Raw genomic sequence first — 109720 nt, 5'->3', positions numbered from 1 at the left:
CTGAGCTTTTAAGAGTGGGGCCATTGTGAACAGGCGCAACGCAAAGAAAAAATTCGCCTTGTTGATTCCAATGATCGAAAGCATTGATAGCCGCTGCGTTTGTATTCGCCCGAGACTTTCGCTAGTGTCGCTGAAACCTGCAATTACAAGCACAAACAGGCACAACCATGCACGACCACTCCATCGCTGAATTGCCTTCGCTGCGCCGGCAGAAAATCCTTTTGCTTCTCGAACGTGACGGCAAGGTCATGGCCTCCGAGCTGAGCCAGCATTTTGCAGTCTCCGAAGACACCATCCGCCGCGATCTCGCCGAACTGGACAACGCCGGTCTGGTGCAGCGCGTGCATGGCGGGGCGTTGCCGCGACCGAAAGATTCCGGCAAGGATTACTTCACCCGCCTGGATGAGACGGACGAGATCAAAGTGCGCCTGGCGCAATTGGCGGCCCAGCACATCGAGAACGGGCAGATTGTATTGTTCGACTCCGGCTCGACCACCTTGCAGGTAGCGCGGGCGTTACCCGCCGACATCTGCATTACCGCCGTGACCGCATCACCGCTGACGGCGATTGCCTTGTCCGAATACAAGGGCGTGAAAGTGATTCTGGCGGGCGGCGAATTGAATCCGCATTCGATGTCGGCGAGTGGTCAGGAAGCGCTGCGACTGCTGGCGGGGATCAAGGCTGATCTGGCGATTACCGGCGTTTGTGCGATTCATCCCGAGGTCGGGATAACCTCGCTGCATTTCGATGAAGTGCCGATCAAACAGGCGATGCTCAACAGCGCGACGCGGGTAATTGCGGTGACCACGGCGGACAAGCTCGGTGCGGTGGAGCCGTTTGTGGTGGCGCCGTGCACGCGCCTGCACAGGCTGATTACCGAGCGGCATCCGGGGTCGGGGAATGTCGAGGATTATCAGCGGTTGGGGATTGTGGTGGAGCAGTTGCCGGATTGAGTTTTTTGTTGGGTTTGAGGGCCTCATCGCGAGCAGGCTCACTCCTACAGGGGACCGCATTTCAAAATGTAGGAGTGAGCCTGCTCGCGAAAGGGCCGGTCCGGTCAGCGCAACCGCTCAAGCATCTGGTAATACCACATTCCCGCCGCGAGCAACGGGTTGCCAAGCAGGTCGCCCATCGGTACGCGAATGTGCTGGCACGCGGCGAAAGTATCGAACTGCTCCAACTGCCCGGTGATCGCCCGGCTCATGATTTCGCCCATGATGTGCGTGGTGGCGATGCCGTGTCCCGAATAGCCCTGGCAGTACCAGACGTTGTCCGAGAGCTTGCCCAGTTGCGGGATGCGGTTGATGACGATGCCCATGGCGCAGCTCCACTGGTAATCGATCGGCACGCCTTTTAGCGCCGGGAACGTGCGCTCGATGCACGGGCGCAGTTCGGCGGCAATGTCCCGTGAGTCCTTGCCGCTGTAATTCGCGCCACCACCAAACAGCAACCTGCCGTCGGCGGTGAGCCGGTAGTAATCAAGGACGAATCGGCAGTCATAGACGGCGAGGTCTTCGCGGTTGATCTGTTGCGCCAGATCGCCGAGCGGCGCGGTGGTGACGATGCCGCCCATGGCCGGAAAAATCTTGCCCTTGAGCTGACCCGGTTCGAGTTTGTGGTAGACGTCGCCGGCGAGCATCACCTGATTGGCGTCGATCTGGCCGTGGGCGGTGCGCACGCCAGGGTTGTCGCCGTGAATGATCTCCAGCACTTCACTGTTTTCGAAGATCAGCGCACCGAGGCTTTCGGCCGCCCGCGCTTCGCCGATGCACAGGTTGAGCGGGTGCAGGTGCATGTTGCGGGTGTTCTTGATTGCGCCGTGGTACAGCTCGCTTTGCAGCAAATCACGAACCTGGCTGCGGTCGAGCAGGCTCACTTCATCGCCCAGACCTCGGCGCACGGCTTCGTCGTAGTCCTTGCGCAGATCGGTCATGTGGCTCGGCTTGTACGCCGCGTGCAGATGGCCGTGTTTGAGGTCGCACTGGATCGCATATTTCTCGACGCGCTGGCGGATGATTTCATGCCCGCGCCAGCGCAGGTGCCAGATGAAATCGTCGACGTCATCGCCAAGACTGGTGCGCATCTGTTTGCGCATCGCACCGTCGCCGGAGAGGCTGCCGGTGACTTGCCCGCCATTGCGTCCGGTCGCGCCCCAGCCAATTTTGTGGCTTTCGACGATGGCGACTTTCAGGCCTTTTTCCGCCAGTTCGACAGCAGTGGCGACACCGGTGAAACCGCCGCCGATGATCACCACATCGACCTTGTGCCGGCCTTGCAGGGTGGGGTAGTCGGTGTCGTGGTTGAGGGTGGCGGTGTAGTAGGAATTGCAGCGAATGGTCATGTCAGCGTCCACAAAAAATTCAGGTTGGTACACGGTCCCCTGTAGGAGTGAGCCTGCTCGCGATAGCGGTGCGTCAGTCAAAAATCAATTGTCTGACACACCGCTATCGCGAGCAGGCTCACTCCTACAGGGGTTGTGGTGAATCGTCAGGCTTCGGTCAGGTACCACCGCCAATCCTGCTCACCCACTTCCGCCATGAACTGCCGATACTCGGCACGCTTCACCGCCAGATAAACCCCAAGGAATTCCTCCCCTAGCGCCTCCCGTGCCCACGCGGAATTTTCCAGCGCCTGTAACGACGTCAGCCAATCGGTCGGCAACAGCTCTTTGGCCTGGGCATAGCCATTGCCCTCGACCGGCGCGCCCGGATCCAGCTCTTCACGAATGCCGCGATGAATGCCGGCGAGGATCGCCGCCGCTGCCAGATACGGGTTGGCGTCGGCGCCACAGAGGCGGTGTTCGATGTGTCGCGTCGGCGCTGGCCCGCCGGGAACGCGCAGGCTGACCGTGCGGTTGTCGACGCCCCAGGTCGGCGCCAGTGGCGCGTAGCTGTTGGCCTGGAAACGTCGGTAGGAGTTGGCGTTGGGGCAAAACAGCAGCAGCGAATCGAGCAAGGACGCGAGCATGCCGCCAATCGCCGTGCGCAACAGCGGTGTGCCGGCCGGGTCTTGCGAGGCGAACAGATTACGGCCGTCGGCGTCCGCGAGGCTGACGTGCATGTGCATGCCGGTGCCGGCTAGATCGTCGAACGGCTTGGCCATGAATGTCGCCTGCATGCCGTGCTTGTGCGCCACGCCTTTGACCAGGCGTTTGTAACGCACCGCCTGATCCATCGCAGCCAGTGCATCGCCGTGTTCGAGGGTGATTTCCACCTGGCCCGGGGCGTATTCGGAGATTGCCGTGCGCGCCGGAATGCCGTGCAGTTTGCAGGCGCTGTAGAGGTCAGCGAGGAACGGTTCGATCTGTTCCAGCTCGCGCAAACCGTAGACTTGCGTGTGTCGCGGTCGCCCGCCATCAGCGTCCAGCGCCGGTTGCGGGCGGCCGTTGTGATCGCGTTTGGCGTCGAGCAGATAGAACTCCAGCTCGCAGGCCATGATCGGGTGATATCCCTCGGCCTTCAGCCCGTCGATCACCTTGGTCAGCAAGTGCCGAGGATCAGCGATGCTCGCCGGCAGGCCTTCGGTCGGGTGCATGCTGACCTGCACCGCTGCAGTCGGAATCTGCCGCCATGGCAGGCGCACCAGACTGCCTTGCAGCGGATAGGCGCGGCAGTCGATATCGCCGACGTCCCAGACCAGTCCGGAGTTCTCGACGTCCTCGCCCTGCACGGTCAAACCGAGAATCGTGCTCGGCAGCGGCCGGCCGCTTTCATACACGGCGAGCAGCTCTTCACGATGCAACAGCTTGCCGCGCGGCACGCCGTTGGCGTCGAGGATGAACAGCTCGATCATGTCGATATCGGGGTTCTGTTCGAGGAACAGGCGTGCGTCTTCGATGGCTGCGAATTTCATGGCAAATCACTCACGATGGCGCCGCACGGGCGCGCAGATTCGGCCGGACGCAGTGCGTCCCGGCAGGGATTTCATAGGGAGATCAGTCAGAGGACACAGAACCTGTGGCGAGGGAGCACGCTCCCTCGCCACAATGGCTTAGTGACTGACAGAAATCAGCAGGCGATATCCGGCGGGCGTGCGGAGTGACGCAGCTTGGAACGGCGCAGGGCCATGGGCAGATTGACGATGCGGTTCATACGCGGCCCCGCTTGCAGTGGGCGCGTACGGCAGAGACGTGCAACCTTTGGGGTTGTTGTGATGACGTGCTCATAACGCGTGTTTCCGTTGGCGGAAAGCGTCGGCAGCAGGGCGGGCCCGGCGACCGGTGTGCCCGGATAGTAAGGGGGAATTCGCGCGCGTGTAAACGCAAAATTTGCCGGTGTCGCTTGGTGCGTTTGGTCTGATTGAGCGAGTTGCCTTTTTCGCGAGCAGGCTCGCTCCCACATTGGAATGCATTTCAACTGAGGGAGCGAGCCTGCTCGCGAATGTCCGCACCTCGGTCCAGAGTGAACACGCCGGGCCCTATCGTTGCTTGCCGCCATGCCTTTCAGCGCAGTACGTAATCGTCCGGTTGCGGCGCGGGCGGCAATGGCGAGACGCCGAGTTCGTGCAGCACGTCGCGCTCCAGGGTACGCACCAGTGCGTCGGTCGGCAGGTCGTTTTCATCACGCCCGAACGGGTCTTCGAGTTCATCGGCAATCGCGTCGAAGCCGAAAAAGGTGTAACTGACAATCGCCGTGAACAGCGGCGTCAACCAACCCAGCGATTGCGCCATGGCGAAGGGCAGCAAAAGGCAGAACAGGTAGATGGTGCGGTGCAGCAGCAGGGTATAAGGAAAAGGCAGCGGCGTGTTCTTGATCCGGTCGCACACGGCCTGGGCCTGGCTCAGGCAGGTCAGGTGACTGGCCAGTAATTGATAACGCCATGGCGACAGCACACCGGCCGTTTCCAGCTCGGAAAACTGGCGCCCGACCTGGTGCAGGATCTGCCCGCAGTGGTCCGGTACAGCCTCGTCGATCGGCGGGCTGACCCAGTCGGCACTGGCCTGCGCCTCACTCTCTGTGCGTAGCCGGGCGTTCAATGCATGGGCAAACCCGCACAAATTGCGCAACAGTTGCCGACGCAGGCTGGCGTCGTCGATGCCCTGGGTTTCGCGCATCACCGCGCGCACCCGCAGCAGCACTTCGCCCCAGGCCTTGCGGCCTTCGTACCAGCGGTCGTAACAGGCGTTGTTGCGAAAGCTGAGGAAAATCGACAGCGATAGGCCGAGCAGGGTGAACGGTGTCGCGTTGATCTCGGCGAAGTAGCGCGGCACAAGGATTTCAACCAGCACAATCACCGCCGCCAGCAGCGTCAGCATCAAGGTGCGCACGGCAATGCGTTTGGCGATCGAACCTCTGAGGGTGAACAGCACGGCGAACTGATTGGGTCTCGGTCTGACGATCATCTCGCGGTCCCTGTTGCGCGGCGAATCAGCCGCCGGTCATGTTCATGAAACGCACCACTTGCACGTCGTCGTTGACTTCGAAGTTGTGTCGATAGGGCTTGAGTTTCATTGCCTCGATGATCGCGTTTTCCAAGCGTTCCGGGTGGCCCGGATGCGCGCGCAACACCGCTTTGAGGTCCATCGAATGCTCGTTGCCCAGACACAGCAGCAAGCGACCTTCGACGGTCAGGCGCACGCGGTTGCAGGTGCCGCAAAAGTTGTGGCTGTGCGGTGAAATGAAGCCCAGGCGAATGTTCGGCGCTTCGGCTACGCGCCAGTAGCGCGACGGCCCTTGCGTGGATTCGGTGGAGTCGATCAGGGTAAAGCGTTCGGCGATGCGTTCGCGCACTTGCGCGCTGGAATAGAACGACTCGGCGCGGCTGTGTTCGGCAATCGCGCCCAGCGGCATTTCTTCGATGAAGGAAATATCCAGATCACGCTCGATGGCGAAACTGACCAGATCGTTGATCTCGTGGTCGTTACGCCCTTGCATCACCACGCAATTGAGTTTGGTGCGAGTGAACCCGGCGGCACGGGCGGCATCGATGCCGTCGATGACTTGCGCCAGATCGCCGGTGCGCGTCAGTTCCTTGAAACGCTGCGGATCGAGGCTGTCGAGGCTGATGTTGAGACGCTTGACCCCGGCCTCGAACAGCGGCCTGGCCAGCCGACCCAGCTGCGAGCCATTGGTGGTCAGGCACAGTTCGCGCAGGCCGGGCAGGGCGGCAATCTGCTCACACAGCTGCACGACGCCGGGGCGGATCAGCGGCTCGCCGCCGGTCAGGCGGATTTTGCGCGTGCCGAGGGCGACGAAGCTTTGCGCTACCTGAAACAGTTCTTCGAGGGTGAGGATCTGCTGGCGCGGCAGGAACTGCATGTCCTCGGCCATGCAGTAGACGCAGCGAAAATCGCAGCGATCGGTGACCGACAGGCGCAGATAATCCACGCGGCGGTTGTGACCATCGATCAATTCACGCTGTGTCATGGGCTCGCCTCGTGGATGTGGAGCGCCGTCAGCGGGCGCAGATCGCGCAGGGTAGGCTGCGCTCGCCACGCCGTCCAATCACTCTGGCTGACCGAGTGATTGACGGCGTCGATGATGCCTTACGGTGCGCCAAACATTGCCGTCCAGTAAATGCCGGCGTTGCTTTTCGGATCGGTTGCGTACGCGGCGCCCAGTTCCTGATATTGCGGGTTCATCAGGTTGGCGCAATGACCGGGGCTGGCGAGCCAGCCGTCGACGACCTTGCCGACAGTGTCCTGCCCGGCGGCGATGTTTTCGCCAACCAGTTGCCCACTGTAACCGGACAGTTCGGCGCGGTCGCCGGGTGTGCGGCCGTCGCGGTCCTTGTGGTCGAGATAATTATTGTTGGCCATGTCGCGGCTGTGATCCTGGGCAATGGTGCCCAGCGTGGCGTTCCAGGCCAGCGGTGCTGCCGCCGCGAAGGACTGGCCGCCGCACTGACGGGCCTGACTGCGCGCGGTATTGAGTTGCGCCAACAGCTTTTGCCCTTCGCTTTGCGCATCGCCGAGTTTCGCCGTCAGCAACGGCCGCGCGAGGACGATGCGCCAGTCACGGTCAACGCGGTTAACGCCGATATCGACAAACTGCGGGTCGAGCACCACCTGACAGAAGCTTTCCTGAATCGCCTTCATTGCTGACGCCGCATCGCGCGGGCCGTTGAGAGTGATCGCCTGAACGTTGACCATCGGATAGCGGGCGCTGGCCATGGCCTGCTGCAAATCGACCGCGCCACTGGCGGGCAGTCGCAGGCGCGGGTCGGCCGACAACGGTGGCAACTCGTTCGACGCCTGGCTGCCGCAACGCTGCGGCTGGCTGCGATAGCTGTTGATCGACTCGATCAATTGCAGTTCATCGGCGGCCAGCGCCGAGGTGGCGAACACCACGCCCAGCGACAATGCGGCACAACGCAAAACGGACGGCATGAAGCGCATGGAAATCTCCCTTGAGCTGAATGCGCCCATGATGCGCGAAAGGCCCCCGGTGGGTGAATGTGTTTTTCTTTGCGGCGGATTTTTTCTGCACTGGTGTGCCCGCGTATTTGCTCGCTACACTCTGCGAAGACCCCGCAAACCGGGCGTCTCACCGACGTAACATCTTGCCCCCGACGGGCGCTGACGGAAGAACCGACATGGGATTGAAAGGCTTGGCGGGCGGTTTGTTGTGGATTGTTTTTGCCGGCGCTGCATGGGCCGGCGCTCAGGCCCCGATCGAGGCCAAGGCGGAACAGAAAGCCGAGGTGCTGGAGGAGAAAGCGGCGGATAAAGTCAGTGCTGCTCCGGCGCCGAAATCCGAGGCCATCACCCCCACCGAAGCGCAGGCAGTGGACCCGGCCGGGGCCGCGCCGCTGGACGATCCGCTGACCTGTCTGGCGCGTAGCATCTATTGGGAAGCCAAGGGCAAGGACACCCCGGAAATGGAGGCCGTCGCCAGCGTGGTGATGAATCGCCTTGGCCATGAAGGCTTTCCCGACACGGTGTGCGCGGTGGTCAAGCAAGGCTCGGAAAGCGGCAACTGTCAGTTTTCCTGGTGGTGCGATGGCAAGCCCGATCAGGTCAAGGAAGACGCCGAATACGCGCTGGCCAAGGAAATCGCTGGCAAGGCGTTGAATCGCCAGCTCAAGGACCGCACCCGCGGCGCCCTGTATTTTCACGACCGCGGCGTGCACCCGAGCTGGGCCAAGGCCTATCGCAACACCGCGCAGACCGGCAGGTTCCTGTTCTACAAACCCGCCGGCGGCGGCGCGCGTTAACTGGCGTGGGTGTTGAGAATGCTCGCCACCTGCTGCGGCTGGCAGTTCAGGTACGGTGACTTTTGCAGCCAGCGCTGATCCGGGTACCAGGAAAACATGAACTGGCCGTTCTTCAGGCGATCGATCACCTGTTTGGCGATCTGCGGCCGCACGGCGGGGCAACCCTGACTGCGGCCGATGCGGCCCTGACGCTTGCTCCACAGCGGGTTCACGTAGCTGGCGGCATGAATCACGATCGCGCGATCGCGGGCCAGATCATTGAAACCGGGTTCCAGGCCGTCCATGCGCAGTGAATAGCCGTGGGTGCCTTCGTAGCTTTCCTGGGTGCGGAACAGGCCGAGACTGGACTGATAACTGCCTTCGCGGTTGGAAAACTGTGTGGCGAAGTTTTCCCCGGAATTGGAACCGTGGGCGACCAGATCCCGCAGCACCAATTTCTGTTTGCTCAGGTCGAAGATCCACAGACGACGTTCGGTGGACGGTTGCGAATAGTCGATGATCGCCAGATGCCGCGAGGGCTTTGCGCCGTTGTTGACCGCGCACTGCATGGCGTTCAATGCACCTTTGAGCGCTTGGGGATTGAGTTCCGGCGCGGCGTGGGCGAGGCTGTTGTAGAGAACCGGCGATGGCTTGCCGGCGGCAAATACTGGGCTGGTCACGGCGACAAGGGTCGCGGTGCTCAACAGAAGTCGGCGCAAAAACGTCAACATTTTATAAAGTGTCCTCAACTTGCTACATAAACGGCACTTTGGCTCCTGACTCCCAGTCAATACCCGCAGGCTCCGAGGCTGGAGCCTGACTGTTCAGCGCACCTGATGTAAGGTTGACCGTCATCTGGACGGCCATGGATTGGAGTAAAGCAGTTGTTCAAAAAGTACGCATGCTACTTGAGCATTTGTTTGCTCGCTGCGCCGTTTGTCGCTTGCGCCGATGAGCCGCTGCCCCCGCTCGAAACCCTGCCGACGCCGACGACGGAACTGCCGGTGGAGCCGCGCAGCCCGTTGCAGGCCGTGTTGATCAGCCTGGCGCAGTCGTGCCCGGCCATTGCTCCGCGTCTCAACGGCCCGGCGCTGAGTCAATTGCAGGCGTTCTATGCACAGCAGGACTGGATGCCAGTGTGGGCAAGTGAATCGGCTCGATTGCCGGCATTGCGCGCGCAATTGCAGCTGTTGGCCGACGATGGGCTGAATCCCAATCGCTATGCTGTGCCGGCGTCACCGCCGCAGGACGGCGAGTTGTGTGCCGATATCGATATCAGCCGCCATTACCTGCAGGCCTTGCAGGATCTGCATTACGGTCGTCTGTTGCAGTCGCATTTCGAACCGCTGTGGCATGTCGACGGCCCGCCGACCGATCGTCAGGCGCAGTTGCTCAGCATTGCCGTGCCGGGGGTGAACGACATTGCTGCAGCGTTCGACCTCGCCCGTCCGCATCTGCCTCAGTATCAGAGCCTGCGTCAGCTGTATGCCGCACAACGTTTGCAGGCCCTGCCGCAATGGCGGCCGGTGGGCAACGGCCCGCTGCTGCGCCCGGCGATGGAAGACCAGCGCGTGCCGGAACTCGCCCGGCGTCTGTACAACGAAGGTTATCTGGCAGACGTGATCGTGACGCCGGACAACGCCTACGATGACGTGCTGGTGGAAGCGGTGAAGCATTTTCAGGCCAGTCACTCGTTGCAGGCTGACGGCGTGGTCGGGCCGGGTACGATTGCCGAGCTGAACATCAGCCCGCTGACTCGCCGCGATCAGTTGCGCGTCAATCTCGAACGTTTCCGCTGGATGGCCCAGGACATGGAGCCCAGCGGTCTGGTAGTCAACGTCGCGGCCGCTGAGCTGACGCTGTATCAGAGCGGTCAGCCGGTGTGGCAGACCCGCACCCAGGTCGGCCGCGCCGAGCGCCAGACACCGCTGCTGAAATCCCGCGTCACCCGGCTCACGCTGAACCCGACCTGGACCGTGCCGCCCACCATCTGGAAAGAAGACAAGCTGCCGGAAATCCGCAAGGACCAGACCTTCCTCAGCCGCCAGAACCTGCAAGTGCTCGATGCCAACGGTCAGCCCCTGGCGGCAGCGGACATCGACTGGGACAACCCCGGCAACATCCTCCTGCGCCAGGACGCCGGCCCGCGCAATCCGCTGGGGCAAATGGTCATTCGTTTCCCCAACCCGTTCTCGGTGTACCTGCACGACACGCCGAGCAAGGCGCTGTTTGAAAAAGGTCCACGGGCGTTCAGCTCCGGTTGCGTGCGTGTCGAGCATCCGCTGCAACTGCGCGATCTGCTGCTGTCACCGGCAGAAAAGACCCGCACCGACACACTGCTCGCCAGCGGTACCACCCACGAATTTCGCCTGTCTTCCCCCGTGCCGATCCTGATGACCTACTGGACGGCGCAAGTCGACAGCAGCGGCCACGTGCGATACGCGCCGGATATCTACAGTCGCGACAGCGCTTTATTGGTGGGCCTGGATCGGGCGCATTGAGTCTGGCACCAGCACGGCAATCAAAAACCTGAGTTCGATGAGTGATTTCAGGCCGACGAATCCCGTACAAACACCTCGTTCAGTCCCCTCTCCCTCGGGAGAGGGCTAGGGTGAGGGGCCGATTTCAAGCCGAACCCAATACTCAAAATCTCACCGTTCCAGCTTTTCAACTATCCAAGGCAAAAGCACCTCACACGACCCTTCAATCTTCAAATCCAGCAGCTCATCCGCCCGAGTCTTGCCCAGATTGATCGCCATCAACGGCTTGCCACGTTCCGCAATCACGCGACACAAACGAAATGCCGAATACGCCATCAAAGACGACCCTACCACCAGCAACCCCGCCGCATTCTCGGCAGCGGCCATCGCCCGCGCTGCGGTCGCCTGTGCCACGTTCTCGCCAAAAAACACCACATCCGGTTTCATCCGCTCACCCGCGCAATGCGGGCACTGCGGCACCTGGAAGCGCGCTTCAAATGCCGGGTCGAGCAAGGTATCGCCATCCGGCGCCTGCACCGCATCAACGCCGCTCAGATAGGAATTCTCCGCTTCCATCTGGCGCTGAATCTCATCGCGCGGACTGCGCTGCCCGCAATCCAGACACAGCACCCGATGCAGGCTGCCATGCAGTTCGATCACATCGTGACTACCGGCCTGATCGTGCAAGGTGTCGACGTTCTGCGTGATCAGATCGCTGATCCGGCCACGCTGCTGCAGCGTCGCCAGCGCCTGATGCGCTGCATTCGGCCGCGCCTGGCGCACGCGCGGCCAGCCGAGCATGGCTCGGGCCCAATAGCGACGGCGTGATTCCGGGGCAGAAAGGAATTCCTGATACATTATCGGCTGCCGTCCGCGACGCACGCCGTCGCTGTCGCGGTAGTCCGGAATGCCCGAAGGCGTGCTGATGCCAGCGCCGGTAAGTACCAGGAAAGATCCGTTGATCATCCACTCGGCCAGAGCGTCAAGTTCTCGCTCACTGCTCATGTCCGTACTCCTCGGCTTGTCAAGAATGGGCCAGACCTGTGACGACGTATAGCTTAGGGAAACACGACACAGTTTGGATCTTCTTTTCTCTCAACCATTTGCTGCCTCCAGTTTTCCGGAAAGCGCTTTATCTCGCTCAGCAACTGCTTGCTTAAGCCAGAGAGGACCATACAGCGTGGGTCATTGTCAGGGGGAAGACAATCGGTTTGCTTGTCGATCGACCACTTTAACCGGAACTCCTGTTCGTCTATCGCATTGAAAATACGCATGGCCGGGCATGGCAATGCTGCCAGCTCAAGTAACGAATGATGCAGGCCCTGCAAGTCACCGTCGCACTGGTTGAAGGCATAGATAAACGTTATGAAGTTTGAAGTCGCGATGTCTGAAAATTCTGTTCCCTTATAAGGGTCGAAGATGTCCCACCATGTAAGTACTGTTTTCAGGATCTTTGGTGTCGTGGCTGGTCGGAGTGTTGGAAAGATGTCATTTATCTGCCAGTTTCCGTTTTCAATTTCTTTTTGGGTAGCGATGAGCTGTTGCGCAGCTTTTTTGTAATTGACGCGCTGCTGACTGAAATTTTTGTGTTGGTGATTGGTTCTGAACCGGTCGAAAACGGTTTTTACTTCGCAGATTACCAGTGTATTGATGGTCTTGTTGTAAATGGCGACGTCTATGTCACCAGTATTTTTCTTGACTCTGCAAGTGGTAACTTCAATGTCAGGACTTTTTTTCAACTGGCTGGCGAGGTAAGTTGCGACGGTGGCGGATTGAGATCCGACGGTGTTATTCCAATGGTCTTGGGAACGCTTCATCAAAATAGCGAGTAATGTCAGATTTGGGTGGAGGACACTATAGGCAAACGGCCAGAACATATACCACTCACCGATTTTTACAAAAGGCACTGCGAGTCCCGAATCGGCAGCTTCTTTTAAATCCGGGATCAGCTTGTCCAGCAGATTTTCAATCTGGGCACTTGACGTTTTCGCCACTTTATATTGCTTGTTGAGCGACTGGGTAATCTTGACCAGATCTGACTTTTTAAACCAGAAATGACGCTGCCGCTTATGGATATAGGGTAGTAACGCCTGGAACAACAATAATTCGTCCTCGCGAATACCCAGCCGCGATAGGAAATCCAGCCAGGATCTTTCGGTCCCAATCGTTATGGGGCTGAGATCGGTCAGTTTTGTCTTGAGCGCGAAAGACACAAAGTTTGCATCATGCCCTGGATGGTCCAACATGTACCGAATCGAATCGGGGCGCGACAGGTAATCCGCTTTCTCTGAAAGCAAATCCATGGCCGTGCGTTGTCGAGAGCTGGCGATCTCTATTTTGTAACCGGAATCTGCATGGCGGCTGATTTTCCATAAACGTTCATTTACTGACGAGGCGTCATGCAGCATGCGTAATAAATCATGTTCATAGGTGAAAAGGTGCTCAGCTTTTTCTTTGAGTGCCAGAGTTTTCTCGTAAGAGGGCTCAAATTCGGAGAGTGAATCGGGATAGCTTTTCAGGATGGCGTTAATCAATGCCCTGAAGTTCACGCTGTGATCTGCTGACGCAAACTTTTTAACACTGTCGACAGTCTCATCTCCTTTTGCCAAGGCGGCGAGATGCAATTCGGGTATCCATTGATTCGCCGAAGGAATTGATTGGTAAACGATGTTGTGATTGTTGGTATACAAATCCTCAATGGATTTAATGTCAGCAATATACTGTTCACCGCATTCCGACATTTTTGGACTTCCCTGCAAAAGCTGTATTGAACGAAAGGGTATCGCATTATCAAACGAATTTTAAGGTGCCGTACGATGTTTCTGGAAATGCACACATCGGCTGATTCTTCTGCAGTATGTGCCGTTTGATGAAGTCATTTCCTTCCCTCCAATATCAGGTTGAACGGTGTCTGCGCGGCGCGGCGGAACTGCTTGAACCCGGCCTCGGTGAATACCTTGCGCAAGCGTAGCTCTCCGGCCTGGGCACCGAGCCCGAGGCCGACTTCCTGTGACAGCGAATTGGGTGTGCAAATAAACGTCGAGGCGGCGTAGAACAGGCGCCCGACCGCGTTGAGATTGTCGTCCAGTTTGTCGTTGGCGAACGGTTCGACCAGCAACACCGTGCCGTCGTCTTTCAGCGCCTCATGGGCATGGCGGGCGGCGCCGACCGGGTCGCCCATGTCGTGCAGGCAATCGAAAAAGCAGATCAGGTCGTAGTCGCCGCCGGGATAGTTTTTCGCCGTGCCCTCGAAGAATCTGGCGCGGTTGCCCACGCCACCTTCTTCGGCCCGTTGCGTGGCGACGGTGACGGAGGGCGCGTGGAAGTCGAAGCCGACAAACTGCGACCTGGGAAACGCCTGGGCCATGATCACCGTCGAGGCGCCGTGGCCGCAGCCGATGTCGGCGACTTTGGCGCCGCGTTCCAGTTTCGCCACCACGCCTTCCAGTGCCGGCAGCCATTCAGCGATCAGGTGACCTTTGTAGCCGGGGCGGAAGAAGCGTTCGGTGCCGCTGAACATGCACGGGTGGTGATCGCCCCAGGACAGCGCGCCATTGCCGCGCATGGCTTTGACCAGTTTGTCCTTGTCATGGAAAAACGACGCCACCACGCCGAGACCGCCGGCGACGTACACCGGCGAATCCTCCACGGCCAGCGCCAGCGCCTGTTCTTCCGGCAAGCGAAACTGACCGTCGAGGTGCTCCATGTAACCGGATGCGGCATGGGCGCTGAGCCATTCGCGCACCAGGCGCGGATTGCAGGTGGTTTTTGCTGCGAGGGCTTCGGGGCTGATCGGTTGGCTGTCGGCCATCGCCCGGTACAGACCGAGTTCTTCGCCGACGATGACATTGGCCAGCATCGCCGCGCCGCCCATGTCGCTGACCAGTTTGCCCATGAATTCGTTGAGCTTCGCCTCATTCATCACGTGTGCTCCTGAAACAGGATCACCGTCCGGCGGCGTTGAATGTCGAGGCAGGCGCCACCGGGCGGTGGTCACGGATAAGGGCAGGGCACAGCAGAAGTCCTGCGGCCCCCTCGACTGGGTACTGATTGAGTCTAGTCGGTGTTTTTCTCAGCGTGGCAGCGGCAACCTGAGCTCAGCGCACAGGCCGCCGCCCTCGCGATTGCTCAGCAGCAGCGAACCACCCAGCGCCATCGCCAATTGCTGGGCAATTGCCAGCCCGAGCCCGGTGCCACCGGTGTCGCGGTTGCGCGAGTTTTCCACGCGGTAAAACGGTTCCAGCACCTGCGCCAGTTCGGCCTCGGCGATGCCCGGGCCGCGATCGAGGACTTTCACCGACAGGCTGTTGCCCTGCGCTTCGACCTGCAGTTGCGCGGCGCCGGCGAATTTCAGGGCGTTGTCGGTCAGGTTCACCAGGACCCGGCGCAGCGCTTGCGGACGGGTTTCGATCACCGCTTTGCTCTTGCCGCCGAGCTGCACGTCCTTGCCCATGTCCTGATAGTCGAACACGAGGCTGTCGAGGAACGAGTCGAGATCGGTACGGCGGCTTTCTTCGGTGGCGCCGTGAACGCTGCGGGCGTAGGCCACGCCTTCGCGCACCAGATGTTCGATCTCGCCGAGGTCGCTGCTCAGTTTGTCTTTTTCCACCGAGTCGTCCATGAACTCCGCACGCAATTTCATCCGGGTGATCGGTGTTTGCAAGTCGTGGGAAATCGCGGCGAGCAGTTGCATGCGTTCTTTCAGGTAGGCGGCGATGCGCGTCTGCATGGCGTTGAACGCCCGCGCTGCGTGGACCACTTCGGTCGGCCCTTGCTCGTCGAGTTTGATCGGATGCGCGTTGGGGTCGAGCGTTTCCACCGCATTGGCGAGGCGGGTGAGGGGGCGAATGGCGATGCGCACGGCGAGCCAGGTGCAGAGGATCAGCAGCGCCAGTTGGCCCAGCAGCACCACTGGCAACCACGGCGACAGCGGCACCATCGCCGGACGGATATCGATGGTCACCGGGCTACCGTCGCTCAGGCGCAGATGGCCCTGGAAATGTCGTCTCGGACCGCCGGGAACCTCGGTAAACACCAATGGATAAGTGCCGCCGATGGCCGCGGTAATCGAGGCAATCGCAACGGATTCTTCAGCCGAGGTCACCGGCATGCCCGGTTCGCCCTCATTGAGCAGGTAGCCGTAATTGCGCCGTGCCAGGCGCGGCAACCAGGCCTCGCGTTCGGCGGCGGGCAGGCGATCGAGGATCGCCATCGAGGTCGAGACGTCGGTTTCAAGGTTGCCGAGCATGGTGCTTTTCGCGCTCTGGTAGCGCTCGTAATACTGCGCGCCGAACGACAGGCCCTGCGCCAGAATCAGCCCGATCAGAAAAATCAGCGAGAGGCGCGAGGCGAGGGTGCGCGGCCATTGCAGCTTGAGTTTCATGCCGACGCCCCAAGCAGTTCGACCGGCAGCGAAAACACATAACCTTCACTGCGCACAGTCTTGATGTAGGCCGGTTCGCGGGCATCGTCAAGCAGACGTTGACGCAAGCGACTGACCAATAGATCGATGGAACGGTCGAACAGATCGGCCTCGCGACCCTGGGTCAGGTTGAGCAACTGATCGCGGCTGAGCACCCGTTGCGGGTGGTCGAGGAATACGCGCAGCAGGCGGTATTCGGCGCCGCTGAGGGCAACCATGGTGCCGTCGCTGTCGAGCAGGTGCCGCGCCGAAGTGTCCAGTTGCCAGCGACCGAAGGCCAGCAAGCGTCCGGCTTCGGTGACCACCAGGTTCGGCGGCAACATGCGTGTGCGGCGCAACACGGCGTTGATCCGCGCCAGCAGTTCACGGGCGGCAAAGGGTTTGGTCAGGTAATCGTCGGCGCCCATTTCCAGGCCGATGATGCGGTCGGTTTCATCGTTGCGCGCGGTGAGCATCAGCACCGGCGTCGCCTTGTGTTTGCCCACGCGCAATTCGCGGCACAGCTGCAGACCATCGTCGCCGGGCATCATGATGTCGAGCACGATCAGGTCGACAGTATTGGCATCCAGGAAGCTGCGCATCTGCCGGCCATCGGCGACCACTGTGGTGCGCAGGCCGTTTTTCTTCAGGTAGTTGCCTACCAGTTCACGGATCTCGCGGTCGTCGTCGACGATGAGAATGTGATCGACATGTTCCATCGGTTCAAGCCTCTGTCAAAAGGGGAATGCCGTGCAGTCTATAGCGCCGGAAACCGCACGCCTGCCTGCCTTTGTATTGCAGTGTATCTGCCGCAACGGCGGATACACGCCGACGCAAAAACGCGATTTTTACCGGGGTTTGTATCGCTGTGTATCTACACATGGCGTGGATACACAACGAGTGATTCTCGTCCTTTCCTGACACAGACGCGATACCTCGAGCGCCTCAAATAGGCTCCATCGAGGCACACACAGATTGCCTCGGCTCAAAACCCACTGAAGCCTTGAGGACACCACCATGAACAACAAATCCGTATTCGCCGCCTGCCTGTTCGCCGCTCTGAACATCTGCACCCTGTCGGCCCACGCCGAAGCTGACGTCAGCCGGCAAACCTACACCTACGGCACCCATCTGGATATCAAGAAAGTGCTGTCGATGACCGAAGACACCTCGGTGACCTGCGGCATCACCGAGGCGCGCATGACCTACCTCGATTCCGCCGGCAAGACCCGCGAGCTGGATTACAGCAAATTCGCTGACGGCTGCAACAACCAGAACTGAGTCATCCCTACTTTTTCTGCAAGGAGTTTTGCCATGAACAACGTCTCGCGCTTTCTGACCGCAGCAGCCTTCGCCTTCACCGGTGCCGCCGCCCACGCCAACAGTGCCGTGGAGCAAAGCAGTTGCGCCAGCAGCACCTGCTTTCAGCTGACCACAGTGGCGAAGGAGGGCAGCGATGCACTGATCGCCGCTGATGGTTCGAGCCGCACGCCGCAGGGCCAGACGCTCGCCGCTGATGGTTCGAGCCGCACGCCGCAGGGCCAGACGCTTGCCGCTGACGGTTCCAGCCGCACGCCGCAGGGCCAGACGCTCGCCGCTGATGGTTCCAGCCGCACACCGCAGGGCCAACTGGTCGCGGAAAACGGTGCCAGTCGCACGCCACAAGCGCAGTTGCTGGACGGCCAGAACGCATGAGCCACGGCGTCAATAAAGCGAGCTAGCGAGGCGGACATATCCCCTCGCTGCCCGGTTGTGCGCCCAGCCCCCATTTCAAGGTGACCCGTCATGTACCTCATCGCATTTCTCGGCGGTCTGCTGACCGTCCTCAGTCCGTGCATCCTCCCGGTGGTGCCGTTTCTGTTCGCTGGCGCCAACCGTACACGCTCCTCGATCCTGCTCACCCTCGGCGGCATGGCGCTGACCTTTGCGTTGATCTCCAGCCTCGCCGTGGTCAGCAGCGAGTGGGTGATTGAGGCCAGCAACACCGGCCGCCACGTGGCCCTGTTGGTCATGGCGCTGTTTGCCCTGTCGCTGATCTCGGCCCGGGTCGGTGACTGGCTGACCAAACCCTTTGTCGCGTTGGGCAATCGCCTCGATCAGGACACCCGTAAACGCGCAGGACCCATGGCCTCGATCATGCTCGGTGTCGCCACCGGCCTGTTGTGGGCGCCTTGTGCCGGGCCGATCCTTGGAGTGATTCTCACCGGCGCGATGCTGCAAGGTGCCAATGCGCAGACCAGCCTGTTGCTGCTGGCTTACGGCGCCGGCAGTGCCTTGTCGCTGGGCACGTTGATCTTCGCCGGGCGCGGTCTGGTCAATCGACTGAAGCCGTCGATCCCGTTCAGTGGCTGGTTGCGCCGCGGTGCCGGGGTTGCGGTGCTGGCTACGGTCGCAGTGATCGCCACCGGCGCGGACAAAACCCTGCTCGCCAACACCTCTTCGGAAGGCGTTGCCAGCGTCGAGAAAAACGTCCTGGAAAACGTGCCGAAAGTGGTCGACTACTTCGTCAGCAAGGTCCGCGCGGATTCGATGATGGACGACGCCCAGGGCGCGATGCCGTCGCTGTCCGGCGCTGTGCAGTGGCTCAACTCCCCCGAACTCAGCGCCGAATCCCTGCGCGGCAAAGTGGTGCTGGTGGATTTCTGGACCTACGACTGCATCAACTGCCAGCACACCCTTCCGTATGTCAAAGACTGGGCGCAGAAATATGAGAAGGACGGCCTGGTGGTGATCGGCGTGCATACGCCGGAGTATGGCTACGAACGCATCATCGACAACGTCAAGGGTCAGGTGAAAAAACTCGGCATCACCTACCCGGTAGCGATCGACAACGACTACGCGATCTGGCGCCACTTCGACAACCAGTACTGGCCGGCGCATTACCTGATCGACGCCAAGGGCCAAGTGCGTTACAGCCACTTCGGTGAAGGTCGTTATGCGGAGCAGGAGCAGATGATCAAGCAGTTGCTGGAGGAGGCCAAGGCGCCGGCGGCTTGATCGCAATAACAATGGCTCATGGGTCGCGACCCATGAGCCATTGCCAGTATCTGCAGCCCTATGCCAGCCAACCTGTTTCATGGGCTTGACAGATTTCCACCGCTCATCGGCAAAGTCCCCGGTTTATGGGCTCGCCGGACGATTGACAGGGACGCCGGGCAGCCTCGGCGCGATAGTGAGCAAGCACGGTCCGCGTCGCAGCCTGTGCATTCTCTATGCCACGGAGCTCGCTGTCATGAGTACCCCGATTGATCTCACTGCCCTGAAGGAACGTCAGAAAGTCGCTTGGGCCAGTGGCGACTACGCCGTGATCGGCACCACGTTGCAAATCGTCGGCGAATGCCTCGCCGAAGCCCGCGATCTGCGTTGTGACGAAGAAGTGCTGGATGTCGCTGCCGGCAATGGCAACGCCACTCTGGCAGCGGCGCGGCGCGGTTGTGTGGTGACCTCGACCGATTACGTGGCGGCACTGCTGGAGCGCGGTCAGGACCGCGCCCGGGCCGAGCATCTGGAGGTGATTTTCCAGGTGGCCGATGCCGAAGCGCTGCCGTTTCCCGACGAAAGCTACGACGCCGTGCTGTCCACGTTTGGGGTGATGTTTGCGCCCGATCAGGTGACCGCTGCGAGTGAGCTGGGCCGGGTCTGTCGTCGGGGCGGGCGGATCGGTATGGCGAACTGGACGCCGGAGGGCTTCGTCGGTCAGATGTTCAAGATCCTCGGTCAGCATCTGCCACCGCCTGCGGTTGCACAGCCTCCATCGAATTGGGGCTCGGATGCATGGCTGCACAAGCATTTCGATGATCGCGATTTTGTCGTGCGGGTGACGCGCAACCACTTCAACTTCCGCTATCGCTCCGCGGCGCATTTCATTGACATCTTTCGCCACTGGTACGGGCCGGTGCACAAGGCATTTGCGGTGTTGACGCCAGAGGCTGGGCAGGCGCTGGAGGATGATCTGACGGAGTTGCTCAACCGCTCGAACCGGGCGGGAGAGGCGTCGCTGGTGGTGCCGAGTGAGTATCTGGAAGTGGTGATAACCAAACGTTAGTTCTGGACAAATGAACAACCCCTGTAGGAGTGAGCCTGCTCGCGATAGCGGTGGGTCAGCTGAAAATCATTCGACTGATACACCGCTATCGCGAGCAGGCTCGCTGCTACAGGGGGATTTGCTTATTTCGAGTGGCCGCGATCAAACCACTCCAGCGCCGTGCGCCAGATGCAGATCCCCAGGAAATATGCCGACATCAGCAGCCACAAGCCCATCACCAGTGGGTTGATTACCGGGTGATTGAGCACCAGCGACAGACTGCACAACAGCCAGATCGCCGTCACCGCAATGTTGATCGGCATGAAACGGCGCACGCGGAACGGGTGCAGGAACTTCATCCGCGTCACCGTCAGCAGCGCCAGACCGATCACGGTGAGGAAGGTGATCCACGGCCCCGGGCCAATGATGTACAAGCACAGCGCAACCACGTTCCAGGCCGCCGGGAAACCGACAAAGTAGTTGTCCTTGCTCTTCATGTTGACGTTGCAGAAGCAGAACAGCGAGGACACCAGAATCACCGACACCGTCAGCAACAAGGTGTAATCGGGGAGGGGAATGTAGCGGTAGATAAACAGTGCCGGGATGAACACATAAGTCAGGTAGTCGATCACCAGATCAAGGATCGAGCCGTCGAAACTCGGCAACACCGATTGCACATTGACCTTGCGCGCCAGTGCGCCATCGAGGCCGTCGACGATCAGCGCGACGCCCAGCCACATCAGGCAATGGATCGGCTGGTTTTCCAGCAGGGCGAGGGTGGCAAGGAAGGCGGTGACCACGCCGGTCGCGGTAAAACCATGGGCGCCCCATGCTTTCAGCCTGGCGATGTGTACGGTGGATATCACGGGGGCGTTCTCCAGAAAGTGAAGCAAGCCGGGTATCGCCCATCGTCAGGAAGGGCGTCGGCAAACCGGGTCGGGTTGCAGCTATCGACCGGTTTGGCCGGGATAAGGTTCACCACCCTTGAATCTTAGCTGGCTGGCGGAAAATTTCTTGCGTGGCGATTTATCGATTATCGGGCGTCAGCCAAACGGTGCTGGCGCTATGGCCGCGTCGGTCTATCGTTGCCTGACGCAATCGGGCCGTGGCCTTGAGGATGACGACATGAATACCAGCGATTTGCTCGAACAACTGCTGCGAGGCCAGGCCTCGGCGGGACAACAACGTGGTGCTGCGGCCGGCGATGGCCTGGGCGGATTGCTTGGCGGCCTGTTGGGCGGTGGAGGGCAGACCCGCGCAGGTGCTGGCGCGGCTTCCGGCGGACTCGGCGGCTTGGGTGGGTTACTGGGAGGCTTGCTCGGTGGTGGCGGCTTGGGAAGTGCCTTGGGTGGCGGCAACCGAAGTCGTTCCGGCGGCACCCATTACGCGGCCCTCGCTTCGCTGGGCATGATGGCCTACCAGGCGTATCAAGCCTGGCAACGCAGCCAGGCCAGCAAGGCGCCGCCAGACCTGCCACAAACCGCCGACCTGCTCGCCGGCCCGCAAATCGAAACCCACAGCCACGCGGTGCTCCGCGCCTTGATCGCCGCCGCCAAGGCTGACGGGCGTATCGACGACGCAGAGAAGCACCTGATCAGCAGCGAAATCGGCAAACACACTGCGGATCCGCAGTTGCAGCAATGGCTCGACGCCGAAGTCGCCAAACCGCTGGATCCCAGCGAAGTAGCGCAGTCTGCGGACGGCGACCCGGCCGTGGCCGCGGAAATGTATCTGGCCAGCGTGATGCTGGTGGACGACCAACAGGATGCCGAACGCAGCTATCTCGACGAGCTGGCCGCGGCCTTACAGATCGATCCAGACCTGCAGGTGCATCTGGAAAAACAGGCGAAAGGACAAGCCTGATCCGCTGTAAAACTCTACACCCGAGCCCCAGCCGCTCCATCCGTCCGGGGCTTTTTTACGTCGATTGAATTTTTCCGCCGCCGTGTCGCTCTTCTGCATAACAGAACCCGTCTGCCATCGGTGTGCTCATGAACAGGAACCTCGACGATTACAACCGCATGCGTGATTTTTCCGCGACTTCGGAACCGGCTGCGGTCAAGCGCCCGGGGCGCAAGTCTGCCAAGGACCATGCTTTGCAGTTCTGCATCCAGAAGCACGATGCTTCGCACCTGCATTACGACTTTCGCCTGGAACTCGATGGCGCGCTGAAAAGCTGGGCGGTGCCGAAGGGGCCGTCGCTGGATCCCAAGGTCAAGCGCCTGGCGATTCATGTCGAGGATCATCCGCTCGATTACGCGACGTTCGAGGGCAGCATTCCCGAGGGGCATTACGGCGCCGGCGATGTGATCGTCTGGGATCGCGGCGTGTGGATTCCGCTGGAGGATCCGCACAAGGCCTATGCCAAGGGTCGGCTCAAGTTCGAGTTGCAGGGCGAGAAGCTCGGCGGCGTGTGGAATCTGGTACGCACGCACATGCCGGGCAAGAAAGAACAATGGTTTCTGATCAAGCATCAAGACAATGCCGCGCGCCCGCAGGATGACTTCGACGTGCTGGTCGCCGAACCCGACAGCGTGCTCAGTGAGCGCACGATTGTCGGCAAACCCACGCTCGCCGCCGAACAGGCCAAACCGCTGAAGAAGGCCCCGGCCAAGCCACGCAAACAGGCGTCTGGGCAGCTCAATGGCGCGCGCAAGGCCAAGCTGCCGGCGTTGATCAAACCGGAACTGGCCACATTAGTCGATAGCGCGCCAGAAGGGCAGTGGAGCTACGAGATCAAGTTCGATGGCTATCGGATCATGGCGCGGATCGATCACGATGAGGTGCAGCTGTTTACCCGCAATGGCCACGACTGGACGCATAAACTGCCGCAGCAGGCCAAGGCGCTGGCGGCACTGGGCCTTGAATCGGCGTGGCTTGACGGCGAAATGGTCGTGGCCAACGAGCAGGGTGTGCCGGATTTTCAGGCGCTGCAAAATGCCTTCGATGCCGGACGCAGCGGCAACATCGTTTATTACCTGTTCGACGTGCCGTACCTCAACGGCGTCGACCTGCGTGATGTTCCGGTCGAAGAGCGGCGTGCGGCGCTGAGCACGATCCTTGGCGCACAGAAAGATTCTTCACCGCTGCGCTTCTCCGAAGCCTTCGAAGAAACTCCCGACGCACTGCTCAACAGCGCCTGCCAGATGCAGATGGAAGGCCTGATCGGCAAGCGCCTCGGTTCGCCCTACGTGTCGCGGCGCAGTGGCGACTGGATCAAGCTCAAATGCAAGCATCGGCAAGAGTTCGTCATCGTCGGCTATACCGATCCGAAAGGTGCGCGCAGTGCCTTCGGTGCTTTGCTGCTCGGTCTGCACGACGGTGACAGCGGCGAGTTGCGCTATGCCGGCAAGGTTGGCACCGGGTTCAACGAAACCACGTTGAAAAGCATCCTCGCCCAGCTCAAGCCGCTACAGACCAAAAGCGCTGCGGTGGTCAATCCGCCCAGTGGTTTCGAGGCCAAGGGCGTGCACTGGCTGAAACCGAAATTGCTGGCGGAGGTGGCGTTCGCCGAGATGACCAAGGACGGCTCGGTGCGGCACGCCGTGTTCCATGGTTTGCGCGATGACAAACCGGCCAAGGACATTACAGAGGAGCGAGCAAAGCCTGAGAAAGCTCCCAAGTCAAAAAAATCCGAAAAGACCAAAAACCCGAAAAAACCAAAACCGCCGCCAAACAACCAGCGAAGAAAACCGCCGCCAGCAAAGCCGAAACCGCACCGTCGCAGGCGGGGCTGGCCGGCGGCAAGGGGCGCATCACGCACCCGGATCGGGGGATCGATGCAGTCAGCGGCCCCACCAAGATGCAACTGGCGCAGTATTACGCCAGCGTTGCTGAACACATCCTCCCGCAACTCAAGGATCGCCCCGTGGCATTGGTGCGCGCACCGGATGGCATTGCCGGCGAACTGTTCTTTCAGAAGAACGCCGAACGCCTTGCCATCCCCGGGATTTCGACACTGGACAAGGACGTCACCGGCCAGCCAGTGATGATGATCAATAATCCCGAAGCGCTGGTCGGGGCGGTGCAGATGAGCACGGTGGAGCTGCACACCTGGAACGCCACGACGGTGGATCTGGACAAGCCCGATCGCTTCGTCCTCGACCTCGACCCGGATCCGGCGTTGCCATGGAAAAGCATGGTAGAAGCCACCGCGCTGACCCTCACCGTGCTCGATGAACTGGGACTCAAAGCCTTCCTGAAAACCAGTGGCGGCAAAGGCATTCACCTGGTGGTGCCCTTGACGCGCAAGCACGGCTGGGACGAAGTGAAGGACTTCAGTCACGCCATCGTCAGCCACATGGCCAAGTTGCTGCCGGATCGTATTTCGGCGGTGTCCGGACCGAAAAACCGTGTCGGGCGGATCTTTATCGATTACCTGCGCAACGGCCTCGGCGCCACCACCATCTGCGCCTATGCCGCACGGGCGCGGGAAGGCATGCCGGTTTCCGTGCCGCTGTACCGAGAGGAGGTCGCGGAGATCAAGGGCGGTAATCACTGGAACATTTACAACGTGCACGAGCGTCTGACCGAAGTCGGCGATGAGCCTTGGGCGGACATGAAGAAAACCCGTCAGACCATTACCGCCGAGATGCGCAAGCGCGTCGGCATGAAAAAGTGATCAGGTGTCGCGCAGCAAGTCGTGGGCGTTGAGCAGTTCGAAGGCGATTTGCGGGTGGTTTTCCAGACCCTTGCGAATCGCCGCCGGGATCGCCGCACGGGTCTTGCGGCACAGCCCCGGCAGATCGTCAATCTGAATGGCAATGCCGCGCATGGTGCGCACTTCATTGAAACCCGGTGCAACGTCGACGCGGATGCCCAACTGCTCATACATGCGCTGTTGCAGACGTTTGAGGTCGTCGAGGTCTTTGAGTTGTTCCAGACGCGCCAGGAGGATTTTTTCCTCTGCGCGAGTCAGGCGCAGGATGCGCAGATCCGCTCCGGGCGTTTCAAGCAAGGGATCGCGCCCGCAGATGCAGGCGCCGGGTGGGCAGGGTGAGCGCAAGGGCACGGTGGTCGTCATGGCCTCCATCATAGAGGCCGTCGGACGTTTTTGCCTATGCGCACTCAGCGGCCGTCCATCGGCCGCTGTATCCCTCGTGACTACTGCTGCACGCCTTCGTATTGCACCAGAATGGCGTTGGCCAGGTCTTCGTCGCTGGCGTTCAAGCCAGGGTTGGCCTGACGCACCTGTTGCAGTACCGACTCAAGATAAACCCCACGAATGGCTCCACCGCTGGCGACAAAGGCAGACACGTCGTCACGGGCCGGAATCACCATTTTGTCATCCTTGAAGGTCGAGTACAGCGACGCGGAGACACCTGCCGAAGTGGCGACGTCACCCGCATCAACACGGGCCAGCGCCGAACCGACCGGCAGGCAAAGCATTAGAGAAGAAATCAGGACTAACTTGCGCATGACGTGTTCCTCCACAAGCGCGAAGCAAAAAGAGAAGGGACTACATAGCTTCAGAGATAATCGGCGCGTCGGAGTTCCGTGAGCGGAAAAAAGCCTTGGGTCAGGGCATTATCCCGCTCAGTCGGATCAGATCACCCCGCAGGCCATGCGATCGCCGCCACCGCCCAGTGGCTTGGGCATGTCGGAATGGTTATCGCCGCCGGCGTGAATCATCAGGGCGTGGCCCTTGATCTCGGAGATTTTCTTCAGACGCGGCGCCAGCACCGGGTAGTTGGCGACACCGTCGGCGGTGACATACACCGCCGGCAGATCACCCAGATGCCCATCGGCGTACGGGCCAAGATGCTTGCCGGTTTTCGCCGGATCGAAGTGTCCGCCAGCGGCCAGTGCCGCGCCTTTGACCCCATCCTTGGTGCCCGCTTCGCAGCTGCCGTTTTCATGAACATGGAAACCGTGAATGCCGGCCGGCAACGCTTTCAGCTCGGGCGTGAACAGCAGACCGTAGGGCGTTTCGCTGACCGTGACCGAACCGATCGCCTGCGGCGCACCGTCGGCGCTGACCAGATTGATCGCGACTTTCTCCGTTGCCGCCTGTGCGGTGCCGATTGCCAGGGTGCCGAGCAGACCAAACCACAGTGCGCGTTTCATAAGCGTTTCCTTCAGCTGCATGAATGTTCGAAGCGCTGGATTGATAGCCTGCCGGGGTTAACCGGCGATGAAGGCGTTATCCAGCGGTGGTGCAAGGTGTGACTGGCCGCTCGATCCAAAAGTTTTGCCGGATTCAAGTCGCCGCTGACATCAGCCGATACGCTCTGTGTCGGCAGTTCCATGCCAATAGGCTTAACTGAAATCCGACAAGCGCAATCCAGCGTGCCCACGGGAGATTCCAAGGTGTCGATCAAACTGCGTTTGGTGTTGCTGATTGCGACCAGCCTGCTGACAGCGCTGATCGTGAGTCTGGTCAGTTACGTCGGCAACCTGCGGATGGCCACGGCGGTCGGCGATAACACGGTGAGCATGAGCGCACTGCGCAATCACATGGAAGCCGACATGATGCACGACGCCCTGCGCGCCGACGTGTATTCGGCGATGTTGGTCGGCCTGGGCAAAGGCACCGGCGCCGCGACGGAAGTGCGTGATTCGCTGGCCGAGCACGCCGGGCATTTTCGTGAAGTGCTGGATGACAACCTGAAACTGCCGATCAGCCCGCCGCTGCGCACGGCGCTGGAGCAGATCAAACCGAGCCTCGACACCTATATCAAATCCGCCGAGCAGATTGTCGCCGTGGCGCTGGACAACCCCGACGCCGCGCAACAGCAACTCGGTCGATTCAGCACCGCGTTCAGCCAGCTCGAAGAACAGATGGCGACGCTCAGCGAGTTGATTGAAAGCAACACCGGGCAAACCAGCGAAGGCACTGAAGCGGCCATTCGCAATGCCAATCTCGCCCTCGGCGTCGTCCTGATCGCCAGTCTGTTGTTGCTGCTGATTCAGGGCCGCTGGGTGATGCGCAGCATCCTTGGGCCGCTGAAATCCGCCAGTCGCATCGCCGAAAGCATCGCCCATGGCAATCTCAGCGAGCCGATTGTCGAGCCCAGCGGCAAAGACGAAGCCAGTGCCTTGATCCGCACGCTGGCGACGATGCAGCGCGATCTGCGCAACATGATCGACGTGGTCCGGCGCAACGCCCACGGTGTCAGTGGCATGAGCGAGCAACTCAGCCACGGCTGCCATCAGGTCGCCGACAGCAGCCAGCAACAAAGCGTTGCCGCCGGGACCATGGCCGCCGCTGCCAGCCAGATGACCGCCAGTATCGAAGAAATCACCCGCCACGCCGAACGTGCCCTGAGCATGGCCAATCAGGCTGAGACTCTGGCCAAGCAGGGCGGCGGGGTGATTCACCAAGTGGTCAGCGACATGGACGACATCGCCCGCTCGGCGCAGCAGTCGGCGCAAGTGATCCGCACGCTGGATCAGGAATCCGAGGCAATCTTCAACATCATTCAGGTGATCAAGAGCATCGCCGACCAGACCAATCTGCTGGCGCTCAACGCGGCGATCGAGGCAGCACGTGCGGGTGAGCAGGGCCGTGGTTTTGCCGTGGTCGCCGATGAAGTGCGCAGTCTGGCCGCGCGCACCAGCGCCTCGACCCAGGAGATCGCCGCGATGGTCGCGCGCATTCAGAACAGCACGCGCGAGGCGGTCAGCAGCATGGAGGCGGGCGTGGCGCAGGTCGACAAGGGCATGGCGGTGACGGCGGAAGTCGAGCGGGCTATTCGCGAAATCCTCGATGCGACGCTCAGCACCACGCAACTGGTCAATGACATCACTCGCACGATTGGCGAACAGAGTCAGGCCAGTAACGAAATCGCCCATCAGGTGGAGATGATTGCCGGGATGTCCGAAGGGAATAGCCGGGTGATCGGGCAGACGGCGACGACTACGGATGAGTTGTCGGATCTGGCGGGGCAGTTGGCACGATCGGTGGATCGGTTTCGGTTGTGATTTTCAGGTAAGGGTTTTTGGTTGTCTGGACTGGCGCTATCGCGAGCAGGCTCACTCCTACAGGGGATTGACGGTGTGAATGCGATCTGCGTTACGCCGCCGCCCCTTGTAGGAGTGAGCCTGCTCGCGATGAGGACAGTTCAGGCTACATCTATCTCAGAGACTTACTTCAATCAAAATTTGAACGCTTGTCGCCCCACCAACAACCATTTCCCGCCCTGTTTCTGCCAGATCTGGAAATTCTCGATCTCGGTGGGAATGACCTCGGTCCCCTTCAACGCCTGCGCGGAAAAGTGGTGGCGCACCAGCGCGGTATCGCCGGACAGGGTGATGGTCTGCTTTTGCATTTCGAGGGTCTTGAATGCGCTGCGACCGGTTTCGATGTCGGCGATGAATTCCTGCTTGTCCTGAATTTTGCCGCTGGAATGGCCGTAGGTCAGGTTCGGCGCGGTGAGGGCGTTCAGTTCGGCGATGTCTTTGTGCAGCATCGCCTGGGTCAGATGATCGACCGCTTGCGCCACTTGTTTTTCCGCTGGGGCAGGGGCGGCCATGGCGCAGGCGCTGAAGGCGCAGAACAAACCGATGAGGAGGCGGGACTTGGTCATGTTGTTTCCTTGTTGTTATTGGATGGAAATGACTGAAGTCGAATTCGTCAGTCATCGTACAACGTAGCAGGTTATTTTCTTCAGGAGCAACGGGGCGTGTGCACTGATTCGCTGAGTTGCGATGCGCATCGCGCAAAAAAACTGACGGTACGCACCGCAGTGGCGTCATGTTCCGCGCGCTGTGGCCGATAAGCTTCAGAGCGGAAAAAGACTTTCAAGTCGGGAACAGACGCGCGGGTTCGCCCTGGCGTGATATTCTCCGCGCCAATTTGATTTGACCTAATTCGGTTGGCTTGCCTTTCGGGCGGGCCGACGGGATCCCTGTCGCTCAAGCAGCTGAAGCCAATAACGATAAGAAGTCAGTTCAGAAGGGACATTAACTGAGGTCGATGCCACATATCGGCCTTGTGTGCCCACCCGTCAATATTGCAGTGTGCCGGATCGCGCGACGCCAGCCTGAGCGTCAATACAGCGCAACGCAGACTGATAACAACGACGGGCGGAAGGCGTTTTATCATAGGTGCAACAGATGTTTAAGAAAGTGAACACAGCCTTGCTGGGGCTGGCTTTGGCGATGGGGATGTCGTCTGCCAATGCTGCCGAAGCGAAGAAAGTTGACGTCCTGCTGATCGGCGGCGGCATCATGAGCACCACCCTGGGTGTGTGGATCAATGAGCTGGAACCGAGCTGGTCGATGGAAATGGTCGAGCGCCTCGACGGCGTTGCCCTGGAAAGCTCCAACGGCTGGAACAACGCCGGTACCGGTCACTCGGCCCTCGCCGAGCTGAACTACACCCCGGAAGACGACAAGGGCAACGTCACGATCCCGAAAGCCGTCGAGATCAACGAAGCGTTCCAGGTCTCCCGTCAGTTCTGGGCGTGGCAGGTTCAACAGGGCGTGCTGAAAAACCCTCGCTCGTTCATCAACACCACACCGCACATGAGCTTCGTGTGGGGCGATGACAACATCAAGTTCCTGAAAAAGCGCTACGAAGCCCTGCAGGCGAGCCCGCTGTTTGCCGGCATGCAGTACTCCGAAGATCCGGCGGTGATCAAGAAGTGGGTGCCGCTGATGATGGAAGGGCGTGACCCGAACCAGAAAATCGCGGCCACCTGGAGCCCGCTGGGTACGGACATGAACTTCGGCGAAATCACCCGCCAGTTCGCCGCTCACCTGCAGACCAAGCCCAACTTCGATCTGAAACTGTCGAGCGAAGTCGAAGACATCACCAAGAACGCCGATGGCACTTGGCGTGTCAGCTACAAAAACCTGAAAGACGGCAGCAAAACCGAAACCGACGCCAAGTTCGTGTTCATCGGCGCTGGCGGCGGTGCCTTGCACCTGCTGCAGAAGTCGGGCATTCCTGAAGCCAAGGAATACGCAGGCTTCCCGGTTGGCGGCTCGTTCCTGGTAACCGACAACCCAAGCATTGCCGAGCAGCATCTGGCCAAGGCCTACGGCAAGGCTTCGGTTGGCGCGCCACCGATGTCGGTTCCGCACCTGGACACCCGTGTTCTGGACGGCAAGCGCGTCATTCTGTTTGGCCCGTTCGCGACCTTCAGCACCAAGTTCCTCAAGGAAGGTTCGTACTTTGACCTGCTGACCAGCACCACCACCCACAACATCTGGCCAATGACCAAGGTCGGCATCAAGGAATACCCGCTGGTCGAGTACCTTGCCGGTCAACTGATGCTGTCGGATGAAGACCGTCTGAACGCGCTGAAGGAATACTTCCCGAACGCCAAGGCCGAAGACTGGCGCCTGTGGCAAGCCGGCCAGCGCGTGCAAATCATCAAGCGTGATGAAGCCGCTGGCGGCGTGCTGAAACTGGGCACCGAGATCGTGGCTTCGCAAGACGGCTCGATCGCCGGCCTGCTGGGCGCATCGCCAGGCGCGTCGACTGCTGCACCGATCATGCTGAGCGTGCTGCAGAAAGTCTTCAAAGACAAAGTCGCAACCCCTGAGTGGCAGACCAAGCTGCACCAGATCGTGCCGAGCTATGGCACCCAGCTGAACAGCGATCCGGCCAAAGTGGCTGCCGAGTGGGCTTACACCGCGAAAATCCTCGAACTGCCGACCCCTCCGGTGATCGGTCAGGTAGCTGCTCCAGCGGCACCTGCGGCTGATAAAGCCGTAGCACCGAAGGAAAACGCTGCACGTGACATGGCTCTGTAACCAGAACCCTGACACACAAAACCCACTGAACCGGCGACGGTCAGTGGGTTTTTTTGTGGCCTGGTTCCGGTAGGAGCTGACGAGTGCAACGAGGCTGCGATCTTTTGACTTTGACTTTGACTTTGACGTTTGAAGATCAAGATCAAGATCAAGATCAAAAGATCGCAGCCTCGTTGCACTCGTCAGCTCCTACATTCGGTAGGGTCAGGCTTTCGCGTTCGCCAGGTAGGCACCGAGGCGCCGGCCCATTTCTTCGCCCAGTGCCTGCAATCCGCTCAACGGCCGAACCATCACTTCGAACTCGACGATCTTGCCGCTGGCGTCGAAGCGAATCATGTCGATGCCTTTCAGTTCCTTGGTGCCGACCTTGGCACTGAATTCCAGGATCACATTCAAGCCATCCGCCGTCGCCAGTTCGCGGTGATAGGCGAAATCTTCAAAGACTTCGAACACGGTGTTGAGGATCATCGCCACCACCGGCGCGCCGGGGTAGGGCGTGTGGGCCATGGGCGAGCGGAACACAGCTTGCGGATCGAGCAGTTCAGGCAGGGCTTTGAGATTGCCGCTGCGGATCATCTCGTGCCAGCGCGCGAGGGATGCGGCGACGTTGGGCTGCAAGGCGAGGTCGGGCATGGTCACTCCGGTTTTTATTATGGTTGGCGGCAATGACTGTAGATCAACCCGGCGCAAAGTGGATCGTCAAGTTTCGGGCTGAATACCGGTCCATGCCCGAAGCGGATCAGATGCGCATCTGATCCGTATTTTTCTGTTTCATCTGCCTCTGTATTCAGTACAGCCACAGCCTCAGAATGCCCGGGCAGTGCGGACATTCACCCTCCGACCTCATCCCGAAGCGTCCGGTGCACCGCACACTCAGCATCAAGGAGCGCAACATGTACAAGATGGCAATTTTCCTCGGCGGCTTTCTGACCTTGACCATCCTGATCGGCGTACTGGCAACGATCTCTCCAGTCTGATCCGCACGCAGCTTTTTCGAACTCTGCCGTTCTCCTGCTTTCAGTTGCAGAACAGGGCCAGCACGCGCCCGTTACTGAATGTCCGAGGAGCGAAACATGCGTAATAAAACCTTGCAGGGACGTTGGGTTCCCGTCGGTTTGATGGTCGCCGCGCTGACCGGTTGTGCGATGAGCAACACCGAGTCACCGGTGCAGACACCGGGCCAGGCCAAAGCCTCCGACACTGAAATGCTCGAAGTCGGCGCGCAATGGTTGCAGGACAAACCGCCGATTCGCGCGTTGAACATGTACCTCGATGGCTTCCATTTCTACAACGGCCATCCCGGCGCACAGATGGAAGCGCATCACTACTGCTCGGCGCTCAACGAGGAAGTGTTCCAGTGTGTGATCTACGACGGCAACACCGCTGAAGCGAAGCTGATGGGCGTGGAATACATCATCAGCCAGCGCCTGTTCACGCAATTGCCGGCAAAAGAAAAGGCCTTGTGGCATAGCCACGCTCACGAAGTCACTTCCGGCCAGTTGGTCGCGCCGGGCATCCCGCAGGTGGCGGAGACGCGTTTGATGGAAAAACTTGCCAACACCTATGGCAAGACCTGGCACACCTGGCACACCGATCAGGACAAGCAACTGCCCTTGGGCGTGCCGCAGTTGATGATGGGCTTTACTGCCGACGGTCAGGCCGACGCGCAAATGGTCCGCCAGCGCGACCAGCGTCTGGGCATTGATAGCGCCGAGAAGAAAAAGGCCCGCGCCGAGATCAAACCGGCACCGGTCGCGCCAGGAGCTGATGCGTGGCAGAAGGGTAATGCCGTGCAACTCAACGACCCGACCGGCCATCAACACGTCATGCCGCGCCCGGCCACCTCTGGCGACGAAAATGCCCGGAGCGGCCGCCAGCCTTAGCATTGGACGGTAGCTGTAATGGTGATGTCGGTACCGACTTCATCGCTAGCAGGCTCACTCCTACATTTGAAATGCGTTACCCCTGTAGGAGCGAGCCTGCTCGCGAAGCCATCCGCCTGATCGCTACACCTGTCAGCGATTCAACACATCACCCATCCACCGCAAGTACTCCCCTCGCTCGGAAATCGAGTTATGCGCCGATTCCGGCACCACCTTGAGCGTCGCCACCCCCGCAGGAAAACTTTCTAACAACCGCTGTGTGCCATTGCGTCCAATCACCTCGTCATCACTCGCCGCCAACAGCAAGGTCGGCACGCGAACATGCGCGGCGTACTTGCCCGATTCGAATCGATCCTTGAGCAACCACTTCACCGGCACCCACGGATACTGCCGTTCGGCGATTTCTTCGAGGCTGTTGAACGGCGTGACCAGGATCAGCTTCTGCACCGGCCGCTGGCTGGCCAGGCGTATCGCCACGCCCGAGCCGAGGCTGCGCCCGATCACCGCAATCTGCGGATGGCTGGCGTAGACCTGATCGAACAACGCCAGCGCATCTTCGGCAATCGCCGCTTCCGATGGTGAGCCTGAACTGCCACCAAAACCCCGGTAATGCAGAAAATACAGCGCGTAATCGGGGAACGCCTCAGCGAACTCCGGCAGGTTGCGCGAGACGTCCTCGGCATTCCCGCCGAAATAGATCAGCGCCCGTGTTCCGCTGCGCTCTCGAGTAGTCGCCCAGATTTCGGCGTCCGGCATCGACAGTTTCAACCGCGAATCCGCTGCAACCACGGCCGCAGGCTGGGGAAACCAGATGAGCGAGCGCTGAAATACGAACAGCGCGGCACACAGCACCAGGTACACGGCAACAATGAAAACGACGAGTGACATCAGGGTTCGGGACATTCGGCTACTTTTAACGGGGTAAGAGGTGGGCTGTCGAAGTGTAGTTCAGCGACTGCGCCTGACAGCCTGCGCACACAACATGCAACAGATCCGCGCAGCAGGAGGGCCCGCATGCGCCAAACTGAGGGTTATTCCCGTCGCCGCTTGCTTACGCTGGCTGCCGAGGTTGCGGCGGTGTTCACGATTGATCGGGCGTTGGCCAGCGGCACGCCGCCGCCCGTCACTGCGCCGCACACGGCAGGAGATCAGACCATGCAGACCCGCGCCATCCCTTCAAGCTCCGAGGCACTGCCCATGGTCGGATTGGGCACTTATCGCGGTTTCGACGTCGGCCCGGCTGATCCGGTTTACCGGCAATTGCCCGCCGTGCTCGAAGCGCTGTTCAGAAAGGGCGGCACGCTGATCGACAGCTCGCCGATGTACGGCCGCGCCGAGCAGACCACCGGTGAATTGCTGTCGATCCATGAACCGCGCTCGCCGGCCTTTCTCGCCACCAAGGTGTGGACGCGCGGGCGCAAGGAGGGCATCGCGCAGATGGAGCAGTCGTTCAGCCTGCTGCAAACCGAGCGCATCGACCTGATGCAGATTCACAACCTGCTCGACTGGCAAACCCACTTGCCGACCCTGCGCGAATGGAAAGAGCAGGGGCGGATTCGCTACATCGGCATCACCCATTACACCTCGTCGGCCTATGACGAGGTCGAAGCGGTGTTGAAAGCCGAGAGGCTGGATTTCCTGCAGATCAACTACGCCCTCGACGACCGAGGCGTGGAAAAGCGCATCCTGCCGCTGTGCCGCGAGCGCGGGGTCGCGGTGATCTGTAACCGGCCATTTGGCGGCGGCGATTTGCTCGCCCGGCTCAAGGGCAAGCCCCTGCCCGCGTGGGTCTCGGACGTGCAGGTGAACAGCTGGCCGCAACTGGCGCTGAAATTCCTGCTGGCGCATCCGGCGGTGACCTGTGTGATTCCGGGTACCAGCAATCCGCGCTACATGGCTGACAACGCCGGAGCCGGTTTTGGGCCGATGCTCACCGATGCGCAGCGGCATCAGTTGATTGCGTTGCTGGGTTGAACCGGGTCAAACGCGATAGCGCAACGCTTCCAGCAACAAGGCAAACGCCGGCGCTGCCTGGCGTCGGCTCGGGTAGTACAGGTGATAGCCGGAAAACGCCGGGCACCAGTCTCCGAGCACCTGGATCAAGCGGCCGTCGGCCAGAAACGGCGCGACGACATTTTCCGGGATGTAGCTAAGACCGAAACCGTCCAGCGCGGCGTCGAGCAACGGGTAGACGCCATTCAGGGTGACCTGGCCGGAGACACGAACCTTCAGGCTTTCACCGTCCTTTTCGAACTCCCACGAATACAGTCCGCCATTGGTTGGCAGACGCAGGTTGTTGCAGGCGTGGTCGGTCAGGTCGCGCGGGGTCTGCGGCGCAGCGCGGCGGGCGAAGTAGGCGGGCGAGCCGACCACGACCATGCGCATGTCCGGGCCGATGCGCGTGGCGATCATGCCCTGCGCAACGTCTTCGCCCAGGCGCACGCCGGCATCGAAACCCTGGCCGGCGATGTCGACGAAGCCATAGTCGCAGCAGACTTCGACGGTGACGTCCGGGTACTTCGGCAGGAACTCCTGCAACACCGGGCGCAGGATCCAGTTCAGCGAGTGGTCGGTGGCGCTGATGCGGATCTTCCCTGCCGGGGTCTCGCGCAGGTTGCTCAGGGCGGCCAGTTCCACCTCGATCTCTTCGAAGCGCGGGCCGATGGTCTGCAGCAGATGTTCGCCGGCCTCGGTCGGCGAAACACTGCGCGTGGTGCGGGTCAGCAGGCGCAGGCCGAGACGTGCCTCGAGGCTGCGAATGGTGTGGCTGAGCGCCGATTGCGAAACGCCGAGTTTGGCGGCGGCCTTGGTGAAACTGCGTTCACGGGCAACGGCGAGAAAGGCGAGCAGGTCGGTGGCGTTTTCCCGGAGCATTGATGATTGTCCTGCATAAGTTTTTTCGGATTCTAGACGATTATCTAAAGAGTGCCGATCGCTACAGTGGTTGCATTATTCATCCGGAGGAACCGCCATGAACCCGATCACTGCTTCTGCGCTGACGCTCTCGCTGCTGGCCGGTGAAGTGCAGGCCACTGAAAACCCGCGTGTCACGGTCACGCCGAACGGCTCTCAACCCTCGGCCAAAGGGCCCGCTGACTGGTTTACCGGCACGGTGCGGGTGGATGCGCCGTTCAAGGGTACCGACGAGGCCCGCGTCAGCGGCGCGACCGTAACGTTCGAGCCGGGCGCGAGAACCGCGTGGCACACCCATCCGTTAGGACAGACATTGATCGTCACCGCAGGAGCAGGGTTCGTCCAGGAATGGGGCCAGCCGGTTCGTGAAATCCGCCCGGGCGATACCGTCTGGATTGCCCCGGGTGCCAAACATTGGCACGGGGCGGCGCCGACAACGGCGATGAGTCATATCGCAATTGCGGAAGTGCTGGATGGCAAGGTGGTGGACTGGATGGAGCAGGTCAGTGATGAGCAATATCCAAAGACCGAGTGAAACCTCGCCCCTCACCCCAGCCCTCTCCCGAGGGAGAGGGAGCCGATTGGGGGATGCTCGAGACGTTCGGCATTCTGCAAGCGTGGTGGTGAATCCACTCGACCCCTAGCACCCCATGCAGGTGCGCTAACAGCAAGCGAGTCACCCCCGGCGTCTCCCGGGGGAGAGGGAGCCGACCGAGGTGTCTTGCGATGTGCATCGACCTGAACGTGCCGTTGCGATTATGGATACACAGAAAGACTTTCACGTCGCTGCACATCCTGAATATCCCCGGATCGGTTCCCTCTCCCTTTGGGAGAGGGGCTTTTCGCATCAGATCATCTCCGGCAATGAATCCAGAATCTTGTCCAGCGTAATCGGATACTCCCGCACCCTCGCACCAGTGGCGTTGTAGATCGCATTCGCTACCGCCGCACTCACGCCGCAAATCCCCAATTCACCCACGCCCTTGGCCTTCATCGGCGAAGAAATCGGGTCAGTCTCTTCGAGAAAAATCACTTCCTGATGCGGAATGTCGGCGTGCACCGGCACTTCGTATCCCGCCAGGTCATGATTGACGAAATAGCCCAGACGCTTGTCCACGGCCAGTTCTTCCATCAATGCCGCGCCGACGCCCATGGTCATTGCGCCGATCACCTGGCTGCGGGCCGAAATAGGGTTGAGAATCCGTCCGGCCGCGCACACCGCGAGCATGCGCCGCACGCGGACTTCACCGGTGGCGGCGTCGACGGCAACTTCAGCGAAGTGCGCGCCGAAGGTCGATTGCTGATACTTCTCGGCCAGATCGCCGAATTCGATGCTGTCTTCGCCGACCAGCGCGCCGCCCTCAGCGGCATTGCGCAGCGGCAGGCTCTTGCTGCCGACGCGCACCTGACCATCGACGAACTCGGCCTGATCCGCCGCGAGTCCCAGCTTCTGCGCCACCGCTTCGCGCAACTTCACGCATGCCGCGTAGACCCCGGCGGTCGAGCAGTTGCCGCCGAACTGGCCGCCGGAACCGGCCGAGACCGGGAAGTCCGAATCGCCCAGACGTACCACCACATCATTCAGGCCGACGCCCATCATCTCCGCAGCTGTCTGCGCGATGATCGTGTAGCTGCCGGTGCCGATGTCGGTCATGTCGGTTTCGACGATCACCTTGCCGTCACGCTCCAGGCGCACGCGCGCGCCGGACTTGACCAGCAGGTTATTGCGAAACGCCGCCGCCACGCCCATGCCGATCAGCCAACGGCCTTCACGACGTGTGCCAGGCTGCGCTTTGCGCTGATCCCAGCCGAATTTCTCTGCGCCGATCTGCAGGCATTTGACCAGTTGTCGCTGGGAAAACGGCCGCTCGGTCTTCACCGGGTCGACCTGGGTGTCATTGGCAATGCGGAACAGCACCGGGTCCATTTTCAGCTGTTCGGCCATTTCGTCCATGGCGATTTCCAGCACCATCAGGCCCGGCGCTTCACCCGGTGCGCGCATGGCGTTGCCTTCGGGCAGGTCGAGCGGGGCGAGGCGCATGCTGACGCGGCGGTTTTCCGCGGCGTACAACAATTGACTCGGTTGCGCGGCCAGTTCGACCTTGCCGTCGGCGAGGTTGCCCGACCAGCCTTCATGGGCAATGGCGGTCAGCTTGCCGTCGGCCGTGGCACCCATGCGGATACGCTGAATCGTTGCCGGGCGATGGGTGGTGTTATTGGCCATCTGCGGGCGGGCGAGGGCGACTTTAACTGGCCGGCCGGCCATGCGCGCGCCTAGAGCGGCGAGGATCGCGTCGGCACGAATGAACAGCTTGCCGCCGAACCCACCGCCAATGTACGGCGAGACCAGGCGGACTTTTTCCTTCGGCAGGCCAAGGGTCTTCGCAATGTCGCCGACGCTCCAGGCGACCATCTGGTTCGACGTCCACAGCGTCAGTTGGTCGCCTTTCCACGCGGCCAATGTCGCATGGGGTTCCATCATCGCGTGGGACTGGTCCGGCGTGGTGTAGGTCTGATCGAACTGCACCGGGGCGGCGGCGAAGGCTTTGTCGAAGTCGCCGTGATTGACGTCCGGCAGCTCGTCTTTCGGCTCGACGCCGAGGTCTTTGACGCTGGCCAGGTCGAACTTGCCTTCGGTGGTTTCGTAGTCGACCTTGACCAGTTGCGCGGCGGCGCGGGCCTGTTCGAAGGTCTCGGCGACCACCAGCGCAACGGCTTGCTGGTAATGCTGCACGTCGGGGCCGGCAAGCAAATGGGCGGCGTTGTAATCACCTTTGTCGAGCTTGCCGGCGTTCTCGGCGGTGACGATCGCCAGTACGCCGGGTGCGGCTTTGGCCTCGTCGAGATGAATGGCTTTGATCCGCCCTTTGGCGATCGCCGAATCAACCATGAAACCGTAGGCCTGATTGGCCGCCGCTTCATGTTGCTCGTAGGCATAGGTCGCTTGGCCGCTGGTTTTCAGCGGGCCTTCTATGCGCTCGGTGGGCTTGCCAACGACCTTCAAGCGGTCGATGGGATTGGTGGTGGCGGGCGTGTCGAATTTCATGCGGTTTCCCTCGCTTGCGCCAACACCGAAGCCAGCGTGCGCTCGACCAGTGTCAGTTTGAATTGGTTGTCATCGGTGGGAGTCGCGCCTTCGAGCAGGCGCTCGCTGACCGCTTTGGCGCCCTTGGGCGGCAGCGCTTCAGCGGCTTCGACCCGCCACGGTTTCGGCGCAATGCCGCCAACGGCGACGCGGCCGGTGCCGTCCTTTTGCAAGATCAGACCCACCGAGACCAGGGCAAACGCGTAGGACGAACGATCGCGAACCTTGTGATAGATGTGTGTGCCACCGACCGGCGCCGGCAGGGTCACGGCGGTGATGAATTCGCCGGGCGTGAGGCTGGTTTCAATGTTCGGCGTGTTGCCTGGCAACTGATGAAAATCGGCCATTGGGATGCTGCGGGTGCTGCCGTCGGGCTTGACCGTTTCGATCTGCGCATCGAGGGCGCGCATGGCGATGGCCATGTCGCTCGGATGGGTGGCGATGCACGCGTCACTGACGCCGATGATCCCCAGTTGCCGGGTGACCCCGCCGATCGCCGCGCAGCCGCTGCCCGGATTGCGTTTGTTGCAGGCCTGATGGGTGTCGTAGAAGTACGGGCAGCGAGTGCGTTGCAGCAGGTTGCCGGCGGTGGTCGCCATGTTGCGTAACTGCCCGGAGGCTCCGGCCAGAAGCGCGCGGGAGAGCAGGGCGTAATCCTTGCGTACCCGGGCGTCGGCGGCCAGATCGGTATTGCGCACCAGGGCGCCGATACGCAGTCCGCCCTCAGGCGTAGCTTCGATCTGATCCAGGCCGAGGTGGTTGACGTCGATCAGATGCACCGGGGTCTCAATGTCGAGTTTCATCAGGTCGAGCAGGTTGGTGCCGCCGGCGATGAACTTGGCGCCTTCGACTTGTGCAGCCTGGGAGGCGGCTGCGGCAGGCGAGTCGGCGCGGCTGTAGTTGAAGGCTCTCATGCCGGCACCTCCGCGACTTCAGTGATGGCTTCGATGATGTTCGAGTACGCGCCGCAGCGGCAGATATTGCCGCTCATGCGCTCCTGCAGTTCGGCGGCGATCAGTTTCGGCGGCTCGGTCAGGCTCGGGCTGACGTGGCTGGGAATACCGTCGCGGATTTCCTTGAGCACCGCGACTGCGGAGCAGATCTGCCCCGGCGTGCAGTAGCCGCACTGATAGCCGTCGTGCTTGATGAACGCGGCCTGCATCGGGTGCAGCTTGTCCGGCATGCCGAGGCCTTCGATGGTGGTGACTTCGCTGCCGTCGTGCATGACCGCCAGGGTCAGGCAGGAGTTGATCCGCCGCCCGTCGGCGATCACCGTGCAGGCGCCGCACTGGCCGTGGTCGCAGCCTTTCTTGGTGCCGGTCAGGTGCAGGTGTTCGCGCAGGGCGTCGAGTAGGGTGGTACGGGTGTCGACTTCCAGGGTTTGCGGTTTTCCGTTGACTTGCAGGGTGACTTTGCTCATGGCCGGTTGCTCCAGACTGGCCGCGTAGGCCTTGAGGCTGATAAAGGGGGGCATAGCGAACGCCGTCGCGGTTACGGCGCCGAGGATCATGAAATTGCGTCGGGAAATCGGCATGGTTCGATTCCTTTTCTCTCATCGGGCGGCAGGATTGCAAAAGGCCCAAAAGGGCACGCCGGCATGCATGCCAGTCTCGTAAAAGGAGTGACCGCAGGAGGGAGGAAAAGGTTTTGTCGGATTTGCGCTAAAGAGTTATGTGCTCTGCTCATCAATCTTCAAGGCAGCACAAAAACCCTGTAGGAGTGAGCCTGCTCGCGATAGCGGTGTGTCAGCCAACACACTATCAACTGACAGACCGCTATCGCGAGCAGGCTCACTCCTACAGTGGAGTTGTGTTTCTTCAGTTATGGCCCACCCACCACCATCGAGGTAAACGGCGCGACGTACGCCTGCAACGTCACTAGCCCGCCGACCAGGATCGCCAGCACGATCGAGTGGAAAAACACGTAACGCAGGATCTCGCCCTCATGCCCATACCAACGGGTCGCGGTGGAGGCGACGACGATCGACTGCGCGTCGACCATTTTGCCCATCACCCCACCGGAACTGTTCGCCGCCGCCATCAGGACGGGACTGATGCCCAGTTGTTCCGAAGTCACCCGCTGCAAGCCGCCAAACAACACGTTCGACGCGGTGTCCGAGCCGGTCAGTGCCACCCCCAGCCAACCGAGCAGCGTGCCGAACATCGGATAGAAAATTCCCGTCGCCGCGAACGCCAGCCCCATCGTCGCATCCAGTCCGGAATAGCGCGTGAGGAACCCCAGCGCCAGCATTGCCGCAATGGTGATCAGCGAAAACCGCACCACCCACAGCGTACGCAAGTACTGCTTGATCAGTTGAGGGATCGAATAGCCCATCAACAAACCGCCGACAATCGCTGCGAGCAAGATCCCGCTGCCGGTCGCGGTCAGCCAGGTGAACTTGTACACCGCTTCCTCGGCTTTCGGCGCCGCAACCACTGGCGGGACTTTTTCGATCTGCAAGTGCAGGCTGGTGAAAGTCACTGCCGGGGCGAAGATCGGATTGGCCTCACGCACCGGTTTGCCTTGCGGATCAAGCTTGGCCGATTGCGTGACCGGGTCGATCACCGGCCGCGTATCGAACATGTTCTTGAAGCCCTGCGTGCCCCAGGCAAACACGAACACCGTGAGAATGATCCACGGCATCCATGCGCGCATCACTGCCGGGCGCGCCTGGTCGCTGAAGGCGGCGCTGGCGGTGACTTTTTCTTCATCGACTTTGGAGTTGTCGACGCGGCCGGACAGCGCTGCCGAAGTATGAATGGTGGCCGGTTTCCACACCTTGAGGAACAGTGTCAGGCAGGCCATGGAAATCAGCGCGGCGATCACGTCCACCAGCATCGGCCCGTGGTAGTTCGAAACGAGAAATTGCGGGATGGCGAAACTGACTCCGGCCACCAGAATCGCCGGCCACACCTCGAGCATCTTGCGCCATCCGGCAAAGGCCCAGATCAACCAGAACGGCACCAGCACCGAGAAAAATGGCAACTGGCGGCCAACCATCATCGACAGCTCCATCTCATCCAGCCCGGTGACTTTGGCGAGGGTGATGATCGGCGTGCCCAGGGCGCCAAATGCCACGGGGGCGGTGTTGGCGATCAGTGCCAGACCGGATGCGGCCAAGGGTGAAAAACCCAGACCAATCAGGATCGCCCCGGTCACAGCCACCGGCGTGCCAAAGCCCGCTGCGCCTTCGAAGAACGCACCGAAGCAGAAGGCGATCAATAGCAGTTGCAAGCGTCGGTCGTCGGTGATGCGCGCGAGGGAATCCTGCAGCACTTTGAACGAGCCGTTCTCAGTGGTCAGGCGATGCAGGAAGATGATGTTGAGGACGATCCAGCCGATCGGCAGCAAGCCATTCGCCGCGCCGAACAATGCCGCCGAGCCGGCCATGCCCGCCGGCATGTCGAAGGCGAAGATCGAGATCAGCAGGGCGGACGCCAGTGCCAGCAGCGCCGCCAGATGCGCCTTGACGTGAAAGAACGCCAGCGCCGCGAGCATCACCACCACCGGCACTGCAGCCATCAGCGTGGAGAGCACCGGATTGCCGAACGGGTCATAGATTTGCTGCCAGACCATGGTCCACCTCTGCTTGTTGTTATTTGAGGGTGCAGATCCATTGCTTGGGGATTGGTTGCAAGCAGTATAGGTGGCATTACGCCGCCGCTCGGTTGCGGCGAACGGGCCGACAGACGGTCGATGGTGGCCAGTGAATCAACGGGTTTTTGCCCGGTCGTATCTGCGGCTGCGCGCACTGCCTCTTGAAGAGGCCGGCAGCGTGGCGATTTCATCGTCAAGACCTTGGGTTTAGGAAGTATTGAATGAAGCACGCGACAACGATGCTGCTCACTGTGACCGCCGCGGTATTGCTCAGCGGCTGTATTGCGGATTTTGATGATGACCATCGGCATGGCCGGCATTACGACCGCGACCATGGCCGCTATCACGATGATGACCGGCGCTGGGATGACCGCGATGGCGACCGCCGCGATGGCCGTCGTTATTACCGTGATCGCGATGATGACTGATTGATCGAGAGTCCCAGGGACGGGCTCACGTGAGGGAGCGAAGAAATGGACGCCGTAGTGGCAATTCAGTAGCATGCGCGCTTTTCACGCTGCCAAGGAAGATCATGTCCATTGTTTCCCCGCTGCGCTTGGCCCTGTCGCTGGCTGGTGCAGTACTGTCATGCAGCCTGCTGACAGGTTGCAACATCACCGGCACCTATCAGGATGCGACCGATCCAGACGCCGCCAAGGTAAGGTTCGTCGCCAATACCGATAACGCCACGATCGATTATTTCGACGCCGAGCATTGCGATGGCTTGACCACCGGCATGCTCAACAATGTGTTGATCGGCGACAGCAAGCGCCGGGCGGGGATGATGGTTGCGCCGCCGGAACAGGCGCGCGGTTACCTTGAATTCAAGATCAAGCCCGAGCAGCCGGCGTATCTGCGTGTCAACACGCAGGTCGGTTACGCCACCTGCGGCTCTGGTTTTTCCTTTACGCCCAAGCGTGGCAATGAATATGAAGTGACACTGAACGTCACCAAGACCCAGTGCATCACCACGTTGCGGCATCTGGAGCGGCACGACGGTAAAGATCTGCGCACCGTGATGCCACTGGACCGCACTGCGCTGGCGGCGTGCGTGGGGCGCAACCCGATCTTTCCCAAGCCACCGGCGCTGCTGCCCGACACGCCGCAACGCACGGCACTGATCGAACGTATCATCGAAGGCAGCCTTTTCGTTTTCATGAAACCGGATGCGGGCAAAGAGCCTGCGGCCAGTTTTCCTCCAGAGAAGCTCGACTCGCTGATCAACGACCGCAAGGCCAAACTGGGTTTTACGTTGCCGGACGATTACTGGGCGCTGTATCGCCAGAATCTGATCGAGTTCGACAAGGAAAGCGCGACCACAAAGGATCAGGCGATGCAGCGCACCAAAGACGAATATCGCCAGCGTTTGCGTAGCGTCGATGACAAGCGCCTGGGCGAGTGGGCGCGCGTGGATGACAAAGACGGCAAGCGTGGCAACGCGGCGCCGGACGCGGAAGAAAAGGCCATGTTCATGTTCTATTTCCAGGCGTCGAACCGCGTGATGGCGGAAGCCATCGATCATCACCTCGATCGGATGGCCGCCATGGACGCGAAATATGAAGTCTGTTCGCGCTTTGCCGACTGCTGGAAGCGTTGATCGACCGAGTCAGCGGATGCCACGAAAAAGCCCACTGAGCCGAACCGGCCAGTGGGCTTTTTCATGATCGTCCGCTTCGCGGGCAAGCCTTTGAGGGATTAAAAATGAGCGCTCGCCTGGACGCGGGATCGCGCAGGCACCGAGGCCTCGTGATCGAGCAAATGGGTGGCGAGAATGTCGCTCAGAAAACGGAACTGATCGTTGAGGCCGACCACTTCATTGCTGAAATGGTTACTGGCGGCGGGCATCAGCAGATCGTCGAAATCCTTGTTGAACACCAGCGTCTGCGCTTTGCGCGGTACGACGTGCTGTTGGTAGTAGTTGCTGCCGAACACCGGGAAACTCACGGAGAGGGTGACTTGGGTATGAATCATGATGTGAACGCCTCGTTGTGTGTCGGATGAGTCAATCGTGCCTTTGGTGAGGGATGGGCGGAAGGCAATCGTGGCGATGGTGGTTATCGACGGTGGTGATGGTTGAGGGTTGTGGTGCTGCTGATGGCCCCTTCGCGAGCAGGCTCACTCCTACAGGGAGAACGCATTTCAAATGCAGGAGTGAGGCTGCTCGCGAAGAGGCCAGAACAAGCGGCACCCCTCTTGATCACCTGCCTATACTCAAACCTGCACCTCCCTCAGCCAAAGGACACCACGACCGTGAACCCGCGCGCGCTGGTCGTTGCCGCACTGTTTCTGCTGGCCGGCTGTGCTACTTCGGTCCGGGCATCGGTGATCGCGCCGCAAGCCGTGGTCGTGTCGGCGCAGACCTGGCAGCAGATCGACCGCGAAATCCTCAGCGCTTCGCAGCAGGCCACCGAACAGGTCAAGCTGTTTGCCCGCGGTTCGATGGAACATTGGCGCACTCGCGTCTATCAGCAAACTGAAGAAAATTTCATCCCTTGGTTCAGCAGCTACTGGACCCAGGAATGGCTGTCGATGAAGGTCAGTTGGTACACGATCAGCGCTGGCGGCGAGCAGGAAGCTTCGGCGAAACGGCTGGCGGCGTATCTGCTTGAGCAATATCAGGAAAAGGTCCTGGCGCCGGTCGCAGTAGAGATAGATCCGGACGCGATCCTGGCTCAGGCCACGGCGTTCTACGCGCAGTTGATGGCGCAACAGATGCCACTCATCGCCCAGCGTCATGGTGTGCCTATTGCGCAGCTCAACGGGCGCTTGCATAAGATCCCGGCCATCGCCCTCGGGCCCCCGCCGGCGCGGGATGCCTCGCTGTTCACCGTCATCAGCACCGAACCGCTGAACACGCTGCCGGCGTACGCCGCGCTGATCGACAAGGTTCACACCGACGGCGGCGCCAGGGGCATTTCTTCCACCGACGCCGCCATGGCCCCGGTGGCCAAACGTGCCAGCCAGCGCATTGAAGCGGAAATGGCCCCGCGCGGCGCCGCCAGTGCGGTGGCGGCAGCAGCGGGGAAACTGGCCGGGGCGATGATTTCAGTCGGCGTGGCCGGCATTCGCGCGATCATCCAGGCCAACGACCGCCCCGACAGCGAAGCGCTGATCCGTAGCAGTCTGGGCAATACCTTCGACAAGGCCTGGATGAAGCTGCTGCAGAACCCGACCACCGGGGTGATGGCGGGAACACTGCACATGGCCGGGCAGGTCGAGGGCAATCGGGGGGGGATGGGCGAACCGCCGGGGGGGCGGGGCGTGAATCGTGTCGAAGGGCGCCCGCCGCAATCGACCAGTCAGCAGATCGAACCCATCCTGCAAGGAAAATGAACATGGCCTACATCGATATCTTCGTGGCACCCGTGCCTGACGCCAATCGTGAACAGTACAAAAAACACTGTGAGATCGCCGCCAGGCTGTTCAAGGAATATGGCGCCGTTGAGGTCGTCCAGTGCTGGGGTGACGACGTGCCGGAGGGCAAGCTCACCTCTTTCCCGTTGGCGGTCAAACTCAAGGAAGGCGAGACCGTGTCATCCGGCTGGCTGATCTGGCCCGACAAAGCCACCCGCGACGCAGGCATGGCGAAAATGATGGAAGACCCGCGCATGCAACCGGACGTCAATCCCATGGGCTTTGACGGGCAGCGGATGATTTTTGGTGGGTTCAAGAATCTTTTTGACGGCGTTGGGCCGTGGGACAAGTGAACTGGCACAGATTTCAGCTCACGCACTCCCACAGAGGGCTTTTCGGCGATTTTCAAGGCGTGGCACGATCCCGAGTCGTCGCGGTCGTACTCTTCACCTAGCCGCATCACAGTGTGGAGATCCAATGAGCCAGGAAGTCCTGACCACCGAAACCAACCGTCGCCAGTTGCAGCAGATCATTGCCGGGCTATCGGACGGGGTGATTCTGCTGGAACTCGACAAAAGCATCCTTTGGGCCAACGAAGCGGCCCTGACCATGCATGGCGTCAGCACCATCGGTGACCTGGGCACCAACGCTGACGAATACGCCAAGCGCTTCGTCCTGCGCTATCGCAATAACCATGTGTTGTCACCCGAGAACTACCCGATCAGCCGCGTGGCGCGTTGCGAGGCGTTCAGTGACGTGCTGATCGAGATCTCGCCCGTGGACGACCCGGAGCGTGTCTGGGTGCACAGTGTGCGCAGCATGGTGCTGACCGACCGTGTGGGGCAGCCCGAGTCGCTGGTGCTGATCATGAGCGATGTCACCGACTGGGCCAACGCCGAGCTGCGCTTCGAAAAAACCTTCAACGCCAACCCCGCGCCGGCGGTGATCTGCCGGCTCAGCGATTTGCGTTACATCAAGGTCAATCCGGGTTTTCTGGAAATGACCGGCTATACCCGCGATCAGGTGATCGGTACCTCGGCATACGAAATCGATATCTTCGAGCAGGCCGATAAACGCGATCTGGCTATCCAGCGCTTGCGCGATGTCGCGACCATTCCGCAGATGCAGGCGGAACTGCGCCTGCCTGACGGCGGCAGCAAACAGGTGATCGTTGCCGGCCAGCCGCTGCTGCTCAATGACGAGAATTGCATGCTGTTTTCCTTCGTCGACATGGAGCCGCGGCGCCGGGTCGAGTTGGCGCTGCGTCAGAGCGAAGAACGGTTCGCTAAAGCCTTTCGCCTGACCCCCGTGCCGATTCTCATCTGCACCGCGGACAAGCAGGAGGTCATCGACGTCAATCAGGCGTTTCTCGATACCCTGGCCTATGACAGCGATGAGGTGCTCGGCAAGACGGTGACGCAGTTGAGCTTTATCCACGATGACGGTGCGCGCACGCGGTTGTTGTCGGCGCTCGCCAAGCACGGTCGGGTGGATCGGGTCGACGTGCCGGTGCGCAAGAAGGACGAGGAACTGCTCGAATGCGCAGTGTCCGCCGACACGGTGAACATCCATGGCACCTCGTGCTATCTGCTGGTGTTGATGGACATGACCGAACGCAAGCGCACGGAGCTTGAACTGGTCGCGGCGATTGAAGAGGTGATGAAGGATGCTTCGTGGTTCAGTCGGACGTTGATCGAAAAGCTCGCCAACGTAAAGAAGATCAATTCGCCGCAGTTGCCCAGCGCCTCGTTCACTGATCTGACGGCGCGCGAGCGCGATGTACTGGGTCTGATCTGCGAAGGGCTGGCAGACAAGGAGATCGCCGGCCGACTGAAACTGGCGCCCAATACCGTGCGCAATCACGTGGCCACGGTGTATTCGAAGCTGGATGTGCACAGCCGCAGCGAGGCGATTGTCTGGGCGCGGGAGCGCGGCTTGTTCTCAGGAGAGTGGGGCACCAAAGGCCAGCGCTGAGGGTGCAAATGCACTAGTTACAAGGGTGCAAATTCATGTATTGGCGCAGGCGTTGTGTTCTTAGGCTTGTGGGGTGCGGTGTGGACCATTTGCGTCTTGCGATCGCGCCCCCTTTCGAAACAGCCATAGGAACATGTCCATGATGAATCTTGCGCAGTTGCGCGCTCGGCTCGAGCACAGTTTTGCGCCGCTGGCTTGTGAGTGTTCGGTGGATGGTGATCATTCGCTGACGGTCAAGTTGTATCACCCGGATTCGGGGCAGGTGGATCTGGTGATCAGTGGCCTGGATCTGGCTTCGCTGCGTACGCCGGAGGCGGTTGAGGCGTTGGTGGGTGAGTTGCGGTATGAGCTTGAGAGCAATTCTTTGCGCTCGTCGCGGGATCCTGATTTGGCTTAGCGCTTTTGGGGCTTGGCGGCCTTTGGGCCGACCATGCTTTGGGGGGTTGGGTGTAGATCCGTTTTTTTGGGTGTTGCGGATGGCGGTTTCGCCCTTACGGCGAGTCCCTTTTGGCAAACGCCCCAAAAGGAACCAAAAGGTCTTCGCCCTGACGTTCGGCCCGCTCGCTGGGGCTCGGGGTTCCTTCGCTGCGGGATCGATCCTGGCGCAGCGGCTCCGGTTTGCTTCGCTGCACCTACACTCGCTGTGTACGACTGCGTCGTAGGGTCGCTGCGCTCCCACGCCCGGATCAATCCCTCCGCTCAGCCTGCCGACGGGCTCCAGGATCAAAAGCGGAACTCGAGCTTGCGCTCATCGTGGGTAGGCGCTGCCGAAGGCTCGGGGCGCGATCGGACGATCTTTTGATTTTGCTTTTGATTTTCTGTGGGAGTGAGCTTGCTCGCGAAGGCGGCCTGACAGCCGACCTGTTCTTTAGGTTGTACGCAATCCATGTAGGAGTGAGCCTGCTCGCGATGAGGCCCTCGCCGATTACGATGATCTCAATCCAGACCTCTTCTGGACAATCCGCGCAAAACCGACAGCCCTAACTATTCAATCGCCCCAATCCACTGGCGCGAACAATGTGCTCAGCTATAAAGAATGAGTGGTCAGGTCTTCCGCGGCCGTTTGGGCGGCGGGAGGTTGTCTCCCTTTATCGCGGGTCGTCCTATGACTAATCCTGGGAAACGCGTATTGCCGTTGGCTTTTCTTGTCGTGTTGGTGGCGGGTTGTGCCAGTCCACCGCCCCCTGCGCCTGTCGCGCCGCCGCCACCGCCGGAGCGCCGCTGCGAGGTGTTGGAGAATACTGAGGTTGTTGGGGACATGTACGTGGATGGGCAGGTGACACGCCAGATCACGACTACCCGTTGCATCACACAATAAGACTCGCGATTGCTCGATTGCACGAGGCCTGGAATCCAGCAGTGACTCTGTGGGAGCGAGCCTGCTCGCGAAGGCGGGGTATCAGTCGAAACACAGCTGACTGACACGACGCTTTCGCGAGCAGGCTCGCTCCCACACGGGCTAGCAATTTGCCGGGGAAATCAGGACAGGAAGCCGCCGTCCACATTCAGCGCCACACCGGTGGTGTAGCTCGACGCGTCGCTGGCGAGGTACAACACCGCGCCCGCCATTTCGCTCGGATCGGCCACGCGGTTGAGTGGGATCTGGGTCAGGGCTTGCTTCAGGATTGCGTCGTTTTTCACCAGTGCGGAGGCAAATTTGGTGTCGGTCAGGCCGGGCAGCAGGGCGTTGCAGCGGATGCCGAATTGCGCGCATTCCTTGGCGAAGACCTTGGTCATGTTGATGACCGCGGCTTTGGTCACCGAATAAATGCCCTGGAAAATCCCCGGCGAGATGCCGTTGATCGAGGCGACGTTGATGATGCTGCCGCCGCCGTTTTCGCGCATCAGCTTGCCGGCTTCCACCGACATGAAGAAGTAGCCGCGAATATTCACGTCGACGGTCTTCTGGAACGCACCGAGATCGGTGTCGAGCACGTTGCAGAATTGCGGGTTGGTCGCGGCGTTGTTGACCAGGATGTCGAGGCGGCCGAACTGTTCCTTGATCCCGGCGAAGACCTGACTGATCTGCTCCATTTCACCGATGTGGCAGGCTACGGCGGTTGCCTTGCCGCCGGCGGCGGTGATGGCGTCGGCGACGTGCTGGCAGCCTTCGAGCTTGCGGCTCGAGACGATCACGTGGGCGCCTTGCTGGGCCAGCAGTTTGGCGATGGCTTCACCGATGCCGCGGCTGGCGCCGGAGACGAAAGCGATTTTGCCGTCGAGGTCGAACAACTGAGTCTTGGACATGGGATTCCCTTGTGAAAAGTCTTGTTATTGGCCTGGATCAGAGGCTGGATTTCTGGATGACCTGCAGGCTCATCTGCTCCAGCAGTTTGTTCATGTGAATGAACTGCGCGAAGCGTTTGTCCTGGGTCTGGCCATGGTAGAAGCGGTAGTAGATCTGCTGCACGATGCCGGCCAGGCGAAACAGGCCGTAGGTGTAGTAGAAGTCAAAGTTGTCGATGCGGATTCCTGAGCGCTCGGCGTAGTAGTCGACGAATTCGCGGCGCGTCAGCATGCCCGGCGCATGGCTCGGCTGGCGACGCATCAATTGCACCGGTGCCGGGTCGCCGGCTTCGATCCAGTAGGCAAGGGTGTTGCCAAGATCCATCAGCGGGTCGCCGAGGGTGGTCAGTTCCCAGTCGAGTACACCGATGATCTGCATCGGGTTGTCCGGGTCGAGGATGACGTTGTCGAAACGGTAGTCGTTGTGGACGATGCTCGACGTCGGGTGGTCGGCCGGCATCTTGTCGTTGAGCCAGGCTTTTACTGTTTCCCAGTGCGGCGCGTCCGGGGTCAGGGCTTTCTCGTAACGCTCGCTCCAGCCTTTGATCTGCCGCGCGACGTAGCCTTCGGGCTTGCCCAGATCGCCGAGGCCACAGGCGTTGTAATTGACCCGGTGCAGTTCAACGAAACGGTCGATGAAGCTTTTGCACAGCGATTCGGTCTTCGCCGAATCGAGGCCCAGTTCCGGCGGCAGTTCGGCGCGCAGGATGATGCCCTTGACCCGTTCCATCACATAGAACTCGGCGCCGATGACGGCTTCGTCGGTGCAATGCACGTAGGCCTTCGGGCAATACGGGAAACCTTCGCGCAGTTGATTGAGGATGCGGAACTCACGGCCCATGTCATGGGCGGATTTGGCCTTGTGGCCGAACGGCGGGCGGCGCAGGACAAACTCCTGTTCCGGGTACTCCAGCAGGTAGGTCAGGTTCGAGGCGCCGCCGGGAAACTGGCTGATCCTGGGGCTGCCGGTCAGGCCGGGAATGTGCGCCTTGAGATACGGATCGATCAGGCCGGCATCGAGTTCTTCGCCCGCGCGGATTCGGGTGGACTGGTCAGTAAGCGCCATGCTTATCCCTTCTGCTTATTTTGGAGGCCAGACATCATTGGCTAATCTAATGGCGCGCGGGGTCGGTCACAAGCGCGGGTCGGTCTTATAGGTTCGCGTGTTGCTGGATGATCACCTTTGGAAATGGGTACAACGGGCGTGCAGACAGAACGGGCCGGATCCGCTTGACGGCAGTGAATCCGAAGCTCGCGGCATACTTCAGTGCACGCGCTGGTTGCTGAATCTGGGCGGCAGGGCGACGGGGGTCAACACTGGTTGACCGGAGAAAAACGCCATGAGGTTCTTGCCTACCAGTTCCACGGTGCCCTGAGTGGCCTCGGGAGACAGCCCGGCAACATGAGGCGTCAGCACCACATTGCTGAGGTTTTTCAGCGTGTCGGGCACCTCGGGTTCGTGATCGAAAACGTCCAGCGCAGCTCCGGCGATGCGACGTTGTTCCAGTGCGGAAACCAGTTCCGCCGTGGTGATCACACTGGCTCGCGCGATATTGACGATGAATCCGTTTGGGCCCAGCGCATCAAGCACTGCTCGCGTCACCAGATGTTGAGTACCAATGCCACCGGGCGTGGCAACGACCAGGAAGTCCGAGGCCCGGGCCAGTTCCGTCGGCGTTGAGCAGAATGCGTAGGGCACATCGCTGCGCACCTGGCGATTGTGGTAGCTGATCTGCATGTCGAAACCCAGCTCGGCGCGTTTGGCAATCGCCATGCCCACCGCGCCCAGCCCGAGAATGCCCAGACGTTTGCCCGCCAGGGAGGGCCGCATGATTTTAGGCCATTCACCCCGGCGTACTGCGGCATCGCAGCGCGGGATATCACGCACCAATGCCAGCAGCAGTGCCATTGCATGATCAGCCACCGATGAAGCGTTGACCCCGGCGCCGTTGGTGACGGTGATGCCTCGATTACTCGCTGCTTGCAGGTCGACCTGCTCGTAGCCTGCACCGATCACCGTGATGATTTTCAAGGCGGGGAGGGCGTTGATTTCGTCGGCTGTCAGGCCCAGCGGGCCGCGAGTGAGCACGGCGTCGATACGACTGCCATGGGTGAGGATGGCTTGCGTACGTTCGGCTGGCGTCGGTGCAAGGATCAGGTGGAATCCCTGATGTTCGAGAATCGGCAGATAGTCATTGATCGTTTCAACCAGTACCAGAACGGTTGCGGGCATTGCGCGGCTCCTGTGATTGGCGGCGGGTGGGTCGCGAAAGTCGACTCAGAGTGCTGAATCCGCAGCGGCTTGGCAATCGTTGCATTCGCGCAGTGGTGCTTTGATTCTGGACCGCTTCACGCCAGAAGCAAGGGCGCCCGCCCACCGGTGAACCGGTGGGCGGGCGATGTCATTGGGCTGCGTGCGCTTTGCTCTGTTCGGCCAGCGCGATCGGTTTGAAATCATAGGTGGGGTAGAACTCGGTGCGATAGCTGCCCCAGGCTGTGTTTTCCAGCGCCAGGTTCACTTCCGCCAGTCGAGACGCGGGAAAACGCACTGTAACGACCTGGCCGATGCCCATCATGATATTCCAGCTCACCACTTCGACCCCGGCGGGCGGGAAGGTTTTATAGAAACCTTGCTGGGCAAGCTGGGCTTTGAGTTCGCTGAGCGGACGGGATTGATCATGCTTGAGGAACACGGTGAGCATCATGGTGTTGTCCGTGACGGCGGCCTTTGTTGGAGCCGCCGTGGCGTGCGCGTTGCTGAATCCGAGCAACGCGGCGGACATCAGGGATGCTGATAACAACAGGGACTTCAGTGTCTTTTTCATGTCGAACTCCAGGCTTTTATTGTGGTGCGGCAGACTTGGTGACCACACTTCCGGTATAGGGCGCGTGAACCACGTGAATGCGTACGGGCGGATTGCTTTCAATCATGTCGCGAGGTACTTCACGGGAATAAGTGAACTCGTTTTTATTCAGTGTCTCCAGACGCCTGACGATCGTTTTGTTCGGTCCGATGTCCGGCACCAGCACATGTTGTCGTTGATCACCGGTGACGAAGAAGTAACCGCCGCCGCCATTGTTGTATTTGGACTCACCGGTATCGGTGTAGAAAAACTCGTAGCGGTTGGTTTCCGGGTCCCAGGTCGATATTCCGACGACGCCGGGATATTTGGCCTTCACGTCAGTCTGCGGAGCGCCCTCGATGTAGACCTTGGTCGTCAGCCACCGCGGTGACGAGGCCAATTCGCGAATGTCAGCCTGCGCGCCCGCAATCGGCAAGAGCAGCGCCGCCCACAGTAAATGAATCCTGTTGTATTTTTGCATGCCCGATTCTCGCTGTCTGAAAGGTGACGGAGAAAATATAGTCAGGCATCGGGAAGTTATTCAAGGCCAGGGAAGTTGCTTGTAACAAATTCGCTTGTTTTGAATTCCCGGTATTGTTCGGTGTTATTTTAATTTCGTTTTTATTTGTAGGATTAATCTGAAAGTTTGGGTCTGAAATTATTCCAAGTTGCTGTGTTAACACAGGTGTCGCGTGTCAGTTGATAGTCGCCAGGACGTTCTACCCGGTTTTCTAATTCGATCTGAAGAACATGTAACAATTAAAATCAGACAGGGTTGTGGGAGTCAGTCCCGGCTCGAAACGCCGACGACGTCAGGTGACGTATTGGGCGACGCCATTGCCAAATGACCAGTTCTCTTTTTTTACCTCAACCAGATTGATGAAAACATCTTCCAGGCGTATGCCCAATTGCGCATGCAGGCCCTCGGCGATGGTCTTGAACAGCAATTGTTTCTTTGCCACGGTGCGCCCTTCGCTGATGGTGATCTGAATGAACACCACGCCATCGCTGCGCTGGATGCCGAGGTATTGCGGGTCATACACGAAGTGCTGACTGTCGTGCTCGTTGAGAATCTGGAAGTTGTCGTGCTCGGGCACATCGATACAGGTGCGCAGAGCGGCATAGACCTGTTCACCGATGCGCCTGGCGAACGTGGGATCGGGGTTTTGCTGGATATCGACGCGAACCAGTGGCATGGGAGTCTCCTTGAGTGGTGGCTTCTCTCACGCTAGATCAAAAGCAGTGTTCTGGCAGGTGAATGGTCTGGAATATCGTGGGTTCGGTGTATGAGGGAGCTTACGCGACGCGCGGATTTTGCCTACGGGGACGGCAGATGCGTCTGCTAGCCAGCACCCTATGGATGCGAAATCATCACGCCACAGAGCAGCTTGCGCGAGAGCTGCCACTAGCCAAGGAAGGCGAATGCTTCAAAACGACCGGGAAAACCTCGAACTTGACAAGCTGATGAATGAAATACGCAAGCTTGTGGCTGAGAGGAAAAAGCTTGTAGCGGAAGAAAAAAAGATGAAATGGGAAACCTATTTCTACCCGGTTGCGGTAATAGCCGGGGTATTGACTGCAACAGCGGCCTTGATAGGCCTTTCACTCAAGTTATGAATGTTCGAGCTTCACCATATTTAACCCATCACCCGCGAGTAGGAAATTCACCATGAGTACATTCGACCGCCAGGCCATGATTGATCGATCCGATCGAGAGCACGACGAGTATTTGGAAAAATTACGCATCAAACAGAGAGGCGACATCGTTCCTATCCTGGGATTACTGAGTCTGGCAATACTTTGCATGTCGTTTGGCTTCCTGGTCGCTCGATTGATCTGAGCCTTCGGCTGGGCAGGGTGCAGGAAAAACGTCGAAAAACGACATTCAACGTAGCTTTTAACGGCAAAAAACATTCCGAAAACGACCACCCATCCATCTGCTCCGGACAACCATTCCTCAGCTAAGTCTTTGCTTGCGTTGATTTATCACGGAGAATCGCGCCCCTGTTTCGGCCGGAGCATGTCTGTCGGTTTTTTCCGACGCGTCCCGACCGAGTGGCAAGTGACCGGAATGCGGAGATCCGACCGGATGAATGATCAGGCCAATAGCCTCGAAAAGCGTTTCGACGCAGCAGCACCCGCTGAACTTTCGAGCTGGAATCGCCAGGACACCACCTGGATGCTGGGACTGTTTGGGACGGCCATTGGCGCCGGCACCCTGTTTTTGCCGATCAACGCAGGGCTGGGGGGCTTCTGGCCGCTGGTGATCCTCGCGCTATTGGCGTTCCCGATGACGTTTTACGCTCACCGTGGCCTGACCCGCTTTGTGCTGTCCGGTCGCGAAGGCGCCGATATCACGGAAGTGGTCGAGCAGCATTTCGGCATCAAGGCCGGCGCGTTGATCACGTTGTTGTACTTCTTCGCCATTTTCCCGATCCTGCTGATCTACAGCGTCGGCCTGACCAACACGGTCGCCAGTTTCCTCGAACATCAACTGCACGTCACGCCGCCACCGCGCGCGCTGTTGTCATTCGTGCTGATTCTCGGCCTGTTGGCGGTGGTGCGGTGCGGTGAACAGGCGATCGTCAAGGCCATGAGCCTGATGGTCTATCCATTTATCGTCGCGCTGCTGTTCCTTGCCGTGTACCTGATTCCGCACTGGAACGGCGGCATCCTCGCCACCGCCTCGCAAGTACCGGCGCCGTCAGCGCTGCTGCATACCCTTTGGCTGGCAATTCCGGTGATGGTGTTCTCGTTCAACCATTCGCCGATCATCTCCGCGTTTGCGGTGGATCAGAAGCGTCGTTATGGCGTACACGCTGAAGAGCGCAGCTCGCAGATCCTCGCGCGCGCTCATGCACTGATGGTAGTGATGGTGCTGTTCTTCGTATTCAGTTGCGTACTGACCCTGTCGCCGGAGCAACTGGCTGAGGCGAAGGAACAGAACCTGTCGATCCTCTCGTACCTCGCTAACCACTTCAGCAATCCGACCATCGCCTTCGCGGCGCCTTTGATCGCCTTTGTGGCGATTTCCAAGTCGTTCCTCGGCCATTACATTGGTGCCAGTGAAGGTCTCAAGGGTTTGATCGTCAAGAGCGGCAAGCGTCCGGGCGCCAAGGCGCTGGATCGCATCGTTGCGGCGCTGATGTTGGTGGTCTGCTGGATTGTCGCCACCCTGAACCCGAGCATCCTGGGCATGATCGAAACCATCGGGGGGCCGGTGATTGCCGCGATTCTGTTCCTGATGCCGATGTACGCGATTCGCAAGGTGCCGGCCATGGCGCGTTATCGCGGTCAGGCATCGAACGTGTTTGTTACGGCAGTTGGGCTGGTAGCGATTTCAGCGTTGGTTTACAAGCTGGCTGTCTGACCGATCTGTGCGATTGCGAGCCTGCCATCGCGAGCAGGCTCGCTCCCACAAGGTTTTGCGTGATGCTTGCCCGGCAGGCATAAAAAAACGCCGCTCATCTCACGATGGGCGGCGTTTTTTATTGCCTTGCAGCGTTAGGCTTGAACGACCGGGATCTTGGCGTTCGCAGCAGCTTCACGGAACTCGGCGATCTGGTCGAAGGACAGGTAGCGGTAGACATCGGCCGCCATGCTGTCGATCTTGCCAGCGTATTCCATGTACTCCTCGACGGTCGGCAGGCGACCCAGGATCGAAGCAACGGACGCCAGCTCGGCCGAGGCCAGGTAGACGTTCGCGCCGTCGCCCAGACGGTTCGGGAAGTTACGGGTCGAAGTCGACACCACGGTGCTGTTCGGCTCAACGCGTGCCTGGTTACCCATGCACAGCGAGCAGCCTGGCATTTCCATGCGTGCGCCAGCCTTGCCGTAGATGCCGTAGTAGCCTTCTTCGGTCAGTTGGTGAGCGTCCATCTTGGTCGGCGGCGACAGCCACAGACGGGTTGGCAGCTGACCCTTGACCTGATCCAGCAGTTTGCCGGCAGCGCGGAAGTGACCGATGTTGGTCATGCACGAACCGATGAACACTTCGTCGATCTTCTCGCCAGCGACGCTGGACAGCAGACGGGCGTCGTCCGGATCGTTCGGCGCGCAGAGCACAGGCTCGTTGATCTCGGCCAGATCGATTTCGATGACTTCGGCGTATTCGGCGTCGGCATCGGCTTCCATCAGCTCAGGGTTGGCAATCCAGGCTTCCATCGCTTGAGCACGACGTTCCAGGGTACGCGCATCGCCGTAGCCTTCGCCGATCATCCAGCGCAGCAGGGTGATGTTGGACTGCAGGTACTCGGTGATCGACTCTTTCGACAGCTTGATGGTGCAACCGGCAGCCGAACGTTCGGCCGAGGCGTCGGACAGTTCGAACGCCTGCTCGAGGGTCAGACCTTCCAGGCCTTCGATTTCCAGGATGCGGCCGGAGAAGGCGTTTTTCTTGCCCTTCTTCTCAACGGTCAGCAGACCGTTCTGGATAGCGAAGTACGGAATGGCATGAACCAGGTCGCGCAGGGTGATGCCAGGTTTCATCTTTCCTTTGAAACGCACCAGGATCGATTCCGGCATGTCCAGCGGCATGACGCCAGTGGCTGCGGCGAACGCGACCAGACCGGAACCGGCCGGGAACGAGATGCCCATCGGGAAACGGGTGTGCGAGTCACCACCGGTACCGACGGTGTCCGGCAGCAGCATGCGGTTCAGCCACGAGTGGATGATGCCGTCGCCCGGACGCAGGGATACGCCGCCGCGGGTCATGATGAAGTCAGGCAGGGTGTGGTGGGTGGTCACGTCGATCGGCTTTGGATAAGCCGCGGTGTGGCAGAACGACTGCATCACCAGATCAGCGGAGAAGCCCAGGCACGCCAGGTCTTTCAGTTCGTCACGGGTCATCGGACCGGTGGTGTCCTGAGAACCCACGGTGGTCATCTTCGGCTCGCAGTAGGTGCCAGGACGAACGCCCTGGCCTTCTGCCAGACCGCAAGCCTTGCCGACCATTTTCTGCGCCAGGGTGAAGCCCTTGGTGCTTTCAGCCGGTGCTTCCGGCTTCTTGAACAGGTCGAACGGTGGCAGACCCAGCTCGGCGCGAGCCTTCTCGGTCAGGCCACGGCCGATGATCAGCGGAATACGACCGCCGGCACGGACTTCGTCCAGCAGTACCGGGGTTTTCATTTCGAAAGTGGTGATGACTTCGTCGGTACCGTGCTTGCAGACCTTGCCAGCGTGCGGGTACAGATCGATCACGTCGCCCATGTTCATGTTCGACACGTCGAACTCGATCGGCAGGGCGCCGGCATCTTCCATGGTGTTGTAGAAGATCGGAGCGATCTTGCTGCCGAAGCAGAAACCGCCAGCGCGCTTGTTCGGCACGTACGGGATGTCGTCGCCGAAGAACCACAGCACCGAGTTGGTGGCCGATTTACGCGAGGAACCGGTACCGACCACGTCACCGACGTAGGCGATCGGGAAGCCCTGGCCGCGCATTTCTTCGATCTGCTTCATCGGACCGGTCTTGCCTTGCTCGTCCGGAACGATGCCGTCACGGGCCATTTTCAGCATGGCCAGGGCGTGCAGCGGGATGTCCGGACGCGACCAGGCGTCTGGTGCAGGCGACAGGTCGTCGGTGTTGGTTTCGCCGGTCACTTTGAAAACGCGCAGGCTGATCTTGTCGGCCAGCACCGGACGCTTCTTGAACCACTCGCCGTCAGCCCAGGATTGCAGCACGGCCTTGGCGTGAACGTTGCCGTTCTTGGCTTTTTCCGCGACGTCGTGGAAGGCATCGAACATCAGCAGGGTGTGCTTGAGTTCTTCGGCGGCGACTGGGGCCAGCTCGGCGTCATCCAGCAGCTCGACCAGGGTGACGATGTTGTAGCCGCCCTGCATGGTGCCGAGCAGTTCGACAGCGCGTTTCTTGTCCAGCAGAGGGGAGGTGGCTTCGCCCTTGGCCAGGGCGGACAGGAAACCGGCCTTGACGTAGGCGGCTTCGTCCACTCCAGGCGGTACGCGATTGGTGATCAGGTCAACGAGGAAAGCTTCTTCGCCAGCCGGAGGGTTCTTCAGCAGCTCGATCAGGCCTGCTGTTTGTTCGGCGTTAAGCGGCTGGGGAACGATACCCAGGGCTGCACGCTCTTCGATATGTTTGCGGTAGGCTTCAAGCACAGTTATTACCCTCATCAGTGGTCCCAAATGGGTGTCCGGGACGCTCGTCGCGAAATGCTCGTACTCATGCGCTGCGCGGCGTTGTGGGCCGCTTGGCCAGAATTACCGAGCATTCCTTACAGAAGCTGCTTTCAAAGTTTTACGCCTGCAGAACGGGGAGCTGATGAGGGTTGGCGTCGGGCTTTTCCCCGCTGGAAAAACCCTTCGCCAACACCGCTCTGAAGGAACGACTGTGCTCGTGACGCTTTGAAAACAGCTTCTAACGGACATTGGCGCCTTAAAAGGCTGGCTGATTCTACGGCAAAAAAAATTTAAAGGTAAGTCGCGCTCTATTGGACTTTCGTGGCAACCAGCGTGGCCGGGGCAAACCTGCGACGCTGGCGAAACCCTGCTGTTTGAGGGGTGATCAATGCCCGACAAAGGGCTAACATGCCGGCCTGTTCCGCGTTTCAGTGTTCTGCCCATTTATGCCCAATCAGACCATCAAGACTCCCTGCGTCGGCCTCTGCTCCACCGTTTACGGTGACCTGGTGTGCCGTGGCTGCAAGCGTTTCCACCACGAAGTGATCCACTGGAACGGATACAACGAGGAGGAAAAGCGTGCGGTCTGGCTGCGTCTGGAGCAATTGCTGTCACAAGTGATGGCGAGCAAGGTCGAGATCTTCGACCCGGTTCGTCTGCGCGAACAACTGGAACAGCGCAAGATCCGCTTCGTCCCGCATCAGTCGGAATATTGCTGGGCCTATCAGCTGATTGCCCGGGGCGCGCGAGTGATCATTAATCTTGAGGCATACGGGATGGTATTGCTGCCGGAGTTTCGTGACTGGAACCTGCCGGAGCTGCGCGATGCCATCGATCGGGAATTCTTCCTGCTGTCGGAAGCGCATTATCAGCGCTATATCGCCCCCGGCTTTCTCAAAGACGCTTTTCAATTGTAGGAGTGAGCCTGCTCGCGATGGCGTTGTGTCAGTCAACGCATCTTCAATGATCCACCGCTATCGCGAGCAGGCTCACTCCTACAAGGGGCCGCATTGCAAATGTTTAATGTTTCACCGCCAACTCCACCAGATGATCCTCAACCTCCTGCGGCTTGAGCACCAGCACATCGCTTTCCAGCGTATCCAGCACTGCTTCAGCGGTATTGCCGATCAACGCACCTGACAAGCCACTGCGCGCCACCGTGCCAATCACCGTCACCGCCGCCTGCAGCTTGTGCGCCATGAACGGAATCAGCACATCTGCCGGGCCTTCCTCGACGTGCAGGTGCTCATCATCGACATCGAACTCCGCCTGAAACGCCCGGCATTGCTCGCGATATTGGGCTTCTATGGTGGATTTGAGCTGAAACGTCGGATCTGCCGCCGAGAGCATCGGCGACGGGTGCGCGGTGATCACATGCAAATGCGCCTTGGCCAGGCTGGCGATGTCGTAGCCGTGATCGATAATGGTGCTGTGCAAATGCCGGTGCTCGCCGTCGGCATTGCCGACATCGACGGCGGCGAGAATCACTTTGTCCTTCCACGTACCGGCGGTTTTGACCAGCAGCACCGGGGTAGGGCAGTGGCGCAGCAGCTTCCAGTCGGCCGGGGTCAGCAGGGCTTTTTTCAGCGAGCTGTCGGGGAAATGCTGCTTGATCACCAGGCCGCAACCCTCGGCCTGCTGCACATCGATAATGGTTTCATGCAGGCTCTCGTTCCATGCCTGTTCGGTGGTCACGCTGTACCCTTCGGCGAGCAACGCAGCCTTGAGCACGCTGAGCAGGCCGGCGTGGTCATGCTTCTTGTCGCACACCAATAGATGCAGATGGGCCTGGGTCACACCGGCGATCAGCTTGGCGCGCTTGAGCGCCAGGCTCTCTGCATGTTCAGGTTCAATGACCACCAGAATGCTGCGAATGGCTTGCATGAGCGGAGTCTCCAGCAAAGAAAAGGCACGGCGTTGCACAACTATAGTTGCTGTCCGAACGTCTGCGACTTGATGCATATCAACAGCCGCCGCTGGTGGTCTGCGGGCAGGCCGGTATAATCGGCGCCCTTCGCTCGAGCACCTTATACCGTGAGCCCCATGATCCTTCCCGAAATCCACGAATTCCTCGGCTGCCGCACGCCCGACGCCTGGGTCCAGGCGGCACTGGCCAATCAGGACATCCTGCTGATCGACCACAAGAACTGCGAGTTCAAGGCCGCCAGCACTGCGCTGAGCCTGATTGCCAAGTACCACGCCCACGTCGACCTGATCAACATGATGTCGCGCCTGGCCCGGGAAGAACTGGTGCACCACGAGCAAGTCATGCGCATCATGAAGCGGCGCAAGATCGAGCTGCGTCAGCTGCACGCCGGCCGTTACGCCTCGGGCCTGCGCAAAGTGGTGCGCAGCCACGAGCCGGTGAAACTGGTCGACACGCTGGTGGTCGGCGCGTTCATCGAAGCACGCAGTTGCGAACGCTTCGAAGCACTGGTGCCGCATCTGGATGAAGAGCTGGGCAAGTTCTATTTCGGTCTGCTGAAAAGCGAGGCGCGGCATTTTCAGGGTTATCTGAAACTGGCCTGTCAGTATGGTGATGCCAAGGATGTCGCGCAGGTGATCGAGCGCGTCCGTGCAGCCGAGCAAGCACTGATAGAGTCACCGGACGACGAATTCCGCTTCCACAGCGGTGTGCCGGTCGCCGCATGACCGGGCAGGAGCTGCCGCAGACTGCGATCTTTTGATTTTGATCTTGAATGTTAAAAACAAGATCAAAAGATCGCAGCCTTCGGCAGCTCCTACGAAAACGGCCGTCATCGTCTGATTGTAAAAAATTCTTAAGAGTATGAAACATCACCGAAAACCGGCCCGCGTGGCCGGTTTTTGCTGTCTGGCGTCATCGCCTGAACGACGATTGCCCGCATAATATCGGCCCTTCCACGTTTGGCTTGGCAACGGTCGTTATGGATAACCTGGGTTTTGGCAAAGTCCTGCTGGTCGAAGACGATGAGCGTCTGGCCGCACTGATCGCACACTTTCTTGAACAACACGGCTACGAGGTGCGCACGGTGCATCGCGGCGATCTGGCCGTGGCCGCGTTCCTCGAATTCAAGCCGAAGGTAGTGGTGCTCGACCTGATGTTGCCGGGGCAGAGTGGTTTGCAGGTGTGCCGCGAAATTCGCAGCGTGTCGGACACGCCGATCGTGATGCTCACCGCCAAGGAAGACGACCTTGATCATATCCTCGGGCTGGAGTCCGGTGCCGATGATTACCTGATCAAACCGATCAAACCGCCGGTACTGCTCGCCCGGCTGCGTGCGTTGCAACGGCGGCAGATGCCGGACACCAGCGTGGTCAGTTTTCTTGAGTTCGGGCAATTGGGCATCGACCGCAGTTGCCGTGAAGTGCGCCTGGCCGGTGAGCTGATCGAGCTGACCACCATGGAGTTCGAATTGCTCTGGTTGCTCGCCAGCGCGGCGGGCAAGATTCTCTCGCGCGATGACATTCTCAACCGTATGCGCGGCATCGCTTTCGACGGCCTCAACCGCAGCGTCGACGTCTACATCAGCAAATTGCGCAACAAACTCAAGGACAATCCCCGCGAGCCCGTGTGCATCAAGACCGTGTGGGGCAAAGGTTATCTGTTCAATCCGTTCGCGTGGGAGTTGTAGATGCTGCGCTTGTTCCTCGGACTGTTTCTGGTAATGACGGTGGGGCTGGTACTGGCCTTGCAGACCGTCGAACACACCTTCAACGCGTTGCTCGACAACCAGATGCAGGATTACAACCGTGAAGCCGTGCGCGGTCAGGCGTGGTCGCTGGTGGATCATCTGCAAGGCCGCCAGGGTGCCGAGCGTGAGCAGAAACTCGATTCATTGCGCGCCCATTACGGTCTGTCGCTGAGTCTGGTCGAGGCCGATCAACTGGCCCTGACGCCGCAGGAAAAAGCCGAACTGGCGCGGAATCTGTTGGTGATCCGCGACGATTACACGCAGTTTATCAGCAACATCGATGGCGGCTCGCAGTTGCTCAGCATCAAGTTGCCGCCCGAGCCAAGCCTGATGCCGTTCTATATCACGGCGGCGTATATGATGCTGGCGGTGTTGATCGGGATCGTGCTGTTTTTCTGGGTGCGGCCGCACTGGCGCGATCTGGAAAAACTGCGGCTGGCCGCCGAGCGTTTCGGCGACAACGACCTGTCGGTGCGCATCCAGTTATCGCGGCGCTCGAATATCCGTGATCTGGCCGAACACTTCAATTTGATGGCGGCGCGCATCGAGGGGCTGATCGCCAATCAGCGCGAACTGACCAATGCCGTTTCCCACGAATTGCGCACACCGATCGCGCGGCTGTCGTTCGAACTCGATCAGCTCAAACAGCAACCGGGCGCGAGCCAGAATCGCGAACTGATCGCCGACATGTATGCCGACCTCGGTGAACTGGAGGAAATGGTCTCGGAGCTGCTGACCTACGCCAGCCTGGAACACGGCGCGACGGTGATCAAACGGGAGAATGTTCACGCGGCCGACTGGCTCGACAGCGTTGTCGGCAGTGTGGCGCTGGAGGCCGAAGCGGCGGGGGTGCAGTTGTCGATCGGCGATTGCCGGGTCGACACCGTGAGCATCGAACCGCGTTTCATGGCGCGGGCCGTGATCAATCTGCTGCGCAACGCCATCCGCTACGCCGAGCAGCGCGTAGAGGTGTCCCTGCTGCACAACGGCGATGACTATGAAGTTCGGGTCAGCGATGACGGGCCGGGCGTGCCGTTGCAAGGGCGGGAGAAAATCTTCGAACCGTTTTCGCGTCTGGATGCCAGCCGGGATCGACGTACGGGTGGATTTGGCTTGGGCCTGGCCTTGGTGCGGCGGGTGTCGCAGTCCCATGGCGGGCAGGTTGAGGTGGGTGACTCGGCGTGGGGTGGGGCGTTGTTCAGGATGACCTGGGCGCATCCGGATTGAGTGATGTGCCTGAGCTGGCCCCTTGTAGGAGTGAGCCTGCTCGCGATAGCGCTAGGTCATTCAATGATGAGTCGACTGACACAACGCTATCGCGAGCAGGCTCACTCCTACAAGGGGCGGTGTTCAGATAGTCAGGCCGAGCCGCTCATGCCACTGGGCAATGGACTCTTCGGGATACTCATCGAACTGCTGATCCTTAGCCTTGGCCTCGACCTCAACCCATGGCGCTTTCGAACCAAGCATCAGGTGCGTGTGTTCCGGCGGCACCGGCAGCGGCGTATCGATCGCCGAGGCGAATGGATGAATCAACTCTGGCCATTCCGGACTGAACAGCCACAAACCGCTGCCGCACAGCGAACAGAAGTGGCGCTCGGCGCTGCTGCGATGGGCGCGGTTGTCGCCTTCGGCTTTCATCTTCGCGTGATAGATGCTGATGTTTTTGCGCCCGCGAACCTTGAGGCTGGTCGCGTCGCCGCCGAGGTTGATCGCATAACCGCCGCCGCCCTGGGTCTTGCGGCAGATCGAGCAGTAGCAGCGTTGATAAGGGTAGGGGTGGACGCTGTCGAGGCTGAACGTGACTTCGCCGCAATGGCAGGAGCCTTCGAGGTGCATGGTGCTCTCCCGTGTCTGAATGGGCCGGTTCAGCCTAGAACACTTTGCGCAGCGCTTGCCGGTGTGATGCGACCGGCGGGCGCAGCGTCTAGCCCCAGTGTCCCCGCGATCCCATGGGGCGAGACTTTCGGAACCCGGCATGCAAGCGCTGTTGAACGAGATCCTTGACGCCGTCCGGCCCCTGATCGGGCAGGGCAAGGTCGCTGACTATATTCCCGCCCTCGGCACGGTGCCGGCCAACCAATTGGGCATCGCCGTGTACGGCAATGACGGCGAAATGTACTTTGCTGGGGACGCTGAAACGCCGTTCTCGGTGCAGAGTATTTCCAAGGTCTTCAGCCTGGTGCAGGCCATCGATCATTCCGGCGAGGCGATCTGGGAACGGCTTGGTCATGAGCCTTCCGGCCAGCCGTTCAACTCGCTGGTGCAACTGGAATTCGAGCGCGGCCGCCCGCGCAATCCGTTCATCAATGCCGGGGCGCTGGTGATCTGCGACATCAATCAGTCGCGCTTCGCCGCGCCGACGTTGTCGATGCGTGATTTTGTCCGGCGTCTGTCCGGCAATCCGCAAATCATGATCGACGGCAAGGTCGCCGACTCCGAATACCAGCACCGCGCGCGCAATGCGGCGATGGCCTATCTGATGCAGTCGTTCGGCAATTTTCACAACGACGTCGAAGCGGTGTTGCGCAGCTATTTCAGCCACTGCGCGCTGCGGATGAATTGCATCGATCTGGCCCGGGCGTTCTGCTTTCTGGCCAATGACGGTTTCTGCAAGCACAGCGGCGAGCAGATCCTCACGCGCCGCCAGACCCAGCAGGTCAACTCGATCATGGCTACCAGCGGTTTGTATGACGAAGCGGGCAACTTCGCCTATCGCGTCGGCCTGCCGGGCAAGAGCGGGGTGGGCGGCGGGATTGTCGCGGTAGTGCCGGGGCAATTCACAGTCTGTGTGTGGTCACCGGAGTTGAACGCGGCAGGTAATTCGCTGGCGGGGATGGCGGCGCTGGAGTTGCTGAGCTCAAGGATTGGCTGGTCCGTCTTCTGAAACTCACACAGTCCCCTTGTAGGAGTGAGCCTGCTCGCGATAGCGGTATGCCAGACAAAATAATGTCGACTTGTCTACCGCTATCGCGAGCAGGCTCACTCCTACAAGGTTTTTTCGGTGGATTGAAGAGGTGTATTTCAGCTAGTAATCCGCTACATTTTCCGGCCGCCCTCTGCATGGTGAATCCGCTTCATGTCTCTTGCGCTCGAACGTCTAGTCGCTGGCACGCCGATCCCTTTCGCTGGTAACCGCGTCACCGTGGTCAGCCCCGAACTGGCTGCGCGGTTTCAGCCCGGTGACCATTTGCTGGTCGAGCAGGTCAGTGGCGAGTTGTTGCTGATCCCCGTGGCCGATCAACAGGCCGCTTCTGTGGCAATCGAGCGTGCGGCAGCGGCATTCACCGCGTTGTCGGCGGTGTCCGATGAAGCCATCAGCCAGTTTTTCGACCTGTTTGCCCAGCGCCTGGAAAATCCTGAGTGCTGGACGCAGATCGAAGCCGCCAATCGCGCCGACATCGAACGGGCCAAGGCACGCGGTCGCTCGACCACTCGCTTGCTCGCTGATGAGCGGATGCGCCGCGACATGATCGCCGGGCTGCGCGCCTGGCGTGATGCGCCACCGACGCGCGGCAAGGTGATCAGCAGCGTCGAACATGACGGCTGGAAGGTCGAACAGGTGGTCTCGCCGCTGGGCATCGTCGCGTTTGTCTTCGAAGGCCGGCCCAACGTATTTGCCGACGCCGCCGGGGTGCTGCGCACCGGCAACACCGCAGTACTGCGCATCGGCAGCGATGCATTGGGCACTGCACAAGCCATCGTCACTCACGCACTGAATCCAGCACTGGCCGAAGCCGGCTTGCCGGTTGGCGCGGTGTCATTGGTGGAAAGCGTCAATCATGCCGCCGGTTGGGCGATGTTCGCCGATCGGCGTCTGTCGTTGGCCGTGGCGCGCGGCTCGGGCCGGGCGGTCAGTCAGTTGGGCAGCATCGCCCAGCAGGCCGGCACCGCCGTCAGCCTGCACGGCACCGGCGGTGCATGGCTGATTGCCGACCGTGATGCCGACGCCACGCGCTTCGCGGCAGTGGTGCGCAACTCGCTGGACCGCAAAGTCTGCAACACCTTGAACGTCTGCCTGATCCAGCGTGAACGCGCCGCCGAACTGGTGCCGCTGTTCCTCGAAGCTTTGAAAGACGCCGGTACTGCGCGCGGCCAAGGCTGCAAATTGCACATCGTTGAGGGCAGTGAAAGCTGCCTGCCAGGCGAATGGCAAAACGCGACGGTCGAGGTTTATCGCGCCGAGGGTTACCGGACCGAGGCACTGGCCGAATCCTTGCCTGAATCGGACCTGGGCCGTGAGTGGGAATGGGAAGAAACTCCGGAAGCCAGCCTGATGATCGTCGAGGATCTGAATCAGGCGATTACGCTGTTCAACCGCTACAGCCCGCAATTCACCGTGTCCTTGATCAGCGAGGATGCGGCGGTTCAGGAACGCTTCTACAACGCAGTGAATGCGCCGTTCGTAGGCAACGGCATCACTCGTTGGGTGGATGGCCAGTACGCACTGAACAAGCCGGAACTGGGCCTTTCGAATTGGGAGAGCGGCAGGCTGTTTGCGCGCAGTGCGATTCTTTCCGGTGATGGCGTGTTTACCGTGCGCAGCCGGATGACTCAGGTTGATCTCACGGTGAAGCGCTGACTCGAAATCCGGACCGCACCGTGTAGGAGCTGCCGAAGGCTGTGATCTTTTGATCTGATCGTTCCCACGCAGAGCGTGGGAACGATCACCGGCCGGGGCGTCAGGCTGCATTGGACGTCTTAGCAGCGCTGATCGCGCAAGTCTCAGGCCGCTCCGCCAGCGGCACAAAGGTGCGGCGATCCGATGTCAATGCGTCGATCGAACCGGTCTCGATGTCATACACCCAGCCATGCAGATTCAGCCGACCTTGCTCCTGCGCCAGGCGCACGCTCGGATGGGTCTGGATGTTCGCCAGTTGCGCGATGACGTTCTCGCGCACCATCGAACTCAACTTCGCTGCATCGCTGCCATGCGTGCGCGCTTCGTTCATCACCTTCGCCGATTCGGCATGTTGCAGCCAACCGCTGACGGCGGGCAGGTGATCCATGCATTTGCACTGAGCAATCGCCGTCATTGCGCCGCAATCGGAGTGGCCGCAAATCACGATATCGCTCACACCCAGCACCGCCACTGCATACTCCACCGTCGCCGAGACGCCGCCTGGATGCGGGCTGTAGGAGGGCACGATATTGCCGGCGTTGCGGATCACGAACAGCTCGCCGGGCTCTTGCTGGGTCAGCAGCTCCGGCACCACACGGCTGTCGGAACAGGTGATGAACAGCGTGCCGGGTTGTTGCGTGGTCGCCAGGTGTTTGAATAGTTCGCTGCGTTGCGGGAAAGCTTCGTTCTGGAATTTCAGGAAGCCGTCGATCAGGGCTTTCATGGGCGTGTCCTCTTGGCAGAAATCGGATGGCCCGCACGCAAGGTGCGGGCCGGGCGCGTCAGAACGGACGCAGCGGCAGGAACTTGCCGTCGAGGGTGACCACGGCGCGGGAGCCGCCTTCCGGGTCTTCGACTTTCTTGATGTCCAGTTTGAAGTTGATCGCGCTGATGATGCCGTCGCCGAATTGCTCATGCACCAGTGCCTTGAGCGTGGTGCCGTAGATCTGGATCATCTCGTAAAAACGGTAGATGGTCGGGTCGGTGGGCACGCCGCTGAGGCTGCCACGCAGAGGAATGATCTGCAGAGCGGCAATGTCATCAGCGGTCAGTTCGAGCTTGTCACCCACCACTTGGGCAGCGCTTTGCGGCAGCGGATGCTGACCGAGGAGGGCCGCTGTGACGTAGGCCAGGCTGAGGCCGGTGTCGTCGGCGAGATCCTGCCACGACAGATCTTTTTTCGCCTTGGCGTCGAGAACGCGAGTAGTCAGGGCCAGGCTGTTGTCGTTGTAGGCGTGGGACTGTTGCATGGTGTCACTCCTTTCAAGGGTCGGCTTGCTGTGTGGGAGTAATCTTGCGCTGGGGGATTCATAGCGTCCAAGACCGATATACAATGCTACGCATAAGCCCTGCCTATAGATGGTGTACCCATGCTGTTGCGACATTTGCGTTATCTGCTGGCAGTAGCCGATCACGGTGGTTTCACCCGCGCCGCCGAAGCGCTGCATGTCTCGCAGCCGACGCTGTCGCAGCAGATACGCCAGTTGGAAGAGACCCTCGGGGTGAGTCTGTTCGATCGCACCTCGCGCACAGTGAAGCCGACGGATGCCGGTGCGGCCTACATCGAATGCGCGCGGCGCGTGATGGTGGAGCTGGAGGCTGGGCAGCGCGCGTTGCACGATGTGAAGGATTTGTCCCGGGGCACCCTGCGCCTGGCGATGACGCCGACGTTCATGGCGTATCTGGTCGGGCCGTTGGTGCGTGATTACCGGGCACGGTTTCCCGGAATTCATCTGGAAATCTTCGAGCTGTCGATGGACGACATCGAGGCCGGCCTCGCCGATGACTCGCTGGATGTCGCGATCGCGTTTACGCCGGTGCGCAATGCCGAGATTGAATGCCTGCCGGCATTTACCGAGGCGCTGGGGATCATGGTCGGGCCTGGGCATCCGCTGTACGACAGCCCTTCGGCGTTGACGCCGACGGACGTCGCTTCACTGGATTTCGCCTTGCTGGCCCCGGGCTTCATCACGCGGTTATCGGTGGATGAGTATTTCCATCAGCACGGGATTACGCCGCAGGTGCGGATCGAGGTGAATTCGGTGAGTACTTTGCTGGAAGTGGTGCGGCATTCCCCGCTGGCCACGATGTTGCCGGAAGCGATTGCCAGCGAAGACCGCGCACTGCGCCGGTTGCGTGTCGAAGGGGAGGCGCCACAGCGGGGCGCGGCGTTGTTGCGGCGCAGGAATAATTACCACAGTGCGGCGGCGCTGGCGTTTGTGGAATTGGTGCTGGAACTATAGGGGCACAAGGCAACGCTATCCCTGTAGGAGTGAGCCTGCTCGCGATAGCGGTGTGTCAGTTAGATAGGCGTGTCTGAATAACCGCTATCGCGAGCAGGCTCACTCCTACAGGGCTATGCGCTGAATTCGGGATGTAAAAAAGGGCCTGCTCCAAATCGGAAGCAGGCCCTTCAGTCAAATAATCTACAACTCAATAAAACCGATCAATCACCCGAACTTCATTGTTGTTCTGCATCGAGTCCCACGCCTGTTTCAGCGTCTGCAGTACATTGCCAATGAAGTCCTTGTCGGCCGCAGCCTTCTTGCCGACATAACCATGGCCGCGGCGGTACATCTTCAGGCGGGCCAGCAGGTTCTGGTGGTTGCGGTCGAATTCTTCTTCGCCAGCGTGGGGCGACAGGCAGTCGATGTGCACCTGGCCCGATTTGCTGATCCAGAGAATATGGCTGTCGTGGCTGTCTTTCTGCGCCGCGAACATACGAGCCAGTTCTTCGATGGTGGGTTGATTGTTCAGATTCATTCTTATGCCCCTTGACCAGTCTGGTGATCTTTCAAAGTTGATTCGCTAATACAGGTAGCCCATCGGTTAGTTGATCCCTGGCACCGAAACCAGGACGTCAGCGCTCGCCCGTGTGGAGTACGGGGTCGTGCATCTGTTGCATGTAGTCGTGTTGAATAACTGCTACGCAATAGCGTCACAACGAGGAGAAGCAGCGAAAACCGGGAGGCTTCTTGACGACATATCCAGTGTCGGCCACAAGCGTCTTGAGAATTTTCGCCAGCGCTTCTCGTCCTTGTACTGGACGTTCAGGCCAGGTCAGCTTCTTCAATCTGCCTTGTGGGCAGCGTGTATCCGGAAAAAACAACTCGGCGGTCAGACGAGTTTGCTCAAGCGTGTTACCAGTGCTCCCGATCGGGGAACGTCTTCATCATGCAAAAGCAAAACGATGCCGTCAACGGTTTTGTAGTGATTATTTTCAAGCACTACATATTGTCGGACAAAGCCATTTTGGAATGAGAAAACAACCGTTCAAGCAACGTAGAGACAGGAACCGCGATGGATTCAGCGGGTCGCTGGCCGCGCCGTGCGTTTACGCGTGCCAGTGGTTTTGCTGGCAGTGGATTTGCGTTTTTTCTTCCACGGCGCTGCGGCTTTGCCGGCGGGAGGCGGGCCGCTGATGGTCAGACTGAGGGCAGAGCAGCGGGTGACTTGCTTGCTCATCCACGCGGCCTGTTTGGTGACGAACTCTTCCAGACTCATCTCGCCGCTTTGTACCATGTCGAGCGCCTGCTCCCAGATCGCTGTGGTGCCAGGATCGGCGATTGCGCGTGGCACCGCGTCGATCAGGCTGAACGCGGCAGGCGTCGCCGCCAGTGCCTTGCCGTTCTTGACCAGATAACCGCGATCAAGCAAGCCTTGGATGATCGACGCGCGGGTGGCTTCGGTGCCGATGCCGGTGGTGTCCTTGAGTTTCTGTTTGAGCAGCGGATCCTCGACCAGTTTGGCGACGTTCTTCATGGCCTTGATCAGATCGCCTTCGGTGTAGGGTTTGGGTGGTTGCGTCCACAGATCCTTGAGATTTACCCGCGACACCGCGCATTCGACGCCCTGGCTCAGGGCCGGCAAGGTTTGCGGCGCGGGCGCTTCGCGGCCTTTCGCTGGGGCCAATGCCTCGGGCAGTGCGCGCTTCCAGCCAGGTTCGATGATCTGCTTGCCCACTGCGCGTAACGCCTGCCCGTTGCAATCGAAATCGGCCTGGGTGCGATCGTATTCGTGATTGGGCAGGAACTGCGCCAGGTAGCGCGCGCGAATCAGCGTGTACACCGCGCGATGTTTGCCGGTCAGACGTTCGAGGTTCTTCGCGGCGATGGTGGGGATGATGCCGTGGTGAGCGCTGACTTTGGCATCATTCCACGCCCGCGAGCGCCGCTGTGGTTCGAGAAAACCCTGCAAGGCTTCAAGGCTCGGATCGGCTTGACGCAACGCTGCGAGAATCGCCGGTGCCTCGCTGTGCTGGCTCAAGGGCAGGAAGCCACAATCACTGCGTGGGTAGGTGATGACTTTGTAGGTTTCGTAGAGCGCCTGGGCAATATCGAGAGTTTCCTGGGCGCCGAGGCCGAGCTTCTTCGAGCAGACTTCCTGCAAGGTGCCGAGGTCGAAGGGCAGGGGCGCCACTTCGCGCATGCGCTCGGTTTTCAGCTTGATGACTTGGGCGCTGGCGGCACTGTTGATCGCCGCTGCTGCCTGTTGCGCCAACGCCTGATTCAGGCAGCGATCCTGATCATCACAAACGTCCGCCGGTGCGCGCCATTGCGCGATAAACGCTGTGCCGTCGTGCAGCAGTTCCACGTCGATCGCCCAGAACGGCACCGGCACGAAGTCGGCGATGCTGCGGTCGCGGTCGACTACCAGTCGCAGGGTCGGCGTCTGTACTCGACCTACCGGCAACACGCCCTGATAACCGGATTGACGCCCGAGCAGGGTGAATAGTCGACTCATGTTCATGCCGATCAGCCAGTCCGCCCGCGAACGTCCCAGCGCCGAGTGATACAGGCTGAACGTTTCGGCTCCCGGCTTCAGCCCTGCCAGCGCCTTGCGAATCGACGCCTCGTCGAGTGCCGACAGCCACAAGCGGCGGATCGGCCCGCGATAGCGGCAGTGTTCGACCAGTTCCCGGGCGATCATCTCGCCCTCACGGTCAGCGTCGGTGGCAATGATCAGTTCGCTGGCTTCGCCGAGCAGGCGCTTCACCGCTTTGTACTGGCTGGCGGTGCGCGGCTTGACGGTCATTTTCCATTTTTCGGGAATGATCGGCAGATCCGCCAGTACCCAGCGTTTGTAGCGCGCGTCGTAGGCGTCCGGCGGCGCGGTTTCGAGCAAGTGGCCGATGCACCAGGTCACTGTGACGTCTGTCCCCAGCCAGCAGCCGTCGCCACGACGCCTGGCGCCGAGCACGGCCGCAATGTCTTTGGCCTGGGAAGGTTTTTCACAGAGGTACAGCCGCATATCTGCCATCGCTGGTTGGTGTGTGGAGTGGGCACAGGATGGCCGGAGTTTGCGGCCGCGGCAACTTTTATCTGTATGGATATACAGATAAAGCGTTGCTGAAGCTTTGTACCGTTCGGCTGCACGGCCGGCCGTGCCCGGGCCCATCAGCTATACCTGAACCGGTCTCTTCGCTGTGTTCAGGAGAACCTCATGAAAAGCCCCAGTCCCGTAATCAGCCTCGAACAACTGCCGGGCTGCCTGCTGGTGAAATTCCACGGCATCCAGGTCGCTGCGTCCTCCCACGCGCTGATCCTCCAGGAGGCCAACTACCCGCCGGTCTACTACATTCCCCGCGAAGACATCGACGAGAAATATTTCGCCCGTACCGACCACACCAGCTATTGCCCATACAAGGGCGACGCCAATTACTTCAGCCTTCAGGTGCCCGGACATGAGGGCGCGAACGCGGTATGGACGTACGAAAATCCAAAGGTCTCCGTCGCACCGATCCGCGACTACGTGGCGTTTTATCCGGACCAGGTGAAATTCGAAGTGATCAAAGGAGATGTCTGAATATAACTGTGGCGAGGGAGCAAGCTCACTCGCCACAGAAACAGCGTTGTCCAGGGTTCAGTTCTTGTCGAGATCGATATTCTTCGTCTCACGCAAGCAGATCATTCCCACCACCAGACTCACTCCGGTGATCAGCACCGGATACCACAGCCCATAGAAAATGTCCCCGGTATACACCACCAGCGCAAACGACACGGTTGGCAGGAAGCCACCAAACCAGCCATTGCCGATGTGATACGGCAGCGACATGGAGGTGTAGCGAATGCGCGTCGGGAACAGTTCGACCATCAGCGCCGCCAGCGGGCCGTAGCACATGGCCGAGATAATGATCAGCGCAACGATCAGGGCGACGATCATCGGTTTGTTGATCTGCTGCATATCGGCCTGTTGCGGATAACCGGCGAGGGTGATTGCGCCGCGCAGTGCCGCCTCATCGAAACCGTCCAGTTTCACGTCGCCGACACTCACTTGCACGGCGCTACCCGCAGGCGCAGCGACGCTGGTGTAGGGCAGGCCTTGCTTCACCAGAAAGGTTTTGACCTTGTCGCACGGGCTGTCGAATTTGGCCTTGCCCACTGGATCGAACTGGAAGGTGCAAGTGGCCGGATCGGCGAGGACGGTAATCGGTGCCTGGCGGCTGGCCAGATCGATCGCGGGGTTGGCGTAGTGGGCCAGGGATTTGAAGATCGGAAAGTACAGCGCTGTCGCCAGCAGCAGGCCGAGCATCAGCACCGGTTTGCGCCCGACCTTGTCCGACAGCCAGCCGAAAAAGATGAAGAACGGCGCGCCGATCACCACGCTGATGATCAACAGACTGTTGGCCACCGCCGGGTCCATTTTCAGGAACTGGGTGAGGAAGAACAGCACGTAGAACTGCGCGGCGTAGAACGTCACCGCTTGCCCGGCGTTGATGCTGAACAGGGCTATCAGCACGACTTTGAGGTTTTCCCATTTGCCGAAGGATTCGCGGATCGGCGCCTTTGAGGTTTTGCCTTCTTCCTTCATTTTCAGGTAGGCCGGTGACTCGTGCAGGCTCAGGCGAATCCAGGTGGAGATGCCCAGCAGCACGATCGACAGCAGGAACGGAATGCGCCACCCCCACACCTCAAACTGATCGCCGGTGAAATAGCGGCAACCGAGCACCACCAGCAGCGACAGCAACAGGCCAAGGGTGGCGGTGGATTGAATCCAACTGGTGTGGAAACCGCGTTTGCCGATCGGCGCGTGCTCGGCCACGTAAGTTGCCGCACCGCCATACTCCCCACCGAGCGCCAAGCCCTGGAGCATGCGCAGCACCACCAGAATGATCGGTGCGGCGATGCCGATGCTGGCGTAAGTCGGCAGCAGGCCCACGCAGAACGTCGCCACGCCCATCAGAATGATCGTTGCGAGAAAGGTGTATTTGCGCCCGATCATGTCGCCCAATCGGCCGAACACCAACGCGCCGAACGGCCGCACAATGAAGCCGGCGGCGAACGCCATCAGCGCGAAGATGAACGCCGTGGTGTCGTTGACCCCGGCAAAAAACTGCTTGCTGATCACCGCCGCGAGGGCGCCGTAGAGGAAGAAGTCATACCACTCGAACACTGTCCCGAGTGATGAGGCGAAGATGACTTTCTGCGTTGCATTGCTGGTCTCGGCGCTGCCCGCAGCGTCCAGCGGCTGAGCGTGGTCTGACATATCGGTATCCCTCACAGTGATTGTTTTTGTTGTTCCACTGGTGCTCGATGTCCTTGAATCAAACGCGGTCCCTTGTAGGAGTGAGCCTGCTCGCGATGGCGGTGTGTCAGCCAACGAAAATGTCGAATGTTACTCCGTCATCGCGAGCAGGCTCACTCCTACAGGGTCGGTGTTTACAACATTACGTTTGAGCATGAGTTGTGCCGCCTTCTCGGCAATCATCAGCGTAGGCGAACACGTATTGCCCGAGGTAATTCTTGGCATGATCGAGGCGTCGGCAACCCGCAACCCCGGCACGCCGTGCACGCGCAGTTGCGCATCGACTACCGCGTCGCCGTCGTTGCCCATGCGGCACGTGCCGACCGGATGGAAAATCGTCGTGCCGATTTTCGCCGCCGCTTCGTGCAGTTGTTCTTCGCTTTGCAGGTTGGCGCCGGGCAGGTATTCCACCGGTTTGAAGGCCTGCAGGGCAGGGGCGCTGACGATGCGTCGGGTCAGGCGAATCGCATCGGCGGCGACACGCAGGTCTTGCGGATGGCTGAGGTAATTGGGCTGAATCAGCGGCGCCGCTTGTGCATCGGCCGAGCGAATCTCGACGCGCCCACGGCTCTGCGGGCGCAGGTCGCACACCGAAGCGGTGAACGCCGGGAAACTGTGTAACGGTTCGCCAAAGCGCTCCAGCGACAGCGGTTGCACGTGATATTGCAGGTTCGCCGAAGTCTGCTCGGGACCGGATCGCGCAAACGCGCCCAACTGACTCGGCGCCATCGACAGCGGGCCGCTGCGGTCGTACAGATAACGCAGACCCATGCCCATCCTGCCCCACACGCTGCCGGCGATCTGGTTCAGGGTTCGGGCGTTTTCCAGCTTGTAGATCAGGCGCAGTTGCAGGTGATCCTGCAGGTTGCCGCCAACCCCGGGCAGCTCATGAATCACCCCGATACCCAAACGCTCGAGCAGCGGCCGCGGACCGATCCCGGAGCGCTGCAGAATACTCGGTGAGCCGATCGAGCCCGCGCACAGGACAATCTCCTTGCGCGCCTTGAATTGTTTGATCTGGCCTTCATGCCGCGCGCTGACTTTCGTCGCGCGGCCATCCTCCAGCAAGACGCGATCAACTTCTACGCCGGTCAGCACAGTCAGGTTGGCCCGGCCTCGCAGCGGTTTCAAAAAGGCCTTGGCGGCGTTCCAGCGCACCCCGGCTCTCTGGTTGACCTGAAAGTAGCCGCAGCCTTCGTTGTCGCCCTGGTTGAAATCATTGATGCTGGCGATGCCGCTTTGCTCGGCAGCGCTGCGAAAGGCATCCAGAATCGGCCACGACAGGCGCTGCTGTTCGACCCGCCACTCACCCTGATCGCCGTGAAATTCAGCGCCGCCGGCGAAGTGGTTTTCGCTCTGCTTGAACAGCGGCAGCACATCCTTCCACGCCCAGCCCGGATTGCCGGCCGCCGCCCAACCGTCATAGTCGCTGGCCTGGCCGCGCATGTAGATCATGCCGTTGATCGATGAACAGCCGCCCAGCACCTTGCCGCGCGGATAACTCAGCGCACGGCCATTGAGACCCGGTTGCTCTTCGGTTTTGAAGCACCAGTCGGTGCGCGGATTACCGATGCAGAACAGGTAACCCACAGGAATGTGAATCCAGGCGTAGTTGTCGCGTCCGCCGGCTTCGAGCAGCAACACCCGATGCTGAGGGTCTGCGGATAGCCGGTTGGCCAGCAGGCACCCGGCGGGGCCGGCGCCGACCACGATGTAGTCGAATTCATCGAGGGACGTCTGCATGCCCTGACCTCGCTTTTTGTCTTTATTGTCGGACACTCTAGTTGTTAGCTTTCGTTAAAAGAATGTTAGTTTTTGCGCAGCCGCTGTGCGTTTTCAAACAGCGTTCAGCGACGATAGCCGACAAGGACCCGCCATGTTCGACTGGAACGACCTGCGTTTTTTTCTCGAATTGCAACGCAGCGGCCGCTTGCTCACCGCCGCGCGCCGGCTCAACACCACCCACGCCACCGTGGCACGGCATATCGAATCGATCGAGAAAAGCCTCGGCACTGCGCTGTTCGTTCAGCATGCCCAAGGCTATGAAATGACCCCGGCGGGGGAGGCGCTGCTCAAGCACGCCGAAGCGATGGAAAATGTCGCGCTGCTGGCGCAGGAGGAAATTACCCAGTCCACGGCGCCGCTGGGCAAGATCCGCGTTGGCGTCACCGAAGGCCTCGGCATCAAATTTCTTGCCAGTCGCATGATCGGTCTGTTCGAGCGCTACCCCGGCCTTGAGGTGGAACTGGTCGCGGTGCCGCGCTTCGTCAGCATCCTCAACCGTGAAGCGGAAATCAGCATCCACCTCGAACGACCGTCCGCTGACATGCTGGTCACGCGCAAACTCACTGATTATCGGTTGGCGCTTTACGCCAGCCAAAGCTACCTCGACAAGGCACCGCCGCTGCACAGCCGCGAAGATCTGGGTCGACACGCGTGGATCGGCTACGTCGACGATCTGTTGTTCAGCCAGGAACTGATGTTCCTCAACAGCTTCTGCCGCAGCCCGCGCGTGGTGTTTCACAGCACCAGCGTCATCGCTCAGCAGGAAGCGGCGCGCTCGGGATTGGGCATCGCCGTGCTGCCGTGTTACATGGCAGCGTCCGACCCGGATCTGGTGGCGCTGCTGCCGGATGAAAGCATCGAGCGCAGCTACTGGATCAGCACGCGGCGGGAGTTGCACAAATCGGTGCGGCTGCGGGTGGTCTGGGATTATGTGGTGGGATTGTGCGAAGCAGAGCAGGGTCTATTGCGCGGTTAGTCCTGCATCACACAAATCTCCTGTAGGAGTGAGCCTGCTCGCGATAGCGGTGTATCTGTGAAGCTAGCTTTGACTCATACACCGCTATCGCGAGCAGGCTCACTCCTACAAGGAATCGCATTTCAAGTTGATAAATATATGGATATCCGTATATTCGGTTTCCCGCATATGGCGAGCCGATCACCATGATCACCCCCACCGAAGTCTTCAAAAGCCTCGCTGACGAGACCCGCGTCCGCGCCATTCTGCTCATCGCCGAGCAAGGTGAGCTCTGCGTTTGCGAGCTGATGTGTGCGCTGGACGACAGCCAGCCGAAAATCAGCCGCCACCTCGCGCAACTGCGCAGCAATGGTTTGCTGCTCGACCGCCGTCAGGGCCAGTGGGTGTATTACCGGCTGAACCCGGAGCTGCCGGCATGGATCGGCGAAATCCTCCAGGTGACCGCGAAAGCCAATGTCGAGTGGCTCAAGGACAACGCCGCGCGCTTGCAGTACATGGATGGTCGTCCCGTGCGCCAACGCGCCTGCTGCTGAATCTTCAACTTTTACGGAGCGCATCGATGCGAGTCCTGTTCATGTGCACGGCCAACAGCTGCCGCAGCATTCTTTCCGAAGGCATGTTCAATCACTTGGCGACCGGCAGCTTCACAGCAGTGAGTGCCGGCAGTTTCCCCAAAGGCCAGGTGCTGCCCCGCAGCCTGACGACGTTGCAAAAGTACGGTATCGCCACCGACGGGTTGCACAGCAAAGGCAACGACGCTTTCGAAAATGATCCACCGGATATTGTCATCACCGTCTGCGACAAAGCCGCCGGGGAAACCTGCCCGGTGTATTTCGGCCCGGCATTGAAAGCACATTGGGGGCTGGAAGATCCGTCCGAAGTGCAGGGCGACGAAGCTGCAATCGACGCGGCGTTCCAGGCCACCCTCATGCGCATCGGCGAACGCTGTCAGGCCTTCCTCGATCTGCCGTTTCACTCGCTCACTCGCGAACAACTGAAGGCTGAACTCGACCGCATCGGCGCGCTGTAAGGAGGCCCCATGTCAGATCATCTGCCCAACCTCGACGCAACCTTGTTCGACGCAGACAAGCCATCGTTAATGGGCGAACACAAACCGCGTATCCTTTTGCTCTACGGCTCGACCCGTGAACGTTCTTTCAGTCGCTTGCTGGTCGAGGAGGCCGCACGCCTGCTTGAACATTTCGGCGCCGAAACCCGCGTGTTCAATCCGTCCGGCCTGCCACTGCCCGACGACGTCCCGGTCGACCACCCGAAGGTTCAGGAGCTGCGCGATCTGGTGCTGTGGTCGGAAGGCCAGGTCTGGTGCTCGCCAGAACGCCACGGCGCCATGTCCGCCGTGTTAAAAGCACAGATCGACTGGATCCCCCTCGAACTCGGCGCCGTCCGCCCGACCCAAGGCAAAACCCTCGCGGTGATGCAAGTCTGCGGCGGCTCGCAGTCGTTCAACGTGGTCAACCAACTACGCGTCCTCGGCCGGTGGATGCGCATGTTCACCATCCCCAACCAGTCCTCCGTACCCAAGGCCTATATGGAATTCGACGAAGCGGGGCGGATGAAGCCCTCGCCGTTCTACGATCGCGTGGTCGATGTGATGGAGGAATTGGTGAAATTCACCGTGCTGCTGCGCGGCCAGCAGGCGCATCTGGTGGATCGCTATTCCGAGCGCAAGGAGAGTGCTGAACAGTTGATGGCGCGGGTGAATCAGCGATCGATCTGACCTCGTCCCGCGGCGAGTAACGGCTGCGTTCAAGTTGCCAACAGGCTTATTCCGCCTGCAGCTGACGAATGCTGCGTGGCGATGGTGTCGACGAGTTTTTCTGGTGTTTTCGAATAACCGACACTTCAGGTTTCGCACCTGCCTGCCGATGAAATCTGCACGATTTCAACGGAGGCCGTTCATGAACAAGGTTGTTGCTGTACTGGTGCTTACTGCACTCGTTGCTGGCTGCAAAAGCAGCAGTTCCGATACCCAGACCGCAGATCTCTCCAATCTGCGCTGCTTCGCTTACTGGGACGATAAATCCATTAGCTCGCTGGAAGTCAGCTACATCCGCGATATGAGCAAGAGCGGTAACCTGCCGTGCACGATCATGCTGGGCGACCTGTACGAGAAAGGGCGCGGTGTGCCTCAGGACATTTCCAAAGCCAAAGCCCTCTATCAGTCCGTAGCCGATAAAGACCCCGGCGCCTACGGCCAACTTGGGCGGATGGCCGAAGAAGGCATCGGCGGGCCGGTCAATGACTTTGATGCACGGCAGTTTTATCAGCGTGCTGTGAGCAAACCCGAACAGCATCGCAGTGAAGCTAAACTGGCCAAATACATGGAGGAAGGGCGAGGCGGCCCGCAGGATCTGCAAGGCGCGCTGACGCACTACTTCAATGCAACGCGGTACCTCGGCGATGCCTCGTGGCAAGGCATCGAACGCCTGCGCGGTAAAGGCTTGACTCTGACGATTGAGCAGCAACAGCGCTACAACAAAATTTTTGTCGCCAGTGTGCAGAGCGGCCTCAGAAAACGCGTTGAAGTCATAGAGAATTCTCTGGAGAGCAACGTCAGCTCGACGCCTGCGAGCAAACCGGTGCAAGTGCAGCTGGAGTACACCCCCGGCGCGTCGGCACCGGTGCTTTCGATACTACAAAGCTCAGGCGATTCCGCCCTCGATCAGAGAGTCATGCAAGCCTTTAGCGACTATCGCTTCCCCGGCGACCCGATCATGCCCCCGGGCCAAAAGAGCTATCAGGCGATCCCGGTCGTCAGGACAGACGGCAAGAGCCCAATGCAGAGGCTCAACGAGAGCAGAAAAAAGTAAGCCTTCTCCCTGCACAAACCGGACGAGCCGGGCCGGCTGCCGACGATGGCAAAACGATCGGCAGCTTTCTTCAAGGCGAACGAAAGCTGTTCTTGTATTATTTTTGAATGCTGATTCGTGCTCCAGCCCGGTTTTGCCACCTTTCAAAGGTTCTGATCATGTCAGACATGCCACCACGCCTGATCTACAGACGCCCACAACCAGCAGACCTGCCCAGCGTGTTCGCGATTTTCGGCGACCCCAAAACCAACCAGTTCAATCCCGCCGGTCCAATGACCGACATCGCCCAAGCCCAAGCCCTACTGAGTCGCTGGCTGCAACATTGGGCAACCCACGGCTACGGATGGTGGGCAATCAGCAGCACCCAGGCCCCCGACAACATCCTCGGATTCGCCGGCATCGCTACCCATGACTATTTGGGCAAACCGGTCATCAACCTCGGCTACCGCTTCGCCGTCGAAGCCTGGGGTCACGGTTACGCAACAGAAGCCGCCCAAACCGCGCTGACCCACGCGTTCCACTACCTCGGTTTACCTGAAGTATTCGGACTGGTCAGGCCCGACCATGTCGCCTCAATTCGCGTACTGGAAAAGATCGGCATGCACCGCTTCGGCGATCTCGACGACGTCCCCGGCAAAGCCCCAAGCCTCGTATTCCGTATCCAACGACAAGACGCCTGATCGAAAGCCAGACGCAAACCTGTAGGAGTGAGCCTGCTCGCGATGACGCCAGCCCAATCACCCTCTATCTAAACCAGACAAAAAAACTGTGGGAGCGAGCTTGCTCGCGAAAGCGTCCGCCCAGTCACCCCTCATGCGCAGTACACCTTAGCGTGGGGGGGGCCTAGTTACAGGTCTACCCACCCGCGTATGGCCGCGACCTTCGTTGGTGGCGAATGTGTTCGGCGAAATCGCCAGCTACCCCCCACCCCGACGAGGGGGCACTCCCCGGCTGGCACACGGCCACAGCTTGCGTCTCCCAGTCTCGGCTGTCACCCTTCGGGCCGTTCTCAAGGATCAGAACCAGGAATCACGGATGAGTGGCTACGTACCCAACCCCCCGAAAAATTATCGTTACGAAGAAGCCAAACCCGTCGATATTCATGCCGAGCGTTGGGCGGAATATGAGAAGTACGGGAAAGAACCTGCGCGCGAACCTGAAAAAATCGGCATTGCGTTGAGGATTGGGGGTTTCTTTGATGGTACTGGGAATAATGCGAACAACTCTGCTGCGGGGTTGTTGTGTGGCGCTCAGCATCCGATTGCGCCTGAGGATATTCCCGCCAGCTGCCAGCCTTACATGAGTGACCCGGACAGTAGCTATGGTAACGATGTCAGCAATGTGAAAAAGCTGAGCGAACTGTATGGGGCGACGCGACTCGCTGAGGGAGAGGGGCCACGAAAGAAAGCTTTCGGTATGGTCTACGTCGAAGGCATAGGTACCCGTTCGGGTGAAGAAGACAGTAAATTCGGCGCCGGTACAGGACGTGGCGAAACAGGCGTTGCAGGGCGAGTGCAATCCTCTTTCGCAGTGATCGAACAGCGTATCACTGAGGTATTGGACAAAAATCCCGGTAGTGAAATTGTTTCGTTGACCTTCGATACATTTGGCTTCAGTCGCGGTGCGGCAGCCGCCAGACATTTCGCCAATGAGATTGTGCGTGGCAGACAAGGCCCTTTGGGCGAGATTCTTCGCAATCAGTCCGATGCGCTTAGTTCGACCTTTGTCGACCAATACCACAGCGACATCAACATGGGCTTCATTGGTTTGTTCGACACTGTACCGTCGATTGCTGGATGGTCCAATTTGGGCAATATCAAAAGTGCAGTCGCAACAGGAATCAAACTCTACCTCGACCGACGTTACTTCACCGACGTTGTGCAGTTGGCTGCGCGGGATGAGTGCAGGGCTAACTTCGCTCTCAATCGAGTAGCGATGGATCATCCGGAAATTGTCTTGCCAGGTGTGCATTCCGATGTGGGTGGCGGTTACCTTGAGGAAGCTGAAGAATGTGTGCTCATTAGCCCAATGCAAACGCTAGAGGTCGGCAACTACGCGGATATCAACACCACATCGATCTACCGGGATGCGGTCAATGTGAGAAATCAGTGGTTAGCCGATGGCTGGCCTTCCGAAATGCTTGAAGTCGTTACACCACCTCCTTTACTGATGCCGATCATTCCTCAGGATCGACTGAGTCCTCGAGTCAAACGAGTCTACGCCGCCGTTCAACTCAAGCGTCCGGTGAGTGGGTTACTGTCGAGAGTGAGCCTGCGCGTGATGCATCAACTCGCCAAAGCCAAAGGCGTTCGCTTCGAAGACATTCCCGAGACGCCAGACTTCGCCGTTCCTGAAGAGCTTCAGCCCATGTGTGCTCGTTTTGCCGCCGGCGACTACAGCACCACGCCAGAGGAGGAGCACATCCTCAAACTCAAGTACATTCACACATCCGCCAATTGGAACCATCCGCTTGGCAGGAGAGATGGAAGTGGCATCAGAGCTGTTTACATCAATGCCCCCACGGAAGATGCAATCCGAGTAAAGCACCCACACGTACCTGACTGGACGCTTTGGTAATGAAGTTATTTACAGCACTGCTGTGCGCGCTCTTTGTGGCTGGCTGTAATGCCGATCCGCTGTCAGCAAAGAACGACCCTAAATCTCCATGGTGGGAACTCGGTTTTACCGAACCCAACTACATGAAAGTATGGGTTGAAGACACTGCTGTGGAAGACATTAGGGGCAAGACGTTTCTGCGCACGGGTGGAGGTTCTGCGTCGGGCGGGTACCCAGAAGATGGTACTGAGTCTGCCCGAGGCTGGGACGGAGTGGGCGCGTCCGCAAAAGCGGTGGTCGGCGCTGATCTCCCAAAACGAATTTTCGTTCGCTGGCAGTCCATCGTAGAGCCTCAGACCTATCGAGCCTGGGTGGATATACCGGAAGAAGCTAGGCAACTGATGCGGACTTCGGTTAGCCAGCGCTGCGCGAAAACACCGGAGCAGCGGAGCACCTATATTTCATCGGTCTATTTGGGATTGGCGCCTGGAGGGGTAGTGCAGGTTTGGGTCAGAGACGAGTGCCACCATCCGGTCAAAGTTGCGAGAGCACAGGCGGAGATCGAACCGCTAGGGCCTAGTCAAGGCAAGAACCAAGGACGTTACGCATATCCCATAAGCGAAAAGTCCAAACGGTACATCGCGAAATTCGGCATCCCATACGGCAGTTGGTAACCGCTGAAGCCGTGAGTCGTCCATTGTGCCGCCGCGCTCAATTTCGAAGCACGGCCGCCAGTGCAATGATCCGCTATCGACCCTTCGGGTCAATAAACACTGCTCAAATCAAAACCTCAAACGCCGCACTACCCAACACCTCTCCATTAACCATCACCTGAACCCCATGCCGTCCGGCAAAATGCTTGCGCGTCGTAAAATCCTTGATGACCTGTCTGCGTCGCACTGGCTCGACCCCAAACCCCGGCAATTCCACCGTTTTCAACTTGAAAACCTTCTTCGAAGCCCCGCCATTCGCTTTCACATAGTCAATCGCATAATCAATCACCAGCCTCTGCTCGTGCGCCACCGTGGACTTCACCACAAACGACAGCGTGATTGCGTCACCCAACTTCACCTCAGCAGGCTCAACCTTCACATCCAGCAACTCAACCTCAGCCTTCGCCCCCGCGCCAATTACCGTCAGCGCCCGCGAATCCCCCTGTTTGATCAAACTCCGCAACGCATGCTTGGCAATCCACGCGGTATGTCTGTTATCCAGCGGCCATCCCTCAACCACATCCAACACCCACCGCGGATGCACTTTGGTCACATCATTCAAATGATTCGCCACGGACTTGCGCACGTACAGACTCTCATCCGCCTTCAACCGATCCAGTATCCCGGCGGCCAACTGCGGATCCGCCTGTACCGCCTCCAACCGAAACGACCAGGGCAGGCGAGGGCGACTGCCTTCGCTGGCTAATCTTCTGACGTGGTGGTTTTCGTCGCGAGTCCAGTCATGCATCCGTTCCAGCGAGCGTTCAAGGTCGGCGCGCAGAAAATGGCGAATGGCGAACTCGGATGAGCCGAAGGTGGTGAAGTACTTCAGGGCTTCCATAGAAGTATCGAACGCGCGAGCACCGTAGCTCGCGACATAATGCGGCAGGCATATGCTGACGAATCCGCTGTTCAGGCGTGGCGCGAGTTCACGTAATACATCGAGGGAATCTTCGTAGTCCAGCGGCAGCACTGCATGCAGGCTTTCGGCGACGCGGGCCATGCGTTGCATCACCGACAACTCGGCCAGCCCGCGGCTGGCATGTTCAAGAAACGCTTGGGCTTTGAATGCCGGGTACACCGCGCTCATTTCATCAGCAATGTGCTGCAGACGCTCGGCGTTGAAGATTTCCTTTAGCGCCGGAGCGGCGGTGTCAGTGGTGCTCATGGTCAGTTCATCGGTGTGCTGAGGAAGGCGTCGGTGCCTTCGGCGTAGGCGGTGTATTCGGCAATTCGCGGATAGCGTGCGGCGTCGATCTGATCGGGCACCACAAGGTCGGTGAAGCTCCAGGCAACCGCCAGGCTGATGCCATCCTGGGCGAGCGAGCCGTCGATGGGTAATTGACGATGCTCGAGTTCTTTTTCCAGCGCGGTAAACGCGGCGGCGAGTTGGCCTTCAACGCGTTCGACCCAAGGTTGATATTGAATGTCGGCCGGGCGCAGGTTGCGTTCGTAATACAGCTGCACGGCTTTTTCGCAGGCGGCAAGGCTCAGGCCGATCAGGCGCAGGGCTTGGGCGCGCTGGGGCAATTCTTTCGGCAGCAGGCTTTTACCGGATGCGCTTTCGAGATAGTCGAGGATGAGTGTCGAGTCCATCAGAACCATGCCGTCGTCGAGGATCAGCGTCGGCGCCTTGACCACCGGGTTGATCTGCTGGAACTGCTCGAAATGGCGGAACACCGAGACCGACTCATGTTCGAGGTCGATCCCCAGGCATTTGGCGGAGATCGCTACGCGGCGCACGTAAGGGGAGTCGAGCATGCCGATCAGTTTCATGACGCGTTCCTTCAAGTCGAACCGGTGGGAACGCATAACCTAGCCGAGCCTGAGGCAATTGTCAGTCTGGCGCGGCAGCGCGCCGTATTCGTCGGTAATCGTTTGCAGCAGCCGCTGGGCAATGATCGGGGGGCTGGCGAGTGAATGCTCGTCGGTAGCCGGCATAGCGGGGCGGGGCATAAATCTTCCTTCGGGCTGATCGATCACCTTGTGGCGAGGGCGCTTGCTCCCGCTGGACTGCGTAGCAGGCCCCGAATGTAAAACACTGGGCCTCTTCGCCCTAACGCAAGCAATCTCTCTCGCCGCAATGTTGCTCGGTTGCGGCTGATATTAGGGGGGCTTTTGCAGTTCTGCTTTGCTGAAACGATGCAGTGCATAGTAAAAATATTGCGTACGAACGCTGTGGGGTTAGCCGTTTGTCTTCTATATACAGCCGCTCGACTGAATTTCTTGCTATAAACGCACTCCGATGGCCATGTGAAGCCTGTGTCAGAGCAGTTTCCTGGTCCTGTCGGACAAATTCCCTGTATTTACTGTTGCTGAGGTCTTGATCGGGCCTTAGACTGCCGCCCCTCGTAAATTGAGTGCCGGGTGGCGTTTGCAATAAAACGATGCCTTTTCGACGGCCCCCACGGTTCGCCGAAACGCTCCCTTATTCGCCTTAATGCACGTTTTTTTATAGAGATATCAATGACAAAGGACAAGTTGCTGGCCATGCCGGCAGATGACTACATGAATGCAGAGCAACACGCTTTCTTCACCGAGCTGTTGCAGAACATGAAAGTCGAAACCCACGAGCGCATTGAGCAAAATCGTATCGCCATCGAAAGCCTGGACACCCCGGCTGACCCGGCGGACGCGGCTTCGGTTGAAGAAGAGCGCACCTGGCTGGTCAATGCGATCGATCGCGACCAGCGCATGCTGCCGCAACTGGAACAAGCCCTTGAGCGCATCAAGGACGACAGCTTTGGCTGGTGCGACGACAGCGGCGAGGCCATCGGTCTCAAGCGCCTGCTGATCAGCCCGACCACCAAGTACTGCATCGAAGCTCAAGAGCGTCACGAGCAGATCGACAAGCACCAGCGTCAGGCCTGATTCTGTGGGGTGACCCTTTCAACAGGGCGCCTTGAAAAGATCGCAGCCTCCGGCAGCTCCTACACGGGCGTTGCTGAAGGCTGCGATCTTTGCTTTTGCTCGTCTGCACTCTTCCCGAACCGTTCCATTGACCTGCCACAGACCCACGACTAACGGACCATGGATAATGGCGTTGTAGTGGCGTTTAATGCAGGCACAACAATGAGAACAAACGTGGGGTGTTAGAGATGACGAGAGACGGATCTCTGGTTGCGGCGCTGCCTGCACCAGTGCTTTTGCCGAAAGAACGCTGGATCGCACCGGCCCTGCAAAGCATTGCCCTGATGCTGTTGCTCGCCGGCGTGGCCCTGACCGACTGGTCGCTGTACCTCGGCATGCCGCTGGCGGTGCTGATTGTCTGGCTGCCGCGCCTGCGGTCGCGCAACGTTCCTGCCACTGTTGCGGTCGATAGTGCGAGCGCATTGTCTGCACTGACCCGGGATCTTTCCTACACCACCAGTCACAACGCACTGTCGGCCGCCGGCGTGGCGTTCTCGGTCAAGGCGCTGGCCAGCAAACTTGAATCGCAACTCGACGCGGCGGCGCAGATCGTCAGCAACGCCGAAGTGATGATCGCCACCGAGCAGGCCACCTCGCAGCTCAGCCGCGAGGCGCTCGACGCCGCCAGCGAAGCGCATCAGAGCAGCGCGGCGGGACGTAGCGAATTGCTCGACTCGATTGCGCGCATGCAGCAACTCAGTCAACGCGCCAATGCCAGCCGCGAATTGATCGAAGCCTTGAGTGTGCGCAGTGACGACATTCAGCGCGTGACGCTGGTGATCCAGTCGATTGCCAGCCAGACCAACCTACTGGCCTTGAACGCAGCGATTGAAGCGGCCCGGGCCGGTGAACATGGGCGCGGTTTTGCTGTGGTCGCCGATGAAGTGCGCGGGTTGGCGGCGCGTACCGCGGCGGCCACGGGCGAAGTCGGCGAAATGGTTGCTGACATTCAGCAACGCACCGCGCAGGTGGTGGCGCAGATTCGCGAGTTGTCGAGCGATCTGCACATTGGTGTCGAACAGGTCGAACACACCGGCCAGCATTTGGAGAACATCGCACGACTGGCAGCCGGCGTCGAAACCCAGGTCAGCGAAATCGCCCGTGGTGCGCAAACCAATCGCCAACAGCTTGATGCGCTGTTCAGCGCAATCGAGCAAATGCGCAGTGATCTGGCGATCAGCGATCAACAGACTCGCCGTCTCGCCGAGGCCGCGGTGCAGATGGAGGGGCAGGCGGAAACCATCAGCGAACGCTTGGCCGAGGTGGGCCTGGACGACTATCACCAGCGCATTTATGACCTGGCGCGCGAAGGTGCGAGTCAGATCGCAGCGCGCTTCGAGGCGGATGTCGAGCAGGGGCGGATCAGCCTGGATGATTTGTTCGACCGCAGTTACCAACCGATTCCGGGCACCGAACCGGCCAAATTCCAGACCCGGTTCGATCGTTACACCGATCAGGTCTTGCCGGCGATTCAGGAACCCCTGTTAGCGCGTCATGAAGGCTTGGTGTTCGCGATCGCCTGCACGCAGCAGGGTTATGTACCGACGCATAATCAGGCATTCAGCCAGCCGTTGACAGGTGATGTGCAGGTCGACACGGTGAATAACCGCACCAAGCGCAAATTCAGTGACCGCACGGGCATCCGTTGCGGCAGCCATCAGCAACCGGTGCTGTTGCAGACTTACACGCGCGACACGGGTGAGCTGATGCATGACTTGTCGGTGCCGATCATGATCAGGGGCCGTCATTGGGGCGGGTTGCGTCTGGGTTACAAACCGGAAAATCCGCGCTGAGATTGTTACCGTTGGCGCAATGAATCTGTGCACGGCCCTTGCTGTTTCCGCGCGAAGGAAAGCATTACTCTGCCGACTTAGTTAGGTAGCTAATTATTCGGAGAGCACATGCAGTGCAGGGTGGATGTGGCAGTGATGATCGGCAGCGGCGTGCCGGCCGGATTACGTGCGCTGGGGCGCAGTGTGTGCTGGGTGGTTTTGCTCAACGGTGAGCGACGCGGCACAGCCTTTGCCAGTCGCGATGAGGCGGAAGAGTGCAAGGCTGCCTGGCTCGAACAATTGAGCATCGAGCCCGGCGACAGCCTGCACTGATCGCCCCTATTTGCCGCGATGCAAACGTACGTTCAGCTCATCGACAATGACCGCTTCCTCACCGTCGGCACGCAGCCACTCTTTGAGTAATTGCGCCTGTTGGGGCGTCCAGAAACCGGCATCGATCAGTTTGGTATCCGGGTCCAGCGGATGGGCTTCGACAAAGTCATTGATCGACGCTTCATCGGCCGGTAGGCCCAGCTGTTCGAAAAGGGTGGTCAGGTTAAGCTCGGTTGGCAGTTCCATCATCTACTCCTGGGTCGGTGCCGATAGGGCTTGTTCGCTCACTTCCTTATCAGAGGCATGCGCTGGCGCGGAGTTCGATTTTTGATTCGAGCGAGCGGGCGAGGGCGCACGCTTCGTTGTGATTGCCGCGGAAACCTCTGACACGTCCCGTGGATATTTCCTTGATATGAAAGAAGGCGATGCCCGCTGGCACCACTTGGAAGTGCGGGGTTTGGTGATTGTTAGAAGATGTCGGAAGCTGATCGAGGTCGGCAACCTGCACCGTCAGAGGTGTGCTGATTCCTGCGTCAGCCGACGTGGCGAAATGAGTCAAGGTGCACATATGAAGTCCTTTTCATCAGTCGGCCTGAATTTAACGGCCGTTGCGGGTAGTCGTAATGAGCATCGCTGCTCTAGAATCGCCAGAACCTGCTGACGACCGGGCTTATCTAAAGCAATTTTTCGCCAGCGATATGTCGGAAAAGTGCTTTTTTTCGTGAGAAATTTCCCTAAAGTTCGTAGTCAGATTTGCTCTAGTCGCACTTGAGGCTTTTTCCTTCAAGGTTTGGCGATTTCAGAGCGGGTTTCACTAATGACAATCCAGTAGTCTACGAACCTCGCGATTCAAGAGCGCTTTGCTCGCGTCGGGTTTTTGAGTGTCTTTGCAGTTTTCATCGGCCTGGCCGTTTCTTTGCCGTGGGCGTTTTTCGCTGCGCGGTTTTTCAAATGTGGGGATGTTTCTTTGGCAGTCAGTAACCTCGATATGCATGCTTTGTTCGTGCTGGGTGATTTGCGTGCAAAGCTGGTCAAGCAATTCCAATCACGTTTTGTTTACATCACCGAGCAAAACGCCGAAGGCATTTACATCGCCGAAATCGATACCGAAAGTGCGTTGGTAGTCGATGACAAACCGGGGCTCAAACTCAAGGTCGGCGACCATTTCATTGCATCGGTTCTGCCCAGCCGTGAAGGCGGCAAGATGGACATTCGTTTTCGCGACATCAAACTGACGGTCTACGGCCTGGGCGATTACGCGTTTGTCAGCACGGCCGAAGGTCACGCGATCCTGTTCAAGGAAGGCCATAGCGTCGTCACCGTGTTTGCCGCCAATGAACAATTGCAGGAAGGCCTGACCAAAACCCTGAAAGCTGTCACCGCCAAAGCTGCCAAATGGCGCAAGGGCGAGCTGGTCACGTTCAAGGCCAGCGAGTGAGCCGCGCGCAATTCCATTCGCAAAACCTCGACAATGCACATGCCGAAGCGCAGCGCCTGTTCGCCCGAAAAGCCGAACTGCAAGGTGCCTGGCTGAGTTGGGTGGCGTCGCAGATCTACGCATTGCAACCGGCGGCTTACGCCAGCATGGTCAGACGTGAGCTGCAAAGCCTGAAGGAAAAGTCTGAAATGTAATCTCGCGCGCAGCAGACCCCGGAAAAAGCAGGAACCTCGGCTAAAGTCAGTTGACTGAGTCATTCAGAGGCTTGCGTTTCTGTCAGGCCAACTGCCATTGCTGTGAACAGCACGAGGTGCGATGCATGAACGGATTTCGACGGTTACTGGCTGCCAGCGTGGCCACCTTTGGTTTGCTCACGTCAGCGCAATCGCTGCAGGCTGCACAAGGGCCGATCCACTTTGCCGACCTGAACTGGGAAAGCGGCAGCCTGATCACCGAGGTGTTGCGGGTCATCGTCGAGAAAGGCTACGGCTTGCCGACCGATACCTTGCCGGGCACGACCATTACCCTTGAGACCGCGCTGGCCAACAACGACATTCAGGTGATCGGCGAAGAGTGGGCGGGGCGCAGTCCGGTCTGGGTCAAGGCTGAGGCAGAAGGCAAGGTCGTCGGCCTTGGCGATACGGTGAAAGGCGCCACTGAAGGCTGGTGGGTGCCGGAATACGTGATCAAGGGCGACCCGGCCAAAGGCATCAAGCCGCTGGCGCCGGATCTGCGCAGTGTCACGGATCTGAAGAAGTACAAGGATGTGTTCAAGGACCCGGAAAGCCCGGGCAAGGGGCGTTTCCTCAACAGCCCGATCGGCTGGACCTCGGAAGTGGTCAACAAGCAGAAGCTCACGGCGTATGGCTTGCAGGACGATTTCACCAACTTCCGCAGCGGCTCGGGTGCCGCGCTGGATGCCGAAATCAGCTCTTCTATTCGTCGCGGTAAACCGGTGTTGTTCTATTACTGGTCGCCGACGCCACTGCTTGGCAAATTCAAACTGGTGCAGCTGCAAGAGCCACCGTTCGATGCCGAAGCGTGGAAGACGCTGACCGACGCTGATAATCCCAATCCGAAACCGACCCGCTCGCTGGCATCGAAGCTGTCGATCGGCGTATCGACGCCATTCCAGAAACAGAATCCGCAAATTGCCGAGTTCTTCAGCAAGGTTGATTTCCCGATCGAGCCGTTGAACAAAGCGCTGGCGGATATGAGCGATAAACACACCGCGCCTCGTGAGGCGGCGGTGGCGTTCATGAAAGCGCATCCGGATGTGTGGCAAGCGTGGCTGCCCAAGGATGTGGCCGACAAGGTGACGGCTGATCTGAAATAACGCGAACAAAGTACCGCACCGCCGACCGGTCGTGCACCGGCAAAAAATCCGACTACGATGGTTTGTTCAAATCCCTTTGAAGGATTTCAACCATGACCTTTGTGTTGGCTCAATGGCTGGTGACGGTCTTCGCGGCAATCGGCCTGATGCACGTGTATTGGGCGTTGGGTGGGCAATGGGCGGCTGCGGTGGTGGTGCCGCAGGTGCCGGTGTCTGGCTTCGTCGCCACCGTGCGCCCAGCGTTCAAGCCTTCAGGCTGGCTGACTCTGTTAGTTGCCGCTGCGCTGTTGGTGATCGCGGCACTGGTTTGCATGCGGGTCGGTTGGGGAGTGCCTGCGGTGCAGCACAAGGCACTGCAGTGGGTCATCAGCGCGATTGCGTTACTGATGTTTGCCCGAGCGATCGGTGATTCGAATCTGGTCGGTTTTTTCAAGGAAGTGAAGGATTCGCGATTCGCGCGGCTGGATACCTGGGTGTATTCGCCGTTGTGTGCGCTGCTGGGGGCGGGGTTGTTGGCGGTGGCCTGGGTCTGAGCTGATCCGGGATTTGCAACGACTCGACAGGCCTCTTCGCGAGCAGGCTCGCTTCCACAGGGGAACGCGTTTCAAAAATGTAGGAGTGAGCGTGCTCGCGATGGCGGCGTCATAGCCACCGCCAAAATCTCAGCTTCCGCTCTCGGTCTGGCGGCTACTGACCTCAGCTGGCACATCATCCCCAGCCATACGTTTGCGAAACAGCGCTGCCCGCGCCAGCAGCAACGTCGTCACCGGCACGGTGATCGCCAGCAAAACCGGAATCAGCCAGGCATGCACTACCGGCCCGGATTTCAGTGCTGAAAAGCAGATGATCGACGCCAGTGCCACACACCATGCCCCGATTGTCGAGGCTAGTGCTGGCGGGTGCATGCGCTGGAAGTAGTCCTTCATGCGCAGCAACCCGGTCGCGCCCAGCAGGGTAAAAACGCCGCTCAGCACCAGCAGGACCGCCACCGGAATCTCCACCCATAGAGACAATTCGGCATTCATTCGATCACCTCGCCACGCAACAGGAATTTCGCCAGGGCAAACGAGCCGACAAAGCCGAACAGTGCGATCAGCAGCGCCGCTTCGAAGTAGGTATCACTGGCGTAACGGATACCCAGGGTCAGCATCATCAACATGGCGACGATGTACAGATAATCCAGCGCCAGGACCCGATCCTGAGCTGACGGGCCTTTGAACAACCGAACCAGGGTCAAAGCCATCGCCATACAGTACAGAAACAATGTCAGCAGGATCGCATTCGACAGTAATGGGCTCATTCGAAAATCTCCATCAACGGTCGCTCGTAAGTGCTCTTGAAGTGCTCGATGAATTGCACTTCATCGTCCAGATCCCAGACGTGCAACAAGAGAACGCTGCGATCCAGCGCCAGTTCCGACCATACAGTGCCGGGCACCACGGTGCAGATCATCGCCAGTGCCGCCAGACCGTGGGCATCGCGCAGGTCCAGTGGCACTTTGATGAAGCATGATCGCGGTGGGCGGCGTCCGGCGTTGAGTACGCCCCACGCGACGATCAGGTTGGACATGATCACGTCACGGCCGACCAGGAAGAACAGGCGCAGGATGGCCATGGGGTTACGGATGCGCGCGCGTTTAGGACGCAGCTTGCGCATCATCAGCGGCGCAGCGAACCCCAGAGCGGCGCCGAGCAGCAGGTTGCCCGGGCTGACCGACAGGTTCAGGGTCAGCCACAGAAGCCACAGGGCCAGCGATAACCAGGGAGCCGGAAACAGTCGGTTCATGGCTGCACCTCGAGCATGTCGGCTCTGGCCTGCGGGCTCGGCACCGCGCGCGTGCCAAGGACGGCCAGCACATATTGCTGCGGATTGTTCAGCGCATCGGCCGTGGCCTGGGTGTAGCGCAGCAGCGGTTCAGCCTTGAAAGTCAAAGCGATGCTCAGCCCCAGTAGCAGGAAAATCGGCGCGCATTCAAGTTTGCGCAGCAATGGCGATGGCCGTTCTTCCGGCGTCCAGAAGCGCTGGATACCGAGGCGCGAAAAGGCCATCAGGGAGGCCAGGCCGGTCAGGATCAGCAGGGCCAGCAATCCCCACGCGCCGGGAGACAGCGGCGCCTCGGTGCCAAGCCCCAGCGGGTTGAGCAATGCGCCGATCAGGCCGAGCTTGCCGATGAATCCGGACAGCGGTGGCATGCCGATGATCAACAGTGCGCAGGCAATGAAGCTCAAACCGAGAAACGCCATGGTCCACGGGATGACTTGGCCGACCACAGCTTTCTGCTCGTCGTCGAGGTTGATGCCCTTGGGCGGTTGCAGCGATTCCTGCGGACGCGGCAGCAGTTCGCTTTCGTCTTCCAGTGGGATTTCGTTGGCCGAGCGCGAGCGTTCGATCAGTTCAGCCAGCAGGAACAGTGCGCTCAGCGCCAGGGTCGAGCTGACCAGATAGAACAGCGCAGCGCCGATCAGGTTCGGCTGCGCGAAGCCGATTGCCGAGAGCAAAATGCCCGCCGACACCAGAATGCTCAGGCTGGCCATGCGCTCCAGACGCTGTGCGGCGAGGATCGCCAACCCTGCGCAAGCCATGGTCGCCATGCCGCCGTAGATCAGCCAGTCGCCGCCGAAGAAAGCCGAGGCGCCGGCCTGACCGGAAAACAGCAGGGTCCACAGGCGCAGGAGGGTGTAGACGCCGACCTTGGTCATGATCGCGAACATCGCTGCCACCGGCGCGCTGGCCGAGGAATAGGCCGGCACCAGCCAGAAATTCAGCGGCCACATGCCAGCCTTGGCCAGAAACGCTACCGCAAGAATCCCCGCCCCCGCATGCAGCAAACCACGATCGGCTTCCGGCACCAGCGGGATCTTCATCGCCAGATCGGCCATGTTCAGCGTGCCGGTCACCCCATAGATCAACGCCGCGCCGATGAGAAACAGCGACGAGGCCAGCAGGTTGATCGAGATGTAATGCAATCCCGATGACACCCGCGCGCGGCCGGATCCATGCAGCAACAGGCCGTAGGAGGCGGCGAGCAACACTTCGAAGAACACGAACAGGTTGAACAGATCCGCCGTCAGGAAGGCGCCATACAGGCCCATCAGTTGAATCTGAAACAGTGCGTGGAAACTCGAGCCGGCGCCGTCCCAGCGGGCCATGGCGAAGAGCAGGGCACTGACGCCGATGATCCCGGTCAGCACCAGCATCAGTGCCGACAGGCGATCAACCACAAGGACGATGCCGAACGGGGCCTGCCAGTTGCCCGGCAGGTACACGCCGATGGAGCCGGGCACGCCAGTGGTCTGGGTCCATTGCAGCAGCATTACCGAAATGAACAGGCCGACGAGGCTGGAGAACAGGTTGATTTTCGCCTTCAGCGGCCGGTGCTTCTCGCCCAGCATCAGCATGATCGCGGCGGTCAGCAGCGGCAGCAGGATCGGTGCGGCGATCAGGTGAGTCATTGCCATCATTCTTTAGGCTCCCGGCCGTCGACATGGTCGGTGCCGGTCAAGCCGCGCGAAGCGAGCAATACGACAAGAAACAGCGCGGTCATGGCGAAGCTGATGACGATCGCCGTCAGTACCAGCGCCTGGGGCAGCGGGTCGGTGTAGTGCAGCAGATCCTGGGTCACGCCGTCCTTGATCACCGGCTCTTTGCCGATGAACAGGCTGCCCATGCTGAAAATGAACAGGTTGACCGCGTACGACAGCAGGCACAGGCCCATGACCACCTGAAAGGTACGCGGCCGCAGGATCAGCCAGACCCCGGACGCGGCGAGAATGCCGATGGCGATTGCGATGACTTCTTCCATCAGACGGCTCCTTTGCTGGCGACGGACTTGGGCAGCGATGCTGTCTTGTGACCACGCACCGATTGGTGGGCGAGGGCGGTGAGGATCAGCAGCGTCGATCCGACCACTACGGCGTACACGCCGATGTCGAAGAACAGCGCGCTGGCGATATGGATATCGCCGAGCAAAGGCACGCTGATGTGCCAAGTGTGGGTGGTCAGGAACGGGTAGCCCACCAGCATCGCACCGAGACCGGTGGCGGTCGCGAACAGCAGCCCGGTGCCCATCCAGCGCAGTGGGCGCAGGCTCATCTGCGCCTCGACCCACTGGGTACCGGCAACCATGTATTGCAGAATGAACGCGACCGACATCACTAGCCCGGCGACAAAACCGCCGCCCGGTTGATTGTGTCCACGCATGAACAGGTAGAACGACACCACCAGCGCGACAGGCAGCAGCAGACGGACCAGCACCGCCGGGACCATCATGAAGCCAAGTGCCGTGTCGCTGGCCGAACGCGGGTTGACCAGATCGGTAACCACGTCCGGTGCCAGCAGGCGCTGCTGGGCCGGCAACTGCAGGCTTTCCTTGGGCGGGCGGAAACGGCGCAGCAGGGCGAATACGGTGAGCGCCACGGCGACCAGGACGGTGATCTCGCCGAGGGTGTCGAAGCCACGGAAGTCCACCAGCATCACGTTGACCACGTTGCTGCCGCCGCCCTCGGGCAGGGCGCGACTGAGGTAGAACGAGGAAATGTGGTTAGGCGTCTGTCGGGTGAGCATGGCGTAGGACAGCAGGGCCATGCCGGCGCCGACGGCAACCGACAGCAGCAAGTCGCGCAGACGCCGAATCCGCGCCTTGCGCAGGCTGCCCGGCAATGGCGAAACTTCTTCGATACGTCGCGGCAACCAGCGCAGGCCAAGCAGAATCAACACCGTGGTTACCACTTCGACCGCCAGCTGCGTCAGCGCCAGATCCGGCGCCGAGAACCAGACAAAGGTCACGCAGGTCATCAAGCCACAGACGCTGACCATCGTCAGGGCGGCGAGACGGTGATACTTGGCTTGCCACGCGGCGCCAAGCGCACAGGCAATCGCCAGCAGCCACAGGGTCACGAAGACAATCGAACCGGGGATTTTCGGCCGGTCGCCCCAGCTCAGGCTGCTGTGCAGCATCGGGATCAGACCGGCGAAGACGGCGGCCAATACCATCAGAAAGAGCTGCATCTGCAAACGCTTGGTGCCGAGTCGACGCTCGACACGCCGGGCGATGCGCATCATTACGACCAGACTGCGCTCGAACAGCCGCTTGCCGTTGAAGCGGCCCACCAGCGGCGGGTACTTGAAGCGGCCGAGCTTGAACTGCTTGCGCAGCAGCAGATACAGGACGATGCCACCGGACATGGCGATCAGGCTCATGATCATCGGTGCGTTCAAGCCGTGCCAGATGGCGAGGCTGTATTCCGGCAATTCACCGCCGACAACCGGCAGCGCCGCAGCGGCGAGCAATGGCCCGACGATCTGCGCCGGGAAAATCCCCACCAGCAGGCAGGTAAACACCAGTAACTCCACCGGAGCGCGCATCCAGCGCGGCGGCTCGTGCGGCGTGTGCGGCAGGTCGGTAGCGGTGGGGCCGAAGAACACGTCGACGGTGAAGCGCAGCGAATAGGCGACGCTGAACATGCCGGCGATGGTCGCGACGATCGGAAGGCTGGTTTCGACCCAAGCGGTGGCGTTGATGAACACGGTTTCGGCGAAGAACATTTCTTTCGACAGAAAACCATTGAGCAGCGGCACCCCGGCCATCGAGGCACTGGCGACCATGGCCAGCGTCGCCGTATAAGGAATCAGTTTGATCAGGCCGCTGAGCTTGCGAATGTCACGGGTGCCGCTTTCATGGTCAATGATGCCGGCGGCCATGAACAGCGACGCTTTGAACGTCGCGTGATTGAGAATGTGAAACACCGCGGCAACTGCTGCCAGTGAACTGTTCAGGCCCAGGAGCAAAGTGATCAGGCCCAGATGGCTGATGGTCGAATAGGCCAGCAAACCTTTGAGATCGTTCTGGAACATCGCGCAGTACGCGCCGAGCAACAGCGTACAGGCGCCGGCACCGCTGACGATGTAGAACCACTCCTCGCTGCCGGACAGCGAGGGCCACAAACGTGCAAGGAGAAAAACCCCGGCCTTGACCATGGTCGCCGAGTGCAGATAGGCCGAGACGGGAGTCGGTGCCGCCATCGCGTGGGGCAGCCAGAAATGAAACGGAAATTGCGCGCTTTTGCTTAGCGCGCCGATCAGGATGAGTGGCAAAAGAACAGGGTAGAGGGAATGTGCGCGAATCAGATCGCCGGCGGCCAGGACCTTGTCGAGGTCGTAGCTGCCGACGACATGGCCGAGAATCATGACCCCCGCCAGCAGGCATAACCCGCCGGCGCCGGTGACCATCAGTGCCATATAGGCACCGCGCCGCGCGTCGGCGCGGTGGTGCCAGTAGCCGATCAGCAAGAACGAGAAGAGGCTGGTCAGCTCCCAGAAAAACACGATCTGAATCAGGTTGCCAGAGATCACCAGACCGAGCATGGCGCCCATGAATGCCAGAAAAAACGCGAAGAAACGCGGCACCGGATCGTCCGGCGACATGTAATAACGAGCATACAAAGAGACGAGTGTGCCGATGCCCAGCACCAGCATCGAAAACAGCCAGGCGAAGCCGTCCATGCGCAGAATGAAGTTCAGCCCGAGGCTGGGCAACCACATGAATTCTTCGCGGATCACGCCGCCGTGGGCAATTTGCGGGTACAGCATCGCGACCTGAACGGTGCCGATCAAGGCAACCAGGCCCGCCAGCAGCGATTCGGCATTACGCGCATTGTGCGGCAGCACAGCTGCCAGACAGCTGCCAATGAATGGCAGAAGCAGTAGAACTATCAGGGACATAGGCTTCTAATCTGCGGAAGTTTGTGAAGCATCATACGTGCCAGCTCCCCGATCACCAAACGCGAGGATGTCTCAGAATCCTACAAAGTAGTCTGGAATTTTGTGTTTAGCGTTGTTTCAGAGACGGATGTGATGCCGCAAAAGTCCTCACCGCGAGCAGCTCACTCCTACAATTTGCAACGCGTTCACCTGTAGGAGTGCGCCTGCTCGCGATAGCCATTTATCGTGCAAGGGAGATTCCCGATCTCAACCAAGCGTTTCCTGCTCCAGTTCATCCTGCGTTTGAACAACCTTACCCTTGGTCTTCAATTCACTGACAATCACCGCTGCAACAATCAACCCGGCCCCAACCAGCGCAATCGCCGGCAAACGCTCTCCGGCAATTCGTCCGACGATCCCGGCCCACACCGGTTCACCTGCGTAGATCAACGTTGCCCGAGTCGGTGAAACGCTCTTCTGCGCCCAGTTCATTGCCACCTGGATCGCCGCACTCGCCGCGCCCAGACCCAAAGCGGTTACCAGCAACAACCAGGAAAACTCCGGAATCACTTCACCGGTGGGGACTACCAGCAGGAACGACAACATCGCCGTGACCGCCAGTTGCACCACCGTCACCCGGCGCACATCGACCTGCCCGGCGAAGGTGCTGATCAAAATGATTTCGGCAGCAATCGCCACGGCGCTGATCAATGTCGCAATTTCTCCGGGACTGAAGTTCAACGCCGCCCCCGAAGGGCCCGACAACAGCATCAGCCCGGTAAACGCCAACATGATCCCGATACTTGGCATCAGCCCCGGTCGCCGTCCCAACACCAGCCATTGCAGCAAGGGCACAAAAGGCACATACAGTGCGGTAATGAACGCCGACTGGCTGCTTGGAATCGTTTGCAACCCGACTGTCTGCAAGCCGTAGCCGAGCATGATCGCCACGCCGATGAACGACCCCGCCTTGACCTCGAACACGGTCAACTCCCGCAAGTGACGCCAGGAAAACATTGCGACGATTGCCGCCGCTGCGGCAAAGCGCAGGCCGACGAAAAACATCGGGCCACTGACCGTCATGGCATGCTGCACAAGCAGAAACGTGCCGCCCCAGATCATGGTAATCAGCACCAGCACGCACTCGGCTTTGCTGAAGCGGGAGAAGCGGATGCGGGAAGAAGAATTGTTCGGCGACATCATGACCTTGCGCACTGTAAAAGAGAGGCCGCACAATGCCGCCAACGTTGCGCAGTATACTGCCCAACCCCACCGAGTGAGCAATATAGTGCACAAAGATTCGACTCAGCGAGCCTCCGTCCTGCAACACGTCAGCCAGAATGTCCGACGTCTGCGCCATGCTGCGGACATGAGCCAGGCCGCACTGGCGGAAAAATCCGGGGTGAGCCGACGCATGCTGGTGGCGATCGAGGCCGGCGAGAAGAATGTCAGCCTGACCACGCTTGATCGCGTCGCCGAAGCGCTGGACGTGGCCTTCAGCGATCTGATTCAAGCCCCCGATGCGCGCGACCCGAGCCGGATCAACGAGGTTGCCTGGGCGGGCGCGATTACCGGCAGCAGGGCCGTGCTACTGTCCAAGGCCACCGCGACCCGCGAAGTCGAGCAATGGGAGTGGTGTCTGCAACCGGGCGAGGTCTACCCGTCGCAACCAGACGCCGATGGCTGGAGCGAGCAAATCTACGTATTCGAAGGCTGTTTGACGCTGATGCTCGGCGATCAGCCGCAGCTCATCAATAAAGGAGAGTTTTTCATGTTCGCCAGCAATCAGCCGCATTCTTATCGCAACGATGGCGAAGTCGCAGCGTGGTTCGTGCGTAATGTGGTGATCTGAATGGAGCAGCCTGCGGACATTCTGATCATCGGCGGCGGGCTCAGCGGCACGATGCTGGCGGTGCAATTGTTACGTCTGCCTGGACGACGAAGAATTTTGATCATCGAGTCGCGTACTGAACTGGGGCGGGGTGAGGCCTACAGCGCTGTCGAGTTGGGGCATACGCTTAACGGCAATGCTGCGCGGATGAGCGTCGACCCGGATAATCCTGATGATCTGACGCAGTGGTTGAGCGCACATATTGCTGCTGGCGGCTGGCCGGAGTCGGCTGAGCAGGATGTGCCGGTCAGTGACCTGTTTCCACCTCGTGGGCTGTTCGGTGTCTACGTACAGCACCGGCTTGCAGAAGCCAGGGAAGTAGGTGCGCTGCAAGGTTCGACTGTCGAACACATCTATGCCGAGGCCGTCGACCTGCAAGTTGATCCCGCTTCAGTGAAGCTCACCTTGAGCGATGGTCAGCTTTTGCAGGGTTCCCGCGCCGTCCTGGCCACCGGCATGTTCCCCGCCGCGCGCACGCCGCAGACGCAATCCACTGGGCTCAATGCCGCCGCCCTCGATCCTTGGGATGTGGCGGCCATGCGCGATCTCGATCCGCAATCCACCGTACTGATCATCGGCTCCGGTCTGACCATGGTCGATGCCGTGGTGTCGCTGGAGCAAGCCGGGCATCGGGGGCCGATCGAGGTGTTTTCACGGCATGGGTTGCTGCCCCATGTTCGTCGGCAACCGCCAGCCTGGGTGGATTTTCTGGCGCAGGATCACAGCATCCGTACGCCGCGCCAGTTGTTGCGCGAACTGCGTCGGCACTGTCGCGATGCCATCGCCCAAGGCATCGATTGGCAGGCACCACTGGATACGGTTCGCGCGCATATTGGACGGCTCTGGAGTCAGGCGACTGACGTGCAGCGTCGACAATTCGTACGGCATGTACGGCCGTGGTGGGAGAGCCATCACCATCGCTCGCCGCCGCTGAGTGCCGAGTTGATCGAGCGGCTGAGTAAGGCAGGGCGCTTGCGCATTCATGCCGCTTCGTTCAAGGGGCTTGAGCCGGGCAGTGGCGATGCTGTGGCCATTCGCATCCGTCCTCGCGGTGAGACTGAAACACGCGTCGTGAGTGGTGCGGCGCTGATCAACTCCAGCGGCATCGAATACGACTGGCGGCGGGTTGCTCGGCCGTTGCCGCAGCAGTTGCTGGCGCGGGGACTGGTGCAGGCGGGGCCGTTGGCGCTGGGGATCGCCGCTATGGACGGCGCAGTGATGGATGCCGAAGGGCGCGTGAGTGCTCAGCTGTTTGCCATGGGCCCGCCGTTGCGCGGGATGTGGTGGGAGAGTACGGCGGTGACGGATGTCGCGGCGCAGGCTAAAGCGTTGGCTCAGCGGGTGGTGGATAGCCTGAGAGATTGATGCGTTCTTTCGGACTTCTTCGCGAGCAGGCTCGCTCCCACAGGGAGATTGAGGTTGTGAAAACAATTTGCGCCACACCGCAGCCCCTGTAGGAGTGAGCCTGCTCGCGATAGCGGTGGTTCAGTCAATAAAAGCTGTCTGATAGACCGCGATCGCGAGCAGGCTCACTCCTACATTCGTTGCGTGGTGCCTGAAGGTATTACGCAACCACCCGATAGCACGGCACATACGCCGCACCACCCGGCAACTTCATCCGGTGCTGGGCGACGAAGGCTTTCAGTAGCGCATCAAGCGGCTGCATGATCGCCGCATCACCGCGGATCTGATACGGCCCGTGTTCTTCGATCAGGCGGATGCCCTTGTCCTTGACGTTGCCGGCGACGATGCCGGAAAACGCTCGACGCAAATTGGCCGCCAGTTCATGCGGTGGCTGGTCGCGGTGCAGTTTGAGGTTGGCCATGTTTTCGTGAGTCGGATCGAACGGACGCTGGAAGCCCTCGTCGATCTTCAATAGCCAGTTGAAATGAAACGCATCGTTCCGCTCGCGGCGGAACTGCTTCACCGCTTTCAGTCCCTGGGTCATCTGCCGCGCCACTTCGGCCGGGTCATCGATGATGATCTCGTAATGCTGCTTCGCCGCTTCGCCGAGTGTTGCGACGACGAACGCATCCAGTTGCTCAAGATACGGCGCGGCATGCTTCGGCCCGGTGAGGATCACCGGGAATGGCAGACCTTCGTTGCCCGGGTGCATCAGGATACCGAGCAGGTAGAGGAACTCCTCGGCAGTACCGGCGCCGCCCGGGAAAATGATGATGCCGTGGCCAACACGGACAAAGGCTTCCAGACGCTTTTCGATGTCCGGCAAAATCACCAGCTCATTGACGATCGGGTTTGGCGCTTCGGCAGCGATGATGCCCGGCTCGGTCAGGCCGAGGTAGCGACCGCCGTGAATGCGCTGTTTGGCATGGGCGATGGTTGCGCCCTTCATCGGGCCTTTCATTACACCCGGGCCGCAACCGGTGCAGATGTCGAGGCTGCGCAGGCCCAGTTCGTGGCCGACTTTCTTGGTGTATTTGTACTCTTCGGTGTTGATCGAGTGGCCACCCCAGCACACCACGATTTTCGGCTCGACGCCCGGGCGCAGGGTGCGCGCGTTGCGCAGCAGGTGGAATACATAGTCACTGATGCCCTGGGAATTGCTCAGATCGATGCGCTGGCTGTCGAGTTCGTTCTCGGTGTAGACGATGTCGCGCAGAGCGCTGAAGAGCATCTCGCGGGTACTGGCGATCATCTCGCCGTCGACGAACGCGTCGGCCGGAGCGTTCAGCAGCTCCAGGCGCACGCCGCGATCCTGTTGGTGAATACGGATTTCGAAGTCTTTGTAGGCTTCGAGAATGGTCTTGGCATTGTCGACATGCGCGCCGGTGTTGAGGATGGCCAGGGCGCACTGGCGGAAGAGGGTGTAGGTGCTGCCGGATCCGGCTTCGCTCAGTTGTTGGACTTCACGTTGAGAAAGGGTTTCCAGACTGCCTTTCGGGCTGACCGAGGCATTGATTACGTGTCGTTGGGTCATGCAGTGATCCTTAAAACGATGCCATCCGTAACGCAGCGGAGGGCATCCGAATAGTGTGTATCCATGAATGAAGATGGCACGATCTGCGCTGTACCGCCATGTCCCCGTTGGACGCTGAAAAGATGTAAAGGAGCCCCAGCATAGCTAAAACCCGCTGCGATGCGATAATGCGCCGGCGAGTTTTTTCCGTTGCGCCTCTTGTCACTCAGGGAAGTCATTTTCGATGTTCGAGATTCAGCCGATGGACCCCGTTACCTTTCGCCAGCAGACCCGCCGCAGCACAGTCATCATCGCGGTGCTGTTCCTGCTGCTGGCGATGCTGTTTTCGTCGGTCGCAGTGTCAGTGTTCGGTGAGCCCGACGGGGATAATCTGCGATTCAATGTTGGCGGCGTATTCGTGGCGTTTCTGCTGACGGCAGCGCTGTTGCGCGGGCGGTTCTGGCATCAGACCTGGATGGCGCCGGCGGTATACGGCTGGCGCCTCAAGCGCAACTTGATGAGCATCACCAATGTGATTCATCAGGTGACAGCGGCAGTGCAAAGCGATGATTCGACGGCGATGAAGGTGTTGCGTTTCTACCATTTGGGATTGCTGCAGATGCACGAGCTGGACGGCAACTCCAGTGATCACGGCCAATTGCGTGACGAAGTCGAACAGCATAAGGCGCGGATGCAGGCGCAGGGCCTTGATCCACACCAGCCACGCTTCGATCCGCAATGGCTGGAGACATTGAAACCGGCCTCGCCTTAAAACGGAATGCGCCGGGCGCGGCGCAGTTTCCACGAGCGCAGCAGTCGCGCGTAGACGATCAGGTTGATCGCCAGTACCACGCTGCCGAGCGCCAGTTGAATCTGCGGGGTCAGACCTGCCGGGTAGATGATCGGCCAGATGTAATGCTCGATGAAGCCGCCGGCATATTCGGTCTGCCGGGCCGCGTGGCGCATCAGGTTTTCCCAGTAGGTCAGCGGGCAGGTCAGGTGCAACCCCTCGACCGCCACGCCCCAGGCTGCCGCTGGCAGGTGCAGCCACATCAGCCGTGGCCAGCGCAGCACCAGCAGCCCGCCGAGCAGGACGAAGAGGATGAAACTCAAGTGAAACAGCACCAGCCCGTCGGCGGCGATTCGGTACAGCATGGCGTCTTCCTGACGTGAAGATGAATGGCGCTATGGTACGCCGCGCGAGATAAAATTCCTTGGTGAATTCGGATCAGGAAAAGTGTTCTACCCTTTAACAATGATCAACTTGTTCAGAGGTGAGATGCACATGGCGAACGAGCAAACGCGTCCCGATGAAGATGAGCCGACAGAGGCCGAGATCGAGCGGCAGAAGAGAAGGGAGGAGAAAACCTGGAAGCATGATGACAGCCGCGAGCTGTCGGAGCGCGATCAGGAGCGTCCTCTGAAGCCTTGAATGACGCATACGAAGAGCCCCGCATCAGCGGGGCTCTTCGCGTTTCAGAGGTCTTCCAGCTGCGTGAAGTCCGGGTATGTCGCTCGATACCCCAACGTTCGATCGATCCACGCATTGAGCTCATTGACCATCACCGGCGGATGGCCGGGGTAACCCTCGAGGGTGCTGCGCAGGGTGCGTTCGATGTCGGGCACGCTGTGCAGGTTTCGGGTCTTGATGTAATGGCCGATAAAACAGTCGAGTTCCAGGCGTTCTGTCTTGGACAGATGGACACACTTCAGGCCGCTGACCTGTTTGATTGCAAAATCGTCGCTCACTTATTTCTCTGCAAGGCTTGAAAGTTGTTGATGGATTCCTGATCTCTTTGACTCTTTGGTCAACTGGTATACCAATCGGAAAGGCGGCGCGCATGCTATCCGCAGCGCGAGAAAATGTATGTATGACAGTCGAAATGTCAGACAGGCGGTTGATTCGCTCAAACGGCTGTTTTATCGAGGCTGTTTCGCGGTTGAAACACTTTTTGTAACGCTGAGGAATCAATGCAAGGCATGTTCGGATAACGCGCCGAGTCGGTAGATATTTAGTCGATCCTTCGTTCAACTGCTCGCCCGCCAGTCTGCCTCGACGGTGCGCAATACCGTGATTACGTTATGCAAAATTAGAATTTAAAAATTAAATTCAAGAGCGTTATGGTCTATGCAAATCTCATTTGCAGGACTCGCCATGAAGCTGTCTCGTTTCCTACGCCGCGCGCTGACCATTGCGTTGTTGATCTCGCCATTGGCCTACGCCGCGGAGCCTTTAGTCCTGCACGTCGGCGATCAGAACTACTACAACATCCGTGCTTCGGTCGAAGCCTCAGGTGTGTTGAAAGACGCGCCTTACACAGTCGACTGGAAACACTTCCAGGCTGCCGCGCCGCTCGCCGAAGCGTTGCAGACCGGCTCGCTGGACCTGGGTTTTCTCGGCGATTCCGGTTTCCTTTTCCTTGCTGCCAAACAGGCACCAGTGAAACTGATTGGCGTATCGCGGCAGAACCCCGACACCATTGCCTTACTGGTGCCCAAGGATTCGCCGGTGAAAACCATCGCCGACCTCAAGGGAAAAAAAGTCGCTTACTGGCCCGGAGCCTGGAGCCAGCAACTGACCTTGCGCGCTCTGGAGCAGGGTGGTCTGCCGGAAAACTACGTCGACTTCGTCAAGCTGATGCCGATCGACGCGGCCGCCGCTTTGCCGCAGGGCAGCATCGACGCCTTTCCGGTGTGGGAACCGTATATCTCGCAACAGATCGTGTTCTCTGGCGCTCGGCCGATCCTGACGGCGAAAAACCTGATGCCAGGGCTGAGCGCCATCGCGGCTTCGACTCCCTCTATCGACAGCAAGCGTGCGGCGATTGCCGATTTTCTCGGACGATTGAAACAAGCGCGAGCCTGGGTTGATCAGCATACCGACGAGTACGCTGACCTCTGGGCAAAAAAGGCCAACCTCGATCAGACGGTCTCGCGGCATTGGTTGCGCCAGGCGCACATGAGCGTCGGACCGGTGGATCAGCAGGCGGCAGCGGATCTGCAGAGCACGGCGGACTTCCTGTTCAAAGTCAAAGCACTGCCCGCACCGCTGGCGACGGCAGGCATCATCGACACTTCGTTTCAACAAGCCTTGACTCACTGAAAACCAGCATCGGAACCAAACCCTGTGTACCTTATCCAACCTGCGCTCGCTGGCAGCAGCGCAGGAAAGGACAAGGGCGAGGGAGTTTTGCCATTGGACAACACGACGGCTATCGCCGGACTCAGGGCGAAACATGACTTCCGGATGCAAACTTCTCTGTGCTGCGCTCGTCGCGTTCGGTCTGGCCGGCTGCATCGCCGCGCCGGTCGAAATGACCGCGCAAACCGAAACCCGCCTGCAGTCCCGGGCACCCGTACGTTTTCTCCTGACGTTCGATGATGGCCCCAGCGCTTCAGGTTTGTGGAATCCCACGGCCACGGTGCTCGACAGCCTCAAAAGCAACCCCGTACAGGCAAACATCAAAGCCGTGTTTTTCGTGCAAACCCGGGCGCCTCGGGCAGGTGACAGCGAGATCGGTCGCAGCTTGATGCGTCGTGAACACGCCGAGGGGCATATTCTGGCCTTTCACACCGCGACTCACTGGCACACCAACCATCGCTCGCTTGATCCGCAAGAACTGGAGCAGTCGCTGACCGAGGGCAGCGCCGACATCGCAACTATCACTGGAGCGCCGCCCAAGCTGTTGCGCCCGCCATTCTGGAACTATGACAAACGCACATTCGCGGCCTACCAGAAGCACGCCTTGCACGTTTTGCTCACGGATGTGAGCGCCAATGACGGCAAGGTCTGGGGCTTCAATGCCAGTCCCCGGCGTCGCGCGAATATGCTGCGGCAGTTGTCCGAAGTGCGCGAACGCATCGCCGTTGGTCAATTGCCGACGGTGGACGGTGTGATTCCGGTGGTGGTGACGTTCCATGATCTCAATCGCTACACGGCGCGCCACACCCGAGAATATCTGCAGATTCTGCTCGATAGCGCGGCAGCAACCGGCGTCAGACTGGCGGACAAGCCGTTCTACGACGATCAGGCCGCGCTGGAAAAAGCTGCGCTGGCGCGTATTGTCCAGCAAAGCGCTGAACCGGTGAATCTGCCCGGAATGTGGAACTGGATCTGGGATCACGACGCACATTGAGTGGCGTAAGTAATCTGTGATCGGCTTGGCATTTTCGGGCCGGGCAATGAACACTTCCTGCATCTATGCTCGTTGGATCGATTCCGCCTGCGAGGCGTCCGTCCATGCTTGCCATTGCCGATATTTGTCGCATCGTCGAGTCAGGCTTCCCTAACTACAAATGTGATTGCGCGCCAACGGCGCAGGGGTTGTTGCGCATCGAGGTGTATGAGCCGGGCAGCGGGCGTATTGAACTGTTGCTGGATGGCGTTTCTCCCGAACATCTGGTGACCATCCGGGACATTTCCAATTTCATCGGTGAGTTGCGCACTGAAATGAACGCGGGACGCCGGGCTTTCGCCGGCTGACTTTATAACCGCCGTTGAAAGGCCTGCACGATGCGCCGCGTGGCGTCGTTGGTTTCGAGATTGTGCACGGCATCGAGCGGAAACCAGATGCAATCGACGATTTCATTCTGTGGGCGGACATCGTCGATGTTGACCACTGAGGCCTCGTAAACGTGATGCCGCGTGCTACCGGACTGCAGGTCCATCAAGTACAGCACTTCGTCGGCATTCAGCCCGGTTTCTTCCTGCAACTCGCGCACGGCAGCGGCCGCGCGGGTTTCCCCGCGCTCGACCTTGCCGCCGGGCAATGACCACGGATGACGGGGTTTGCGCACGAGGAGGATGTGACGATCCTGCTCGCAGATGACGGTAGCGCGTACTTTCATGGATGCCTTGCCGGGTAATGTCATAAAAATGTAATCAAACTGCAATATTCGAGCCGTGCGCGGGTTTAAAGGTTCCCGTTTAATTGGGAGCCTTCTGCATGTGGAAAAGTGCCGGCCTATTGACAGTAAGGGACGCGACATCCGGTTTACACCGCAGCGGGGACCCGGTGTAAGGTGAACACGTACACCGAAAACACCGTTGGCAAAAAGGAGGTGCTCATGAGCATTCCAATGCTGAACAAGCTGCACATGAACGGTTATGACGTGCTCAGCGTGAACAACGGCCCCTGGCGGGTCTGCACGCAGGGCGATCGATTGGCGTCATTCACCAGCAGGGAGGAGGCGATGGCCTATGCGGCGGCGCTTCCCGGCTATAAAAAACGCTCCAGGCCGGTGCAGAGTCACAAGGGCGGTTGACGTGTAGTCATGAAGCCCCGGTTGCGACCGGGGCTTTTTTGTTGAATCAGGCGCATCGGCGTCAGTGGATTTTGGATCGGCTGATGGTCCGGGCTTTTACCTCCTTGGCATAACCTTGCAATCTTTCCTCGTCGCTTTGCAGGATTTCGCAAGAGCGCAAAACGGTCTGGGCGTCTGCCTCGTTACCCGATTTGCGCAGCTGTTCAGCGATGCGCTTGAGGTCGACTGCCGACCATCTCAGGTCGGACGCCACGCTTTGCAGATCCCGTTGAAGTTCGTGTTCGTATTCATTGAGCCGCATGATCACCTCCAGAACATTCTCGGTAGAAAAGAGTAGTCGCATTTTTCCAGATGCAACCGGGTCATCTGACGCTCGGCTGAACCGATGTAAAAAATTGTCCGATCGCCGATAACGGCGGGGTGCCACGATGGATGTGCACGCGGTTAAACGGTACATTCGCTTTTTTTCAGATCAGGTAAACAGCATGCGCGTATGGATCGGCACTTTGGCATTGGCCCTGTTGACGGGTTGCTCGTTACCAGCATCGTTGGTGCCGGGCGAACCAAACCTCAGCAAGACCAGTGACAAGCCTCCCAGAGAATATGCGGCATGTTTGTTACCGTTGTGGCAGAAGGACGTCGCCAAGACTGCGCAGACGTCGATTTCCAACGGCTATCGGATTACCGCGCCGAGCATTATCACGGCGGATGAGATTCTCGATATCGTCAAGTACAAGGACGGCAGCAAAGTGTCCCTTTACCAAGGGCCGCCATGGGCCAAGTCCGGGTCGCTGCGCCAATCGGTGCGTGACTGCCTGTAGCCACGCATCTGATTCACAGCAAAGGCAGACGCCGAATCCCCGGTGTCTGCCTTTTTTCCTGGATGGAGATTTGATTCAGGGCGCGGTGTTGGCGGTGGGCAATCTCTGTCTGTGGATCGGCTCGAAGGGGTTTTCATTAGGGCGCTGGGATGATCGGGCGCAAACGCTCTGGGCATTTGTGTTTTCGCTGATGCTGGGATTGTTTGCCTGTTACCTGGCTACTAATGACAAATTGCATGGCTGGTTACGCCGGCGAAACGTCACGAAACAATCTTCTTATCCGAGTGAATGGTTCTGCGCTTTTTCCCAATATGAGCGCTTCATAACCCTGCATTTAAATGACGAAAGGCGCGTATTAGGCTGGCCCGTCGAGTGGCCACGCGAATCATCCAATGGTCAGTTCGTGATGAAATACCCGCGTTGGCTCAGCGATGATGGCCAACCGGCACCTATTGGCGCCGAGTTTTTATTGATAGATTCCGCGAAAGTCAAATAGGTTGAGTTCAGCCCAACATCAGAGGGATCAGCATGCCAACTGCCAGAGCACCACAACCCATGCCAAAGCATTTAGAGCGACTCTTTGTCGGGCCGGACGGGAAAATGCTTGAAGTGCCCTTGATCAAGGGGCCCAGTGCGCCGCCGCCTCTGAAACCCCGGCCTACACGATAAGCTTCCTCAGCCCCAACCCTCCACCACCGCCCGGCGAATCGCCTCCAGCAACATCGCGAACGCCGGGTTGTCATTGTTCTCCCGCCAGATCAGATGCAGCTCGCTCTGCACCCCTTCGCCGAGATCGATCTCGCGAAACACCACATTCCTGAACACCACGCTGGTCGCGCAACGCGG

At 59.8% G+C, this 109720-nt stretch carries 113 protein-coding genes and 3 pseudogenes (2 of these 116 only partly in view); 57 read left to right on the top strand and 59 right to left on the bottom strand.

Features of this window, described 5'->3' with window-relative positions:
• On the bottom strand, positions 1-84 hold the 5' portion of the coding sequence (locus AEQ63_RS28780; RefSeq protein ID WP_165839223.1) for a hypothetical protein. The gene continues 81 nt to the left of window position 1, outside the view; 84 of the gene's 165 nt are visible here — the first part of the coding sequence; its start codon is at positions 82-84; its stop codon lies off the left edge, out of view.
• Between the two features lie 83 nt (positions 85-167).
• Between AEQ63_RS28780 and AEQ63_RS12015 the strand changes: the two genes are divergently transcribed.
• On the top strand, positions 168-953 hold the full coding sequence (locus tag AEQ63_RS12015) for a DeoR/GlpR family DNA-binding transcription regulator (RefSeq protein ID WP_064363547.1): 786 nt from the start codon (positions 168-170) through the stop codon (positions 951-953).
• Positions 954-1057: 104 nt separating this feature from the next.
• On the opposite strand, the gene AEQ63_RS12010 is transcribed toward AEQ63_RS12015, so the two are convergent.
• The 5 genes from AEQ63_RS12010 to AEQ63_RS11990 all read right to left on the bottom strand — a co-directional run bounded on the left by AEQ63_RS12010 (position 1058) and on the right by AEQ63_RS11990 (position 7336).
• Positions 1058-2341 (bottom strand): NAD(P)/FAD-dependent oxidoreductase, encoded by a 1284-nt coding sequence (locus tag AEQ63_RS12010; RefSeq protein ID WP_064363546.1) that lies wholly within the window; start codon positions 2339-2341, stop codon positions 1058-1060.
• A gap of 146 nt (positions 2342-2487) precedes the next feature.
• On the bottom strand, positions 2488-3852 hold the full coding sequence (locus tag AEQ63_RS12005; RefSeq protein ID WP_064363545.1) for a glutamine synthetase family protein: 1365 nt from the start codon (positions 3850-3852) through the stop codon (positions 2488-2490).
• 589 nt (positions 3853-4441) lie between these two features.
• Entirely contained in the window at positions 4442-5341 is a 900-nt protein-coding gene (locus tag AEQ63_RS12000; RefSeq protein ID WP_064363544.1) for a bestrophin family protein, read from the bottom strand.
• Positions 5342-5366: 25 nt separating this feature from the next.
• Positions 5367-6365, bottom strand: a complete 999-nt coding sequence (gene moaA / locus AEQ63_RS11995) for a GTP 3',8-cyclase MoaA (RefSeq protein ID WP_064363543.1) — start codon at positions 6363-6365, stop codon at positions 5367-5369.
• Positions 6366-6484: 119 nt separating this feature from the next.
• On the bottom strand, positions 6485-7336 hold the full coding sequence (locus AEQ63_RS11990; protein WP_064363542.1) for a CAP domain-containing protein: 852 nt from the start codon (positions 7334-7336) through the stop codon (positions 6485-6487).
• A 197-nt stretch (positions 7337-7533) separates the two neighbouring features.
• Here AEQ63_RS11990 and AEQ63_RS11985 point away from each other — a divergent pair, with 197 nt between their 5' ends.
• Positions 7534-8154 (top strand): cell wall hydrolase, encoded by a 621-nt coding sequence (locus tag AEQ63_RS11985; protein WP_064363541.1) that lies wholly within the window; start codon positions 7534-7536, stop codon positions 8152-8154.
• On the opposite strand, the gene AEQ63_RS11980 is transcribed toward AEQ63_RS11985, so the two are convergent.
• The gene (locus AEQ63_RS11980; RefSeq protein WP_064363540.1) at positions 8151-8864 is read right to left on the bottom strand and encodes a murein L,D-transpeptidase catalytic domain family protein; all 714 of its coding nucleotides are present in this window, start codon (positions 8862-8864) and stop codon (positions 8151-8153) included. The genes AEQ63_RS11985 and AEQ63_RS11980 overlap by 4 nt on opposite strands.
• Positions 8865-9017: 153 nt before the next feature.
• Between AEQ63_RS11980 and AEQ63_RS11975 the strand changes: the two genes are divergently transcribed.
• Positions 9018-10634 (top strand): L,D-transpeptidase family protein, encoded by a 1617-nt coding sequence (locus AEQ63_RS11975; RefSeq protein ID WP_064363539.1) that lies wholly within the window; start codon positions 9018-9020, stop codon positions 10632-10634.
• A gap of 150 nt (positions 10635-10784) precedes the next feature.
• Here AEQ63_RS11975 and AEQ63_RS11970 read toward each other — a convergent pair whose 3' ends face one another.
• From AEQ63_RS11970 to AEQ63_RS11950, 5 genes are all read right to left on the bottom strand, one after another.
• Positions 10785-11618 (bottom strand): NAD-dependent protein deacetylase, encoded by an 834-nt coding sequence (locus tag AEQ63_RS11970; RefSeq protein WP_064363538.1) that lies wholly within the window; start codon positions 11616-11618, stop codon positions 10785-10787.
• Between the two features lie 53 nt (positions 11619-11671).
• Positions 11672-13354 (bottom strand): hypothetical protein, encoded by a 1683-nt coding sequence (locus tag AEQ63_RS11965; RefSeq protein ID WP_064363537.1) that lies wholly within the window; start codon positions 13352-13354, stop codon positions 11672-11674.
• A gap of 134 nt (positions 13355-13488) precedes the next feature.
• Positions 13489-14535 (bottom strand): class I SAM-dependent methyltransferase, encoded by a 1047-nt coding sequence (locus AEQ63_RS11960; RefSeq protein ID WP_064363536.1) that lies wholly within the window; start codon positions 14533-14535, stop codon positions 13489-13491.
• Between the two features lie 150 nt (positions 14536-14685).
• On the bottom strand, positions 14686-15996 hold the full coding sequence (locus AEQ63_RS11955) for an ATP-binding protein (protein ID WP_042609336.1): 1311 nt from the start codon (positions 15994-15996) through the stop codon (positions 14686-14688).
• Positions 15993-16733 (bottom strand): response regulator, encoded by a 741-nt coding sequence (locus AEQ63_RS11950; protein WP_039762337.1) that lies wholly within the window; start codon positions 16731-16733, stop codon positions 15993-15995. Before AEQ63_RS11950 ends, AEQ63_RS11955 begins: the two co-directional genes overlap by 4 nt.
• A gap of 298 nt (positions 16734-17031) precedes the next feature.
• Between AEQ63_RS11950 and AEQ63_RS11945 the strand changes: the two genes are divergently transcribed.
• From AEQ63_RS11945 to AEQ63_RS11930, 4 genes are all read left to right on the top strand, one after another.
• Complete coding sequence (locus AEQ63_RS11945; RefSeq protein ID WP_042609337.1) at positions 17032-17295, top strand: DUF2790 domain-containing protein; 264 nt, start codon at positions 17032-17034, stop codon at positions 17293-17295.
• 33 nt (positions 17296-17328) lie between these two features.
• The gene (locus tag AEQ63_RS11940; protein WP_042609338.1) at positions 17329-17709 is read left to right on the top strand and encodes a hypothetical protein; all 381 of its coding nucleotides are present in this window, start codon (positions 17329-17331) and stop codon (positions 17707-17709) included.
• Between the two features lie 90 nt (positions 17710-17799).
• Positions 17800-19011, top strand: a complete 1212-nt coding sequence (locus AEQ63_RS11935) for a cytochrome c biogenesis protein DipZ (protein WP_064363535.1) — start codon at positions 17800-17802, stop codon at positions 19009-19011.
• A gap of 235 nt (positions 19012-19246) precedes the next feature.
• Positions 19247-20059, top strand: a complete 813-nt coding sequence (locus AEQ63_RS11930; RefSeq protein WP_064363534.1) for a class I SAM-dependent methyltransferase — start codon at positions 19247-19249, stop codon at positions 20057-20059.
• Between the two features lie 122 nt (positions 20060-20181).
• Here the strand turns inward: AEQ63_RS11930 and pcsA are convergent, their stop codons facing one another.
• On the bottom strand, positions 20182-20904 hold the full coding sequence (gene pcsA / locus AEQ63_RS11925; RefSeq protein ID WP_042609341.1) for a phosphatidylcholine synthase: 723 nt from the start codon (positions 20902-20904) through the stop codon (positions 20182-20184).
• Positions 20905-21163: 259 nt separating this feature from the next.
• On the opposite strand from pcsA, the gene AEQ63_RS11920 reads away from it, so the two are divergent.
• On the top strand, positions 21164-21901 hold the full coding sequence (locus tag AEQ63_RS11920) for a tellurite resistance TerB family protein (protein ID WP_064363696.1): 738 nt from the start codon (positions 21164-21166) through the stop codon (positions 21899-21901).
• Positions 21902-22029: 128 nt separating this feature from the next.
• A pseudogene (gene ligD, locus AEQ63_RS11915) lies at positions 22030-24659 on the top strand (DNA ligase D).
• On the opposite strand, the gene AEQ63_RS11910 reads toward ligD, so the two are convergent.
• The 3 genes from AEQ63_RS11910 to sodC form a co-directional block, all read right to left on the bottom strand.
• Positions 24660-25061: a hypothetical protein gene (locus AEQ63_RS11910; protein WP_173867309.1), complete on the bottom strand. Its 402-nt coding sequence runs from the start codon at positions 25059-25061 to the stop codon at positions 24660-24662.
• A gap of 80 nt (positions 25062-25141) precedes the next feature.
• On the bottom strand, positions 25142-25456 hold the full coding sequence (locus AEQ63_RS11905) for a DUF2388 domain-containing protein (protein WP_016775151.1): 315 nt from the start codon (positions 25454-25456) through the stop codon (positions 25142-25144).
• Between the two features lie 126 nt (positions 25457-25582).
• Positions 25583-26104 (bottom strand): superoxide dismutase family protein, encoded by a 522-nt coding sequence (gene sodC, locus AEQ63_RS11900; RefSeq protein WP_064363532.1) that lies wholly within the window; start codon positions 26102-26104, stop codon positions 25583-25585.
• A gap of 180 nt (positions 26105-26284) precedes the next feature.
• Here sodC and AEQ63_RS29300 point away from each other — a divergent pair.
• Positions 26285-27103 (top strand): annotated as a pseudogene (locus AEQ63_RS29300) (HAMP domain-containing protein); the annotation flags it as partial.
• A complete protein-coding gene (locus AEQ63_RS29295; RefSeq protein WP_442965708.1) occupies positions 27098-27961 on the top strand; it encodes a methyl-accepting chemotaxis protein in 864 nt (287 codons plus the stop codon). The pseudogene AEQ63_RS29300 and the gene AEQ63_RS29295, both read left to right, overlap by 6 nt.
• Positions 27962-28134: 173 nt before the next feature.
• On the opposite strand, the gene AEQ63_RS11890 is transcribed toward AEQ63_RS29295, so the two are convergent.
• Positions 28135-28566: a nuclear transport factor 2 family protein gene (locus AEQ63_RS11890; protein WP_064363530.1), complete on the bottom strand. Its 432-nt coding sequence runs from the start codon at positions 28564-28566 to the stop codon at positions 28135-28137.
• A 529-nt stretch (positions 28567-29095) separates the two neighbouring features.
• Between AEQ63_RS11890 and mqo the strand changes: the two genes are divergently transcribed.
• Complete coding sequence (gene mqo / locus AEQ63_RS11885; protein ID WP_064363529.1) at positions 29096-30742, top strand: malate dehydrogenase (quinone); 1647 nt, start codon at positions 29096-29098, stop codon at positions 30740-30742.
• A gap of 204 nt (positions 30743-30946) precedes the next feature.
• Here mqo and AEQ63_RS11880 read toward each other — a convergent pair whose 3' ends face one another.
• Both AEQ63_RS11880 and AEQ63_RS28775 read right to left on the bottom strand, forming a co-directional pair.
• The gene (locus AEQ63_RS11880; RefSeq protein ID WP_064363528.1) at positions 30947-31375 is read right to left on the bottom strand and encodes a nuclear transport factor 2 family protein; all 429 of its coding nucleotides are present in this window, start codon (positions 31373-31375) and stop codon (positions 30947-30949) included.
• A gap of 17 nt (positions 31376-31392) precedes the next feature.
• Positions 31393-31572, bottom strand: a complete 180-nt coding sequence (locus tag AEQ63_RS28775; RefSeq protein WP_177330593.1) for a hypothetical protein — start codon at positions 31570-31572, stop codon at positions 31393-31395.
• 243 nt (positions 31573-31815) lie between these two features.
• Between AEQ63_RS28775 and AEQ63_RS11875 the strand changes: the two genes are divergently transcribed.
• Complete coding sequence (locus tag AEQ63_RS11875; protein WP_064363527.1) at positions 31816-32625, top strand: OBAP family protein; 810 nt, start codon at positions 31816-31818, stop codon at positions 32623-32625.
• A gap of 132 nt (positions 32626-32757) precedes the next feature.
• Here the strand turns inward: AEQ63_RS11875 and AEQ63_RS11870 are convergent, their stop codons facing one another.
• A complete protein-coding gene (locus tag AEQ63_RS11870; protein ID WP_064363526.1) occupies positions 32758-33528 on the bottom strand; it encodes an alpha/beta hydrolase in 771 nt (256 codons plus the stop codon).
• A gap of 111 nt (positions 33529-33639) precedes the next feature.
• On the opposite strand from AEQ63_RS11870, the gene AEQ63_RS11865 reads away from it, so the two are divergent.
• Positions 33640-34599, top strand: a complete 960-nt coding sequence (locus AEQ63_RS11865) for an aldo/keto reductase (RefSeq protein ID WP_177330596.1) — start codon at positions 33640-33642, stop codon at positions 34597-34599.
• A 6-nt stretch (positions 34600-34605) separates the two neighbouring features.
• Here the strand turns inward: AEQ63_RS11865 and AEQ63_RS11860 are convergent, their stop codons facing one another.
• Positions 34606-35499: a LysR family transcriptional regulator gene (locus tag AEQ63_RS11860; RefSeq protein WP_042609353.1), complete on the bottom strand. Its 894-nt coding sequence runs from the start codon at positions 35497-35499 to the stop codon at positions 34606-34608.
• Between the two features lie 97 nt (positions 35500-35596).
• Here AEQ63_RS11860 and AEQ63_RS11855 point away from each other — a divergent pair, with 97 nt between their 5' ends.
• Complete coding sequence (locus AEQ63_RS11855) at positions 35597-36073, top strand: (R)-mandelonitrile lyase (protein WP_064363525.1); 477 nt, start codon at positions 35597-35599, stop codon at positions 36071-36073.
• Between the two features lie 312 nt (positions 36074-36385).
• Here AEQ63_RS11855 and paoC read toward each other — a convergent pair whose 3' ends face one another.
• From paoC to AEQ63_RS11835, 4 genes are all read right to left on the bottom strand, one after another.
• A complete protein-coding gene (gene paoC / locus AEQ63_RS11850) occupies positions 36386-38584 on the bottom strand; it encodes an aldehyde oxidoreductase molybdenum-binding subunit PaoC (protein WP_064363524.1) in 2199 nt (732 codons plus the stop codon).
• Positions 38581-39537, bottom strand: coding sequence for an FAD binding domain-containing protein (locus AEQ63_RS11845; protein ID WP_064363523.1), 957 nt, complete (start codon positions 39535-39537; stop codon positions 38581-38583). Before AEQ63_RS11845 ends, paoC begins: the two co-directional genes overlap by 4 nt.
• The gene (gene paoA / locus AEQ63_RS11840) at positions 39534-40157 is read right to left on the bottom strand and encodes an aldehyde dehydrogenase iron-sulfur subunit PaoA (protein ID WP_016775137.1); all 624 of its coding nucleotides are present in this window, start codon (positions 40155-40157) and stop codon (positions 39534-39536) included. The genes AEQ63_RS11845 and paoA overlap by 4 nt, the downstream gene beginning before the upstream one ends.
• Before the next feature lie 287 nt (positions 40158-40444).
• Entirely contained in the window at positions 40445-42199 is a 1755-nt protein-coding gene (locus AEQ63_RS11835; protein ID WP_042609357.1) for an L-lactate permease, read from the bottom strand.
• Between the two features lie 242 nt (positions 42200-42441).
• On the opposite strand from AEQ63_RS11835, the gene AEQ63_RS11830 reads away from it, so the two are divergent.
• Complete coding sequence (locus AEQ63_RS11830) at positions 42442-42648, top strand: hypothetical protein (protein ID WP_042609358.1); 207 nt, start codon at positions 42442-42444, stop codon at positions 42646-42648.
• Positions 42649-42752: 104 nt separating this feature from the next.
• Complete coding sequence (locus AEQ63_RS11825; protein WP_064363522.1) at positions 42753-43817, top strand: hypothetical protein; 1065 nt, start codon at positions 42753-42755, stop codon at positions 43815-43817.
• 98 nt (positions 43818-43915) lie between these two features.
• Here AEQ63_RS11825 and AEQ63_RS11820 read toward each other — a convergent pair whose 3' ends face one another.
• Positions 43916-44191, bottom strand: coding sequence for a hypothetical protein (locus AEQ63_RS11820; RefSeq protein WP_042609360.1), 276 nt, complete (start codon positions 44189-44191; stop codon positions 43916-43918).
• 279 nt (positions 44192-44470) lie between these two features.
• Between AEQ63_RS11820 and AEQ63_RS11815 the strand changes: the two genes are divergently transcribed.
• From AEQ63_RS11815 to AEQ63_RS11800, 4 genes are all read left to right on the top strand, one after another.
• Positions 44471-45553: a hypothetical protein gene (locus tag AEQ63_RS11815; protein WP_064363521.1), complete on the top strand. Its 1083-nt coding sequence runs from the start codon at positions 44471-44473 to the stop codon at positions 45551-45553.
• Positions 45554-45555: 2 nt separating this feature from the next.
• Positions 45556-45927, top strand: coding sequence for a DUF1428 domain-containing protein (locus AEQ63_RS11810; RefSeq protein ID WP_064363520.1), 372 nt, complete (start codon positions 45556-45558; stop codon positions 45925-45927).
• Between the two features lie 124 nt (positions 45928-46051).
• Positions 46052-47548, top strand: coding sequence for a helix-turn-helix transcriptional regulator (locus AEQ63_RS11805; protein ID WP_064363519.1), 1497 nt, complete (start codon positions 46052-46054; stop codon positions 47546-47548).
• Positions 47549-47687: 139 nt separating this feature from the next.
• Positions 47688-47945: a DUF1652 domain-containing protein gene (locus AEQ63_RS11800; protein WP_042609364.1), complete on the top strand. Its 258-nt coding sequence runs from the start codon at positions 47688-47690 to the stop codon at positions 47943-47945.
• A 1082-nt stretch (positions 47946-49027) separates the two neighbouring features.
• Here the strand turns inward: AEQ63_RS11800 and AEQ63_RS11795 are convergent.
• The 6 genes from AEQ63_RS11795 to AEQ63_RS11770 all read right to left on the bottom strand — a co-directional run bounded on the left by AEQ63_RS11795 (position 49028) and on the right by AEQ63_RS11770 (position 53873).
• Complete coding sequence (locus AEQ63_RS11795; protein ID WP_064363518.1) at positions 49028-49795, bottom strand: SDR family oxidoreductase; 768 nt, start codon at positions 49793-49795, stop codon at positions 49028-49030.
• Between the two features lie 37 nt (positions 49796-49832).
• The gene (locus tag AEQ63_RS11790; protein WP_064363517.1) at positions 49833-50900 is read right to left on the bottom strand and encodes a phosphotransferase family protein; all 1068 of its coding nucleotides are present in this window, start codon (positions 50898-50900) and stop codon (positions 49833-49835) included.
• Positions 50901-51098: 198 nt separating this feature from the next.
• Positions 51099-52067, bottom strand: a complete 969-nt coding sequence (locus AEQ63_RS11785) for a 2-hydroxyacid dehydrogenase (protein WP_064363516.1) — start codon at positions 52065-52067, stop codon at positions 51099-51101.
• A gap of 169 nt (positions 52068-52236) precedes the next feature.
• The gene (locus AEQ63_RS11780) at positions 52237-52659 is read right to left on the bottom strand and encodes a hypothetical protein (RefSeq protein ID WP_064363515.1); all 423 of its coding nucleotides are present in this window, start codon (positions 52657-52659) and stop codon (positions 52237-52239) included.
• Positions 52660-52675: 16 nt separating this feature from the next.
• Positions 52676-53158 (bottom strand): DUF4822 domain-containing protein, encoded by a 483-nt coding sequence (locus AEQ63_RS11775; RefSeq protein ID WP_064363514.1) that lies wholly within the window; start codon positions 53156-53158, stop codon positions 52676-52678.
• Positions 53159-53489: 331 nt separating this feature from the next.
• Positions 53490-53873, bottom strand: coding sequence for a tautomerase family protein (locus AEQ63_RS11770; protein WP_064363513.1), 384 nt, complete (start codon positions 53871-53873; stop codon positions 53490-53492).
• A 226-nt stretch (positions 53874-54099) separates the two neighbouring features.
• Here AEQ63_RS11770 and AEQ63_RS11765 point away from each other — a divergent pair, with 226 nt between their 5' ends.
• From AEQ63_RS11765 to AEQ63_RS11760, 3 genes are all read left to right on the top strand, one after another.
• Entirely contained in the window at positions 54100-54294 is a 195-nt protein-coding gene (locus tag AEQ63_RS11765) for a hypothetical protein (RefSeq protein ID WP_042609370.1), read from the top strand.
• A gap of 52 nt (positions 54295-54346) precedes the next feature.
• A complete protein-coding gene (locus AEQ63_RS28770; protein WP_165839209.1) occupies positions 54347-54517 on the top strand; it encodes a hypothetical protein in 171 nt (56 codons plus the stop codon).
• Between the two features lie 249 nt (positions 54518-54766).
• The gene (locus tag AEQ63_RS11760) at positions 54767-56047 is read left to right on the top strand and encodes an HAAAP family serine/threonine permease (protein WP_064363512.1); all 1281 of its coding nucleotides are present in this window, start codon (positions 54767-54769) and stop codon (positions 56045-56047) included.
• A gap of 134 nt (positions 56048-56181) precedes the next feature.
• On the opposite strand, the gene acnB is transcribed toward AEQ63_RS11760, so the two are convergent.
• Positions 56182-58791, bottom strand: a complete 2610-nt coding sequence (gene acnB, locus AEQ63_RS11755; protein ID WP_039763151.1) for a bifunctional aconitate hydratase 2/2-methylisocitrate dehydratase — start codon at positions 58789-58791, stop codon at positions 56182-56184.
• 467 nt (positions 58792-59258) lie between these two features.
• Between acnB and AEQ63_RS11750 the strand changes: the two genes are divergently transcribed.
• Entirely contained in the window at positions 59259-59729 is a 471-nt protein-coding gene (locus AEQ63_RS11750; protein ID WP_042609372.1) for a DUF1289 domain-containing protein, read from the top strand.
• A 103-nt stretch (positions 59730-59832) separates the two neighbouring features.
• On the opposite strand, the gene AEQ63_RS11745 is transcribed toward AEQ63_RS11750, so the two are convergent.
• Complete coding sequence (locus AEQ63_RS11745) at positions 59833-60696, bottom strand: universal stress protein (RefSeq protein WP_064363511.1); 864 nt, start codon at positions 60694-60696, stop codon at positions 59833-59835.
• 159 nt (positions 60697-60855) lie between these two features.
• Between AEQ63_RS11745 and AEQ63_RS11740 the strand changes: the two genes are divergently transcribed.
• From AEQ63_RS11740 to AEQ63_RS11730, 3 genes are all read left to right on the top strand, one after another.
• Complete coding sequence (locus AEQ63_RS11740) at positions 60856-61464, top strand: tRNA-(ms[2]io[6]A)-hydroxylase (protein ID WP_042609374.1); 609 nt, start codon at positions 60856-60858, stop codon at positions 61462-61464.
• A gap of 254 nt (positions 61465-61718) precedes the next feature.
• On the top strand, positions 61719-62426 hold the full coding sequence (locus AEQ63_RS11735; protein WP_064363510.1) for a response regulator: 708 nt from the start codon (positions 61719-61721) through the stop codon (positions 62424-62426).
• Positions 62427-63713 carry an ATP-binding protein gene (locus AEQ63_RS11730; RefSeq protein WP_064363509.1) on the top strand — a complete coding sequence of 429 codons (1287 nt, stop codon included), beginning with the start codon at positions 62427-62429 and terminating at the stop codon, positions 63711-63713. It abuts the gene before it with no gap.
• 123 nt (positions 63714-63836) lie between these two features.
• Here the strand turns inward: AEQ63_RS11730 and AEQ63_RS11725 are convergent, their stop codons facing one another.
• A complete protein-coding gene (locus AEQ63_RS11725) occupies positions 63837-64325 on the bottom strand; it encodes a GFA family protein (protein WP_064363508.1) in 489 nt (162 codons plus the stop codon).
• Between the two features lie 139 nt (positions 64326-64464).
• Here AEQ63_RS11725 and glsB point away from each other — a divergent pair, with 139 nt between their 5' ends.
• The gene (gene glsB, locus AEQ63_RS11720) at positions 64465-65373 is read left to right on the top strand and encodes a glutaminase B (RefSeq protein ID WP_042609378.1); all 909 of its coding nucleotides are present in this window, start codon (positions 64465-64467) and stop codon (positions 65371-65373) included.
• Positions 65374-65565: 192 nt separating this feature from the next.
• Positions 65566-67068: an aldehyde dehydrogenase family protein gene (locus tag AEQ63_RS11715; protein ID WP_064363507.1), complete on the top strand. Its 1503-nt coding sequence runs from the start codon at positions 65566-65568 to the stop codon at positions 67066-67068.
• A 100-nt stretch (positions 67069-67168) separates the two neighbouring features.
• On the opposite strand, the gene AEQ63_RS11710 is transcribed toward AEQ63_RS11715, so the two are convergent.
• Both AEQ63_RS11710 and cynS read right to left on the bottom strand, forming a co-directional pair.
• Entirely contained in the window at positions 67169-67831 is a 663-nt protein-coding gene (locus tag AEQ63_RS11710) for a carbonic anhydrase (protein WP_064363506.1), read from the bottom strand.
• Between the two features lie 58 nt (positions 67832-67889).
• Positions 67890-68357, bottom strand: coding sequence for a cyanase (gene cynS / locus AEQ63_RS11705; RefSeq protein WP_064363505.1), 468 nt, complete (start codon positions 68355-68357; stop codon positions 67890-67892).
• Positions 68358-68477: 120 nt separating this feature from the next.
• On the opposite strand from cynS, the gene cynR reads away from it, so the two are divergent.
• On the top strand, positions 68478-69350 hold the full coding sequence (gene cynR, locus AEQ63_RS11700) for a transcriptional regulator CynR (protein ID WP_042609382.1): 873 nt from the start codon (positions 68478-68480) through the stop codon (positions 69348-69350).
• 190 nt (positions 69351-69540) lie between these two features.
• Here cynR and AEQ63_RS11695 read toward each other — a convergent pair whose 3' ends face one another.
• Both AEQ63_RS11695 and AEQ63_RS11690 read right to left on the bottom strand, forming a co-directional pair.
• Positions 69541-69870, bottom strand: a complete 330-nt coding sequence (locus AEQ63_RS11695) for a hypothetical protein (RefSeq protein WP_042609383.1) — start codon at positions 69868-69870, stop codon at positions 69541-69543.
• A gap of 543 nt (positions 69871-70413) precedes the next feature.
• Positions 70414-72357: a DNA topoisomerase III gene (locus tag AEQ63_RS11690; RefSeq protein WP_064363504.1), complete on the bottom strand. Its 1944-nt coding sequence runs from the start codon at positions 72355-72357 to the stop codon at positions 70414-70416.
• Positions 72358-72549: 192 nt separating this feature from the next.
• Here AEQ63_RS11690 and AEQ63_RS11685 point away from each other — a divergent pair, with 192 nt between their 5' ends.
• Positions 72550-72912, top strand: a complete 363-nt coding sequence (locus AEQ63_RS11685) for a DUF427 domain-containing protein (RefSeq protein WP_042609386.1) — start codon at positions 72550-72552, stop codon at positions 72910-72912.
• 57 nt (positions 72913-72969) lie between these two features.
• Here the strand turns inward: AEQ63_RS11685 and AEQ63_RS11680 are convergent, their stop codons facing one another.
• Positions 72970-74592 carry an MFS transporter gene (locus AEQ63_RS11680; protein ID WP_042609387.1) on the bottom strand — a complete coding sequence of 541 codons (1623 nt, stop codon included), beginning with the start codon at positions 74590-74592 and terminating at the stop codon, positions 72970-72972.
• A 129-nt stretch (positions 74593-74721) separates the two neighbouring features.
• The gene (locus AEQ63_RS11675; RefSeq protein WP_064363503.1) at positions 74722-76374 is read right to left on the bottom strand and encodes a GMC family oxidoreductase; all 1653 of its coding nucleotides are present in this window, start codon (positions 76372-76374) and stop codon (positions 74722-74724) included.
• Between the two features lie 133 nt (positions 76375-76507).
• Between AEQ63_RS11675 and AEQ63_RS11670 the strand changes: the two genes are divergently transcribed.
• The 8 genes from AEQ63_RS11670 to AEQ63_RS11635 all read left to right on the top strand — a co-directional run bounded on the left by AEQ63_RS11670 (position 76508) and on the right by AEQ63_RS11635 (position 83453).
• On the top strand, positions 76508-77392 hold the full coding sequence (locus tag AEQ63_RS11670) for a LysR family transcriptional regulator (RefSeq protein WP_064363502.1): 885 nt from the start codon (positions 76508-76510) through the stop codon (positions 77390-77392).
• Positions 77393-77577: 185 nt separating this feature from the next.
• Positions 77578-77925: a metalloregulator ArsR/SmtB family transcription factor gene (locus AEQ63_RS11665; RefSeq protein ID WP_064363501.1), complete on the top strand. Its 348-nt coding sequence runs from the start codon at positions 77578-77580 to the stop codon at positions 77923-77925.
• A gap of 26 nt (positions 77926-77951) precedes the next feature.
• On the top strand, positions 77952-78422 hold the full coding sequence (locus AEQ63_RS11660) for an arsenate reductase ArsC (RefSeq protein ID WP_064363500.1): 471 nt from the start codon (positions 77952-77954) through the stop codon (positions 78420-78422).
• A 9-nt stretch (positions 78423-78431) separates the two neighbouring features.
• Positions 78432-79130, top strand: a complete 699-nt coding sequence (arsH, locus tag AEQ63_RS11655; RefSeq protein WP_064363499.1) for an arsenical resistance protein ArsH — start codon at positions 78432-78434, stop codon at positions 79128-79130.
• A 181-nt stretch (positions 79131-79311) separates the two neighbouring features.
• On the top strand, positions 79312-80223 hold the full coding sequence (locus AEQ63_RS11650) for an SEL1-like repeat protein (RefSeq protein ID WP_064363498.1): 912 nt from the start codon (positions 79312-79314) through the stop codon (positions 80221-80223).
• 158 nt (positions 80224-80381) lie between these two features.
• Positions 80382-80903, top strand: coding sequence for a GNAT family N-acetyltransferase (locus AEQ63_RS11645; RefSeq protein ID WP_064363497.1), 522 nt, complete (start codon positions 80382-80384; stop codon positions 80901-80903).
• 355 nt (positions 80904-81258) lie between these two features.
• Entirely contained in the window at positions 81259-82800 is a 1542-nt protein-coding gene (locus AEQ63_RS11640) for a phospholipase effector Tle1 domain-containing protein (RefSeq protein WP_064363496.1), read from the top strand.
• On the top strand, positions 82800-83453 hold the full coding sequence (locus AEQ63_RS11635) for a DUF2931 family protein (protein ID WP_064363495.1): 654 nt from the start codon (positions 82800-82802) through the stop codon (positions 83451-83453). The genes AEQ63_RS11640 and AEQ63_RS11635 overlap by 1 nt, the downstream gene beginning before the upstream one ends.
• Positions 83454-83556: 103 nt before the next feature.
• On the opposite strand, the gene AEQ63_RS11630 is transcribed toward AEQ63_RS11635, so the two are convergent.
• From AEQ63_RS11630 to AEQ63_RS28020, 3 genes and pseudogenes are all read right to left on the bottom strand, one after another.
• A complete protein-coding gene (locus tag AEQ63_RS11630; RefSeq protein WP_064363494.1) occupies positions 83557-84660 on the bottom strand; it encodes a DNA alkylation repair protein in 1104 nt (367 codons plus the stop codon).
• A gap of 2 nt (positions 84661-84662) precedes the next feature.
• Positions 84663-85268 carry a glutathione S-transferase gene (locus AEQ63_RS11625; RefSeq protein ID WP_064363493.1) on the bottom strand — a complete coding sequence of 202 codons (606 nt, stop codon included), beginning with the start codon at positions 85266-85268 and terminating at the stop codon, positions 84663-84665.
• Between the two features lie 66 nt (positions 85269-85334).
• Positions 85335-85448, bottom strand: a pseudogene (locus AEQ63_RS28020) (MurR/RpiR family transcriptional regulator); the annotation flags it as partial.
• A 510-nt stretch (positions 85449-85958) separates the two neighbouring features.
• Here AEQ63_RS28020 and AEQ63_RS11620 point away from each other — a divergent pair.
• The 3 genes from AEQ63_RS11620 (at position 85959) to AEQ63_RS11610 (ending at position 88507) form a co-directional block, all read left to right on the top strand.
• Entirely contained in the window at positions 85959-86363 is a 405-nt protein-coding gene (locus AEQ63_RS11620; protein ID WP_016775095.1) for a TraR/DksA family transcriptional regulator, read from the top strand.
• Positions 86364-86590: 227 nt separating this feature from the next.
• Positions 86591-88195: a methyl-accepting chemotaxis protein gene (locus tag AEQ63_RS11615; protein WP_064363492.1), complete on the top strand. Its 1605-nt coding sequence runs from the start codon at positions 86591-86593 to the stop codon at positions 88193-88195.
• A gap of 108 nt (positions 88196-88303) precedes the next feature.
• Positions 88304-88507: a hypothetical protein gene (locus tag AEQ63_RS11610; RefSeq protein WP_042606705.1), complete on the top strand. Its 204-nt coding sequence runs from the start codon at positions 88304-88306 to the stop codon at positions 88505-88507.
• Between the two features lie 6 nt (positions 88508-88513).
• Here AEQ63_RS11610 and AEQ63_RS11605 read toward each other — a convergent pair whose 3' ends face one another.
• Both AEQ63_RS11605 and AEQ63_RS11600 read right to left on the bottom strand, forming a co-directional pair.
• Positions 88514-88753: a DUF2789 family protein gene (locus AEQ63_RS11605; RefSeq protein WP_064363491.1), complete on the bottom strand. Its 240-nt coding sequence runs from the start codon at positions 88751-88753 to the stop codon at positions 88514-88516.
• 49 nt (positions 88754-88802) lie between these two features.
• Positions 88803-89075, bottom strand: a complete 273-nt coding sequence (locus AEQ63_RS11600; protein WP_042606707.1) for a hypothetical protein — start codon at positions 89073-89075, stop codon at positions 88803-88805.
• A 399-nt stretch (positions 89076-89474) separates the two neighbouring features.
• Between AEQ63_RS11600 and AEQ63_RS11595 the strand changes: the two genes are divergently transcribed.
• The 4 genes from AEQ63_RS11595 to AEQ63_RS11580 all read left to right on the top strand — a co-directional run bounded on the left by AEQ63_RS11595 (position 89475) and on the right by AEQ63_RS11580 (position 91814).
• A complete protein-coding gene (locus tag AEQ63_RS11595) occupies positions 89475-89945 on the top strand; it encodes a hypothetical protein (RefSeq protein ID WP_064363694.1) in 471 nt (156 codons plus the stop codon).
• The gene (locus tag AEQ63_RS11590; protein WP_064363490.1) at positions 89942-90139 is read left to right on the top strand and encodes a hypothetical protein; all 198 of its coding nucleotides are present in this window, start codon (positions 89942-89944) and stop codon (positions 90137-90139) included. The genes AEQ63_RS11595 and AEQ63_RS11590 overlap by 4 nt, the downstream gene beginning before the upstream one ends.
• Positions 90140-90264: 125 nt before the next feature.
• The gene (locus tag AEQ63_RS11585; RefSeq protein ID WP_064363489.1) at positions 90265-91281 is read left to right on the top strand and encodes an ABC transporter substrate-binding protein; all 1017 of its coding nucleotides are present in this window, start codon (positions 90265-90267) and stop codon (positions 91279-91281) included.
• A 92-nt stretch (positions 91282-91373) separates the two neighbouring features.
• Complete coding sequence (locus AEQ63_RS11580) at positions 91374-91814, top strand: DUF3995 domain-containing protein (RefSeq protein WP_064363488.1); 441 nt, start codon at positions 91374-91376, stop codon at positions 91812-91814.
• Between the two features lie 129 nt (positions 91815-91943).
• Here the strand turns inward: AEQ63_RS11580 and AEQ63_RS11575 are convergent, their stop codons facing one another.
• From AEQ63_RS11575 to AEQ63_RS11545, 7 genes are all read right to left on the bottom strand, one after another.
• Positions 91944-92306, bottom strand: coding sequence for a Na+/H+ antiporter subunit G (locus AEQ63_RS11575; protein ID WP_064363487.1), 363 nt, complete (start codon positions 92304-92306; stop codon positions 91944-91946).
• Positions 92303-92581, bottom strand: coding sequence for a K+/H+ antiporter subunit F (locus AEQ63_RS11570; RefSeq protein WP_042606712.1), 279 nt, complete (start codon positions 92579-92581; stop codon positions 92303-92305). The genes AEQ63_RS11575 and AEQ63_RS11570 overlap by 4 nt, the downstream gene beginning before the upstream one ends.
• Entirely contained in the window at positions 92578-93066 is a 489-nt protein-coding gene (locus AEQ63_RS11565; protein ID WP_064363486.1) for a Na+/H+ antiporter subunit E, read from the bottom strand. The genes AEQ63_RS11570 and AEQ63_RS11565 overlap by 4 nt, the downstream gene beginning before the upstream one ends.
• Positions 93063-94742 carry a monovalent cation/H+ antiporter subunit D gene (locus AEQ63_RS11560; RefSeq protein WP_042606714.1) on the bottom strand — a complete coding sequence of 560 codons (1680 nt, stop codon included), beginning with the start codon at positions 94740-94742 and terminating at the stop codon, positions 93063-93065. The genes AEQ63_RS11565 and AEQ63_RS11560 overlap by 4 nt, the downstream gene beginning before the upstream one ends.
• On the bottom strand, positions 94739-95083 hold the full coding sequence (locus tag AEQ63_RS11555; protein ID WP_016775082.1) for a Na+/H+ antiporter subunit C: 345 nt from the start codon (positions 95081-95083) through the stop codon (positions 94739-94741). The genes AEQ63_RS11560 and AEQ63_RS11555 overlap by 4 nt, the downstream gene beginning before the upstream one ends.
• Positions 95083-98001, bottom strand: coding sequence for a monovalent cation/H+ antiporter subunit A (locus AEQ63_RS11550; protein ID WP_064363485.1), 2919 nt, complete (start codon positions 97999-98001; stop codon positions 95083-95085). Before AEQ63_RS11550 ends, AEQ63_RS11555 begins: the two co-directional genes overlap by 1 nt.
• A gap of 246 nt (positions 98002-98247) precedes the next feature.
• Entirely contained in the window at positions 98248-99183 is a 936-nt protein-coding gene (locus AEQ63_RS11545; protein WP_042606716.1) for a DMT family transporter, read from the bottom strand.
• A gap of 85 nt (positions 99184-99268) precedes the next feature.
• On the opposite strand from AEQ63_RS11545, the gene AEQ63_RS11540 reads away from it, so the two are divergent.
• Positions 99269-99832: a helix-turn-helix domain-containing protein gene (locus tag AEQ63_RS11540; RefSeq protein WP_064363484.1), complete on the top strand. Its 564-nt coding sequence runs from the start codon at positions 99269-99271 to the stop codon at positions 99830-99832.
• On the top strand, positions 99833-101236 hold the full coding sequence (locus AEQ63_RS11535) for an FAD/NAD(P)-binding protein (RefSeq protein ID WP_064363483.1): 1404 nt from the start codon (positions 99833-99835) through the stop codon (positions 101234-101236).
• A gap of 199 nt (positions 101237-101435) precedes the next feature.
• Here the strand turns inward: AEQ63_RS11535 and ppnN are convergent, their stop codons facing one another.
• Positions 101436-102809 (bottom strand): nucleotide 5'-monophosphate nucleosidase PpnN, encoded by a 1374-nt coding sequence (gene ppnN / locus AEQ63_RS11530; protein WP_042606719.1) that lies wholly within the window; start codon positions 102807-102809, stop codon positions 101436-101438.
• A 223-nt stretch (positions 102810-103032) separates the two neighbouring features.
• Between ppnN and AEQ63_RS11525 the strand changes: the two genes are divergently transcribed.
• The gene (locus AEQ63_RS11525; protein WP_064363482.1) at positions 103033-103560 is read left to right on the top strand and encodes a DUF3087 domain-containing protein; all 528 of its coding nucleotides are present in this window, start codon (positions 103033-103035) and stop codon (positions 103558-103560) included.
• On the opposite strand, the gene AEQ63_RS11520 is transcribed toward AEQ63_RS11525, so the two are convergent.
• Complete coding sequence (locus AEQ63_RS11520; RefSeq protein ID WP_064363481.1) at positions 103557-103943, bottom strand: DUF2784 domain-containing protein; 387 nt, start codon at positions 103941-103943, stop codon at positions 103557-103559. The two genes, AEQ63_RS11525 and AEQ63_RS11520, sit on opposite strands and share 4 nt — an antisense overlap.
• 130 nt (positions 103944-104073) lie before the next feature.
• On the opposite strand from AEQ63_RS11520, the gene AEQ63_RS28765 reads away from it, so the two are divergent.
• The gene (locus AEQ63_RS28765; protein ID WP_165839201.1) at positions 104074-104220 is read left to right on the top strand and encodes a hypothetical protein; all 147 of its coding nucleotides are present in this window, start codon (positions 104074-104076) and stop codon (positions 104218-104220) included.
• A 44-nt stretch (positions 104221-104264) separates the two neighbouring features.
• Here the strand turns inward: AEQ63_RS28765 and AEQ63_RS11515 are convergent, their stop codons facing one another.
• Positions 104265-104537: a hypothetical protein gene (locus tag AEQ63_RS11515; protein ID WP_042606722.1), complete on the bottom strand. Its 273-nt coding sequence runs from the start codon at positions 104535-104537 to the stop codon at positions 104265-104267.
• A 406-nt stretch (positions 104538-104943) separates the two neighbouring features.
• Between AEQ63_RS11515 and AEQ63_RS11510 the strand changes: the two genes are divergently transcribed.
• The 3 genes from AEQ63_RS11510 to AEQ63_RS11500 all read left to right on the top strand — a co-directional run bounded on the left by AEQ63_RS11510 (position 104944) and on the right by AEQ63_RS11500 (position 107271).
• Positions 104944-105891: an ABC transporter substrate-binding protein gene (locus tag AEQ63_RS11510; protein WP_064363480.1), complete on the top strand. Its 948-nt coding sequence runs from the start codon at positions 104944-104946 to the stop codon at positions 105889-105891.
• A 133-nt stretch (positions 105892-106024) separates the two neighbouring features.
• Positions 106025-106924 carry a polysaccharide deacetylase family protein gene (locus tag AEQ63_RS11505; protein WP_064363479.1) on the top strand — a complete coding sequence of 300 codons (900 nt, stop codon included), beginning with the start codon at positions 106025-106027 and terminating at the stop codon, positions 106922-106924.
• 104 nt (positions 106925-107028) lie between these two features.
• Positions 107029-107271 (top strand): DUF1652 domain-containing protein, encoded by a 243-nt coding sequence (locus AEQ63_RS11500; RefSeq protein WP_064363478.1) that lies wholly within the window; start codon positions 107029-107031, stop codon positions 107269-107271.
• Between the two features lie 2 nt (positions 107272-107273).
• Here the strand turns inward: AEQ63_RS11500 and AEQ63_RS11495 are convergent, their stop codons facing one another.
• Entirely contained in the window at positions 107274-107636 is a 363-nt protein-coding gene (locus AEQ63_RS11495) for an NUDIX hydrolase (RefSeq protein ID WP_064363477.1), read from the bottom strand.
• A gap of 219 nt (positions 107637-107855) precedes the next feature.
• Between AEQ63_RS11495 and AEQ63_RS11490 the strand changes: the two genes are divergently transcribed.
• Positions 107856-108053, top strand: coding sequence for a hypothetical protein (locus AEQ63_RS11490; RefSeq protein WP_042606727.1), 198 nt, complete (start codon positions 107856-107858; stop codon positions 108051-108053).
• A 61-nt stretch (positions 108054-108114) separates the two neighbouring features.
• Here the strand turns inward: AEQ63_RS11490 and AEQ63_RS11485 are convergent, their stop codons facing one another.
• Positions 108115-108354: a hypothetical protein gene (locus AEQ63_RS11485; RefSeq protein WP_042606728.1), complete on the bottom strand. Its 240-nt coding sequence runs from the start codon at positions 108352-108354 to the stop codon at positions 108115-108117.
• 184 nt (positions 108355-108538) lie between these two features.
• On the opposite strand from AEQ63_RS11485, the gene AEQ63_RS11480 reads away from it, so the two are divergent.
• Positions 108539-108874 carry a hypothetical protein gene (locus tag AEQ63_RS11480; RefSeq protein ID WP_064363476.1) on the top strand — a complete coding sequence of 112 codons (336 nt, stop codon included), beginning with the start codon at positions 108539-108541 and terminating at the stop codon, positions 108872-108874.
• A 70-nt stretch (positions 108875-108944) separates the two neighbouring features.
• Positions 108945-109370 (top strand): DUF6338 family protein, encoded by a 426-nt coding sequence (locus AEQ63_RS27200; protein ID WP_330219470.1) that lies wholly within the window; start codon positions 108945-108947, stop codon positions 109368-109370.
• Positions 109371-109549: 179 nt separating this feature from the next.
• Here the strand turns inward: AEQ63_RS27200 and AEQ63_RS11475 are convergent, their stop codons facing one another.
• Positions 109550-109720, bottom strand: the end of a protein-coding gene (locus tag AEQ63_RS11475; RefSeq protein WP_064363475.1) for a LysR family transcriptional regulator. 729 nt of this gene lie beyond the right edge of the window; the window shows 171 of its 900 coding nt (coding positions 730-900); its start codon lies beyond the right edge, outside the window; its stop codon occupies positions 109550-109552.

This window comes from Pseudomonas sp. RIT-PI-o (assembly GCF_001297215.1).
In the GTDB taxonomy this organism is placed as follows: domain Bacteria; phylum Pseudomonadota; class Gammaproteobacteria; order Pseudomonadales; family Pseudomonadaceae; genus Aquipseudomonas; species Aquipseudomonas moraviensis_A.
Note: the sequence above shows the minus strand (reverse complement) of the source record. Positions and strands in the feature narration are given on the sequence as shown.

What these genes read in the sequence shown, in the direction of transcription:
- AEQ63_RS11585 (WP_064363489.1), top strand. Translation starts at nt 90,265, where the DNA reads ATGAACGGATTTCGACGGTTACTGGCTGCCAGCGTGGCCACCTTTGGT.
- AEQ63_RS11890 (WP_064363530.1), bottom strand. Translation starts at nt 28,566, where the DNA reads ATGACCAAGTCCCGCCTCCTCATCGGTTTGTTCTGCGCCTTCAGCGCC.
- AEQ63_RS11920 (WP_064363696.1), top strand. Translation starts at nt 21,164, where the DNA reads ATGAATACCAGCGATTTGCTCGAACAACTGCTGCGAGGCCAGGCCTCG.
- AEQ63_RS11620 (WP_016775095.1), top strand. Translation starts at nt 85,959, where the DNA reads ATGACAAAGGACAAGTTGCTGGCCATGCCGGCAGATGACTACATGAAT.
- AEQ63_RS11795 (WP_064363518.1), bottom strand. Translation starts at nt 49,795, where the DNA reads ATGTCCAAGACTCAGTTGTTCGACCTCGACGGCAAAATCGCTTTCGTC.
- AEQ63_RS12015 (WP_064363547.1), top strand. Translation starts at nt 168, where the DNA reads ATGCACGACCACTCCATCGCTGAATTGCCTTCGCTGCGCCGGCAGAAA.
- AEQ63_RS11750 (WP_042609372.1), top strand. Translation starts at nt 59,259, where the DNA reads ATGCCCAATCAGACCATCAAGACTCCCTGCGTCGGCCTCTGCTCCACC.
- AEQ63_RS11830 (WP_042609358.1), top strand. Translation starts at nt 42,442, where the DNA reads ATGAAGCACGCGACAACGATGCTGCTCACTGTGACCGCCGCGGTATTG.
- AEQ63_RS11670 (WP_064363502.1), top strand. Translation starts at nt 76,508, where the DNA reads ATGTTCGACTGGAACGACCTGCGTTTTTTTCTCGAATTGCAACGCAGC.
- cynR (WP_042609382.1), top strand. Translation starts at nt 68,478, where the DNA reads ATGCTGTTGCGACATTTGCGTTATCTGCTGGCAGTAGCCGATCACGGT.
- AEQ63_RS11745 (WP_064363511.1), bottom strand. Translation starts at nt 60,696, where the DNA reads ATGCAAGCCATTCGCAGCATTCTGGTGGTCATTGAACCTGAACATGCA.
- AEQ63_RS11960 (WP_064363536.1), bottom strand. Translation starts at nt 14,535, where the DNA reads ATGAATGAGGCGAAGCTCAACGAATTCATGGGCAAACTGGTCAGCGAC.
- AEQ63_RS11635 (WP_064363495.1), top strand. Translation starts at nt 82,800, where the DNA reads ATGAAGTTATTTACAGCACTGCTGTGCGCGCTCTTTGTGGCTGGCTGT.
- AEQ63_RS11555 (WP_016775082.1), bottom strand. Translation starts at nt 95,083, where the DNA reads ATGGAAGAAGTCATCGCAATCGCCATCGGCATTCTCGCCGCGTCCGGG.
- glsB (WP_042609378.1), top strand. Translation starts at nt 64,465, where the DNA reads ATGCAAGCGCTGTTGAACGAGATCCTTGACGCCGTCCGGCCCCTGATC.
- AEQ63_RS11875 (WP_064363527.1), top strand. Translation starts at nt 31,816, where the DNA reads ATGCGTAATAAAACCTTGCAGGGACGTTGGGTTCCCGTCGGTTTGATG.
- AEQ63_RS11805 (WP_064363519.1), top strand. Translation starts at nt 46,052, where the DNA reads ATGAGCCAGGAAGTCCTGACCACCGAAACCAACCGTCGCCAGTTGCAG.
- AEQ63_RS11935 (WP_064363535.1), top strand. Translation starts at nt 17,800, where the DNA reads ATGTACCTCATCGCATTTCTCGGCGGTCTGCTGACCGTCCTCAGTCCG.
- AEQ63_RS11560 (WP_042606714.1), bottom strand. Translation starts at nt 94,742, where the DNA reads ATGATGGCAATGACTCACCTGATCGCCGCACCGATCCTGCTGCCGCTG.
- AEQ63_RS11845 (WP_064363523.1), bottom strand. Translation starts at nt 39,537, where the DNA reads ATGAGAGCCTTCAACTACAGCCGCGCCGACTCGCCTGCCGCAGCCGCC.
- AEQ63_RS11855 (WP_064363525.1), top strand. Translation starts at nt 35,597, where the DNA reads ATGAACCCGATCACTGCTTCTGCGCTGACGCTCTCGCTGCTGGCCGGT.
- AEQ63_RS11650 (WP_064363498.1), top strand. Translation starts at nt 79,312, where the DNA reads ATGAACAAGGTTGTTGCTGTACTGGTGCTTACTGCACTCGTTGCTGGC.
- AEQ63_RS11765 (WP_042609370.1), top strand. Translation starts at nt 54,100, where the DNA reads ATGCTTCAAAACGACCGGGAAAACCTCGAACTTGACAAGCTGATGAAT.
- AEQ63_RS11905 (WP_016775151.1), bottom strand. Translation starts at nt 25,456, where the DNA reads ATGCGCAAGTTAGTCCTGATTTCTTCTCTAATGCTTTGCCTGCCGGTC.
- AEQ63_RS11810 (WP_064363520.1), top strand. Translation starts at nt 45,556, where the DNA reads ATGGCCTACATCGATATCTTCGTGGCACCCGTGCCTGACGCCAATCGT.
- AEQ63_RS11910 (WP_173867309.1), bottom strand. Translation starts at nt 25,061, where the DNA reads ATGACGACCACCGTGCCCTTGCGCTCACCCTGCCCACCCGGCGCCTGC.
- ppnN (WP_042606719.1), bottom strand. Translation starts at nt 102,809, where the DNA reads ATGACCCAACGACACGTAATCAATGCCTCGGTCAGCCCGAAAGGCAGT.
- AEQ63_RS11665 (WP_064363501.1), top strand. Translation starts at nt 77,578, where the DNA reads ATGATCACCCCCACCGAAGTCTTCAAAAGCCTCGCTGACGAGACCCGC.
- AEQ63_RS11505 (WP_064363479.1), top strand. Translation starts at nt 106,025, where the DNA reads ATGACTTCCGGATGCAAACTTCTCTGTGCTGCGCTCGTCGCGTTCGGT.
- AEQ63_RS11880 (WP_064363528.1), bottom strand. Translation starts at nt 31,375, where the DNA reads ATGCCCGACCTCGCCTTGCAGCCCAACGTCGCCGCATCCCTCGCGCGC.
- AEQ63_RS11520 (WP_064363481.1), bottom strand. Translation starts at nt 103,943, where the DNA reads ATGCTGTACCGAATCGCCGCCGACGGGCTGGTGCTGTTTCACTTGAGT.
- AEQ63_RS11575 (WP_064363487.1), bottom strand. Translation starts at nt 92,306, where the DNA reads ATGAATGCCGAATTGTCTCTATGGGTGGAGATTCCGGTGGCGGTCCTG.
- AEQ63_RS11695 (WP_042609383.1), bottom strand. Translation starts at nt 69,870, where the DNA reads ATGAATCTGAACAATCAACCCACCATCGAAGAACTGGCTCGTATGTTC.
- AEQ63_RS11490 (WP_042606727.1), top strand. Translation starts at nt 107,856, where the DNA reads ATGAGCATTCCAATGCTGAACAAGCTGCACATGAACGGTTATGACGTG.
- AEQ63_RS11675 (WP_064363503.1), bottom strand. Translation starts at nt 76,374, where the DNA reads ATGCAGACGTCCCTCGATGAATTCGACTACATCGTGGTCGGCGCCGGC.
- moaA (WP_064363543.1), bottom strand. Translation starts at nt 6,365, where the DNA reads ATGACACAGCGTGAATTGATCGATGGTCACAACCGCCGCGTGGATTAT.
- AEQ63_RS11615 (WP_064363492.1), top strand. Translation starts at nt 86,591, where the DNA reads ATGACGAGAGACGGATCTCTGGTTGCGGCGCTGCCTGCACCAGTGCTT.
- AEQ63_RS11580 (WP_064363488.1), top strand. Translation starts at nt 91,374, where the DNA reads ATGACCTTTGTGTTGGCTCAATGGCTGGTGACGGTCTTCGCGGCAATC.
- AEQ63_RS11950 (WP_039762337.1), bottom strand. Translation starts at nt 16,733, where the DNA reads ATGGAACATGTCGATCACATTCTCATCGTCGACGACGACCGCGAGATC.
- paoA (WP_016775137.1), bottom strand. Translation starts at nt 40,157, where the DNA reads ATGCCGATTTCCCGACGCAATTTCATGATCCTCGGCGCCGTAACCGCG.
- AEQ63_RS11760 (WP_064363512.1), top strand. Translation starts at nt 54,767, where the DNA reads ATGAATGATCAGGCCAATAGCCTCGAAAAGCGTTTCGACGCAGCAGCA.
- AEQ63_RS11945 (WP_042609337.1), top strand. Translation starts at nt 17,032, where the DNA reads ATGAACAACAAATCCGTATTCGCCGCCTGCCTGTTCGCCGCTCTGAAC.
- AEQ63_RS11510 (WP_064363480.1), top strand. Translation starts at nt 104,944, where the DNA reads ATGAAGCTGTCTCGTTTCCTACGCCGCGCGCTGACCATTGCGTTGTTG.
- AEQ63_RS11785 (WP_064363516.1), bottom strand. Translation starts at nt 52,067, where the DNA reads ATGCCCGCAACCGTTCTGGTACTGGTTGAAACGATCAATGACTATCTG.
- AEQ63_RS11780 (WP_064363515.1), bottom strand. Translation starts at nt 52,659, where the DNA reads ATGAAAAAGACACTGAAGTCCCTGTTGTTATCAGCATCCCTGATGTCC.
- AEQ63_RS28770 (WP_165839209.1), top strand. Translation starts at nt 54,347, where the DNA reads ATGAGTACATTCGACCGCCAGGCCATGATTGATCGATCCGATCGAGAG.
- AEQ63_RS11930 (WP_064363534.1), top strand. Translation starts at nt 19,247, where the DNA reads ATGAGTACCCCGATTGATCTCACTGCCCTGAAGGAACGTCAGAAAGTC.
- AEQ63_RS11545 (WP_042606716.1), bottom strand. Translation starts at nt 99,183, where the DNA reads ATGATGTCGCCGAACAATTCTTCTTCCCGCATCCGCTTCTCCCGCTTC.
- AEQ63_RS11790 (WP_064363517.1), bottom strand. Translation starts at nt 50,900, where the DNA reads ATGGCGCTTACTGACCAGTCCACCCGAATCCGCGCGGGCGAAGAACTC.
- AEQ63_RS11940 (WP_042609338.1), top strand. Translation starts at nt 17,329, where the DNA reads ATGAACAACGTCTCGCGCTTTCTGACCGCAGCAGCCTTCGCCTTCACC.
- AEQ63_RS11800 (WP_042609364.1), top strand. Translation starts at nt 47,688, where the DNA reads ATGATGAATCTTGCGCAGTTGCGCGCTCGGCTCGAGCACAGTTTTGCG.
- AEQ63_RS11735 (WP_064363510.1), top strand. Translation starts at nt 61,719, where the DNA reads ATGGATAACCTGGGTTTTGGCAAAGTCCTGCTGGTCGAAGACGATGAG.
- AEQ63_RS11715 (WP_064363507.1), top strand. Translation starts at nt 65,566, where the DNA reads ATGTCTCTTGCGCTCGAACGTCTAGTCGCTGGCACGCCGATCCCTTTC.
- AEQ63_RS11660 (WP_064363500.1), top strand. Translation starts at nt 77,952, where the DNA reads ATGCGAGTCCTGTTCATGTGCACGGCCAACAGCTGCCGCAGCATTCTT.
- AEQ63_RS11485 (WP_042606728.1), bottom strand. Translation starts at nt 108,354, where the DNA reads ATGCGGCTCAATGAATACGAACACGAACTTCAACGGGATCTGCAAAGC.
- AEQ63_RS11535 (WP_064363483.1), top strand. Translation starts at nt 99,833, where the DNA reads ATGGAGCAGCCTGCGGACATTCTGATCATCGGCGGCGGGCTCAGCGGC.
- AEQ63_RS11570 (WP_042606712.1), bottom strand. Translation starts at nt 92,581, where the DNA reads ATGAGCCCATTACTGTCGAATGCGATCCTGCTGACATTGTTTCTGTAC.
- AEQ63_RS11610 (WP_042606705.1), top strand. Translation starts at nt 88,304, where the DNA reads ATGCAGTGCAGGGTGGATGTGGCAGTGATGATCGGCAGCGGCGTGCCG.
- AEQ63_RS11685 (WP_042609386.1), top strand. Translation starts at nt 72,550, where the DNA reads ATGAAAAGCCCCAGTCCCGTAATCAGCCTCGAACAACTGCCGGGCTGC.
- AEQ63_RS11965 (WP_064363537.1), bottom strand. Translation starts at nt 13,354, where the DNA reads ATGTCGGAATGCGGTGAACAGTATATTGCTGACATTAAATCCATTGAG.
- AEQ63_RS11600 (WP_042606707.1), bottom strand. Translation starts at nt 89,075, where the DNA reads ATGTGCACCTTGACTCATTTCGCCACGTCGGCTGACGCAGGAATCAGC.
- mqo (WP_064363529.1), top strand. Translation starts at nt 29,096, where the DNA reads ATGTTTAAGAAAGTGAACACAGCCTTGCTGGGGCTGGCTTTGGCGATG.
- AEQ63_RS11480 (WP_064363476.1), top strand. Translation starts at nt 108,539, where the DNA reads ATGCGCGTATGGATCGGCACTTTGGCATTGGCCCTGTTGACGGGTTGC.
- AEQ63_RS11825 (WP_064363522.1), top strand. Translation starts at nt 42,753, where the DNA reads ATGTCCATTGTTTCCCCGCTGCGCTTGGCCCTGTCGCTGGCTGGTGCA.
- AEQ63_RS11955 (WP_042609336.1), bottom strand. Translation starts at nt 15,996, where the DNA reads ATGAAACTCAAGCTGCAATGGCCGCGCACCCTCGCCTCGCGCCTCTCG.
- AEQ63_RS12000 (WP_064363544.1), bottom strand. Translation starts at nt 5,341, where the DNA reads ATGATCGTCAGACCGAGACCCAATCAGTTCGCCGTGCTGTTCACCCTC.
- AEQ63_RS11980 (WP_064363540.1), bottom strand. Translation starts at nt 8,864, where the DNA reads ATGTTGACGTTTTTGCGCCGACTTCTGTTGAGCACCGCGACCCTTGTC.
- AEQ63_RS11565 (WP_064363486.1), bottom strand. Translation starts at nt 93,066, where the DNA reads ATGAACCGACTGTTTCCGGCTCCCTGGTTATCGCTGGCCCTGTGGCTT.
- AEQ63_RS11680 (WP_042609387.1), bottom strand. Translation starts at nt 74,592, where the DNA reads ATGTCAGACCACGCTCAGCCGCTGGACGCTGCGGGCAGCGCCGAGACC.
- AEQ63_RS11710 (WP_064363506.1), bottom strand. Translation starts at nt 67,831, where the DNA reads ATGAAAGCCCTGATCGACGGCTTCCTGAAATTCCAGAACGAAGCTTTC.
- AEQ63_RS28765 (WP_165839201.1), top strand. Translation starts at nt 104,074, where the DNA reads ATGGCGAACGAGCAAACGCGTCCCGATGAAGATGAGCCGACAGAGGCC.
- AEQ63_RS12005 (WP_064363545.1), bottom strand. Translation starts at nt 3,852, where the DNA reads ATGAAATTCGCAGCCATCGAAGACGCACGCCTGTTCCTCGAACAGAAC.
- AEQ63_RS11550 (WP_064363485.1), bottom strand. Translation starts at nt 98,001, where the DNA reads ATGTCCCTGATAGTTCTACTGCTTCTGCCATTCATTGGCAGCTGTCTG.
- AEQ63_RS11970 (WP_064363538.1), bottom strand. Translation starts at nt 11,618, where the DNA reads ATGAGCAGTGAGCGAGAACTTGACGCTCTGGCCGAGTGGATGATCAAC.
- AEQ63_RS11775 (WP_064363514.1), bottom strand. Translation starts at nt 53,158, where the DNA reads ATGCAAAAATACAACAGGATTCATTTACTGTGGGCGGCGCTGCTCTTG.
- AEQ63_RS11730 (WP_064363509.1), top strand. Translation starts at nt 62,427, where the DNA reads ATGCTGCGCTTGTTCCTCGGACTGTTTCTGGTAATGACGGTGGGGCTG.
- paoC (WP_064363524.1), bottom strand. Translation starts at nt 38,584, where the DNA reads ATGAAATTCGACACGCCCGCCACCACCAATCCCATCGACCGCTTGAAG.
- AEQ63_RS11990 (WP_064363542.1), bottom strand. Translation starts at nt 7,336, where the DNA reads ATGCGCTTCATGCCGTCCGTTTTGCGTTGTGCCGCATTGTCGCTGGGC.
- cynS (WP_064363505.1), bottom strand. Translation starts at nt 68,357, where the DNA reads ATGCAACAGTCCCACGCCTACAACGACAACAGCCTGGCCCTGACTACT.
- AEQ63_RS11645 (WP_064363497.1), top strand. Translation starts at nt 80,382, where the DNA reads ATGTCAGACATGCCACCACGCCTGATCTACAGACGCCCACAACCAGCA.
- sodC (WP_064363532.1), bottom strand. Translation starts at nt 26,104, where the DNA reads ATGAAACGCGCACTGTGGTTTGGTCTGCTCGGCACCCTGGCAATCGGC.
- AEQ63_RS29295 (WP_442965708.1), top strand. Translation starts at nt 27,098, where the DNA reads ATGCAGCGCGATCTGCGCAACATGATCGACGTGGTCCGGCGCAACGCC.
- AEQ63_RS11495 (WP_064363477.1), bottom strand. Translation starts at nt 107,636, where the DNA reads ATGAAAGTACGCGCTACCGTCATCTGCGAGCAGGATCGTCACATCCTC.
- AEQ63_RS11740 (WP_042609374.1), top strand. Translation starts at nt 60,856, where the DNA reads ATGATCCTTCCCGAAATCCACGAATTCCTCGGCTGCCGCACGCCCGAC.
- AEQ63_RS11985 (WP_064363541.1), top strand. Translation starts at nt 7,534, where the DNA reads ATGGGATTGAAAGGCTTGGCGGGCGGTTTGTTGTGGATTGTTTTTGCC.
- AEQ63_RS11860 (WP_042609353.1), bottom strand. Translation starts at nt 35,499, where the DNA reads ATGCTCCGGGAAAACGCCACCGACCTGCTCGCCTTTCTCGCCGTTGCC.
- AEQ63_RS11500 (WP_064363478.1), top strand. Translation starts at nt 107,029, where the DNA reads ATGCTTGCCATTGCCGATATTTGTCGCATCGTCGAGTCAGGCTTCCCT.
- AEQ63_RS11690 (WP_064363504.1), bottom strand. Translation starts at nt 72,357, where the DNA reads ATGCGGCTGTACCTCTGTGAAAAACCTTCCCAGGCCAAAGACATTGCG.
- AEQ63_RS11835 (WP_042609357.1), bottom strand. Translation starts at nt 42,199, where the DNA reads ATGGTCTGGCAGCAAATCTATGACCCGTTCGGCAATCCGGTGCTCTCC.
- AEQ63_RS11630 (WP_064363494.1), bottom strand. Translation starts at nt 84,660, where the DNA reads ATGAGCACCACTGACACCGCCGCTCCGGCGCTAAAGGAAATCTTCAAC.
- AEQ63_RS11870 (WP_064363526.1), bottom strand. Translation starts at nt 33,528, where the DNA reads ATGTCCCGAACCCTGATGTCACTCGTCGTTTTCATTGTTGCCGTGTAC.
- AEQ63_RS11525 (WP_064363482.1), top strand. Translation starts at nt 103,033, where the DNA reads ATGTTCGAGATTCAGCCGATGGACCCCGTTACCTTTCGCCAGCAGACC.
- AEQ63_RS11725 (WP_064363508.1), bottom strand. Translation starts at nt 64,325, where the DNA reads ATGCACCTCGAAGGCTCCTGCCATTGCGGCGAAGTCACGTTCAGCCTC.
- AEQ63_RS11625 (WP_064363493.1), bottom strand. Translation starts at nt 85,268, where the DNA reads ATGAAACTGATCGGCATGCTCGACTCCCCTTACGTGCGCCGCGTAGCG.
- AEQ63_RS28775 (WP_177330593.1), bottom strand. Translation starts at nt 31,572, where the DNA reads ATGTCCGCACTGCCCGGGCATTCTGAGGCTGTGGCTGTACTGAATACA.
- AEQ63_RS11640 (WP_064363496.1), top strand. Translation starts at nt 81,259, where the DNA reads ATGAGTGGCTACGTACCCAACCCCCCGAAAAATTATCGTTACGAAGAA.
- AEQ63_RS12010 (WP_064363546.1), bottom strand. Translation starts at nt 2,341, where the DNA reads ATGACCATTCGCTGCAATTCCTACTACACCGCCACCCTCAACCACGAC.
- AEQ63_RS11770 (WP_064363513.1), bottom strand. Translation starts at nt 53,873, where the DNA reads ATGCCACTGGTTCGCGTCGATATCCAGCAAAACCCCGATCCCACGTTC.
- AEQ63_RS11865 (WP_177330596.1), top strand. Translation starts at nt 33,640, where the DNA reads ATGCGCCAAACTGAGGGTTATTCCCGTCGCCGCTTGCTTACGCTGGCT.
- AEQ63_RS11820 (WP_042609360.1), bottom strand. Translation starts at nt 44,191, where the DNA reads ATGATTCATACCCAAGTCACCCTCTCCGTGAGTTTCCCGGTGTTCGGC.
- AEQ63_RS11605 (WP_064363491.1), bottom strand. Translation starts at nt 88,753, where the DNA reads ATGGAACTGCCAACCGAGCTTAACCTGACCACCCTTTTCGAACAGCTG.
- arsH (WP_064363499.1), top strand. Translation starts at nt 78,432, where the DNA reads ATGTCAGATCATCTGCCCAACCTCGACGCAACCTTGTTCGACGCAGAC.